Below are 110604 nucleotides of genomic sequence, written 5' to 3'. Positions count from 1 at the left end.
TTCGCGAACTCGGCCCGGATCGGATCGAGCAGACCGGTGTATGTCGCCGGATTGCTTCGCCTGGATCCGCGAATCGGCTCCTGCCCGGCGATGATCACACCGTCCCGCCCGGCCAGCGATCCGTGGATCAGTGAGCTCTTCCCGGATCCGGCGACGCCGGTGACCACGGTCAGCACCCCGAGCGGGATGTCGACGCTGACGTTGCGCAGGTTGTGCAGGGTCGCGCCCTCGATGGACAGCTTGCCGGTCGGACGCCGTACGTCGTCCCGGACGGTGACCCGGTGATCCAGGTAGCGCCCGGTCAACGTGCCCGACTTCTTCAGCCCGTCGAGATCGCCGGCGAAGCAGAGCCGTCCACCGGCCAGGCCGGCCCCCGGGCCGAGGTCGACGATGTGATCGGCGATCCGGATCGTCTCCGGCTTGTGCTCGACCACCAGCACGGTGTTGCCCTTGTCCCGCAACTGCAGCAGCAGGTCGTTCATCCGCTGGATGTCGTGTGGATGCAGCCCGACGGTCGGCTCGTCGAACACGTAGGTGACATCGGCGAGGCTCGACCCGAGGTGCCGGACCAGCTTCACCCGCTGCGCCTCACCACCCGACAACGTCGACGACTCGCGATCGAGACTCAGGTAACCGAGCCCGATCGTGACCATCGAGTCCAGCGTCTCCCGCAACCCCTCCACCATCGGCCCGACCCCCGGGTGGTTGATCGTGGCAACGAACTTGGCGAGGTCGCTGATCTGCATCGCCGAGCACTCGGCGATGGTCCGGCCGTCGACGGTGGCCGAGCGGGCCGCCTCGTTCAGCCGGGCGCCGCCGCAGGCCGGACAGGTCGCCTGCCGGATCGCCCGGTCGGCGAACGCGCGCGCGTGACTCTGCATCGACTCGCGGTCCTTGCCGAGGTAGCTGCGCCGCAGCTTCGAGACGAGGCCCTCGAAGGTCAGATTGCTCTTGCCGACCTTGATCTTGGTGGGCTCCTGGTACAGGAACCGCTGCCAGTCTTCGGCCGGGTAGTCCTTCAGCGGCAGATCCGGGTCGAACAGACCGGTGGTCGCCAGCAGTTGCCAGGGCCAGGTGTCGACCGCGTACCCGGGTGCCGTGATCGCGCCCTGGTTCAGGCTCTTGTCCCGGTCGACCACCTCGTCGAGCACGAACTCGGTGGTCCGGCCGAGCCCTTCGCACTCCGGGCACATTCCCTCGGCCAGGTTGAAGCTGAACGCTCCGGGCGGTCCGACGTACGGCGTCCCGGCCCGGCTGAACAGGACGCGCAGCATGGTGTGGGCGTCGGTCGCCGTACCGACGGTGGAACGGGAGTTGGCGCCGATCCGCTCCTGGTCGACGATGATCGCGGCGGACAGGTTGCGCAGCGAGTCGACGTCGGGACGGCTGCGGCTGGGCATGAAGTTCTGGATGAAGGCGGTGTAGGTCTCGTTGATCAGCCGCTGCGACTCGGCGGCGATGGTGTCGAAGACGAGGGACGACTTGCCGGAGCCGGAGACTCCGGTGAAGACGGTGAGCCGGCGCTTGGGGATGTCCAGCGAGACACCGCTGAGGTTGTTCTCGCGGGCACCCCGCACCTGGATGACGTCGTGGCTGTCGGCGGCCGTGTGACCGGCGTACCCGGTCGATTCGGTAGCAGGCATCCTTCAATTGTGACATTGAACCAGCCGTAGGCACTTGGCTCGCGACTTACCGCAGAAGGGCTGTGAAAACCTTATACGCCCGACGAAGGTTTGCGGGCGACTCGGCCAACCTGTTCGAGCAGCTCCTGCAGTTGGCCGGCCAGTTGCTCGCGACTCGCGGGGGTGAGCGACGCGACGAGTTCGGACTCGCGGGTGAGCACCTGGTCGACGGTTCGCTCGATCAGGTCGTGGCCGGCCTCGGTGAGCGTGACGAGCACGGCTCGCGTGCCGTCGTCCGCGGTCCGGCGGGTGACCAGTCCGGCGTCCTCGGCGCGGGCGACTCGTTGCGAGATCGCTCCGGCGGTGACGAGGGTACGGCGGCTCAACTCGCGCGTGCTCACCTCGTACGGAGCCCCGGCCCGGCGCAGCACGCTGAGCAGATCGAGGGTGGCCGGGTCGACGCCGAGATCGGCGAGGAGCCGGCGGCGGTCGTCGGCGAACAGTTTCGCCAGTCGCCACAGGGGAGTGACGATCTCGATCGAGTCGGTCGGTGTCCCGGGTCGCTCCCGTTCCCAGGCGCGGGCGATCTCCGCGGCGGGGTAGGGGCTCGGCCCGTCGAAGGGGTAGCCGTCACGCGGGGAGGTCATGGTCACCATGCTACGTTTAGACCTAAACATTTAGATCTAAACGTGAGGAGTGCCGTGACCCGGACGATCGTGGTGACCGGAGGAGCGACCGGGATCGGGCGGGCGGCCGCCGAGCGGTTCCGCGCGGACGGCGACGACGTGGTGATCACCGGCCGTCGCGAAGACGTGCTGGCGAAGACGGCCGCCGATCTTGGAGCCAGGGGAGTGGTGTGCGACGCGACCGATCCCGCGCAGGTCCAGCGTCTGCTCGACGAGTTGCCGGAGCAGGTCGACGTACTGGTGAACAATGCCGGCGGCAACACCGACTTCGGTCGTGAGCAGGGCGGACTCCAGCAGTTGAAGGCAAACTGGCTGGCCAATCTCGAGGCGAATCTGCTGTCGGCAGTTCTCACCACCACCGCCCTCGCGCCACGGCTGACGACCGCCGTCGTGCACCTCGGATCGATCGCCGGCGCCCGCGGACCGGGGTCGTACGGCGCGTCCAAGGCTGCGCTGGCAACCTGGAATCTCGATGTCGCCGCGGACCTCGGCCCGCGTGGCATCACCTCGAACGTGGTCGCGCCCGGCTTCACCGCGGACACCGAGTTCTTCCAGGGGCGACTGACCGCGGAGCGGCGCGCGTGGTTGCTAGAGGCAACGATGACGAAACGCGAAGGCACGGTGACCGACATCGTCGAGACGATCCACTTCCTCGCCTCGCCCGGCGGCCGGCACATCACCGGTCAGGTGCTGCACGTGAACGGTGGCGCGCTGACCAGCCGCTGAATTCATGACAACGTCGCCAGGTGTGACAATGGCCGCATGCGTGCCACCGTCAAAGACGTCGCCAAGCTGGCCGGGGTGTCCCCGAAGACGGTGTCGAACGTCATCAACGGCGTCGTTTTCGTCCGGCCGGAGACCCGCGCCCGGGTCGAGCAGGCGCTGAGCGAGCTCGACTACGTACCGAACATGAGCGCGCGCGGTCTGCGCAACGGCCGCTCCGGGATGATCGCGCTCGCCCTGCCCGACCTGCTGCGGCCGTACTCCGCGGAGATCACCTATCTCGTCGTCGAACTGGCGCACGAGCGTGGCTGGGGTGTGCAGATCGAGCAGACCGCGGCCGAGCCGAACCGCGAGTTCGAGCTGCTGTCGAAGGGTCGTGCGCACCTCGTCGACGGCCTGATCCTCAACCCGGTGAACCTGGACGACAGCGCGGTGACGACGGCCGGTCCGCTGCCGCCCGTCGTACTGATCGGTGACGTGGACCAGGACCTGGTCAGTCAGGTCGCGATCGACAACGTGGCCGCGGCGCGGGACATGACGAAACACCTGCTGGCGCAGGGCTGCCGACGAATCGCAGCCGTCGGTACGCCGGAGATCCCGCGCGGATCCAGTGGTGTCGGCGTCCTCGGGGGCACCGCGAACGCTCCTGGTACGGCGGCATCGAGACTGCGTACGGCGGGTTATCGGCAGGCGCTCGAGGAGGCCGGCGTACCGAACGATCCGGAGCTCGAGATCAACCTGGACCGGTGGCGTCCGGAAGGTGCGGCGACCGTCGTCGGCAAGTACCTGACTGAGCACGAGTTGCCGGATGCGTTCTTCTGCTTCACCGACACGGTGGCCTCCGGGACGCTGGCGGCGTTGTGGACCGCGGGGATCGGCGTCCCGGAGCAGACGCTGGTGGCCGGGTTCGACAACATCCTCGAGAGCCAGTTCATGATCCCGCCGCTGACGACGGTCGACTTCGACCGGCGGGACTTCGTCCGGTCGGCGCTCGACCTGCTCGCCGAGCGGATGGCCGATCGGGACGCCGCACCACGGCGCGTGATCATCCCGCACCGCATCGTCGAGCGCGCCAGCACCGCACGCTAACCGACAACTTTCCTCAAAAAACTACATTGGGGAGTCTTGTCGCCACGTTCTAACGATGTAATGATCGGTCCCGCCCTCCCAAGGAGTGACCGAATGACACAGATTTCCCGGCGCCGCTTGCTGTCCGGAGCGGCCGCCCTGGCCGGCGGCGGACTGCTGCTCGGCTGCTCGCCGAGTGCCTCCCGCTCGACGGCCGACCTCAGCTACTGGCACCTGATGACCGGTGGTGACGGCGTCCTGTTCGTCCTCTTCCTGGTCGTGCCGGCCGTGTACGGTCTCGTCCTGAGTTTCACCGGTCAGACGCTGACCGGGTCGGGCGGGAAACTGCTCGGGTTCGCCAACTACACCGAGGCTCTGCAGGACCCGGACATGTGGCGTTCGCTGGGGAACACCGTGTGGTTCACGGTGCTCAGCACGATCCCGCTCGTCGTCCTCTCGCTCGCGCTCGCGCTGCTGGTGAACCTCGGGTTGCCGGGGCGCTGGTTGTGGCGGTTGTCGTTCTTCCTGCCGTACCTGCTCGCCTCGACGGTCGTGGTGATGTTCTGGAGCTGGATGTACAACCCGAAGCTCGGGTTGATCAACGGCGTCCTGGCCGAGTTCGGGGTCGCGCCGGTGGCGTGGTTGCAGGATCCGAACGTGGCGATGATCTCGGTCGTGGTCACCACGCTGTGGTGGACGATCGGGTTCAACTTCCTGCTCTACCTGGCCGCGTTGCAGAACATCCCGGAGCAGCAGTTCGAGGCGGCCGCGATCGACGGTGCCGGGAAGTGGCGGCAGTTGTTCTCGATCGTGATCCCGCAGTTGGCGCCGACGACCGCGCTGATCCTGACGCTGCAGATCCTCGCGTCGCTGAAGGTCTTCGACCAGATCTACATGCTGACCAACGGCGGTCCGGCCGGCTCGACCCGGTCGATCGTGCAGTACATCTACGAGTCCGGCTTCACCGGCTACCGGTTCGGCTACTCGTCGGCCATCTCCTACCTGTTCTTCGCGATCATCGTGCTGATCTCGATCGCGCAGTACAAACTGATCAACCGCCGGAGTCGGTACTGAATGGCCGGGCCTTCGGCGCCGGCGGGGTCATGGGGCCTCCCGGCCTTCCCTCGTCACTCCAGTCGCTTCGCTCCCTCCGCTCCTCAGTCCAGGCCGGGAGGCCCCATGACCACATATGTTCTGAGTCGCAACGTCAAACAAGGTCACAAGCCTGGCGAAAATCCCTGGGGCGTGTCCAGAATGGTCGCCTTGCTGGTGCTGGCGTTCCTGGCGGCGACCTGGCTGGTGCCGTTCGGATGGGCCGTGCTGACCTCGCTGAAAAGCGAGGCCGACGCGGGTGCGTCGACGATCACGCTGAATCCGCCGGACGGATTCAGCTTCGACGCCTACCGGAAAGTCCTGTCGGGCGGTGACATCCCGGCCTGGGCCTGGAACAGCCTGATCACCTCTGTCGCAATCACCTTCATCACGGTGGCGACGTCGGCACTCGCTGGGTACGCGTTCTCGCGGATCGAGTTCCGCGGCCGGCGGTGGCTGTACGCGGCGATCATCGCGGCCATCATCATCCCGCCGCAGTTGCTGATCGTGCCGTTGTTCCGGCAGATGCTCGCGTTCGACCTGGTCGACACCTACTGGGGCATCATCCTGCCGCAGGCCTTCGCACCGGCGATGGTGCTGATTCTCAAACGCTTCTTCGACCAGATCCCGGTGGAACTGGAAGATGCCGCCCGGGTGGACGGCGCGAACCGGCTGCGGGTGTTCTGGTCGATCGTGCTGCCGTTGTCGCGGCCGATCCTCGCGGCGGTGGCGATCTTCGTGTTCATCGGTGCCTGGAACAACTTCCTCTGGCCGTTCATCGTCACCACCGACGCGGACCTGATGACGCTGCCGGTCGGCCTGCAGACGGTGAAGAGCGCCTATGGTTTGCAGTACGCGCAGAACATGGCGTCGGCGATCCTGGCCGCATTGCCGCTCGTACTGGTGTTCCTTTTCTTCCAGCGCCAGATCATCAAGGGAATCGCAACCACCGGCTTCGGTGGTCAGTAAGGCGCGACAAGTCCAGTAAGACCAGTGCTTTAAGTGGGCGCTTGCCATCGCGCGTTTCGGTGCACCGTAAAAGCTGGACATCGGTTCCGGTACGCGGGATTCCTGTCACGATCCCTTGAAAACGTCGTCACTCTCAGCAAGGCTCTGCTGATCACTTCCGCGTCGTTTCCGGGTGCGGGAAGGACGGGGGAGTGTGCGACTGCTGCCGTCGTACGGCGCGTGTCAAGGTCGTGTCACGGCAGTCGCGCCAATCCGCCACTCGGGGACAACGATGAGAGAAGGGGGAAGTGTGTCAGCGATGACAAGGCTCGCCGAGCAGTGCCGTGATGTGAGGAGTCACGGCAAGGCAGGACTCGGTCGGGCTTCGATCCAACCGGCGGTCTGCACCGGCATCCACGAGGTGAACTCGTCGATCCCGTCGGTGAATCCGCGACGCGTGGCGGTGCTGAGGTTGAGCAACGGTTTGACCACCACGCTACGACTCGGTGAGGGCGCCACGGCGCCAGAGCAGGGCGCTACGGTGTTCGTCCAGGGTGGCCGGGGCATGGGTGATCAGCCCGCCTCAGGTGGGGTCATCCTCGCGTCGAGCGACCCCAGCTGAACAACGTCAGGGCCCATCACATGGGCTGAGTCAGTGACTCGCCGGTCTCAGGTGTCAACGCCCAGCTGAGGCCGGCAAGTCCCTGGAGCAGCCCTAGTTCTCCATCGGATCCGTGAACGAGCGGATCTCGATCGGCGAGAACCGCGCCTCCGGCAAGCGGGCGGCGATCTCCAGCGCCCGCTCCGGACTGCAGTCGACCAGGTAGTAGCCGGCCAGCACTTCCTTGGCCTCGGTGAACGGTCCGTCGGTGACGGCCGGCACGCCCTCGTTGACCCGGACCACGCGGGCGTTCGCGGTGGTCAGTCCGAGGCCGTCGACGTACTCGCCGTTCGCCTTCAGCTCCTCGGCGAGCCGGCGGTGCTGGTCGAGCACGTGGTCGATCCCCTCCGCGTGCAGGGCGTCCCAGGTGTCGGTGTTCCCGTAGATCAAGAGCATGTATTTCATCAGTGCCTCCGGTTCCGGTTACCTGGTACGTCGGAGCGCCGGTGCCGTCCTCGACACCGGCGCTCTCAACCTACTCAACTACCAGGTCGCGCCGGCCGGCTCCCGGGTGGCGGCGTTGATCCGGTTGAACATGTTGGTCAGCCCGATCATCAAGACGATCGCGGCCAGCTGCTTCTCGTCGAAGTGCTCCGCGGCGGCGGCCCAGACCTCGTCCGTCACCGATTCCGGCCGGTCCGCGATCCGGGTGGTCACCTCGGTCAGCGCCAGCGCCGCGCGCTCGGCGTCGGTGAACAGGTCCGACTCACGCCAGGCCACGACCTGGTGGAGTCGCTCGTCGGTCTCGCCGTTCTTCAGGGCCGACTTCACGCCACCGAACACACAGGGCGCGCAGCCGTTGATCTGGCTGGCCCGCAGGTGCACCAGCTCGAGCGTGGGCCCGGTCACGCCTCCTTGCATCACGGCCTTGTAGATGTTCTGCACGCCCTTGTTGGCGTCCGGGAGCAGCAGTGCGGGGTTGGTGATCCGAGCAGTCATGGGAGGTTCTCCATCAGGTGAGTTGTTGTCTTCACCCTCCTGACGGAGCCTGGCCGGAAGATGTGACACGAGCGGTCCGAAGATCTTTCCCGAGCCGCTCCTCCACTGGTACGGCGGGATCGGAGTACTGCCCGGTCAGGCAGATCGGCCCGGTCCACCCGAGTCGTTGCAACGTGGCGAAGACGGCCGACCAGTCGGACATCCCTTCGTCGCCTTGGACGAAGTACGTCTTCCAGCCGCTGTCGGTCTCGATGTACTTCGCGTTCTTGAGGTTGACGATGCCGAGCCGGTCGACGCCGAGCTCGAGTGTCACCGCGGGATCGTCACCGGCGAGTGCGTCGTGGGCCGCGTCCCACACCAGCTTGAAGTGATCGGGCAGGCCATCGAGCAGCTGTAGTACGCCGAGCGTCGACGGCACGAACTTGCCGTGATGCGGCTGGATCCCTACCTGTACGTCGTAGTGAGCGGCGAGGACGGCCGCCTCCTCGAGCAATCCACGCGTACGTCGTACCGATGCCGCGTAGCCGTCCGGGCCGAGCTCGGCCATGATCCGGATCATCGGTACGCCGGCCTGCGCACAAGCAGCGAAGACGCGCTCGGACAGGTCGCTCGCGATGCTGATCGGTTCGATGCCTTCGGCCCGTAACTGCTCGGTGAACTTCGGCAGCTCGGCCTCGGCCGTGGCGGGCGTGACGTAGGCGGTGTCGCGGACCGGGATCTCGGCACCGGTGAAGCCGAGCCCGGCGACGAGCCGGCCGAGCTCGTCACCGGGTAGGCCGGACCAGGGTTTGGTGAAGACGGACCAGAGATAGGTCATAGGTCAGCGGCCTCCCAGACCGCTCATGGTGATGCCTCGGACGAACCAGCGTTGGGTCAGGAAGAAGACGATGATCAGCGGAACGGTGGTGACGGTGGCTGCCATCAGCAACAGGTTCCACTGGGTGCCGTTGGTGTCCTGGAACACCTGCAGCCCGACGGACGCCGTACGGGTCGCGTCGCTGTTGGAGATGATGAGCGGCCAGAGCAGGTTGTTCCACTGACCGATGAACTTGAACACCGCGAGCGTCGCGATCGCCGGGACCGCCAGCGGCACGATGATCCGGACGAACGCCTGCCAGCGGTTGGCGCCGTCCAGGCGGGCGGCCTCCTCGTAGTCGCGCGGGATGCCCAGGAAGAACTGCCGCAGCAGGAACACTCCGATCGCGGTGAACGCGTGCGGCAGGATCATCCCGGGCCAGGTGTCGATACCGTGCAGCTTCGCGACCAGCACGAACTGCGGGATCAGCGTCACCTGCGACGGGATCATCAAGGTGGCGAGGTAGATCCCGAACAGCCAGCTCCGGCCGGGGAAGTTCAGCCGGGCGAACGCGTACGCCGCGAGCGCGGCCGTGACCGTTTCCAGCAGGGTCGTGCCGGCGGCGAAGTACACGGTGTTGAGCAGGTACTTGCCGAGCGGCACCAGGTCGAACGCGCGGGTGAGGTTCTCCGGGTGCCAGCTGCTCGGCCAGAACGACGGTTTCGCCGCCATCGACTCGGCGTCGGACTGGAACGCGACCAGCACCATCATCACGACCGGGATCAGCGTGACCGCGGTGACCAGGAAGCAGGCGAAGACGATCAGCTTGCGGACGGCAACCTTGTTGGAGACCACGGGGAGCGCTTCAGTTGTCATAGTGCACGAGCCTCCGCTGCAGCAGGAACTGGGCCGCGGTGATCACGACGATGAAGGCGAACAGCACCAGCGACTGCGCGGCCGCATAGCCCTGGTCGTAGTTCTCGAACCCGGTCCGGTAGATGTACATGACGAGCGTCGTGGTGCGGGTACCCGGCCCGCCGTTGGTCATGATGAGCGCCTGGTCGAAGACCTGGAACGACCCGATGATCGACGTCACGATGACGAAGAAGAGCGCCGGCGACAGCATCGGCAGCGTCACATTGCGGAAGCTCTGCCAGGGCGAACTGCCGTCCACCCGGGCCGCCTCGTACAGCTGCTGCGGAATCGCCTGCAACCCGGCCAGGAACACCACCATGCCGAACCCGAAGCTCTTCCACACGCTCATCACGACCAGTGCCGGCATCGCCCAGTTGTCCGAGATCAGCCAGGCCGGGCCGGTGATCCCGAACACCCCGAGCACGGCGTTCACCAGGCCGTCGTGCGGGATGTAGAGCCAGATCCAGACGAACGCGACCGCCACCGTGATGGTTGCGTACGGCAACAGCAGCAACGAGCGGAAGACCGCGATCCGGTGCAGGCCCTGGTTGAGCAGCAGCGCCAGCAGGAGGCTGACCAGGATCGTCAGCGGCACGCTCAGGAAGGTGAAGTACGCCGTGTTGCCCAGCGCCGACCAGAACGTCGGGTCGGGACCCAGCCGGGCGAAGTTGCTCAGCCCCGCCCACGTCGGTGAGCTGAACAGGTTCCAGTCGAGCAGCGAGATCACCCCGGCGGCCACGACCGGCCCGGCGGTGAAGACGAGGAAGCCGATCAGGCTGGGCAGGATGAACAGCCAGGCCGTCAGCGACTCGCGGTTGCGCCAGCGCGGCGTCGGTTTCGAGGCGGGACGTGGCGGTGCCGCGGTCGCCGGCGCAGTGGCGGTGGTTGTGGTTGTGGTTGTGGCCATCGTGATCACCCCTTCCTTGCGGTGGCTTGGCGGATGTTGTCCTGGTGCTGCCGCATCAGTACGTCGAGACGCGGGGTCAAGCCGGTGATCGCGTCGGGGACGGTGACCTGGCCGAGGAACGTCCTGGGCAGGTCCTGGCCGAGCAACTGCTTGACCTGGTTCCAGTTCGTGGTGACGTCGAACGCGTGACCGCCGGCGACCTTGCCGGCCAGGATCTGCTGGACGATGCCGAGGTTGTCCGGCGGCGGCTGGAACGCGCTGCCCGCACTCAGCCGGGCCGGGTTGTTGCGGCCGGCCTTGGCGTAGATGTCGAGGGCGCCGGTGCTGGTCAGTGTCTTCAGCAGCTTCCAGGCGAGGTCCAGATCGGCACCCTCGCGAACCCCCGATGGAATCGCGAAGCTGGATCCGGACACCCGCGGCGTGCTGCCGACCGCGCCGGCCGGGAACGGGATGATGTCCCAGTCGAACTTGGCCTTGCGGACGTTGACCACCTGCCACGGCCCGTTCTGCATGAAGGCGACGTTGCCCTCCAGGAAGTTCGACAGTGAGCTCTCGGTGACCAGGTTCTTGATCGGCGGCGTCACCTTGTCCTTCACGAACAGGTCGATGACGAACTGCAGCGCCTCCATCGCCTCCGGGTCGCCGAGCGTGCTCCGGGTCGCGTCGTCGTTCATCACGTTGCCGCCGGCGCAGTAGATCCACGACACCAGGTCGTCGATGGCCGGCGCGCAGGTGAAGCCGTACTGGTCCGGTGCCTTGGTCAGCTCGATCGCGAGGTCCCGGAACGTTGCCCACGACATCGGTTCGGTCCGCGACGGCAGATCGATCCCGGCCTTCTGCAGCAGCGTCTTGTTGTAGTACATGACGGTCGGCGCGACGTCGAAGCCGATCGCGTACGTCTTCTGGTTGAAGCTCGAGATCCGGCGGCTCGGCTGGTAGAAGTCGTCCAGGTCGAAGTCGGGGTCGGCCTCGATCAGGTCGTCCAACGGCCGATGCGCGCCACGGGCGGCGTACGTCGGGATCAGCGTGCCGTTGATCGCGGTCACCAGGCCGGCCGTACCACTGACAAGCTGCAGATCGAGTTTGGTCGGATATCCGTTGGACGGGGTCAGGGTCGGGACGGACTTCACCTTCAGCTGTTGTTCGACGTACTTGCTGAAGTCCTCCCAGACCTTCTTCTCCGCCGCGCTGCTCGACCACATCGCCCAGGTGGCGGCGCCGGCCGGTGGTCCGGACGAGCAGCCGGCCACGGCCGCGCCCAGTCCGGCCAGGCCGGTGAGTTCGAGGAAGCTGCGGCGGGACAGCCTCTGCTGCATGGCTACTCCTCAGCTGTAGTCAAGGTCGATCGACTCGGCGCGAATCCGCTCCTCGTCGACCAGGACGCCCAACCCGGGGGCGGTGGGGACCGTGGCGACGGCCTTGGTGATGGTCAGCCCCTCTACGTACAGGTCGGAGAGCAGCTCCGGCCCGTTCAGCTCGGCGGGCAGGGCGAGGTCGAGCTGGCTGAACACGTGCAGTGCGGCCGCGAAGGCGACACCGCAGTCGGTCAGGCCGCTGGCCAGGATCTCGAGACCGCCGGCCAGGGCGGTCTGGGCGGTTTTCAGGGCGTTGCGCAGGCCGCCGGACTTGCACACCTTGACGACGACCAGGTCGGCGGCGTCCAGCCGGATCGCCCGGGCCAGGTCCTGGGCGGAGAAGCTGCCCTCGTCGATCGCGATCGGCAGGTCGATCAGTCCGCGCAGGCGCTGCATCGCCAGCGTGTCGGTGCTCGGCACCGGCTGCTCGACACAGTGGATCGTGCGGATTCCCGCCGTACGGTCTAGGAGTTGTTTCAGCAGGCTCGGCCGGTAGGACTGGTTGGCGTCGAGCCACAACGGTTTGCCGCCGGCTACCTCGGCGACGGTCTCGATCGCTGCGGTGTCCGCGTCCAGGTCACCGCCGATCTTGACCTTGTACGCCGAATAGTCCGACGACTGCAGCGCATGTTCGCGGACGGCGTCCTGGTCACCGACCCCGATCGCGGAGCAGAGCGGGATCTCGTCGTACACCTTGCCGCCGAGCAGCGCGTGCACCGGTACGCCGGCCAGCTTGCCGGCCGCGTCGTGCATCGCGACGTCCACGGCGGCGCGGGCGAACGGGAAGCCGTTCGAGACCGCGGGGCTGAGCCGCTTGGCGGCGCGCTGGTGGAACAGCTCGACGTCGAACGGCGTGAGTTCGAGCAGGATCGGCGCGAGGTGGCGCTTGATCACCACGGCCATCGTTTCGGCGGTCTCGTAGCTCCAGGTCGGCAGTGCCCGCTGCTCACCCCAGCCGACCACACCGTCCTCGGTGGTCAGCTTCACGAAGATGACGGCGGTGGCCTGATCCGGTCGTTCACCGGGTGAGCCGACCGCGCCGCTGCCGAGGACGAACCGGCGCGCGAACGGGACCGCGACCGGGAACACCTCGACCTGTTTGATCCGCGACATGAGTCTCGTCCTCTCAGGCCGCGATCGACCAGCTGGCCGGATCGACGAAGCTCGGGCCGCGGGAGCCGTCCTCGAGCCACTTCAGTACGTCGGCGAGCACGTAACCGGCGAGCGCCAGGTGACCCTCGGCGGTGTCACCGGCGATGTGCGGGCTCAGCAGCAGGTTCGACGCTTCGAGGATGGTCGCGTCGAAGGTCGGCGGCTCGGGGTCGTAGACGTCGAGAGCGGCGTACAGGCGTCCGTCGAGGACGTGGTCGAGGAGGGCCTGCTGGTCGATCGCGGGGCCGCGGGACGAGTTGATCAGGATCGCCTCGTCGGGCAGCTGCTCGATCAGCTTGCGCGTGATCATGCCCTTGGTCTCGGGGACGTTCGGGACGTGGATGCTGACGAAGGTGCTCTGCAGTGTGTCCTCGAGGGTGGTGGTGCGGACTCCGAGCTGGTCCGCGCGCTCGGCGGTGAGGTACGGGTCGTAGACGGCGAGGTCGCAGCCGAACGGTGTGAGCAGGGTGATCAGCGCGCGGGCGGTCGAGCTGGCGCCGATGATGCCGACCTTGGCGCCGGCCAGTTCGTGACCGCGGAAGGCGGTCTGCTTCCAGCCGCCCTGCCGGATCGCCTGGTCGAAGCGAGGCAGACGGCGGGCGAGCGTGAGCATGGCAGCCAGGCAGTACTCGCCGACCGACCAGGCGATCCGCGGTCCGGCGGAGAAGACGGCGACACCCTGCTCGAGGATGACCGGATCGATGAGGTTCTTGACCGAGCCGGCCGCGTGCGCGACCACGTTGGGACCGCTGCCGTCGGACCACAGCCCCTTGGGGAGGTGCGGCGTACCCCAGCTGGTCAGCAGGACGTCGGCACCGGCGACCAGACCGGGAAGCGCTGCCGGGTCGAGTGCCGGCGGCTTGCCGGGCGATCCCGGGCCGGCGGCGTGCTCGGCCCCGGCCCAGACCACCTCGAAGCGGTCCTCCAGCAGCCGGCGGGTCTGCGGGTCGACCACGTCGTCGGCACGTTCGGGTGTGAACAGGGCAGCGAGTCTGGGCACCTTGTGGGCTCCTTCGGGATGGGCGTTGCCTTGACGGTAGGCGCTTTCCGTTATGCAGGTCCAAGCCCGATTTCGTATTGACCGATACCGCCCGGGTATGGGTACGGTGCGACCCATGGATCTCTCGCTGCAGCAACTGCGTGGTTTCGTCGCCGTCGCCGAGGAGCTGCACTACGGCAAGGCGGCGCAGCGGCTGAACATCACCCAGCCGCCGCTGACCCGCCAGATCCAAGGACTGGAGCGGACGCTGGGGGTACGACTGTTCGACCGGACCGGCAGGGGAGTGCGGCTGACCGCGGCCGGCGATGTCTTCCTCGAGCACGCCCGGCGCGTGCTCGCGCTTCTCGAGGTGGCTCCGGAGGCGACGCGGCGCGCGGCCGACGGGCAGACCGGGACGCTGCGGATCGCGTTCACCGCGATCGGGGCGTACGCCGTCCTGGCCGATTTCCTCACCATGGTCGGGAAGCGGACACCGGCGGTGACGTCGGAGCTGACCGAACTGGTCAGCCCGGATCAGTTCGAGGCGCTGGCGAACATGGAGATCGACATCGGGCTCGTGCGGCCGCCGATCCCGGCCGGGTTCGAGTCCGTGCTGGTGCATTCCGAGGACCTGGTGCTCGCCGTACCGGCCGATCATCCGCTGGCGGTCGGGGAGGGGCCGGTCGCGTTGGTGGACGTCACCGACGACTACATCGGGTACAGCCCGGAAGGGTCGCAGTACCTGCATGACATCTGCGCGGCAATGATCGGGATGGACCGCTACGCGGTGAGCCAACTGGCTTCACAGGTGCCGACGATGCTTGCCTTGGTGCGGGCCGGCCTCGGCTGCGCCCTGATCCCGCGGTCGATCATGGCGATGGGCGTCGAAGGCGTCCGCTACCGCGAACTGGACGCGGCCGACGCCCACTCGGTCACCCTCCACGCCTGCTGGAGCCCCGACAGCCCCAACCCCGCCCTGCAACGACTGGTCGAGTCCCTCCGCGAGAACCCACACCTCGACGCTTGACCTAGAGTGCGCTCTAGTCCGTAGGGTCCGAGACATGACTGGACAGCACAAGATCGGGTCGGGATTCGGGCACGACAGTACGGCGGACGACGTACTGCGGGGGATGGAGCTGACCGGGGAGCTCGCCATCGTGACCGGTGGGTACTCCGGGCTCGGGCTGGAGACCACGCGAGCGTTGGCGAAGGCCGGTGCGCAGGTCGTCGTACCGGCTCGTCGGCCGGATGCTGCGCGCGAGGCGCTGGCCGGGGTCGACGGGGTCGAGATCGACGAGCTGGATCTCGGGGACCTGGACAGTGTGCGGGCGTTCGCCGACCGGTTCCTCGCGTCCGAGCGGTCGATCGACATCCTGATCGACAACGCGGCGATCATGGCGAGCCCGGAGACCCGGGTCGGGCCGGGCTGGGAGGCGCAGTTCGCGACGAACCACCTCGGCCACTTCGCGCTGGCGAACCGGCTCTGGCCGGCGCTCGCGGCGGACGCCGGCGCACGCGTCGTGTCGGTGTCGTCGACCGGGCACCGGCGCTCGGACATCCGCTGGGACGACCTCGAGTTCCGGCAGGGGTACGACAAGTGGGAGGCCTACGGGCAGGCGAAGACCGCGAACGTACTGTTCGCCGTCCAGCTCGATGCCCTCGGCAAGGACTCGGGGGTGCGGGCGTTCGCGCTGCACCCGGGCGGCATCCTGACCCCGCTGCAGCGGCACCTGACCCGCGAGGAGATGGTCGGCTACGGCTGGATCGACGCGGACGGCAACCCGCTGAACCCGGGGTTCAAGACACCGGAGCAGGGCGCCGCGACCCAGGTGTGGGCCGCGACCTCGCCACAACTCGACGGGCTCGGCGGCGTGTTCTGCGAGGACTGTGAGATCGCGGAGGTCTCCACCGACGAAAACCCGGGCGTGCGGCCGTACGCGATCGACCCAGCGTCCGCGGCGCGGTTGTGGACGGTGTCGGCCGAGCTCACCAGGGTGAACGCTTTCGGGTAATGCCCAGCGGGGCGGATGGGCTCGGGGTATGGTGAGCGGCAACAGTACGACGGACTGAAGGAGGTGGGACCGATCACCGGTAGAGCAGGTTGGTTGCTCCCGCCTCGAGTGGTCAGCATCGTTCGCTGACTGCGGGAGCCTCGTTCTGAAGGGTTTCCGTGTCTGTATCTTCTGTTCCTTCCGCTGACCTCACGCACGTCGTCGACCGGCTGCGTGCGGCCGGTTGCGTCTTCGCCGAGGACGAGGCCGCGCTGATCGCCTCGACCGCTCGGGATATGTCCGAGCTCGGCGCGATGGTCGAGCGGCGGGCGGCGGGGTTGCCGCTCGAGCACGTGCTGGGCTGGGCGTCGTTCCGCGGCGTGCGGATCGCTGTCGATCCCGGTGTGTTCATCCCACGTCGCCGTACCGAGTTCCTGGTCGAGGAGGCCCTGCGGGTCACTCAGCCGGGAGCGGTGGTCGTCGACCTGGGCTGTGGATCCGGTGCGCTCGGCGTCGCCGTCGCCGCCGAGCGGCCGGTCTCCCTGTATGCCGCCGACATCGAGCTGGCCGCGGTCGCCTGCGCCCGGCGCAATCTGGTGCCATGGCGTGGGTCGGTGTACCAGGGCGACCTGTTCGCCGCGTTGCCGGACGAGTTGCGCGGCCGGATCGACGTACTCCTGGCGAACGTGCCGTACGTGCCGACCAACGAGATCCGGTTGCTGCCGCCGGAGGCTCGTCTCTACGAACCCCATGTCACCCTCGACGGCGGCCCGGACGGCCTGGCCACCTTGCGACGGGTCGCCTCGGCCGCGCCTGAGTGGCTCGCCCCCGGTGGTCACGTGTTCTTCGAGATGAGCGAGCACCAGGCCCCGCTGGCGAGGGCCGTGCTGCGCGAGCACGGCCTCGCCGCTGACATCACCTCCGACGACGAACTCGGCGCAACCGTGGTCCACGGCATCAGACCCGCCGCTGAACGTGCAGGAGATACTCCCGGCGGTTGAACGGGTCGTGGTCGGTGCGTGGGCGCTCCGGGATCGGGCCGGTCACCGGTTGGTAGCGCTCGAACGCCGATTCCAGCACGCCTTCGCCCCGGGTGAGGGCGGGGAGTTGCTGTTCGAGTTGGTAGACGGCGGCTGCCGGGATCTCTCCTTCCAGGGTTGAGGTTTCGGCGGCCAGGGCCGGCACTTGCGGGATGGCCCGGAGACGGGCGAGAGCGGCCAGTACGGCGCGCGTCGTGTCGGTCGGGATCTCCAGCTGGAAGCGGTGCATCGGCTCGTGGACCGTGGTACCGGCCTGCTGGAGCGCGGTCATCAGGACCAGCGGCGTGAGGAAGCGGAAGTCGCCGGCCGTGCTCGACATGCTCTTGTCGAACACGGCGTGGGCGTGACTCTGCCGCGCCGAGTAGCCCGAGTGCGTCATCACCACTCGTGCGTCCGGGATCTGCCAGCCGTGGACGCCTTGCCCGAGCGTCTCGCGGACCGTCTCCTCGACCGCCTTGATGAACGCGTACGGCATCGACCCGAGCTCGACCTCGAGCTCGAACGTCACCCCGGCATTCACCGGCGCCGCCTCCACCCGCAGCCCGATCGTGGCCAGGAACGGGTTCTGGTCCTTCTTCTTGAACTCGACCGCCTGTCCGACACCGTCGATCCGCTCGACGCAGATCGTGGTCGTCTCCCGGAACTCGACGTCGATGCCGAACTCGGTCACCAGGGTCGTCTGGATGACCTCCTTCTGCACCTCGCCGTACAGGGACACGGAGGTCTCCTGCCGCAGGTCGTCCTGGCGCAGGTTGATCAGCGGGTCTTGCTCGGCCAACTGGGTGAGCGCGACCTGCAGATTGCCCTTGTCGGACCGCTGGACCGGCGAGATCACCGTCTCCAGCGTCGGCGGCGCGAAGAACCCGCCGGCTACCGGGCCCGCTTCGTGTGTGGTCGAGGTGATGCGGTCGCCGATCTGGATGTCGGCCAGACCCCACAGCTTGCCGATCTGACCGGCTCGCACCTCGGCTGTCGGCGGTGAACCGAAGACCTCGAGCGCGGTCAGCTTCGCCTCGCCGCCGGTCCCGAACCGCAGTCGTTCGCGGACGTGCGCCGTACCGCCGAACATCCGGACATAGGCGACCTTCTCGCCGGCCGGGCCGCGTTCGACCTTGAAGACCGACCCGTCGACCGGCTCACTGGGGGAGCCGGAGGCGAGGGGGAGGAGCTCGCGGATGCCCTCGGTCAGGGCGTCCGTCCCGGCGCCGGTGATCGCGGAGCCGAAGTACACCGGGTGCACGAGTGCCTGCTTCGTCTGGACGGCGAGCCGACGGCGCAGCGCGTCGTACGACACGGCCTTCTCGTTCTCCACGAACGTTGCCAGCAGTTGGTCGTCGTGCTCGGCGAGCACCTCGAGCAGGTCGCCGTACGGATCACTCGGCCCGTACGGCGTGAAGGTCGCCGGCCGGGTACCGAGACCGCCGGCCGAACCCATCGGCACGATCGCGGTGGAGAGTTTGTCCGCGATCGACTTCAGCACCGGCTCGTACTGCGCGCCGGCCCGGTCGGCCTTGTTGACGAAGATCAGCGTCGGAATGCGGAGTCGTTTCAGGGTCCGCATCAGCACGCGGGTCTGCGCCTGGACGCCCTCGACCGCCGAGATGACCAGCACGGCGCCGTCGAGCACGCTGAGCGCCCGCTCCACCTCGGCGATGAAGTCCGGGTGACCGGGGGTGTCGATCAGGTTGACCGTGACGGGGTCGGCCTGGCCGATCGTGAAGGACACGACCGCCGACTTGATGGTGATACCGCGCTGGCGTTCCAGCGCGAGGGAATCGGTCTGGGTGCTGCCGTCGTCGACGCTGCCGATCTCGTCGATGACCCCGGCGGCGTAGAGCAGCCGCTCGGTCAGGCTCGTCTTACCGGCGTCGACATGCGCCAGGATCCCGAGGTTCAGTAATTTCACAAAGCTTCATGTCCTTTGAACAGGTGTCAGTACGGTCCGCGACAGACATGAAGCGAGGTCGCATTGCTGTACTCCTTTGACTGGACACCTGCTGTTACCGACACGAGTACAGCAGCCGCGCTGGCGGGCCGCAAAACCTTTTAGCCGGGGGCTTCATAGTCGCTACGCTGACGTGGTGCCGCCGCCCCCTCTCGACGCCCGCGCTCGAGCTGACCACGTGAGCCGGTACTGGCTGCAGGTCAGGGTGATGTGGCGCGCCTGCCCGGGCTGGATGCTCGTGACTGGCGTCGTCGTGACTTTGGAGGCCGCCGTCGGGACCGGGCTGATGGTTGCCATCGGCCACTTCATTGCCGCCTTGTCGGGTGATGGGGCGGTGTGGCCGTGGTTCGGGGTCATGGGCGGGCTGATGATCAGCGGTCCGTTGCTGTCGTCGGTGGTGAGCTGGTTGACCGCGAGGACGACGGCTGCGACGGCGGCGTACGTACTGGAGTTGCTCGCCGAGACGAGTCTGCGCCCACGAGGTCTCGACCTGCTGGACTCGCCGGGCTTTTCGGGTCGCCTGCAGGCTGTTGTGGACGCGACCCGCGACTGGACGTTCATGTTCGGGTTGAACAGCACGTGGCAGGTGCTCAGCACCCGGCTCGCTGGTGTGGGGGCGTTCGCCGTACTGCTGACGTGGCGGTGGTGGGTGCCGTTCGTGGTGGCGGGCTCATTCGTGGTGATGGCGTGGACGTTCACGCGGTGGGTGGACGCGTCGTTCGACCGGGTGATGCAGACGTCGGCGGGTCCTCGGCGGCGGGCGGCGTACGTGCGCAGTCTGCTGACGCAGCCGGCGTGGGCGAAAGAGGTCCGGCTGTTCGGGCTGGCGGACTGGTTGCTGGAGCGGTACCGGTTCACCTGGCTGTCCGCGATGGCTGAGTTGTGGCCCTTGCGCCGGCGCGGTCTCAGGCCGGTGTACGTCAGTTGCGTGGTGACGGCGGTGGTTATCGCTGGGGTGCTGACGCTGCTGGCGGATGACGTGGCCGATCGGCAGGTCGGCGTGGCGGCTGTGGTGACGCTGCTGCAGGCTGTGCTGGCGATGGATGCGTTCGGCATCCTCGGGGACCCGCAGCGGGCGCTTGGACAGTACGCCGCGACTGTCGCCGGACTGGTCGGGCTCCGCCGCGAGGCCGGGCTGCCGTCTACTGACCTCGCAACGCCGGCGGACCACACCTCGTCCAGCGCATCAGGTGCGTTGGAGGTGCAGCTGAAGGATGTGACGTTCACGTATCCGACGCGCACCGAGCCGACCTTGTCCCGGCTCAGTCTCGAGATCCCGGCGGGTCAGTCGATCGCGGTCGTCGGCGCCAATGGTGCTGGTAAGTCGACGCTGATCAAGCTGCTGTGCGGGCTGTACCGACCCGACACTGGGACGGTCACAGTCGGCGGCAACGATCCGGCCGACGAGATCATCGGACGGCCGCGAGTAGCCGCAATCTTCCAGGACTTCGTCCGCTATCACCTTCCGCTGCGGGACAACGTCGGCCTCGGAGCTGTTGCCATCCGCAACCAGCAGCCGCTGCTCGACCAGGCGCTCGCGGACGCGGCCGGCGGCGTACTGCTGAAGCGTGTCGGGTGGGAGACGATCCTCTCACCTGAGTACGACGGTGGCACCGAGCTGTCGGGTGGTCAGTGGCAACGGGTTGCGTTGGCTCGCGCGTTGACGGCTGTTGCGGGTGGCGCCGGCGTACTGATCCTGGACGAGCCGACCGCGGCGCTGGATGTGCGGACGGAGGCCGCTCTGTTCGACCGGTTCCTGGATATGACCGCAGGTGTCACGACGATCCTGGTGACGCACCGGCTGTCGAGTGTGCGGCACGCTGAGCGCATCGTCGTACTGGATCCGGAGCGGGGGATCGTGGAGGACGGTAGCTACGACGAACTCATGGCCGCCGATGGTCAGTTCGCCGCGTTGTTCCGCTTGCAGGCCGGGCGGTTCCGATGAGGCGCGGCGTGTGGATGGTGCTGACGGCGGCGTTCCGCGTCAGTCCTGGGCTCGCGTTGTCGTGTCTGGCCGAGACCATTGGACGCCTGTTGCGCTCGGCGACTCCGTGGTTCCTCGGGTTGTTCGTGGCCGGTGCGATCGCGGCCGATCGGGGGCAGATGCTAGTCGCTGTCGCCGCCCTGGTGGCCGTCTCCGGCCTGCAGAACTTGCTGGGCATCGTCGGCACGAATGCGCGGATCGCGCTGATGGAGCGGGTCGGGTTCGACTTCGACGCGAAGATCGCGGAGTTGATCGCGCGCGTCCCGACGCTGGAGCACCTCGAGACGCCCGACTACCTCGATCGCACTCAGAGCCTGCGTGACGGGCAGGGGACGCTCGGTGGTGCGCTCAACATGTTGCTCAACATCCTGAACAACCTGGCGTTCGCCACCGGCATCCTCGTCGTCGCGGCGACGGCGGACTGGCGGCTGCTGATCCTCGCGGCCCTCGGATTCCCGCGGTTGCTGACTGGTCGGTGGACCACGCGCTGGGGTCGCGCGGCCGAGGAGGAGAGCGCCGCGCCGTCACGATTGACGCAACACTTGGTCGATCTGGTCACGTCGCCGGACGGGGGAGCGGAAGCGCGCGTGTTCGGACTGCGGCAGGAGTTGCGTCATCGGGTTCGGGACAGTGCGGCCGCTTGGCAACGACCGTTGGTCCGCGGTGCTCGGAAGGGCGCGCTGTTGTCGGCCGGGATCTCCGGCGTGTTCTTCGGTGCGGCGATCGGTGTCCTGGGTTGGATGACCTACGACGCTCTGCGCGGTGCCGTCTCGGTGGCGGCGCTCGTGGTCGCGGTCACCGCTGTCCGTGGGCTGGAGAACGTGAGCGGCATCTTGACGAACGCGGTCCAGGACACCGCCAGCCTGCTGCGGAACGTGTCGCGGTTCGTGTGGCTGCAGGATTACGCCGTACAGACCTCCGGAGCCGGTACTTCGGAACCACCTCGGCAACTGGAGTCCGGGATCCGGTTGGAGGCGGTCCGGTTCCGTCACCTGGGATCGGACTCGGACGCGGTGGCCTCGGTGGATCTCGATCTGCCGGCCGGTTCGGTGGTCGCTCTGGTGGGCGAGAACGGCGCCGGGAAGTCGACCCTCGTGAAGCTGCTGACCGGCCTATATCGCCCGACCGACGGCCGGATCCTGGTCGACGGCAAGGATCTCGCCGAGTTCGACCCGGCGGCGTGGCGGTCGCGGCTGTCGGGAGCGTTCCAGGACTTCGCCGACTTCGAGCTGATCGCCCGCGAGGCCGTCGGCCTGGGCGACTTGGCCGCGGTCGACGACGAGCCGCGCGTCCATCAGGCGCTGCGCGACGCCGCAGCCGAGGACGTCCTGCACGCGCTGCCGAACGGCCTGTCCACCCAGCTCGGCACCACCTGGGACGACGGCGTCGAACTCTCCGGCGGCCAGCGCCAACGCCTGGCAATCGCCCGCGGCCTCATGCGCCACCAACCCCTACTACTCGTCCTGGACGAGCCCACCTCCGCACTCGACCCAACCACCGAACACGAACTCTTCCGCCGCTACGCCGAGGCCGCCCACCAAGCCCGCACAACCAACGCCATAACCCTCCTGGTCACCCACAGATTCACCACAGTCCGCGTCGCCGACCTGATCGTCGTCATGCACGCCGGCCGAATCGCCGAAGCCGGTACCCACGACGACCTCCTAGCCGCCGGCGGCCACTACGCCGAGCTCTACACCCTCCAAGCCCACGCCTACCGCCTCAACTGATGCGCGAACGCCCTGGCGGCTCAGTCTGGTCGTCGGCGGGTTGGGTGCGGCAGGCTGGCGGGATGAGTGAGTTCAAGCGGGAGGATTTGGGCGGGGCTCGTTTTGAGGAGTTGTCGTTGCGGGGGGCGGTGTTTCATGACGTTGACCTGGGCGGGGCGCGGTTCGATGTGGTGAATCTGCAGGGGGCGACGATTCGTGGGGCGCTGGTGGCGGATGTGTCGATCGACGGAGAGATCCGGAATCTGAAGGTGTGGGGTGTTGACGTGGTACCGCTGGTTGATGCTGAGCTGAACCGTCGTCACCCGGGGCGGGAGAAGATGCGGCCGGCCGATGCCGACGGGTATCGGGAGGCGTGGGAGCTGCTGGAGCGGTTGTGGGGTGAGACGGTCGATCGGGCCCGGAAGCTGCCGCCGGCGATGCTGCATGAGTCCGTGGACGGGGAGTGGTCGTTCATCCAGACGCTGCGGCACCTGGTGTTCGCCACGGATGCCTGGGTACGACGCGCCGTCCTCGGCGACCCGGCGCCGTGGGATCCGCTGGACCTACCGCATGACGAGATGCGCGACACCCCGCCGGTTCCGCGTGATCGCGACGTACAGCCGTCACTCGACGAGGTGCTCGCGCTGCGGGCCGATCGGATGGCTACGGTGCGTGCCGTGTTCGCCGAGCTCACCGACGAGCGGCTCACCGAGATGACCGAGCCGGTGCCAGAGCCCGGATACCCAGAGTCGCAGAGCTACCAGGTCAGCGACTGTCTCGGCTGCATTCTGAGCGAGGAGTGGGAGCACCGGATGTACGCCGAGCGCGACCTCGCCGTACTGGAGTCCGGAAAATCTCAGAACTGAGATGTCGAGTCCGGTCCAGGCAGTTCGACGCGTAGGCGAGAACGCACCTACACACCATGGGAGACAATCATGGAGCTCAGCGTCAACATCTTCGTCAGCCTGGACGGCGTCATGCAGGGTCCGGGTGGACCGGACGAGGACCGGAGCAACGGATTCGGGCACGGCGGCTGGCTGGTGCCGCACGCGGGTGAGGGTCAGCTGGACCCGGTAGACGGGTGGTTCCGGGAGGCGGACGCGATCCTGCTCGGGCGGTCGACGTTCGAGATGATGCGGACCTTCTGGTCGCAGGTCACGGTCGAGCCGGACAACATCGTCTCGACCGCGCTGAACACGTGGAAGAAGTACGTCGTCAGCAACACCCTCTCCGACGACGACGCGGCCTGGGGCGACACGACCGTACTGCGCGGCGACGACATCATCGACCAGGTCCGGCGATTGAAGGAGCAGCCGGGCCGGGAGCTGCAGGTCCACGGGAGCTGGCAACTCGCCCGCACGCTGCACGACGCCGGCCTGGTCGACACCTACCGGCTGATCCAGTTCCCGGTCGTGGTCGGTACCGGGAAGCGGCTGTTCGAGGACGGCGCCGTACCGTCGACGTACAAGATCACCTCCGGAGAGGTGCGGAACGGCGTGGTGTCGCTGACCCTGCGGCAGGAGGGCTTCGGCTCGCTCGGCACCGGCGACATCGTGGTCGAGGACGGCAAGGAAGTGCTCATCTGAGGTTTGTCGGTGCGGTGTCCTAGCCTCGACGCACTGTGGTGATTGGGGAACGGACATGGACGCACTGACGACCCAGGCCATCCTGGATGCCGGCCTGGCCGACTGGCGCAAGCTGGCCCAGGGCCTGCATGGACGATTCCTGACCGGGTCTTTCGCCGATGGCCTCCGCTTCGTGGAGGCCATCGGCGCGGGCTGCGCGGAGGTCAGGATCGCGGACACGTTCGTCGATGTGAAGCTGATCAGCAAGGATGCCGTCTACCGGGATGACGACGGCGTCGAGCACGTGTTCCCGTGGGTGACCCAGCGCGATATCGACGTGGCGCGGCGGATCAGCCCGATCGCCCAGTCGATGGGGCTCGCTGCCGAACCTTTGGAGGTGCGACAGTTCGAGCTTGCGCTGGACACTGCGGACCTCGCGGCGGTCGGTCCGTTCTGGGCCGCCGTACTCACCGGCAGGACCGAGCGGTTTGCGGGCGGCGATGTCGTCGATCCGACCGGACGCGTGCCGAACCTGTGGTTCCAGGGGACCGACGCGCACGAGACCCCACGACAGCGTTTCCACGTCGATCTCTGGGTGCCGCACGACGTCGCCGAGGAACGCATCGCCGCCGGAGTCGCGGCCGGTGGCCGGATCACCTACGACAAGGAAGCGCCGGCTTTCACAGTTCTCGCTGATCCGGAAGGCAACAAGGTCTGCATCTGCACCTCCCTCGGCCGCTGATAAACCAGAAGCCTTCCGCGCCGTCTGTTGGCTACAGTCGGCCCAACAGTCGATCGAGGAGGTGCGTCATGACCTGCATGGCTATCCGGTTCCGTACCGACCCCTCCTTGTCTGATCAGTAAGTCTGCTCAGTAACACTCCGGACCGGTTGGTACGTCGCGGCGTTGGCCGCGGGTCCCGTGCGCCCACGCGCACCCCGTACCGACCGAACCGGAGCTGTCCATCGTGGACACACAACTGAATGCTGCCCTCACCCAGGCCCTCAACGGCGTCAGGTACGACGCCTTGCGCGCTCGCGTCGCCGCCATGTCGGCCCGCTACCGCGCCGAGCAGGTCGACGACACCACCCTCGGCATGGCCGACGACCTCGACTGCCTCGCGTACGCCGCCTTCCGCATGCCGGCCACCTACCACGCGATCCGCGCCGCTCTACTCGCGGTGGACATCGATGTCGCCACGCACCTGGATCTCGGCGGCGGGACCGGAGCCGCGGCCTGGGCCGCCGCCGAGGTCTGGCCGGCCATCACCAGCGAGATCGTCGAGCGTCAACCGGCCGCTATCCGGCTCGGTCGCCGCCTGATCAGGAACCTTGCCAGCAGCAACCAACGCTGGACCGCTGCCGATCTCCGGCGCTGGACCCCGGACCGCCGCGTCGACCTGATCACGATCGCCTACGTTCTGAACGAACTCTCCGACGCCACGCGCCACCGACTCATCACCACCGTGGCCGAGACCGCGGACACGGTGGTGATTGTCGAGCCCGGCACACCACGGGGCTTCCACCGGATCCTCGACGTACGGCGGCAACTCCTCCAGCACGGCATGACGATCGCCGCACCCTGTCCACACCAGCACGCGTGCCCGTTGACCACGAGCGACTGGTGCCACTTCGCCGTACGACTGCCAAGAACCGAACTCCATCGCCTCGCCAAGGAGGGCACGCGCAACTACGAGGACGAGAAGTTCACCTACCTCGTCGCCACTCGCGCGCCCGTCCAACCCGCCGCGGCCCGCATCATCACCCGACCGACCCGCCCGAAGGGCCAGGTTGTGCTGGATCTCTGTGTTGCCACCGGGGCCCGTCAGCGACTGATTGTCAGCAAGGCGTCGAAGGAGGTGTACCGCGAGGCCCGATCTGCCGACTGGGGTGATGCGTGGGGTCAGAGGTCGTAGCCGCCGGAGGCTTCGAGGGTTTGGGCGGTGATCCAGGCGGCGTCGGGGGAGAGGAGGAAGGCGATCACCTTCCCGACGTCGTCGGGTTCGCCGATCCGGCCGAGCGCGGTGCGAGCCGCCAGCGGCGGGATCAGTTCGGGGTACTTCGAGAACGCGTCGTCGCCGAGTCGGGTGCGTGTGACACCCGGCGCGACCGCGTTCACCCGGATGCCGCGAACGCTGAACTCCTTGGCGAGGTAGCGGGTGAGCACGAGTTGGGCGCCCTTCACACTCGCGTAGACCGAGTACCCCGGTTCGGGCTTGGTGTTGTCGAGGGCGGAGCTGCTGCTGGTGTTCACGATCGCGCCGCCGTCCTCGAGCAGCGGCAGGAGGGTCTGGGTGAGGAAGTACGGCCCCTTGAGGTGGATCCGCAACATCTGGTCGAACAGTTCCTCGGTCGTTTCCTCGAACGGCACCGGGTGCTGTCCGACGCCGGCGTTGTTGACGAGGAAGTCGAAGGTGGTCCGACCGAACCGCTCGGTCAGGCTCTCCGTGACGGCGGTCTTGAAGTCGTCGAAGGTGTCGCTTCGACTCACGTCGAGCCGCAGTGCGACCGCCGTACCGCCGTCCTTCTCGATGCGTTCGGCCGTCTCCAGACCGCCGGTCGCGTTGCCGTGGTAGGTCAGGATCACTCCGGCACCGCGCTTCGCCAGCTCGAAGGCCGCGCTCTGCCCGATACCGGAGCTCCCGCCGGTGACGATGGCGACTTGCCTGATCATGTCTGTCATGCACACCAGTAGACGGTGCAGACACGTTTAGTTGTTAGACAATTCCGAGCGATCACTTGCACGATCCTGCCGGACTTACGGGAAGGCGGGTTCCGCGGTCAGGCGGCTGACGTCACGGCTGGGCGGCGTACCGAATTCGCGACGGTACTCGCGGCTGAACTGTGACGGGCTGTCGTAGCCCACGGCGTACCCGGCACTCGTGACGTCCTCGCCGAGACCCACCAGCCGCAGCCGCGCCTCCTGCAGCCGGATCTTCTTCTGGAACTGGATCGGGGTCATCGCCGTCACCGTCCGGAAGTGCCGATGGAACGCCGACGCGCTCATCCCGGCCATCGCGGCGAGTTCCTCGATCCGGAACGGTTCGGTGTAGTGGTCGCGGATCCACCGGATCGCCCGGCCGATGTGCGACAGGCTGCTGTCGGCCAGACCGATCTGCCGGACGGCGGCGCCGTTCGGTCCGCGCAACAGTCGCCAGAGGATCTCCCGCTCGATCATCGGCGCGAGCACCCGCGCATCCTCGGGATCGTCGGCGAGCCGCAGTAGCCGGACCACCGCGTCGATCAACTCGGCCGGCGCTTCGTTGACGGAGAAGCCGGCGGACGAGCCGGCCGGACGGTGCTCCAGGAGGAGCGAGGCGATGGCGTCGGGCCGCAGGGTCAGCCCGACGCCCAGGAACGGCGCCTTGGTGAAGTGGCCGGTCACGGGGAGGTCCACGGACACCACGAGGTAGTCGCCGGCGCCGTACTCGAAGACCTGGTCGCCGACCGCGAGCCGTTTGCGGCCCTGCGCGACGAGCGCGAACACCGGCGTCGCCAGCGAGGCCATCGGGGCAGTCGGCGCGTCGACCACGGACAGCAGCAGTCCGTCGATCGGCGGCTCGCGGCGGGCCGCGGCGGCGATCAACGAACGCAACTCCGCCATCGCTGTCTCCATGACAGCTTCAGGCTACGCACACCGTCTACCTCAGGGTGCGATGACGAGCCGGGTGATCAGGTCGTTCTCGAGGGTGAACGTGTAGTGGAGGTCGACGGTGCCGCCGGGAAAGTTCCCCTCGAGGTGGTTCACGGCGACGTAGGTGTTCGCGTCGAGCTGCCGGGTGCTGATGAGCTCGGTCGTGTAGGTGTACTCGCGCGCCGCGCTGCCCAGCCAGTCGCGGATCTCCTCGCGGCCGCGGTACGTCTTGCCGTCATCGGTGACGACGGCGTCCTCGGCATACAGGGAGAGTGAAGGGCTGGCCAGGTACTGGGTGATTGTGGTTGGCAACATGACTCCCACGGTCGGGTCTCTCCCGGGGAGAGGGTCAAGTAGTTGACTCTCTCCCCGGGAGAGGGTGCACAGTGGCGGGGTGCGAGGCGGGCTGACGATCGGCGAGTTCGCGCAGCTCACCCATCTGAGCGTGCGGACCCTTCGCCGCTATCACGAGAGTGGGCTGCTGGCGCCGGCCGCGGTCGATCCGGTCAGCGGGTACCGGTACTACACCACCGAGCAGATCCCGTCCGCGCAGGTGATCCATCGGCTGCGGGAGCTCGACGTACCGCTGGCGGAGGTCGCCCGGATCCTCGCCACCGACGATCCGGGCGTGCGCGCCGACCTGATCGCCGGGCACCTCGACCGACTCCAGGAGTCACTGGACCGGACCCGTGCGGCGGTCAGCTCGCTCCAGCGCCTGCTGCGCCCGGACGCGGGGGACCTGAACGTTTCGGTGCGCTCGGAGCCACCGAGGGTCGTTGCCGCCATCACCGATGTGGTTGATGTCAGCAACGTTCTCGAGTGGTACGACGACGCGATGGCCGAGCTCGACGCGGTCGTCGACGAAGGTCCTCCGGGCGGGCGCTACGACAACGAGCTCTTCTCGGCCGGCCGGGGCACGGTCCTCGTCTACCGGCCGGCCGTCGACCCACCGTCGTACGGTCGGGTGAAGCCGGTCGAGCTGCCCGCGGTCGAGCTCGCGGCAACGGTGCATCACGGCACCCATGACGACATCGACGTCACCTACGGGCGGCTCGGCGCCTGGGTCGTCGAACACGCGCTGGCCGTGGACGGTCCGGTGCATGAGACGTACGTCGTCGGTCCGCGAGACACCCCGGATCCGGCCGCGTGGCGGACCGAGATCGGGTGGCCGGTGTTCAGGGTTGGTGGGTAGTACGCCGCCATTCCCGCGGTGTCATGCCGTGGGCCTTGCGGAAGCGGCGGGTGAAGTGGCCGGGGTCGAGGAAGCCCCAGTGGGCGGCGATCGCGGCGATGGAGCGATGGCGGTTCGCGGGGTCGGCCAGGTGGCGGGCGGCGCCCTTGAGGCGCTCGGCGATCAGCCACTGTTCCAGGCTGAGATGCTGCTCGGCGAAGAGCTTGTAGAGGTAGCGGACGGAGATGTTGTGCTCCGCCGCCATGCGGGCCGGCGTGAGATCGGGGTCGGCCAGGTGCTGACGCGCATACCAGGTGATGCGGGTGAACAGTACGTCGCTCATCGCGGGCCGCTGCTGCACATCGTCGTCCGCTGCAGAAGTGAGGAGAGCCCGGACGAGCTGCGTCGTCGCCGTACCGACCATGTCGGCCGACTCGGTGCCCTGCAGCGAGCTGATGATCCCGGGGAGCAGGGTGAGATGGTGCAGCATCAGGTCGTACAGCGGACTGCTGGGCAACCGCCGCGCGGCCGCGCGGATCGTCTCCACACTCAGCCCGAGGTCCTCGTAGTCGATCTGGAACGCCTGTGACGCCCCACGACCGCGCCAGGCGAAGTCGTACGGCGCGGTCAGGTCGACCAGCATCAGCTCCCCGGTGCGGACCCGCTGATCCGCCCCGCCCTGACTGAACACCCCCGCCCCGATCACCTGCACGGCCAGCGCGAGCCGCTCAGGACCCCCGATCCGGACGTGCTTCGGAGTTCGAACCAGCCGGATCCCGGATCCCTCGTTCCGGAACAGATCCGGCGTACCGAGCCGCCAGAAGTCCATCCGGGCGTGCACGTCGCCGGACGGATCCTCGTGCTCGACCCGGGACGGCACACTCGCCGACATCATCGCCGCGTAGAACGCCTCGGCCCGGTCCTGTTTCGGCAGTACGGCGGTATCGAGCAGCACGGCCATCCACAACCCCCTCCACCCCTGGAAACACCTGAACCTGGGGGGCGAACTGTGCAGACACAGCCCAGATCCGTGCACGCACATCCTACGAAGGACGCCGCCCGGACAGCTACGTTTTCCGGCAAACCTCCCGGAGGGAAGGGGACACGATCATGCCTGCTGACACCATCGTGCTGGTTCACGGTTTCTGGGTGACGCCGCGGAGCTGGGAGCACTGGATCACCCACTACGAGGCGCGCGGTTTCAAGGTCCTGGCGCCGGGCTATCCCGGGTTCGAGGTCGAGGTGGAGTCGCTGAACGCGGACCCGACCCCGGTCCTGAAACTGACCGTGCCGGCCATCATCGAGCACCTGGAGTCGGTGATCCGCGCACTGGAGACACCGCCGATCATCATCGGGCACTCGGCCGGCGGCGCGTTCACGCAGATCCTGCTCGACCACGGGTTCGGCGCGGCCGGGGTGGCGATGAACTCCGCGCCGACCGAGGGCGTGCGCGTCGTGCCGGTGTCGCAGGTCAAGTCGACGTTCCCGGTGCTGAAGAGCCCGGCGAACCGGCACAAGGCGGTCCCGCTGAACTTCGAGCAGTGGAACTACGCCTTCACGAACACGTTCACCGAGGACGAGGCCCGCCGGCTGTACGAGCGGTACGCGATCCCGGCGAACGGCGGGATCCTGTGGGGCAGTGTGCTGGCGAACTTCCAGCCGGGGCACCAGGACACCTGGGTCGACTACCGCAACGACTCGCGCGCGCCGCTGCTGTTCGTGTCCGGCTCCGAGGACCACATCATGCCGCCGGAGATCCAGCGCTCGAACCACAAGCACTACAAGTCCAACACCATCACGGAGATCCGTGAGTACGAGGGTTACGCGCACCTGCTGCCCGCGCAGGAAGGCTGGGAGCGGATCGCCGACGAGGTCCTGGACTGGGCGCTGGCGCACTCGTGAGTCTCGCCCGGATGACCCACATCGGCGGCCCGACGACGCTGATCGAGGTCGACGGGTGGCGGCTGCTCACCGATCCGACGTTCGATCCACCCGGTCGCCGGTACACCTTCGGGTGGGGGTCTTCCTCGGTCAAGCTGGTCGGGCCGGCGGTCGGCGTGGACGAGTTGCCGGAGATCGACGCCGTACTGCTGACGCACGATCAGCATGCCGACAACCTCGACGATTTGGGGCGTGCGCTGCTGCCACGGGTCGGAGCGGTGGTGACGACGGTGGCTGGTGCCGCGCGGCTTGGTGGTGGAGCGGTCGGGTTGGCGCCTTGGGCCGTTCATACGCTGTCCGCGCCAGGACGGCCGTCGTTGTCGATCACGGCGACGCCTTGCCGGCATGGGCCGCCACTCAGCCGGCCGATCACGGGTGACGTGATCGGGTTCGCGCTGGAGTGGCCGGGGCAGGAGCACGGGGCGTTGTGGGTCTCGGGCGACAGCGTCCTGTACGACGGGATGCGGCAGGTCGGCGGTCGGTTCGATGTGGGGACGGTGCTGCTTCATCTCGGCGCGGTGCGGTTCGGTGTGACCGGGCCGCTGCGCTACTCGATGACCGGTCGGGACGGTGTCGAGCTGTGCTCGTTGCTCCGGCCGCAGACGGTGATCCCGGTGCATTACGAGGGGTGGAGTCACTTCTCCCAGGGGCGGCCCGGGGTTGCGGGGGCGTTCGCTGCGGGTGGCCTGGAGGCGCGGTGGCTCGAGCTCGGCGTGACAGGGCTCGTATCGGTCTGATGTGGTCCGGCTGGCAGCATGTGCGGCATGGCTGAGCGGCTGGAGGGCGGATTCGACGGCGGGGCGTCGTTGGAGGACGGCGTCGTACGTCGTACTGCTGGAGCGTGGACCTCGTCGGTGCTAGACCTGCAGGACGCCCTCGACTCTCTGCCCTGACTCTCGGGCTGGGTGGAAGACGTACGCCGTCTTCGCATCCGGGTCGAACCCACACGCCCTGTAGAACGCATGCGTGGATTCCCGCCGGGAGCCCGTCATCAGCATCACCTTGTAGCAACCGGCATCCGTCGCCGCCTGCAAGGTGCCCGCCATGATCCGCTTCCCGAGCCCGGACCCCCGTACCGCGGCATCGACGACCACGTTCTCGACGACGGCGTACGGGGTCGCACCGCGGGTGAGATTCGGGATGAGGTTCAGGTACGTCGTCGCGACGACCTTGCCGTCGACCTCGAGCACGTACAGCCGCAAACCCGGGGTCCTCAGGATCTGCGCGAACACCTCCGCGTCGGCGTCGTCGCGCCGGACCGGATCCCCGGGATGCAGCTGTCGATACAACCCCATGACGGCCTCGAAGTCGTCGGCTCCAGCCTCACGAAACATAGGCCGGAGCCTATCGGTCACCAGGGCACAGGGCCGTCTTCGCTGAAGAAGCCGGCAGTCGGGCCGTCGGCGTCGAGGGTGGCCATGCGGACGAGGACCGCGGCGCCCTGCGCGACCGTCAGGAGGCCGGCGTGGTTGTTGCTGTCGGTGTCGACGTAGCCCGGGGCGACGGCGTTGACGAGGAAGCCGTCCTTGCGCAGCTCGTTGGCGTACTGCACCGTCAGCGCGTTGAGCGCGGCCTTGGACGGTACGTACGCCGCCGACGGCAGCAGTGCTGCGAACGGTCCGTCCGGGTCACAGGTGAGAGTCACCGACCCGCCATGACTGCTGACGTTGACGATGCGCGGTGCCGCCGACCGCCGCAGCAGCGGCAGCATCGCGTTGGTCACCGCGATCACCCCGAAGACGTTGGTGTCGAACACCGCCCGGACCATGTCCAGCTCGACGGTGCTGGGCACCTGATCGTAGGCGTCCATGGGCGACACCTGTCCGGACCCGGTGATGCCGGCGTTGTTGATCAGTACGTCGAGGAGCCCGAACCGCTCCTCGATCTGCTTCGCCGCCTCCCGGACGGTGGCCGGATCGGTGACATCCAGGGTGACCGCATGCACCTCACCACCTGCCGCGCGCAACTCCGCGGCAGCCTCCTCACCCCGGCGCGCATCCCTCGCACCGATCAGCACTGTCATACCCAGCGAAGCCAACTGCTCGGCAACCCCACGACCGATCCCCTTGTTGGCCCCGGTCACCAGCGCGATCTTGCTCATAGCTTGGTCCTCACCTCGTGCTCGGTCTACAGAACGAACACAAGATGCCGACACCCGAGCCCCTGTGACGCCCTCACCAGGTGACGAACACCACCACCCCCAGCTGTCACAAGGAGTTCGGGGAGTTCAGGGCTGGCCGACCAGGAGGCAGAAAGGGTGGCCGGATGGGTCGGCGAGGACGTAGAGGGGTTCGCCGCCTTCGGTTGTGCGGTCGAGGAGTAGCTCGGCGCCGAGGTCCAGCGCGCGTTGTCTGTGGTGGTGCAGGTCATCGAGGGACGGCACGGCGTAGTCGATGTGCAGCTGCATCGGGACGTCCTGCGACGGCCAGGTCGATCGCGGCAGGACGTCGACCTGCTGAAACGCCAGTTGACGATTCCCGTCGTCATCGACCAGGACCAGCCAGTCCGCATCGTCGACAGAACCATCGGCCGGCGGCTCATCCCCAGGCCGGTATTGCAGGCCGAGCAGCTCGCGGTAGAACTCCGCCAGTCCACGCACATCCGTCGTGTCCAGCGCCGTGTGCATCTTCCTCGGATACCCCGTCACAGGCCTCTCCTCATCCACCGGAGCCATGAACCCATACGACTATCACCGTCCGCCGCCAACAACCGGCCTAGGCGGCTGAGTTCCGGGCGTGGTGGAACATCACGGCGATGGCCGCCAACTGGCCGAGGACGGCCACCGCGGTGGACAACGACGGATCTCCGGTCAGCCGAACGATTGAAACAATCGGGCAGAGCAGCCAGAGGCAGGCGACGAACAGGTAGAGCCTGCGACCCAGGGATCCGTCGCGGGCGAGGCGCAGATCGGCGCGACGAGGCTCGAGCAGCCGGAAGATCGCCACCGCGACACCCATCGCGATGGCCACCATGACACTGGCCGGTGTGGTCTCCATCAGCGGCGTCTGCACCGTGCGCGAGAGACCGAGCAAGGCCGGCGCCGCCAGTGCAAGCACGATCGCGACGACGGCCAACGCGTCTCCCAGCGCCCAGCCGGAGGCACGCCGGCGCTCGACAGGTTGGCCCGACACGCGGTCACCGTATCCGAAATCCTCTCGTGTCCGGCGGGCAGGTCCGGCAGTATCGGGGTGTGGATGGTCGGGGGTTGGCTCGCGCGTACTACGACGAGGTGGTCGGACCATTGCTCGCGGCCAAGTGGCCGAAGCTCCCGCACGCGGCCGGCCGGCTCGGCAGTGGGTCCGACGTACTGGGGCTCGACGATGCGACCTCCCGGGACCACGACTGGGGTCTGCGACTGACACTTCTCGTCGACGAGACCAGCCGCTACGAGGTGGACGCGTACCTCGCCAAGGAGTTGCCAGACACGTACGCCGGCCTGCCGACGCGCTTCCCGTTCACCGGCCAGACCGAGAGCATCCACCACGTCGAGGTCGCCTCGGCCGCGGGATTCGTCAGGGGCCGGCTCGGATTCGACCCTCGGGACGAGTTGTCGACAATCGACTGGCTGACCATGACCGGGCAGGCCGTTCTGGAGGTGGTCGGCGGGCCGGTGTTCGTCGACCAGGTCGGCGACATCTCCGCCGTCCGCGACCGGTTGCAGTGGTATCCGGACGACGTCTGGCGCTATGTCCTGGCCTGCGACTGGCTCCGGCTCCAGGAGGAGATGCCGTTGATGAGCCGGGCCGGGGATCTCGGGGACGACATCGGTTCGCGGGTGATCGCGGCGCGGTTGGTCGACGTCGCGGTGCACCTGGCGTTCATGATCGAGCGGCGTTGGCCGCCGTACCCGAAGTGGCGCGGGACGCTGTTCGCGCAGCTGCCGTGTGCGCGCGAGGTGGGTGACGCGCTGCGGAAGACCTTGAAGGCCGACCATTGGCGCTACCGGCAACAACAGCTCGGGCGGGCGCTGGAGCATCTGCTGAACCGGCAGCGCGCGGTCGGACTGCCGGCTCCAGGACCGGCCACCGTGGACTTCTGGGATCGTCCGTACCTGCACGCGAACGACGCGATCATCGCCGCGCTGCTGGCCGACGCTCCTGACCTGCCCCGCGCCCGGGGGAGCATCGAGCAACGGACGGACAACGTCGCCGTCCTCGTCGATCCCGCTGCTCGACGAGCGGCGATCACCCATCCTTAGCCGTCAGTCGCGGGCCGAGACCGCCGAAGCATCGGTACCGCGAAAGGCCCGCCGGTAGCTGTCCGGCGGCACCGCGACGACCCGCTTGAACTGACGCCGCAGCGTGGTCGCCGTCCCCATCCCAGTCGCGACGGCGATCGACTCGACACTCTGATCGGTCGTCTCCAGCAACTCCTGCGCGCGCCGTACCCGCTGGGTCAGCAGCCACTGCAGCGGCGTCTGCCCGGTCACGGCTCGGAACTGCCGGCCAAGATGGCGAGGACTCGTGTTCGCCCGCCGAGCCATGTCGGTCACGGTCAACGGCTGGTCCAGCCGCTCGAGCACCCACGCGAGCAACTGGACAAGCCGGTGGTCGCCCTTCACATCGACCGGCGTCGCCACGAACTGCGCCTGACCGCCAGACCGGTGCGGCGGTACGACGAGACGCCTGGCGACACCGTTGGCGATCGTGGCCCCGTGATCGAGGTGGATCAGGTGCAAGCTGAGATCCACCGCAGCGGCCTTGCCGGCTGAGGTCAGCACGCTGCCGTTGTCCGTGTAGAGCACGTCCGGATCGACCTCGGCCAGCGGATACCGCGCACTCAGCTCCGCAGTGTGCACCCAGTGCGTGGTGGCGCGCCGGCCGTCGAGCAGACCCGCAGCGCCGAGGACGAACGCACCCGTGCAGAGCGACGCGATCCGCGCACCCGCCTCGTGGGCCGCACGTACGGCGTCGACCAGCTCGGCCGGCGGTGGTTCGTCGACATCGGCGCACGCCGGGACGATCACGGTGTCGGCGCTGACCAGACGGTCCAGACCGTGATCGGGCTGGACCGCGAACGGACCGACCTGTACCGGCCCCGGTCCGCAGAGCAGCACGTCGTACCAGCTGCCCGACAGCGCCTCACGCGGTGGATTGCCGAAGATCTCGTAGGCCACGCCGAGCTCGAAGTGGAGCAGATGGCCGGCGGTGGCCAGTGCGACGGTGTGCATGTCCGAAAGTGTACGCATGGTGTCGTTCCGGACTCTCACACTCCAGGCCGTCGGACCGCGAGACTCGTCGCACCAACGAGTGGAGGAACACGAATGTCTGCAGTTGTGGTCTATGGAGCGACCGGACACACGGGCCGCTTCGTCGTCGCCGAACTGGCCGAGCGCGGCTTCACGCCGATCGTCTCCGGTCGCGACGCGGCCCGGTTGTCGTCGATCTCGGACCTGGCACGCCCGGCGTCGGTAGACGACCCAGGTGCATTGGACCGTGCGCTCGACGGCGCGGCAGCCGTCATCAACACCGCCGGCCCGTTCGCCACGACCGCAGGCCCGGTGATCGAGGCGGCCCTGCGGGCCGGGATCCCGTACGTCGATGTCGCGGCCGAGATCGAGGCGAACGCGTCGACATTCGCCGACTACGCCAAGGCCGAGACCCCAGTGGTTCCGGCGATGGCGTTCTACGGCGGACTGGGCGACCTGCTCGTGACCGCGGCGCTGGGGGACTGGACCACGGCGGACGAGGTGCGCGTCGCGTACGGCTTGAACAGCTGGCATCCCACGCCGGGCACCCGGGTCGCGGGAAAGGTGTCGCACGATCGTCGGGCGGGACGGCGGGTGCGCTTCAGGAACGGCGCGCTCGAGTACCACGACGACAAGCCGACGCAGCAGGACTGGCTGTTCCTGGAGCCGCTCGGCCGGCGTCAGGTGATCGCCGACTTCAGCATGGCTGATGTGGTGACAGTTCCCAGTCATGTCGACGTACCAGACGTGCGCACTTACATGACAGTTGAGGCGGCAACAGACCTGTCGAACCCGGACACGCCGGCGCCTCCGCCGCAGGGGAGTGCCGACCAGACGTTCGTCGTCGACGTCGTGGTCCGCGCCGGCGGAGTCGAGCGGCGTGCCGTTGCCCGGGGCCGGGACATCTACGCGGTCACCGCACCCTTGGCGGTGGAAGCGGTACGGCGGTTGCTCGCCGGTGAAGCGCGGACATCCGGGGTGGCCTCGGCCGGGGCGATGTTCGACGCGGCCGATTTCCTCCGGTCGCTGGCGCCGCACCTCTCGGTCGAGCTGCCATAACCCCGTACCTGCGAGAGGATGTGAGCCTCCCCGCAGCACGTCCGCCCACGTTCAGCCGGAGGCCGCCCACCATGACTCTCAACCGTCGCGACTTTCTCCGGGTGGGCGGTGTGGCCGCGGCCGGAGCCGTCGCCGGGTCAGCTCTGTCCGCCGCCCCCGCGTTCGCCGCGGAGATCGACTACACCGCCCGTACGACGTTCGACGACTGGGACCGGCTGTTCCAGCAAGGCGGGCCGGGACAGCCGGACCAGCCGAACGACAACACCAACGCCGACGGCCGGTCCGGCATGCTGGCCTGGAGTCAGTCGTACGTGCTGCTCGGGCTGGTCCGGATGTACGAGACGTACCGCGACACGTATTACCTCTTACCTCGACCGGCTCATCGACAACGTCGACCAGGTCCTCGCGGTCCGCGACAGCGAACGCGGTGTCACCGACTACCGCGGGCTGTCGCTGCCGGCCTGGCGAGCCGATCACCCGTACACCACCGGCTACACGACTCTTGCCGATAGCAACGGTCACGCGGTGCTGGAGCTCCGGCAGGCGCTGCCGTACGCCGAGGACACCAAGGTGACCGTGACCGCCGGGTCCAAGCCGGACGCCTTCACGGTCCAGTTGGTGAACACCCAGGTCAACCGGACCGTGACGCTCACCGATCTCACCATGGATCCGGCCAGCCCGGACTATGCGGTGAGCCGCATCTACACTGCGGCGCCGGGACCGTTGCAGTTGACGGCTCTGGATGTCTCGGGCGGTGCGGGGCTCGTCCCGGTGACGGGTGAGTTCCCGATGCTGACGAAGCCGGTGATCTTCGCCGTACACACCGGCATGATCACGTACCCGATCGCGAGCTTCGTCCGGATCGTCTGTGGTTCGCCGGTACTGCGGCGCCGGTACCGGGCGAAGGCGGCCGAGTACCTCACCGCGTGCCGCGAGGCGGTCGCCGTCCACGACTGGGAATATCGCGAGACGTCGGCAGGCGGCGGATACCTGATCTGGCCGAAGGAACAGCCGCTCGCGTACGACGGATGCGAGCAGCCGATCAACCAATCACTCGGACTCGGCCAGACCCTGGTCGAGCTCGCGCTGGCCACCGGCGAGCTCGGGTATCGGCGGAAGGTCGCCGCTCTCGCGAAGATGTTCGCCGGGCAGGTGGCGGTGGATGCCGGTGACGCGTACCAGTGGCGCTACTGGCCGATGGGTGGGCGCGTCTACGAGGGTTTCGCGAAGACAGGGTCGCCGGAGACGGACGTCTCGATCTTCACTCCTTCCGGTGGGCCGGCGCGGCAGTTCGAGGACATCAGCCATGGTGCGATCGACGTCGAGTTCGCGGTGCGGGCCTTCCGGGCTGGGCTCGGGTTCACCGGCCAGGACATGGCCCGGATCGCCAGGACCTACACGCAGAACGTGGCAACCACTGACGCCGGCGGGCTGCCCGCGATCCACACCACCGTGGCGGGTACGGCGATTGGCGCGGCGTCGGTCGCCCACCAAGCACCCCGCTGGATGCAGGCAACGCCGTGGGATCCCGGCGTGCACCAGCATTGCCTCGCGCTGTACAACCGCTACCAACCCACCCCCGAACGGGACGGCCAACAAGCGATCGGCTTCGGCTGGCTCCTGGCCAACGTCGCCTACTTGAACTGGGGCGTGAAGTACGGTCGGTAGCCCGTCGTACGACCTCGCGCGCGAGTAGGGTCGGGTGGATGGCTGACTTTGTCATGCGGCGCTGGGACCTGAACCCGCATCCGCATCCTCAGGCTCCGCTGCACGTTCACGACCGTGGCGACGAGGGGTTCGTCGTCCTGTCCGGCGCGCTCGCCGTCACGCTCGGGCCTGAGGTACGGCAACTCGGTCCGGGCGAGTTCGTCGTCGTACCCGCTGGATCCGCACACACCTTCGCCACCATCGGCGACCTGCCGACGTCGGTGCTGGTGACGATGACGCCCGACATCGACGACCTGGTCCGTGAACTGCACCAGGTCCCCGATGACGAGCGCCCGCTGGTCTGGGCGCGCCACCATTCCCGGCTGGTCTGAACTTTGGTCCCCGTGGGCGCATCTAGTAAGTGTCCAAGGGGGGCATCGTGAAGTCTTTTCACCGCACCAGTACCGGCCATCTCCGTCTACCGATCCGAACGGCGTGCTCGCAGGTCTCGCAGCCGCAGTTCCGGTGGGAGCGGTTGATGTCCCGGCGGGCGGGGACGCCGACGCTGCATCGGTCGGCTCTCTCCTGCCGGATCCGGCTGCGCGGTGACTCGTGAAGACGGCCGTCCGACTGCCTGGCGATTACGTCGTCCGTCCTCCGGAGCCTGGTGACGCCAGGGCGATCTTCGAACTGCTTTCGGCCTACAACACGGCGGTGGTCGGATTCGCCGACTGCACGCTGGACGACATCGCCGACAGCCTCGTCGAGCCTGGCTTCGACCGCTTGACCGATGCCTGGCTCGTGCTCGCCGGGGACGGTCTGCCGACCGGCTACGCGACGACGTTCGGCAAGGGCAACTGTCAGACAGTCGAGATCGAGGTGGCATCACAGCACCCGGCGGTCGCTGCCTGGCTGCTCGAACAGACACTGCAACGGGCCCAGGAGATGGGTCGCGAGGGCGGCCACGCCGAGATCACGGTCGACACCTGCATCTACCGCGCCGACGAGCAACTGGGCGCGCTCTTGGCCGAACACGAGTTCGCCATCGGTACGACGTACCACCGGATGCGCATCGATCACACCGGACCGGTCGCCGCCCCGAAGGTGCCGGCGGACGTCGTGGTGCGTCGCGGCACCTTCGACGCCGCCAGCCGGCGCGCCGCGCATGACGTTCTGATCGACAGCTTCCGCGGTCAGTTCGGCTTCGTTCCCCGCCCGCACGAGGAGTGGGTCGAGGCGCGCGAGGCCCAGGCGACGTTCGACTGGACCCAGCTCACGGTGCTCGAGGTCAACCACCGCGCGGTCGCGATCCGCGACTGCAGCAACGCGTACGTCGAAACCGAGAACTGCGGTTACATCGGCATGCTCGGCGTGGTCGAGAGGTTCCGCGGCCGAGGACTGGCCACGTTCCTGCTGCACGACGCCTTCGCCCTCGACGCGGCCGCCGGCCGGAACGGCACCATCCTCAACGTCGACACCAACAACCCCAGCCAGGCTCTTCGCCTCTACCAATCGGTCGGCATGACCCCGACCCTCATCGAAGACGGCCACCGCCGCACCCTCTCAACCACCTGAGCCCGGTGAGCACGGCCCGTCACGGAGGGTGACGGGTGGGGTTGGTCGGGGGAGCGTGGCATGATCTTGACGTGGCTGGGGTGAAGGATCTGCGGGACCTTGCGTTGTTGCGGCGGGTGAAGGACCGGATCGACCGGGAGTACGCGCAGCCGCTGGACGTCGAGGCGCTGGCGCGTGGGGTGAACATGTCGGCCGGGCACCTCAGCCGGCAGTTCAAGCTTGCGTACGGCGAGGCGCCGTACAGCTATCTGATGACGCGGCGGATCGAGCGTGCGATGGCGTTGCTGCGGATGGGGGAGCTGAGCGTCACCGAGATCTGCTTCGCGGTCGGCTGCTCGTCGCTCGGCACCTTCAGCACCCGGTTCACCGAGCTGGTCGGCGTACCGCCCAGCGTGTACCGGGAGCAGGAGGAGGCGCGCTCGACCGCGGGGATCCCGGCGTGCCTGGCGAAACAGGTCACCAGACCGATCAGGAATCGAGAAGCGCCGGCAGTGAGCGCCAACTAGCGTGAACGCCATGGACATCAAAATTCAGCAGACGTACCTACCGCACAACGATCCGGACGCCGCCGTGGCCTTCTACCGCGACGTCCTCGGCTTCGAGGTCCGCATGGACGTCGGGTACGAGGGGAAGCGCTGGATCACCGTCGGCCCGTCCGGCCAGGCCGTGTCGATCGTGCTCTATCCGCCGGATGCCACCCCGGGTCTCACCGAGGACGAGCACCGCGCGGTCGTCGAGATGATGGCCAAGGGCACCTTCGCCAGCATCAACCTGGGCACCCCCGACCTCGACGCCACCTTCGCGAAGATCGAGGCCACCGACGCCGAGGTCGTCCAGGAGCCGACGGACCAGCCGTACGGTGTCCGCGACTGCGCGTTCCGTGACCCCGCGGGCAACATGGTCCGCATCGCGCAAGTCGGCTGAATCTGCGCACAGCGAACCGGAATCCACCCGCACAGACCCGGAAAATCGGCGCGAGGCTGGTTGAATGCAGCCACGCGCCGATGGGGGGCCAGACACGCGGTCCCCGCCTCACAGATGGAGACCCACGATGACCAAGGCCACGAGGAAGACCGCATCGTCGCCTGCGCCGCACGCCGCCGACAGCCACGACCTGATCCGGGTCCAGGGTGCGCGCGAGAACAACCTGAAGGACATCAGCATCGAGATCCCGAAGCGCCGGCTGACGGTGTTCACCGGCGTGTCCGGCTCGGGGAAGAGCTCGCTGGTCTTCGGCACGATCGCCGCGGAGTCGCAGCGGATGATCAACGAGACCTACAGCGCGTTCCTGCAGGGTTTCATGCCGAACCTGTCGCGCCCCGAGGTCGACATGCTCGACGGTCTGACCACGGCCATCATCGTGGACCAGGAGCGGATGGGTGCGAACCCCCGCTCGACCGTCGGCACCGCCACCGACGCCAGCGCGATGCTGCGGATCCTGTTCAGCCGGCTCGCCAAGCCGCACATCGGCCCGCCGACGGCCTACTCGTTCAACGTCCCGAAGCGGACCGCGACCGGCTCGATGGTCGCCGACAAGGGCCACGGCGAGAAGACCGTGGTACGCAACGCGGTCTACCACGGCGGCATGTGCCCGCGGTGTGAGGGCATGGGTGCGGTCACCGACTTCGACCTGACCGCCCTGTACGACGACAGCAAGTCGCTGAACGAGGGCGCGCTGACGATTCCCGGCTACAGCATGGAGGGCTGGTACGGCCGGATCTTCCGCGGCTGCGGCTACTTCAACCCGGACAAGCCGATCAAGAAGTACACCAAGAAGGAACTGCACGACCTGCTCTACCGGGAGCCGACCAAGATCAAGGTCGAGGGCATCAACCTGACCTACTCGGGCCTGATCCCGGCGATCCAGAAGTCCTTCCTGTCCAAGGAAGTCGACGCGATGCAGCCGCACATCCGCGCCTTCGTCGAGCGGGCGGTGACGTTCCAGACCTGCCCGGACTGTGACGGCACCCGACTCAGCAAGGAGGCCCTGTCGTCGAAGATCAAGGGCAAGAACATCGCCGATCTCTCGAAGCTGCAGATCAGCGATCTGGCCGACTGGATCCGCGACCTCGACGAGCCGTCGGTGGCTCCGCTGCTCGCCGGGCTGCAGCACCTGCTCGACTCGTTCGCGGAGATCGGCCTCGGCTACCTGTCGCTCGACCGGCCGGCCGGCACGCTGTCCGGCGGCGAGGCGCAGCGCACCAAGATGATCCGTCATCTCGGCTCGTCGCTGACCGACGTCACCTACGTGTTCGACGAGCCGACGATCGGCCTGCACCCGCATGACATCGAGCGGATGAACAAGCTGCTGCTGCAGCTGCGCGACAAGGGCAACACCGTGCTCGTCGTCGAGCACAAGCCGGAGACGATCTCGATCGCCGACCACGTCGTCGACCTCGGCCCGGGCGCCGGCTCGGCCGGCGGCACCGTCTGCTTCGAGGGAACGGTCGACGGGCTGCGCAAGAGCGACACCACCACCGGGCGCCACATCGACGACCGCGCGAAGCTGAAGGAATCGGTCCGTTCGTCGACCGGTCAGCTCGACGTTCGTGGCGCGTCGACGAACAACCTGCAGAACGTGAGCGTCGACATTCCGCTCGGGATGCTGTGCGTGGTGACGGGTGTGGCCGGCTCCGGCAAGAGCTCGCTGATCCACGGCTCGGTGGCCGGCCGCGAAGGCGTCGTGGTGATCGACCAGGCCGCGATTCGTGGCTCGCGTCGGAGCAACCCAGCGACGTACACCGGACTCCTCGACCCGATCCGCAAGGCGTTCGCCAAGGCCAACGGCGTGAAGCCGGCGCTCTTCAGCTCCAACTCCGAGGGTGCCTGCCCGACCTGCAACGGCGCCGGCATCATCTACACCGACCTGGGTGTGATGGCGACCGTCGAGTCGACCTGTGAGGAGTGCGAGGGCAAGCGGTTCCAGGCGTCGGTGCTCGAGTACACGCTGGGCGGCCGGAACATCGCCGAAGTACTCGCGATGTCCGTGAACGAGGCCGAGGAGTTCTTCGAGGACGGCGAGGCTCGTACGCCGGCTGCCCACAAGATCCTCGACCGGATGGCCGATGTCGGGCTCGGATACCTCACGCTCGGCCAACCGTTGACCACGCTGTCCGGTGGTGAGCGGCAGCGGCTGAAGCTGGCCACTCAGATGGCGGAGAAGGGCGACGTCTACATCCTCGACGAGCCGACCACCGGCCTGCACCTGGCCGACGTAGAGCAACTGCTCGGTCTGCTCGACCGGCTGGTCGAATCCGGCAAGTCGGTGATCGTCATCGAGCACCACCAGGCCGTGATGGCGCACGCCGACTGGATCATCGACCTCGGCCCGGGCGCCGGCCACGACGGCGGCCACGTCGTCTTCGAAGGCACCCCGACCGACCTGATCGCCGACAAGTCCACTCTCACCGGGCAACACCTGGCGTCGTACGTCGCCTGAGCCGGTTCGTTGGGTTGACCCTGATGCAGGGTCAACCCAACAGCATGGAACGCGTCAGGTGCCTACTCGCCGAAGAGTGGGTCGATCGGCAGGGCCCAGCGGAAGTAGACCGGGTCGTTGAAGGTGCCGGGGACCTTGCCGAGGCCCTGGATGACAGTGGCGGTGCCGTTGGCGTGTCCGACGGCGTACAGGTAGGCCGACTGGGTGTCCTTGTCGATGCCGAGCAGCAGGGTGCCCCGGATGCCGCACTTCTGAGCGATCAGGAATTCGAAGCCCTGCCAGGTCCGGGTCCGCACCGGCTTGACCACTGGCTTCATCGGCGACGTCGTCGGGATGTGAACCGTGTACAGCGCGCCGCCCCGGGTGTTCGCCAGGAAGGTGTCATAGGTCCGGGTCTTGCTGATCAAGGCCATCGTCTTCACCGACGCGAAGCCCGGGTACGAGCTTGTACGCCGCTGACCGGTGCTGGTCGGGATCCATCTGAACAGCACGCCGTCGCTGCGCAGCCCGTAGGTCGCCGTCCGCCGGCCGAAGCTTCCGGTGAATTCCTGATAGCGAGACTCCTCGAACGTGACGAAGTCGCCGTAGCCCCCGCCGCCGTCGATCCGGTCGAGGAAGGACGAGTCCGGCTCGACCTCGCCGCTCAGGTTGAGTCTGTAGCCGCTGTGGGCGAGGGTCGAGCCGATGATCACGTAGCCAGAGACATCGATCCCGCCTGGGTCCGGTTCGGCAAGCATCGAACTACTGAGCCGAACCAGTGCGCCGGGGTTCTGGTCGGGTGCCACCACCCGGTCGTTCGTTCTCGTCGCAGGTGAAGTGGCAGTGATGAGTTGTGACCGGTGCGCACCTGCGGGCGTGACCGACCCCAGATTCATCGTGCAGGCGACAGCGCTCGCGTCGGCGCCGCCGCCGGTTGTCGTCGCAGCGTCCGCGGCGCCGGGGAGCAACCCGGCGGTGAAGAGAGCAGCCGCGCTCAGAACTACAGAGCCTCGACCGACGAGCCTGTGCTTACCGTGCATGTCGCAACCTCCCAGGTGACCTGACCGCCCCCAGGTTGCGGGCTCGATGCCCTAGCAGTTGATCGTTACTGAGCTAGATGCGGCTGATCCGGGCGAAGTTGCAGCGCAGTCCGCTTCAGACCTGAACGTAAGGTTGACGGGGTGACCGAGCCTGAGCTGATCGAGTCGACGGGGGATCGACAATGCGATCGCATCGCTCAGGGTGTGATCGGGATCTTCGAGACTGCCTTTCCCGGTAGGGTGCGCGGGTTCTACCTCCGGGGCAGTCATGCCAGCGGCACCAGCATCGAGGGCAGTGATCTCGATCTGTTCATCGTGTTCAAAGACCGCTTCGCCGACAGCGCCGAGTATGAGCGCGCCCGGGCCCTGAGCGAGCACTGTGGTCAGCTCACGCCGATGTTGCTGGAGATCCTGCTGGTTGGTGAGCGCGGCCTCCGGCAACCGAGCGGTGTCGGTGCGGCCCTGAACCTCAAGCTCGCGACCCGGCACCTGTACGGCGAGGACATCCGCGCGGAACTGCCGTCGTACGACGCCGACACGTACGTCCGCTCGGTCGTCCACACGCCGTACGTGAGCTACACCTTCCCGGTCCAGCGTCGCAACGGCCCGCTCGTCTATCCACTCGACCACATCGATCCTGACGGTCCGTTCTTCGGCTTCGGCCAGTGGAAGGACGGCAGTGGCCGGCCCAGCACGAAGTTGCTCATCGCAACGGTCGGCTGGACGGCCACGGCGATCATCGCGCTGCAGAGCGGCCAGTACGTCAGGGACAAAGCGGCCTGCGTCGAGCTCTACCAGGAGCACGTCGCCGACCAGTGGACCGACCTCGTCACCCGGGTGCACGACCTGTGCCGCAACCGCTGGCACAACCAGCTTCCGTCCAGCGCTCCCGACCGACAGACACTCCGCGAGCTGTGCGACCACACACTGGACTTCCAGAACCACTTCCTCGAGCTATATCGCCAGTACCAGCGCGCCGAACTCGCATCCGGCGACGCAGACAGACAGCAACTCGCGGCCCAGCGATTGACCGAGATCGTGTTCCCCGACCGAGCTGCGTCATAACTCCTTCGAGACCGACGCACCGGCCGCCAGCAGTCTCTCCGCCAGCACCCGACAGCGACCGCTGAGCTCCGGAGGATCGAGCACCTCGAAGTCGTGTCCCAGCAGGAGCACATGCATGAGCGCGAAGTCGAGGTTGCCGGCGCCGCTGATCACCTCGCAGGACTCACTCCCACGCGGCTGTACGACGGCCGCCGACGCCGGAATCTGCGCCCGCACAACCTCGGCCGGAGCGTGCAGAAGGAACCGTGCCTGGTGCGGGTACACCCGACTCGCCACGCTCTCCTGCACGAACGTCGCCGCGTCGGGCGCCTCGCGCGGCCGGAAGCGCCAAGTCCGCGCAGCCACCTCGCTCATGCGATCGACGCGGAAGCTCCGCCAGTCGTCGCGGTCAAGGTCGTACGAGAACAGGTACCAGCGCCGGTCGGAGGCGACCAGGCGATACGGTTCGACCCGCCGCCGTCGTACCTCGTCCCCGGACGGGTAGTCGAAGTCTGCCTCGACCTCGTCGCGGCAGGCTCTGACCAGTGTCATGAGTACGTCGGGGTCGATCGTCGTACGACTCCCGCTCATGGACTCCACCGAGCCGGACAGCGCGCGCACCAAGTTCCGCAGCCGGATCGGCAGCACCCGGTCGAGCTTGGTCAGCGCCCGAACTGCGGCATCGCCGGCGCCGGCCACCGCGCCACCCGCGCCGGCGAGCAGCGAGACCGCGGTGGCGATTGCCTCCTCGTCGTCGAGAAGCAGCGGCGGCAGGTCCTGACCCGGGCCGAGCTGGTAGCCGCCGCCGACACCCTGGCTGGCATGCACCGGATAGCCGAGCGTGCGGAGACGCTCGACATCACGCCGTACGGTGCGTGGTGTGACGCCGAGCCGGTCGGCGAGTTCGGGGCCGGTCCAGACCTGGCGCTGCTGCAGGAGTCCGAGCAGGGTGAGGACCCGCTCCGTCGTACCTCGCTCGTCACCGCCCATGTGACCAGCCTGCCAGAGATAGCGGACCGAGGCTGTCCGCTAGGGGTGCGAGAGTGGTGGCAACGAACCCGAGTACGAATGGAGCACTGCGATGAGCCGGCAGATCCAGGTCACCTTCGACGCCCACGACCCGCGGGCGCTGTCGACGTTCTGGCGCGACGTCTTGGGCTACGTCCACCCGGCGCCGCCCGGTGTCGAGCTGCCCGAGGGCGCCGACCCGCTGGCCGCGTGGGACGAGTTCCTCACCCAGATCGGCGTACCGAAGGAGGAGCACAATTCGAGGTCCGCGATCGAGGACCCGGACGGGGACGGCCCGCGGGTGTTCTTCCAGCAGGTGCCGGAGGACAAGGTCGCCAAGAATCGCGTCCACCTCGACGTCCGCGCGGCCCCCGGACTGCAGGGTGACGAGCGGATGGCGGCGCTGGAGGCCGAGTGCGACCGGCTCGTCGCGCTGGGAGCCAAGCGCGTACGCCGCTTCGAGCCGTCCCCACCCATGGGCTTCGGCACCATCACCATGACCGACCCCGAGGGCAACGAGTTCTGCCTGGACTAATTGGTGGGCATGCGGCGGTCCCGCGTCACCGGATCCGGTCGTAGATGAGGGAGAGGGTGCCGTGCTCGCCGGCGGACTGCGTCGTGAGGGTCCATTGGGCGGTGGGAAGACCGTCGTCGAAGAGGCGGGGGCCGGCGCCGAGGAAGATCGGGAAGATCATCAGGGCGAGGCGATCGACCAGGTCGGCGGCGAGCAGGGCCTTGATGACGCTGGCGCTGGAGAAGACGACGATGTCGCCGCCCTCGGTCGTCTTCAGGTCCTTGACCACGTCGGCAGTTGGATTGTCGACAATCGACGTACGCTCCCATGGCGCCTCGTCGAGGGTGGAGGACAGGACCACCTTCTCGGTGTTGACGAGCCACTGGGCGAACTTCTCGTCACGCGGGTCGGCGCCCTCCATGCCGATCACGGTGGGCCAGAAACCGAGGAAGCCCTCGGCATTCACCCGACCGAGTAGCGCGGTCGTGGCTGGTTCCCAGAGGCTGGTCAGGTGGTCGCGGGCGACGTCGGTGACGGCGTACGGCATCACCCAGCTCATGTCCAGCGGGTCCGGCTTGGCGTAGTGGCCGTCGATGGACAGGCTCATGTTGGTGACGACTCTGCGGCCGCCGGTCTGCTCGGTCACTTCGTGCTCCTCAGGTCGGTGTCGCGCTCAGTGGTGTCAGGCTCAGTGCTGTCAGGCTCGGTGGTGTCGGCGGCGAGGGTCGCCGCGAGCTTGTCGAGGCTCTGGCCGAAGCCGATCTCGATGCCCGCGATGGCGTCCGCGGAGTCGACTGTGCTGTCGGTGATCAGGTATCGGACGTCAAGGTCCGTGCCGGTGTCGGTGGGCCGCAGGTCGAAGTCGACGTACGCGGTGAAGGAGACGCCGCCGTCCGGCAGCGCGGGGGAGAGGTGGTAGGAGAGGCGCTCACCGGGACGTACGTCGTCAACGGCCCCTTCCCCACGTCCAGCCACCAGATCCGAGCCGTCGGCATCCTCGGCATCGCGGTACTCCAGGACGATCCGCCCACCCGGCCGCGCCTCGAAGACGAGCTCCGAAACACGAAGATCGTCGGGCGTCCACCACCGCGCCAGCAGCGAGGCTTCGGTCAGGTGTCGCCAAACCAGTTCGGGCCGACCCGCCAGCGCTCGGCGGAACGTGAACGAGCGGCCGTCAGCCCACCCCGACTCCTCCGCAGCGAGCCGCTCCGCGTGGAGGCTCATCCCGTAGCGGTCGTACGTCTCGCGTGAGCCGCCGCCCTGCTCCGCAACGTCGGCAAGCTGGCTGAGCGCAGCCGCAAGTTCCCGCAGGGGAGTGGGCTGCAGCGCGTAGATGCGGCGCTGGCCGGTGCGCTGGGACGTGACGAGGCCGGCCCGCTCCAGCGTCTGCAGGTGCTTGGTCGTCTGCGGCTGCCGCGCCTCCGCAAGCTGCGCCAGTACGCCGACCGATCGAGGCCGCTCCGCCAACAGCCCCACCAGCCGCCACCGAGCCGGATCCGCCAACGCGCTGAGAACTCCGTCCATGGAGAGAACTATTCATCACGAAGAATATTCGTGTCAAGGAATAATTTGGGTGAGAGGATCACCGTTGTGAGTGCGGCAGAGGAACTGGTCCCGGACTACGACCCGGCCTGGCGGTCCGAGTTCGCCGACCTGGGCAGGGAACTGCGACAGGCGTTGGGCGAGGCAGCACTGCGGATCGACCACATCGGATCGACGTCCGTTCCAGGGCTGCCCGCCAAGCCGATCGTCGACGTCCAGATCTCCGTCGCCAGCCTGGAGCCGGTTGATCGCTATCGGGCCGCCATCGAGTCCTGCGGCTTCGAGTGGCAAGCGGACAACCCGGAACTGACCAAGCGCTACTTCCGCGAGCTGCCGCCGCGGAAGCGCACCCACCTGCACGTCCGGCGCAGCGGCAGCTTCGACGAGCAGTTCGCCCTGCTGTTTCGCGACTACCTGCGGGCGCACCGTGAGCGAGCAGATGCGTACGCGGCGATCAAACGCTCCGTCGCACATCTGCTCCTCACGGAGCGCTCCGCCTACGTCGACGCCAAGTCTCCGTTCATCTGGGAGACGATCAGGGACGCGGACGAATGGGCACAGGAGACCGGCTGGGAGCCCGGCCCCACCGACGCGTGACCCCCACGAGCTGGTGAGGACGACGAGTTGCTGGGTCGCCCGGGTCATGGCGACGTACCGATCGACCGCTCCTTCGATACCCTCGCCGAACGTCTCCGGATCGATCAGGACGACCAGGTCGAACTCGAGCCCCTTCGACAGTTCCGGGGTCAGCGATTGGACGCGGGACGTCGGACGGAACGACGGATCACCGATCACGCAGGCGACACCCTCGGCGTGTGCGGCCAGCCAGGTGTCGAGGATCGAATCCAGCTCGGCAGTGGAGCCGTGCACGACGGGCACGTCGCTGCTGCGGATGGAGGTCGGCACGTTGGCGTCTGGGAGCGCGGCCCGGATGACCGGCTCGGCTTCGACCATGACCTCTTCGGGCGTGCGATAGTTGATGCTGAGCGAGGCCAGGTTGATCCGATCGAGGCCGACCCGCTCCAGCCGCTCCTGCCACGTCTCCGTGAACCCATGCCTTGCCTGTGCCCGGTCGCCGACGATGGTGAAGCTCCGGGACGGGCAGCGGAGCAACAACATCTGCCACTCCGCGTCGGTCAGTTCCTGCGCCTCGTCCACGACGATGTGCGCGAACGGGCCGGCGAGCAGGTCCGGGTCGACGGTGGGCAGCGCGGCCTCGTCGACCAGGGCTTCGCGGATGTCCTGCCCGCGCAGCATCGGCACCCAGCCTTCGTTGTCGTCGTCGGCCTCGATGATGTGGTCGATGACCTCGGCCATCCGTTCGCGTTCCGCCGCGGCGATGGCCTTCTGCCGGCGTTTCCGTCGGGAGGACTCCGGGTCGCCGAGCCGCTGGCGCGCCGCGTCCAGGAGCGGCAGGTCGGACACCGTCCAGGCCTCGGGTTCGTCACGCTGCAGCAGCTTGACCTCGTCGGGCGTCAGCCAGGGCGCACACATGCGCAGGTACGCCGGTACCGTCCACAGATCTCCGACGAGGTCGGTCGGCTCGATCAGCGGCCAGGCCTTGTTGAACGTAGTGACCAGTTCCCCGTTCTGCTCCAGCGACCTGCGCAGCATGTCCTCCGAGACGTCGTCGTCTTCGTACTCGTCTGCGTGCTTGTCGATCAGGATCGTGAGCAGCTCTTCCCAGACCTGGTCACGCGCCTCGTTGTGCGGCGTGGCCGGGTCGGCCGCCCCGAACGCCTCAGCCCAGTCGGCGGTGCTCAGCCAGATGTCGGACCAGTGGGTCTCGACCGTCATCGGCTTGGTGGGCGGCTCTTCGTACAGCTTCACGGCCGGCTCGATCGCCTTCACCATGTCCGCGGACGACTTCAGCCGGGCCACATCCTGGTTGGGCTCTTCCGGTGCCGCGGGTCCTTGGGGGAGCAGATCGCGCAGGGTGCAGGTCTGCACGCCTTCCTCACCGAGGCTGGGGAGCACGTCGGAGACGTAGGCCAGGTAGGGCTGGTGCGGACCGACGAACAGTACGCCGCCCCGACTGCGGCCGAGCCGCGGATCGGAGTACAGGAGATAGGCGGTGCGGTGCAGAGCGACGACGGTCTTGCCCGTACCCGGACCGCCGTCGACCACGAGCGCTCCACGCGAACCCGCGCGGATGATGGCGTCCTGGTCGGCCTGGATCGTGCCGAGCACGTCGCGCATCCGGGGCGAGCGATTGCTGCCCAGGCTGGCGATGAAGGCGGACTGGTCGTCGAGCGAGGCGTGGTACCCCTCGAGCCCATCCGGAGTGAACACTTCGTCCCAGTAGTCGGTGATCCGGCCCCGGGTCCAGCGGTACCGGCGGCGGCTCACCAACCCCATCGGGTTGGCGTGAGTCGCTCCGAAGAACGGCTCGGCCGCGGGCGAGCGCCAGTCGATCAGCAGCCGACGACCGTCGCTGTCGGTGAGGCCGAGTCGACCGATGTACACAGGCTCGGCGTCGTCGGCGCTGACGATGTGTCCGAGGCACAGGTCCAGTCCGAACCGCCGCAGAGCGCGGAGGCGAGCGGTCAGCCGGTGGACCTCGAGGTCTCGGTCCAGTGCCTCCTGGCCTTCACCGCCGGGCGCCTTGCGGGTGGTGTCGAGACGGTCGGAGAGCTCGGCGATCGACTGCGCGAGGCTCTCCGCGATCGCCGCGAAATGCTTCTCGTCGCCGGCGATCAGGGTCGGATCGGCCTTGTGGGAGAGACGGTCGGGGAGATCGAATGCGCTGGTAAGAAGGGGATTCACGTCAGCAGCTCCCTTCGGGCAACTCGAAATTCGGTGGCGCGTACACCCCGTACGGCGACAGCAACACATGCACTACACAACCCCCAAGTCGTCAAGCTGACTGCCTACGGCCGACGATTCTCCGGCACGAACCGGGGCTTGCGGCAAGCCCACCAGTGCGCTATAAGTTAAGAACGGAAGGGGAGTAACAACTCACCTTCCTTTTCTTGTGTCTGCTGTAGACACCCAACTCAACCGGCCTGACGGGATTCCGCGCACGCCAACGGCCCCGTCGTCCGACTGACAACGACGGGGGAGTCGAGGGGGAGAGCGTTAGCGGGGAGTCAGCACGCAGAACTCGTTGCCGTCGGGATCGGCCATGACCACCCAGCTGACGTCGCCCTGGCCGATGTCGAGTCTCGTCGCTCCGAGGGAGATCAGCCGCTCGACCTCGGCTTGCTGGTCACCGTTCCCAGGTGGTGCGAGGTCGAAATGCAGCCGGTTCTTGCCCAGCTTCGGGTTCACCGGCGGACCGCCCCAGGTGATCTTCGGACCGCCGTGCGGCGAGCGGATCGCGGTCTCCTGGTCCTGATCCCACACCAACGGCCAGTCCAGCGCCTTGCTCCAGAAGTACCCGACCTCCTGCGAACCATCGGACGCAAGTGCACCGATGAACCCACAGTCGGCCAGAAAGCTGTTACCCGGCTCGATAACGCAGAACTCGTTGCCTTCGGGGTCGGCGAGCACCACATGACGCTCCTCCGGCAACTGCCCGATGTCGATGTGCCGGCCGCCAAGCTCGAGCGCCCGCGCCACCGTCTGCTGCTGATCCTCAAGGGACTGACTCGTCAGATCGAAATGCATCTGGTTCTGGCCAAGCTTCTCCTCCTGACTCGGCAGAAACCGCAGCCGGAACCCGGTGTCATCATTCGGCAGCAGGCTCAGGCCGGCGTGCGGATCGTTCGTCAGCTCGAAGCCCAGCACGCCGGCCCAGAACCGCGCCAGCACAAGCGGATCGTGCGCATCGAACGAGAGCGCAAAAAGCTGAGTAGTCATCCCGCTCCGATCCGCTGACGCACCACGGCACGCCAGCTCATGAGAACAGCCACGCTAGGCCGCCCAGAACCCGCGACGCAATGCGATTAACCGGCGGTTGCAGCCCTTCGCGCCGTACATCGTTCAAGCACAAATAGACCTGCGCTTCCCGGGGCGGGTGCGGCATCATCGGCGCCATGAGTGATGGTCCGTACGTTCGGATGCAGGTCGAGTATCGGGGACGCCTGGGCGTCGAAGTGGGCATCTTCGTCGCGGTCGATCATCTCCGGCGCGCGGGTCGACTGTCTTCGGCCGAAGAGACGCGGTACTTCGACATCGACGACTGGTTCAACGAGAACCTGCCCAATCCGGACTTCTACGCCGACGGGAACAGCGTCGGTGCAGTGACATGGTTCAAGGCGCCGATCCGGCCGGTGATGCAGGAGCTCACCGACGAACTGGGTGCGATGCTGACCGCCCACGGCGTTGCCTACCACAGGGTGACCTCGGACGAACCCGGCACAGTCGTCTACGAAGACGAGTTCCAAGTCGGGGTGGTCCCACACGTGCGTGGCGAACCGACGCCACTGTCGACAGGGATCACGCTCGCGCCGACGACGGCGGGTTCCAAGCGGGCGGTCGCCGAGTCCAGTGTTCGCCACGTGCTCTTGGACGCCGACGGCGTCCTGCAGGACCTGCCCGGGGGCTGGTACGCGGCCATGGAGCCGTATCTCGGCGACAGGGCCCGTGAATTTCTCCACCAGACCTGGTCTGACGAACTGCCGATGCTCGCCGGCCGCGGCGACTACCTGCCGGTTCTCGCGGCGACACTCCAGAACTACGGCGTGGTCGCGCCGGTGGCCGAGGTGTACGCCGCGGTCTGGAAGAACATCGTGATCATCGAGGAATCGATCGGGATCGTGCGAGCGCTCAAGCGGAACGGATACGGCGTCCACCTGGGAACGAATCAGGAACGCTACCGTGGCGCTCACATGCGGACAGCCCTCGGGTACGACGACCTGTTCGACGTGAGTTGTTACTCCTACGACCTCGGTGTTGCCAAACCCGACCCGGCGTTCTTCGCCCGTGCGGCCCGCAGGATCGATGCCGACGTCGAGACGATCCTCTTCATCGACGACAACGCACGCAACGTCGACGGTGCCCGGGCAGCCGGGATGCTCGCCGAGCAATGGGACTTCACGCAGGGCCACGACCGGCTGCTAGAGCTCTTCTCGAACCACGGCGTAGCCGCAACCATGACCGCCACCAAGTCAGCGCCAGTTCAGGCACCGGCCTCGAGTACGGCGAGGTCGCGCACCGCATAACGGTGGTGCTCGGCCTCTTCCTTCAGGACCACCTTGAGGCAGCGGCGCACGACGTACTCCTGGTTGGGGTACGGGTCCGCCGGCTTGCGACCACAGACCCGATCGAGCTCTGCCTCGGTGAGCCCGTCGACGACACGCCGCATCGTGGCCATGCGGGCGAGCCGCGGCACGAGCACCTCGTCAAGCGTCGGGGTGGCTTCGAGGGTGAGCCCGAGTTTCGCCGACGCGTCGGGCGGCATCCCGCCGTAAGGGAAGCCCAACGGGTGGTACGGAGATTCCTCCTCGAGCACGGCATTGCCGAGCCAGGCATCGCCGGCGAGTAGCAGGTGCCGTTGAGTCTCGACGAACGACCACTCGCCGTCGACCTGCTCGTGCAGCTTGGCCTCGGGAAGGAGCCTGGCGCGGTCGAGCGTCGCCTGCCACTGCGTCTCGATGGCATCCCAAGCAGCCCGGTAATCGTCGGGGGTCGCGGCGTCACGCGCCAGCACCCGCGTGGGGGACTGGCGGTCGAGTTCGGCCTCGACGTACGCGGTCACGTCGACGTCGTTGACGACGACACGCCCGAAGTCACCACCGAGGTAGACGTTGCTCCCGTAGCAGTCGACGATCTTCAGCCCGCTGACCTCGCAATCGCGGATCTCGAGACCGGCAAGGTCGCACAGGTGGATGCGGCCACCACGGAACTGGTCACTTTGGGCGTACTCAGTAGCCATCGAGGAAGTCTCCCGCACCCGTCCCGCCCGCGCCACGCTTGGCGGCCAAGTCCGGTGACCCGCGCAAACCGTTCCTACGTCCCGAGACGGGAGTTCCTGCATCGTTAATTAACTGGCAGGGACGGGAGTTGATGAGCCGCGAGTAGGGGGGTGCGGCGCCGTGATCCCGGCCATGTGCTGTCGGTCGTTAGGCGGCGAGGCCGATGGGCGCCGAGGGTGCGCGGGAACGCTTCGTAGAGGCCCTTCAAACAGGTGGGGCAGGACCACTGCTGGTAATCGCACCTGCGTGGACCTCGGTTCGAGTCTCGTTGCTGCTCACACATGTCGGGCTTGTCAACTCCCGAAGCGTCCAGTGCGGTAAAACAGAGCAGTCAGGCATCTCCCTCGTCTGAGCCGTTGATCGGCCGCTATAGTGGCGCATCCGTCGTGGAGGGGTGGGGACAAATGGTGCGTTCAGTGCGCCGCTTTCGATACTTGCCGAAGTTCGCCGGTCTCGTTGCCGGTATAGCGGTGGCGGTGGTGCAGATGTCGCCGCCGGCAATGGCGGCGGAGCAGTTGAGCACCCTGGATGGCACCGGCTGTACCTGGGTGATCAACGAACTCCCTCTGCCGGCTGGATGGAGTGGCGGGTATGTGTACAACAGCGACCGCCACGACTCGTTCGCCGGCTCCGGCGTCGATGTGGACGGCAGGACGCGCCCACTGGTGTGGCACGACGGCGATGTGACGGTGCTCGACACTCCGGGCGGCGTTGACGCGACCGCGCAGGACGTGAACAGCCAGGGCGACGTGGTCGGCGTCGTTTTCGGTGAGGACACTTCGACGCGCGGAGTCCTCTGGCGCGGTGGTCAAATGATCGACCTCCCGTTGCTGCCCGGCGGCGGCTTCGCCGTGCCGACGGCGATCAACAACGCCGGCCGGATCGTCGGCTATGCGGCGGGCGCGGACACCAGCCATGCTGTCGCCTGGTCCGCGGACTCCCCGCAGTCGATCCAGGATCTCGGCGTGGTGGCAGGCTCGGCCTACCTCACTGACGTCTCCGAGCAGGGCACCATCGTGGGGTGGACGGAGACGGTCGGTGAAGAGTTCAGGCAGCAGGCGATCGCGGGCACGGTGCGCGAAGGGCTGACGACGCTGCCCGGCCCTGTCTCCGGCACCAACTCGATCGCACGCGCCGCTGCGGGCCCCTACATCGTCGGTAGTGCCGTACTGACCAGCGGATCCGGGGAGCTGGGAGGTCCGGTTGTGTGGGCACCGACCGGGCCACGTGCCTTGCCGGGGACTCAGGCCACGCCGTACGCAGTGAACGTCCACGGAGCGGTGGTGGGGTTCGACCCCGACCTCGGTGCGGTGATCTGGGTCGGTGACCACAAGCAACAGCTCCCAACGCTCGCAGCCGGCGATCCCTTCTCCACGTCTGCCACGGTGGCGACCGACAACAACACCGTTGCGGGTGTCAGCGCAGACGCAGAGGGCCGTTCCCGTCCGGTGACATGGTCCTGCACATCGTGATCAAGTGAGTGTGGAAACCTGCATAGAACGCAGGAAACCTACCTATCTGGTCACTTGCCCAGAGCAACGACACGCAGCTGCAACTCCCGTGGTTTGACTGGTACTGAGACCTGTTGAAGAGTACGTCCCGAGACGGGAGTTCCTGCACCTAATGCAACTCCCGTCTTCCTGCGCCGATAAGCGACATTATGTCAACTTATGGAGGCTGGGGCGTCTGGGAAGGGGTTTGACGGGCTCCCCTGCGGGTTAGTGCTTGGTGGCGTAGCGGAGGTGGAGGATGCCGTTGGTGAAGCGGTGTTCGTCGATGAGGTCGACGGTCACGTCGTCGGGAAAGAATCGGTTGCCGCCGCCAACGATGGCCGGGCCGACATACAGCTGGGTACTCGTCGACCAGTCCGGCTCGGATTGCCTGGGCGGCTCAGCCTCGGTTGATGTGTGGGGCGACGTGGGTGGCGAAATGCTCGGTTTGGCGGGCTGACTCCCCTACGGGCCAGATGTCGACGCGTTGGCAGCCTGAGGCGGCGTAGCGCGAGAGCAGGTCGGCGCAGTGGCCGGCGGGGCCGACGCAGACTCGGTCGCGGAGTTCGTCGGGTTCGCGGTTGAGTAGTGGTGCGAGGACATGGCGGAGGACGCGTTCTCGTTCTCCGCGGTCCTCGGTCACGTAGGTCCACATGGTCACGAGTGCATTCGGGAATGCGTCGGCGGGACGGCCTTGCCGGTCGAGTTCGCCGGCCAGTCGTTCCCGGGCGGCGGCGAATTGTTCAGGGGTTGTGTTGTACGCCGACGCGAGCCAGCCATCCGCCAGACGCGCGACCCGGCGCAGCCCGGCCGCCGATCCCCAGCTCCCGATCCACACCGGAACGCCGCCATCTCGTACCGGTGAGGGCAACAGTTCACCGTCGGGCAACGGGTAGAAACGGGCCTGCTCCGGAGCCGGCGCTCGGCCCAGGAGTGCGCGAAGAATCGTCACCGCCTCCTCGAAGCGGCTCCATCGGTCCTCGAACGGTACTCCGACCGCGTCGTAGTCACTCCGGGACGAGCCCGGGCCGACGCCGGCGATGAGCCGTCCGCCGGACAGAACATCAAGTGCGACAAGGGTTTTGGCCAGCGGCACCGGCCCGCGCAACGTGACCAGGGAGATCGTCGTGGCCAACGTCAGCTCACCGGACCGCTCCAGCACCGCCGCGAGCGCAGTCGGCCCGTCGAGCCAAGGTGCGGAGAACACGAAGTGGTCGTTGGCCGACACCGCGGCGAAGCCACCCTCGCGCGCCGCGTCCACGGTCGCCTGGAGCCGGGCGAGGGACTGCCCCTCGCCTCCGAACTCCATCAACGGCAGATGAACGCCGAGATCCACACCCTCAGTATGCGACGCCGCTTCACGTGGGTCGCCGCCGTAGTCGTGCAGGAATGCGGATTCGAGCGCTGGATTCTGCCGGAATTGCTGAACAGCGAGGCGGGCGAAATCGGTCAGTGCCGAGCGGAGATCGGCGCGACCGAGATATACATCCGGAAGCAGTTCGTAGTCGCTGCCCTCCACCAACTCCCCCGGCAGATAACGCGTCAGCAGCAGTTTCGCCTCAGCGACTGCCTGCACGAGCTGTGGAGCTCTCCCCCGCGATGTCCACGGCTCGAGCCACTCGCGGTGGGCGCGCAACTCCCGCCCACGAGGCGAATCATAGTGGAGAAAAAGTTGCCGCAAAAGCTGGACGGAATTCACAGCTGGGCTTATCCTGACCGAATGCAGAATTCACAGAAGAATGCACCTTTACTAATTAACCTATCATCAGAAAATGCGCGGCGCAAGTCGTTGATTGGCGACCTACCGGTCGACCGCATCGGCTTCGGTACGAAGCGTCTCGCCGGCGGCAGCGGTCAACACACTCAGGAGCAGGCGATCGCCCTGTTGCGTCACGCGGTCGAGTTGGGCGTCAACCACCTCGACACCGCCGACTTCTACCCGTCGTACGGCGGCTCCGAGCGGTCGCTGGAGTTCACCAGTCTCGGCTGGGCGAACGAGGTGGTCCGCCGGGCGCTGGCGCCGTACCCGGAGGACCTGGTGATCGCGACGAAGGTTGGGCCGACCGAGGCCGGTCTGGCGGCGCCGGATCAGTTGCGGGCGCTCGTCGAGGCGGATCTGCGCAACCTCGGACGCGACGTGCTCGACGTCGTGTACCTCCGCCAGCACGGCCTCGGCTCCGTCGCCGAGCACTTCGGAGTCTTGGCCGAACTGCGGGACAAAGGCCTGATCCGGCATCTCGGCTTGTCCAACGTCCGGATGCACCACATCGCAGAGGCGCAGGCGATCGCGCCGGTCGTCGCGGTGCAGAACAGGTACGGCGTTGGGTTCGGTCGGGTCAACGACGAGCTGCTGGACCTCTGCGGTGAGCAAGGGATGGCATTCGTGCCGTTCTTCGCGGTCACCGCAGCCGGTCGCGAGACGGGTGGTGTCGCCACGGACGATGCGGTGCTCGCGATCGCCCGTGAGCATGGCGCGACACCCGCCCAGATCCGGATCGCGTGGACGTTGAGCCGCGGCGACCACGTTCTCGCCATCCCCGGCACGGGCAGTCTCGACCACCTGGCGGAGAACGTGGCCGCCGGCGACATCCGCCTGTCCCCCGAGCAGATCGCCGTACTCGACAGTCTCAGGGACGACTGAGGACGCGGTACCGCAGGTGGGTCGCGTCGCGGCCGCGACGTACGTCGACGGTCTCCAGTTCGATCTGCCCGGCGTCGAGATGTTCTAGCAGCCGCCGGCCCTGGCCGAAGAGGACGGGGACGAGATGGAGCTGGATCTCGTCGAGGAGACCTGCCTTGAGGCACTCTGACGCCACCGTCACGCCGTGGACGAGCACGTTCTTGTCTCCGGCGGCGTCCTTGGCCTGACGTACGGCGGACTCCAGGTCGCCGAGGTACGTCACCAGGGGCCAGTTCGCGAACTCCGGTTCGGGCTGGTGACGGCTGTAGATGAAGATCGGTACGCCGTCATCGTGGTCGCCGCCCCAGCCTTCGGCCGGTTCGAAGGTCCCGCGGCCGGCGACCACCGCCCCGGTGGACAGGAAGTCCTCGAGCACCTGCCGGTCCGCGTCCTCGTTGGCGGGATCGTCGAGCCCGGTGGTCCATGCGTGCAGCCGGTGGCCGCCGTCGCCCAGTCCGTGCGCTCGCGTCTCGTTGGGTCCGGCAACGAACCCGTCGAGGGACATGGACATGTACAACACCGTCGATGACATGGTCGTCTCCGTGGTCGCTGAGGCGGTCGGCTGGTCCGACCGCTCATCTGTCCGTCGAACACGCCGACGAACAATCGACACACTGTCGGGTCAGTCGTAGTAGCGGCGGACGGTGGAGCCGATCCGGGTCACGTCGGTGCCGTAGATGTGGAGGGAGATGGCGGTGGAGTCGGTGGTGTTGTGGACGCGGTGGATGTCGCCGGGTGGGGCGAATCCGCTGATGTCGCCGACGCGGTTGTCGTTCGTGCCGACCAGCCGGAGGTCGGCGTCGTACAGCTCCTCGTGTTCGACGCCCTGGAGGACGCCGAAGACGCACCACGTCACGTGGTCGTGGATGCGGGTGATCTGACCGGGCCGCCAGACGATGCCGATGATCGAGAACGATCCGTCCGGCTCGACGTGCAGCGTGTGGCTGCGGTAGCTGTCCGGCGAGCCGTTGCGCTGTTCCGTGGTCAGTACGTCGGGGCCCGGCAGGTGCAGGCGGAGCTGCTCGGCGACGAGCTCAGCGGTGTCGGACCAGTTCGCGTGCTTGTTGACGGCGGTGCGCACACCGTCGGCCAACGCGGTGATGGGGTGGGTCAGTGTCGTTGTCATAGTTCGAGGGTGCGGCCGTCGATGTATTACGTCTAATGCCAACTTTCTTGGTCATTGATAGATAGAGTTGATGCATGCTGGACGTCACCCGCCTGCGCGTGATCGAGGCCGTCGCCCGTCACGGCTCTGTCACCGCGGCGGCCAAGGAGCTGCACTACTCCCAGCCGTCCGTCACTCACCACCTGGCCCGGCTCGAGGCCGAGACCGGCGCGCAACTGTTGCAACGCGTCGGTCGTGGGATCCGGCTCACGCAGGCCGGCCAGCTCCTCGCCGACCGTGCCGCCGAGATCCTCGGACGCATCGATGCTGTCGATGCCGAGCTCGCCGCCCATGTCGGTCTGACCGCCGGCCGAGTGCGCCTGGCCGGTTTCTCGTCCGCGATCGGTTCGCTCATCCCGCGTGCCGTCGCCGCGTTGGCCGAGACCCATCCAGGCCTGCAGATCGGACTGACCGACATGCACCCGCCCGAGGCGCTCGAGCTCCTGCGCACCGGCAAGATCGATGTCGCCGTCGTCTTCCGGTACGACGAGACCGAGCCCGAGCCGAGTGGCGTACGCCTGCATCACCTGCTCGACGACCCGCTCTACCTGCTGTCATCGGGCCAAGGGCAACGAATCGCCGATCTGCGCGGCGCGATCTGGATCGCGGGCTGCGATCGGTGCCGCAGTCACCTGCTGTCGCTCTGCGCCGAGGAGGGCTACGAGCCGCAGATCGGCTACACGTCCGACGACATGGTCGTGATGCAGACGCTGGTCGCCGCCGGACTCGGCGTCACGACGATGCCGGGCCTGGCTCTGCGCGCGCATAGGGCCGACGGGATCGTCGCGAGCGAGTTGCCGGGCTCGCGCCGGCATGTCTTCGCAGCGACGTACGGCGAACCACCCGACCCACCCGCGACGGCAGCCCTCCTGGCAGCGCTCGCCGACGCGGCGAAACTCGATTGAACACGATGCTGCAAGCCGTGCTCTTCGATCTGGACGGAACTCTGGTCGACCAGGAGTCCGCTGCTGCGGCCGCGGTTGTCGAGTGGGCCGCCGAGCACGGGATCACTGACGCATACGTGGCTGACAGGTGGGCCGAGCTGTCGGACAAGCACTACATGCGCTACCAGCGCCGCGAGCTGACCTTCCCCGAGCAGCGACGGCGGCGCGTGCGGGCCTTCCTCGGCGCCACGGTGAGCGATGCCGAGGCCGACGAGCTGTTCCTGGGTTACCTGCGTCGCTACGAAGCCGGGTGGACCCTGTTCGAGGATGCGGTGTCGGCGCTGCGGAAGGTCCGGGCAGCGGGGTTGAACGCTGTTGTGTTCACCAATGGGAACGAGGATCACCAGCGGTACAAGCTTGATCGGCTCGGGCTCGCGAACGAGGTCGACGTACTGATCTCGTCCGAGACGTTGCCGGCCGGCAAACCGGATCCGCGCGCGTTCCTGCAGACCGTCGACCGGCTCGGGCTCACGAAGGCCGACGTACTGATGGTCGGCGACTCACTCGAGAAGGATGTGCACGGCGCCCTGGCGGTCGGGATCGACGCTGTTCTGGTCGATCGCTATGACGCGCATGCTGGTGCCCAGGTCCGTCGGATCCGGTCGCTTCACGAGCTCTCGGTAGCATCCTCGCCCGTTAGTGGGTTGTAGACGTAGACCTCTGAGCCGGCGCGGGGGTCGCGGGCGTGGAGCGTGTGGAACATCGGCGAGGAGGGGCCGCCCAGGTCGACGACGGAAGCTCCGGCGCCAAGGACGCCGCGGGCGAGGGCACTGGGGGCGGTCAGGTCGATGCGGGTGACTACGCCGGGCGTTACCCAGACCGGCTTCTCCCCCACCATGCCGGACAGTTGATGATGCAGATGGCCGCAGAGGACGGCGTGTACGTCGGTTCCCGCGACGACGTCACCCAGGGCCGAAGGGTCCTGCAGGACGACGGACTTCATGTACGGGATGGCGTCCACGGAGATCGGCGGATGGTGCAGTACGACGATCGATCCGGCCGGCGCCGGTGTGGCCAGTTCGGCGGCCAGCCAGTCCAGCTGGTCGCGACCGAGCACTCCGTGGGTTTCGCCGGGGACCAGGCTGTCGAGCGTGATCACGCGGAGCCCGTTGACCTCACTCACCGCCGCGATCACACCGTCGATCTCGGCGCGGCGTCCGATCGGTGCGCCGTCGGGACCGAGGTGGCCCCAGCCGAGCGCGGCCTCGAAGCCCTCGCGACGGTCGTGGTTCCCAGTGCTGTAGAAGTGCGGGATCCCCCGCTCCGCAGCGAACGAGCCGACGGCTGAGCGGACCACCGAACAGCCCTCTTTGGAGCCGTCGTCGGCGATGTCGCCGCTGACCACGACCAGGTCCAACGCCGGCACCTGGCGTACGTCGTACAGCAGTTGTTGCAACGCAGCGACGCCGTCGACGCCGTCCTCGTCCGGGCCGGTGCGGCTGACATGGGTGTCGGACAGATGCAGAACACGATGCACGAGCAGGCTCCTCGACTTCGTTGCCTCGGGCACCCAGGCGGTCGATGCCCTGCTGTCACTCCCCGGTGGTTCGCGCCCACCCTCGCCAGTCGTGTCCGGTCAGCCTACCGGTGCCCGGACGCCGATGTCACAGGTTCGGGACGAGCCGTGTCCTCAGGGCGAGAGCAGATGCGAAAGGAACGAACATGCGAGTCTTTGTGACAGGAGCGACCGGAGCGCTGGGGCGTCACCTGGTGCCCGGGCTGGTCGCGGCGGGTCATCACGTCACGGCCACCACGCGGTCCCCCGGCAAGGTCGCGCAGTTGCGCGCGGCGGGTGCTGAACCGGTTGTCGTGGACGGGCTGGATCGCGACGGGGTGATCGCTGCGGTGGGCGCCGCCGAGCCGGAGGTGATCGTGCACCAGATGACCGCGCTGGCCGAGATGCGAAGCCTCCGCAACGTCGACAAGGTGTTCGCTGCCACCAACGCGCTCCGGACCCGCGGCACGGACAACCTGCTGGCGGCCGCCGAGCGGGCCGGCACCCGCCGGGTCGTCGCCCAGGGCCACAACTTCGTCTACGACCAGTCCGGCGGCCCGGTGAAGACCGAGACCGATCCACTCATCGCGAAGCCCGTCCCGTCCGCGGTGCGGACGATGGCGGCGATGAAGTACGTCGACCAGACCGTCCCGCTCAAGGCACCCGAGGGCATCGTGCTGCGCTACGGCACCTTCTACGGGCCGGGCGCCTCGGATGCGATGGTCGAGATGGTGCGCAAGCGGCAGATGCCGATCGTCGGCGGCGGCACCGGAGTCTGGTCCTTCATCGAGACCAGCGACGCGGCAGCGGCCACGCTCGCGGCGGTCGAGCGCGGCGAACCCGGTGTCTACAACGTCGTGGACAACGACCCGGCGCCCGTCGCCGAATGGCTGCCCTACCTCGCGGAGATCGCGGGCGCGAAGCCGCCGATGCAGCTGCCTGCCTGGCTCGGCAAACTGCTCGCCGGTGACTTCGTCCTCGCCCAGATGACCACCGCCCGCGGCGCCTCGAACGAGAAGGCCCGCACGAAACTCGGCTGGGAACCGAAGTACGCCAGCTGGCGCGACGGCTTCCCGGCCTGGGTCAACGCCTGACGCCGCCCACCGCGCCGGTAGCTAGCTGTCCTTGAACGTGACGTCCGCGGTGGATTCGACGGCGGCGGTGCGACCGGGGGCCTGGTGGTACTGCCAGTACATGTTGGTGTGGGCGATCACCTTGTCCGGCGTCGGAGCGCCGTACTCGGTGAGGTCTTCGGTGGTGTGGGCGTCGCCGACCAGTGTCACGTCGTACCCGCGGACGAAGGCGCCGTGGATCGTCGAGCGGATGCACTCGTCGGTCTGGGCCCCGCTGACGAAGATCCGGCCGATCCCGGCCTTCGCCAGTACGTCCTCGAGGTCGGTCTCCTCGAAGGAGTCGGCGTACGTCTTGTGCACGAGTGGCTCCGACTCGTCCCGCTTCAGCTCGGGGACGAGTTGCCAGTTGTCGCTGTCCTTCGGCAGGTCCTCGCTGTTGTGCTGGACCCAGACGACCGGCACGCCACCGGCGCGGGCCTTGCCGACCAGGGTGCTGATGTTCGCCACCACCTGATCGCGCTCGTATCCCTCCGACACGACGCCCTGCTGGACGTCGATCACCACGAGGGCCGTGTTCGGCCGATCGGACAACGTGGACATCTCGTTCCCTCCCTCTGCCTGGTTGCAGGACGACGGTAAAGGCATCCGCCGACACATTCCGTCCCCGCCCCACCGCCCCGGTCAGGCAGTTTCCGTTCAGGACACGTTCCAGCTCCGAAGCCGCAGCCGCACGGTCGGTACGTCGCCGTCGTCGAGCTCCTCGGCCCGCCGGATCGCCGCCTTCACCGGCAGGATGTACCGACCGTCCTTCGGGAACATCGAGGTGTCCCAGACACTGTCCCCGATCTCGGCCTGGACCGGGATCATCCCCCAGCCGTAGGTGACGAAGTTCGACTCGGCCTCGAAGTACGCGCTCTCGTCCTCCGGCACCGTGATGAAGTACCACGGCGCCGGCCCGCGCCAGAACCAGATCTCCCCGGCGAACTCGATCTCAGTCACAGGCACTTGCCTCCAGCAGCCGCCGGCCGAGCGCGCGCCCGGCCTCCTGTACTTCGGGAGAGCCCAGGATCCGGTACGGCGCCCGGATCGCGGTGAGCTGGGCGGCGTACCAGTCCGGCTCGTCGGTGCTGGCCAGGAGCCGGGTGTGATCCGCGTCGATCTCCTCCAGCCGGCCCATGCTTCGCGGGATCCAGCAGGCCGCGTCCGCGACCGGTGCGTCGATGACGACCTCGATCTTGTACTTCCAGCCCAACGCGAGATGTTCCTCGACCGCCGCCAACGCGTCGAGATCCTCGGGCGGCGTGAACGTCCCGTCCGGAGACGCCTGCACCTGCTTGATCTTGTCGACGCGCAGCACCCGCTTCGCCGACATCGAGTGCGACCAGCAGAGCAGGTACCAACGACCTCGCCGTACGACGACCGCCCACGGATCGACGTCCATCGTCCAGCGCTCGCCCGGGCAACGCTCGTAGTCCAGCAGCACCCGACGCTGAGCCGTGCTGTGCGCGACCAGTTGGGCTGTCACCGAGGGGTCGGGCGTACGAGCACCCGGATCGGGTCCGCGCGCGCTCACCCGTCGTACGGCGTCCGTCGCCCGGGCGATCGGTTCCGGCAGCACCCGGATGATCTTGCCGAGGGCATCGTCGACCGGGTCGTCCGCACCCCGCGGACTCTCGAGGATCGCCATCACCAGACCGAGTGCTTCGGTGGTGCTGAACATCAGCGGCGGCAGCCGCAGTCCGCGGCCGACCCGGTAGCCGCCGTACGGGCCACGGACCGCTTCGATCGGCATGTCGGCCTCGCGCAGGATCGCGACGTACCGCCGGGCCGCCCGCTCGGAGACCCCGAGCTTGTCGCCGAGTTGCGCGGCCGTGATGCCCGGGCTGTTCTGGATCAGCTCGAGCACCATCAACGTCCGGGCCGTCGGACTCACGTCGTACGCCATCACGCCCCATTCCGGAAGCCAATCGTCCGGAACCGACAGTAACCTGAGGCCCATGACCACGGAAACTCCTCAAGAGCCCCCTATTGCCGGCAGCGAGATCGACACCCTGATCGGCGCATTGGAGCGCAATCGCCGGACCTTCGCGTGGAAGTGCGGCGGCCTCGACGCGGACGGCCTCGCCGCCAAGCATCCGCCGTCGACGGTGACGCTCGGTGGCCTGCTCAAGCACCTCGCGCTGGTCGAGGACGAGTACTTCACCGGCCGGCTGCACGATCGGGAGCTCCCCGCGCCGTGGGACACCGTCGACTGGGACGTGGACCCGGACTGGGAGTGGAGCTCCGCCGCCGCGGACTCCCCCGAGGAACTGATGACGCTGTGGCAGGACTCGGTCGAGCGCTCCCGCAAGGCGGTCGCGGAGGCGCTGGCCACCGGCGGCATCGACCAGCTCGCGAAGCGTTCCCGCAACGGCCGGTCGGCGAGCCTGCGCTACATCCTCGTCGACATGATCGAGGAGTACGCCCGGCACACCGGCCACGCCGACCTCATCCGCGAGTCCATCGACGGCCTGGTTGGCGAGGGCGCACCGCCAAGCTGATCACCAGCAAGAGCGGCAAGGCCCACAGCAGCCGGCTGGTCGACCAGTCGTCGTCGGCCAGGTAGGGAAACACCGGTACGACGTCCGCGAACGGCCGGGCCAGGGCGACGAACAGGGCGACCCCGACGATCCCGGCCGACGTCGCTCGAGCTGGGCCGTCGGACCCGCGGGACCGCTGCCAGGTCAGGAATCCGGCCGCGGCGACCACCAACGCGGTCCCTTGCCAGGCGACATCCATCGCATGACCGAAGTACCCGGTCCGCGTCTCCCGTACGGCGACCAACCACACCGTCACCAGCGCGACCGCACCGGCTGACCGTGCCGTCGTACGCCAGCGAAGACCACGCGGCAACGTGTCGACGAGCGCGGCGGCCGGCTCGGGGTAGCACCAGACGACTGTTGCCGCGAGCAACCCAACGGCTGCCCCCTGCAACGGCCACAGCGTGTAGGGCCACCGCTCCACCAGCAGAAGCAGCCCGATCGTGAGGGCCGCGCCGGTCCCCAGGAGTCCCCAGGGAACGGCGCGGGCGGCGTAGCGGATCATGGCTGTGACGGCAGTGGGTTGATCATGACTTCCGGCACCCCGGTGGTGATCGCGAGTACGGCGGTCACCACCGCCAGCGCGACGATCACCCCGAGGGCCACCAGCAACTGCCCCCGTGGCCGCTCACGATCGTGCAGCAGCGCCAGTACGACGCCCAGCGCACACAGCACCAGCAGGTACACGCAGTACCACTGCGGCGAGCCGGTCAGGACCATCATCCGGTCGGCATCACCATCCACGCCGTACGGACCGGCGAAGTACGTCCACGGCGCGACCAGCCGGATGTAGCGCAGCGGCTCGAACAGCCCCTGCATGATGATCGTCTCGGCCACGAGCAGTACGGCGAACAGCGGCGCGACACCGCGACGCGGCAGCCACCGGCCGATGAGCAACCCGAGGACCGGTCCACCGAGTGCCGGCATCACCCCGAGCGCGATCAGGTTCGCGACGACCCAGCCGTCCTCGATCCCGCCGAACGGCGCACCGTAAGCGGGCGGCGGCCAGTGCTGGTACGCCCAGATCGCCCAGCCGAGCCAGACCAGACCGGCCGCGAACGGCACGATCAACGCACAGACCAGGCCCACCGTCCGGGTTCGTTCGCTCACTACGACCGCACCACCGGCCGAGGCGATCTGGTCCGACGTCCGGGTCAGCGACGCCATCACGAGCAGTCCGATCACGCCCAGGCCGGCGGCCGGTGCGATCACGTTGCCGAGCGACGACATGTTGCCGTCCGGCTTACCGATCGAGCTCAGGGCGACGAGCGCGGCGCCGACGAGGAAGAGCGGATGCAACGCGTAACGGGCGATCTCCTTGCGCGCCAACTGACCGAGCATCGACGACGGCCGAGCGGCCACGACAGCGGTAGTCATCGCGGTTCTCCGATCATCGTCTCGGTCCGGACCAGCAGGTACGCGTCCTCGACCGCGGGCTCGGCCGGCCGGCTGCCCGCCGCCGGGCTCCCACCCAGCGATCGCACTTCACCCGTCCCGGTACGCCAAGACGACAGCGCCCCGGAGTTCACCTCGGCGCCGATCCACACCTGCCCCTCGGCTAGCGCGATCAGCGACGACACCGATCCGTCGAACCGGATCCGGCCGTCGTCCAGGATGATCACCCGGTCACACAACGCCGACACGTCCTCGGTCTGATGCGTGGCGAGCACTACGGCGCCTCGATCGGCGTACGACGAGAGGATGCCGCGCAGCGAGGCCCGTTGCTCCGGGTCGAGACCGGTCGTCGGTTCGTCGAGAACGACCAGGTCGGGGTCGCCCATCAACGCCTGGGCGAGAGCGAGCCGCCGGCGTTGCCCACCGGACAGTGCCGACACGCGCTTGGTCCGCCGGTCTTCCAGTCCGACCAGGCCGAGTACGCGGTTGACCTCACGGTGCCGCGCCTCGGTGTCCTTCCACTCCTTCAGTACGGCGATGTAGTCGAGGAATCCGAAGCTGGTCATCCGGCGTGGGATGCCGACCTCCTGCGGTAGATAGCTGAGCCGGCGACGGGCCGCCGTCCGGTCGGCGATCCCGCCAGTGACGAGGTGGCCGCTGACGACGATCCGGCCGGCGGTCGGCGGCATCGCGGTGGCCAGCAGCCGCAACATGGTCGACTTGCCGGCGCCGTTCGGGCCGAGCAGACCGATCACGCCGCGGTCGAAGCCGAGGTCGGTGCGGTGCAGCACCTCGGTCCCGCCGTACGACTTGGTGACGCCGTCGAGGACGGCGATCTGCGCGCTCATGCGTAGCCTCCTGGTGCATGGTGTGACGTGAGTCGGATGACGAGAGCGGCCAGCGCCAGGAGGGCTGTAGCAGCGAAGGCCAGTTGGGCGAACGGGGTGTCGATCGCACTGAGCTGATCCGCGGACCGCAGCGTTCCGACTACTGTGAGCCAGAGTGCGGCGACGACCCACCCCGTCACGGGAGCGGTCCACCACGTCAGCAGCGTGAGAGCGAGCAGGGTGAGAGTCAGCGAGGGCAGCAGCCAGGCGAAGGCGTCCGCGCCGACGAACGGCAGGACCAGCCCCGCGAGCAGTACGACGGGCAACGCGACGGCAACCGCGGTCGCCGTTCGGAGCAAGGCGATCCGGATCTTGTTGAACGGTGTGGCAGCGGCCAGTTCACGGATCGGGTCAGTGGTGTCGTAGGCCGACGCGACGGTGATTGCCGGCAGCAACGGAGCGAACAGCAGGTAGAGCGCGCGTTGCTCGGCGGCCGGCAGCATTCCGCCACCGACTCCGATCACGAAGGCGCCGACGAGTGACAGCAGCCACGGCCGGTAGAGCGAGCTGGATGCGCGGAGAATGATGGCGTCGGTCTCGGCAAGACCGAGCTTCTGCAGCAGCCTGAGCGGCCAAGGCAGCCGAGGCCGCGCGGTCGCGATCTGCACGCCCTGCCAGATGTCGGAGAGCAGGTCTTGCGGGGCCTTCACCGAGGTCAGCCGACGACAGTCGGAACAGGCCAGCAAGTGTGTCTCGACCGCGGACTGACGAGCGAGGTCCAGGTCGCCGTCGGTGTACCGGTCCAGCAGTTCGGGACCGAGGTGCCAGTTCATCAGATCCTCCCGTCCCGGGGCGGCATCAGTTGGTCGCGCAGCCGGCTCTTGGCCACCCGCAGCCGGCTCTTCACGGTGCCTTGGGGTATGCCGAGCAGCACGGCCGCCTCCTTGGTGGTGAGTCCGTCGATCACGGTCGCCTGCAGGATCGCGCGGAGCTCGGGCGGCAGGGTCCGCAGTGCGCGGCCGACGTCGCCGTACTCGACTCCGCGGAGCAACTCGTCCTCCGCGCTGTTCACGATCGGTACGGCGGCGCCGACGACGTCATCACCGAGCGGATCCGCGGCCGGATGACCGCGGAGCGCGGAGACGAGGCGCCGGATCGAGATGCCCCAGAGCCAGGCCGCCACCTCGCCTTCACCGCGGAACCGACCGGCCGACTGCCACACGGCGACGAAGGTGTCCTGAAGTGCGCCGGCGACGAGATCCTGGCTGCCGCACCGACGGTTGAGGCGGAGCAGCAACCAGCCGGCATGCCGCTCGTAGAGCTGTCGCAGCGCCGCCTCGTCACCCGCGGCGATGTTCCGCAGGAGATCGGCGTCGGACAACGTGCTCATGTCCTTACTGTCGCAGCGGACGTCGCCGGCGGATCGACCTGATTTTCCGTGCTGTCGCGGCGACTTTGTGTGGCCGCGATAAGTGCTCAGCGGGTGAGCGGTTTGTCTGCGAGCATGGTCGGATGCGGGCGGATCGATTGGTGGCGGTGCTGCTGCTGTTGCAGTCGCGCGGCCGGGTGACCGCGGCCGATGTGGCCACGGAGCTGGAGATCTCGGTGGCGACGGCACGGCGTGATCTCGAGGCGTTGTCGACCGCCGGCATCCCCGTCTATCCACAGCCGGGACGCAACGGCGGTTGGCAACTGATCGGTGGCGCGCGGACCGATCTCAGTGGGCTGAGCGCCCCGGAGGCGCAGGCCTTGTTCCTGCTGGTCGGGCCGGCTGCGTCGATCGCGCCGGACGCGAAGGCTGCGCTACGAAAGCTGGTGCGCGCACTCCCCCAGACGTTCCGCGAACACGCGGAAGCGGCGGCCGAGGCGGTTGTGATCGACCCGGCGCGCTGGGGTGAGCACACCAAGGAACGTCCGGAGTTGGTACGCCGGTTGCAGGATGCCGTCGTACGGCGTCTGAAGGTGCGATTGGTCTACGCGGGACGGGGGCGGGAGCAGTCGGAGCGGTTGGTCGATCCGCTCGGGCTCGTGGACAAGGACGACATCTGGTACCTGATCGCGGGGACGCCGAAGGGGCAGCGGACGTTCCGGGTCGAGCGGGTGGTGTCGGCCGAGCTGACCGACGAGCCGTTCGAGCGGCCGGCCGACTTCGACCTGTCCACGGCGTGGAACGAGATCGTCGAGCAGATGGAGGTACGGCGCTCCGGCCTGACCGCGACCGTGTTGATGGACGAGCGGCATCTGTGGGTGATGCAGGACCGGCTCGGCCGGCACTGCGAGGTCGACGGGATGGAAGGCGACCGGGTGCGGATCAAGGTGACGGCGCCGACTCCGTTGATGGTCGCGCAGCACCTGGCCGGGTGGGGTGGGTCGATCGAGGTGATCGATCCGCCGTCGGTGCAGGCCGAGCTGGCCCGGCTCGGGAGTGAGTTGGCGGCTCGTTACAGCGGGATCGAGTAGAGGATGAAGCCGCGGTTCTCGGCGACCTGGTCGTAGAGGCGCCGGGCGGTCTCGTTGGTCTCGTGCGTGGACCAGTAGACGCGCCCACAACCGCGTTCCTTCGCCCAGTCGGTCACGGCGGCGATCAACGCTCGGGCAGCACCCTGGCCGCGGGCTTCGGGCGCGGTGAAGAGGTCTTGCAGGTAGCAGACGTCGGGTGACGTCGTACTGGCGTGGGTGAGGAAGTGCGTGATGCCGACCAGCCGGCCGTCGAGACGGGCGCCGAGGGCGTGGAGCTCGTCGCCCTGCTCGAATCTGGTCCAGGCCTGGTCGTAGAATCCGTCCGGCATCGTGGTCCGGCCGTAGAACTCGTTGTACCCGGCAAACAGTTCCTGCCAGGCGGCGCGGTCCGACGGTTCCAGCGGGCCGATGGTGAGCATGGGCAGCACCGTTTCACACCGGACGGCCGAATGGACCACTGGGGTGAGTAAGGTGCGGTGGTTCGTCTTGTTCCGTCAACGTCTTTCAGGAAGCGTCCGTGACCACATCCCCTCCCCAGCCCCCGCAGAACCCGTACCCCGGCCAGCCGGGTGGTTACGGACCGCCGCCGGAGCAGTTCCCGCAGTACACCCAACCCCAGGGCCAGCCGCAGGGCCCGCCGCAGCAGCCGCCGTACCCCCAGCAGCCCTTCCAGGAGCAGGCGCCGCACCAGCACGGGCAGCCGTTCCCTCAGCAAGGCCAGTCCTTCCCGCAGCCGGGCCAGTCCTTCCCGCAGCAGGGTCAGCAGCCGCAGCACCAGCAGCAACCGATGCCGCAGCAGGGTGCGCTGCAGTGCCGGTTCTGTGGCGCGTTCCCAGCCGAGCAGGCGACCGTGCGCGGTCACCAGGGCATGATCGTGGTGATGCGGTTCCTCAAGCTGCAGGGTCCGTTCTGCCGCACCTGCGGGATCGCGTCCGTGCGGGACATGACCGCGAAGAGCCTGTGGCAGGGCTGGTGGGGTATCGGGTCGATGATCGTCAACCCGATCACCATGCTGATGAACATCGAGCCCTGGGCGAAGTTCCGCAAGCTGCCCGAGCCCGCTCCGGGTGCGCCGGGCCGGCCGATGAATCCGGGCAAGCCGCTGTTCCAGCGCCCGGCGATGGCCATGCTGCTGCTCCCGATCGCGCTGATCGCGGCGATCGTGGTGATCAACCTGAACATCACCACGGCGTCCGAGGCCGAGGTCGGCGCCTGTGTGGTGAACAAGGGCACCGCGGCGAGCCCGAACGTCGAGGTCGTCGACTGCGCGTCGTCCGAAGCGGAGTACAAGGTCGTCGGCAAACTCGACGACACCGTCGACGACACCAAGTGCGAGCAGTTCGCCGGCTATGAGGCGGCGTACACCTCTGAGGTGGGTTCGCAGCGGTACACGCTCTGCCTCGCCCCGGTCTGAGTCTCCGGCGGGTGCCGGTCTACGGGTAGTACCCGTCGACCGGCACCTTCGCCTCGTCGTACAGGGCAGGACCTTCCTGCCGTACGGCGGGGAAGCTGCCGCCGGTCTTGAGGCCGTTCAACTGCTCACCGGACAGCGCGTACACGACCCGGCCGAGACCGGACCGGGCCAGCGCGCCCGAGCACATCTCACACGGCTGGCAGCTCGTGTACATGGTCGTCGCCGCTGCCGTCTCCGCGTCCAGCTGACTGGCCGCCCACACCGCGAGCTTCAGCTCCGGGTGGAAGCTGATGTTCGCGTCGGTGATGGTCGAGTTCTGCTCCTCGATCAGCACCGTCCCGTCCGGGCCGACCAGCAACGAGCCGAACGGCGGGTTGCCGGCCCGGCGCGCGGCCGCGGCCAGCTCGATCGCGCGGCGGAGGAAGCCTTCTGCTTCGGGGGTCACTTCTTCTCCCATCGTCGGTGCGCCGCGATCGTGGCCAGCGCCTGCCAGGCCACCTCGGGTCGCTCGGTCTCAGCAGGATCACCTACGAAGGGATCCAGTACGACGCTCCGCGCGCCGAGATCACGGAGTGCGTCGATGTCTGCGAGCACCTGGTCCAGCGAGCCCTCGCCGGCGACACGCTCGTTCTCCGGCAGTGCCGAAGGGGTCAGCCGGAGCAGGATGCGGGGTGCGAACTCGGGCACCGGGCGGTCCTCCTCGGCCGCGATCGCCCGCAGCCGATCCATTGCCGTGCGCAACCAGTCGACGCGTTCCCGTAGCGGGTGCCAGGCGTCGCCGAGGCGGACGGCCCGGCGGAGTCCCGCCGTACTGCGGCCGCCGACCCACAGTGGGATGTGCCCGCCGCCGTAGTCCTTGTCGTTCTCCCAGGCGCGACGGATCTCGATCAGCGTCTCGTCGGTCACGCGACCGCGCCGGTCGAAGTCGGCACCCAGGGCCTCGAACTCCTGCCGGGCCCAGCCGACACCGACGCCGAGGACGAGCCGGCCGCCGCTCAACTGGTCGAGGTTCGCGGTCATCCTTGCCACCAGCAACGGGTGGCGGTACGGCGCGATCAGCACCGTGGTGCCGAGCCGGACCCGATCGGTGATGCCGGCGAGCCAGCTCAGCGTGGTGAACGGCTCGTAGAAGGGTGCCGGGTACTGCTCCGCGACGTCGGGCGTGATCGCGACGTGGTCGGAGACCATCAGCAGGTCGTAGCCGAGGCCCTCGACCGTGCGGGCCCAGTCGCGCAGCCGGCCCGGGGTCGTACCGGGGCCGAAGTTGGGGACGTTCACACCAAGTTCCACGCCACTCAGGCTATCCACTCCGATGGTCGGTTTTGAAGGGAATGCTCCCGGCGTACGCCGGCCGTCGCCGTGGAATCACCGGTATATTGGCGATATGACCGAGAGTCTCGATCAGACCGACTGGGCCATCCTGGCGGAGCTGCAAAACGACGCCCGGATGTCGCTGACCGAACTGGGCCGCCGGGTGAACCTCAGCGCGTCGGCGACCACCGAGCGGGTCCGCCGGCTGGAGTCGACCGGGATCATCACCGCGTATCGCGCCGACGTGGATCTGGTGAAGGTGGGGTATCCGGTGCTGGCCGTCGTACGGCTGAAGTATCCGGGCAACAAGCACGAGCCGCTGCACCGCCTGCTCAAGGAACGCGTCGAGATCCTCGAGTGCCTGCGCACCACCGGCGACGACTGCTACACCCTCAAGGTCGCCGCCGCCTCGATGCCGCACCTGGAGGAGCTCGTCAACGAACTCACCGAGTTCGGCAGCACCACCACAAACCTCGTCTACTCCCAAACCCAGCCCTACCGCGGCCCCCAGCAAAACCCCACGACGTCCGCACCCTGACCGTACGGCGCGCCACTCGGTCTGCCGGGTGGAGGCTGGGGCGGCGTAGCCTTGTGGGGTGAGGGTGCTCGTCACTGGAGCCGCTGGGTTCCTGGGGAGCGAAGTGGTGCGCCTGGCCGGGCACGAGGTGGTACCGACCTATTACAGCCAGCCAGTTCCGGGTGGGGTTCGGTTGGATGTCCGGGATCGCGGCGAGGTCGAGGACGTCATGCGCAAGGTGCGTCCGGACGGCATCATTCACGCGGCCTTCCGGCAGTCCGACTGGGCTACGACCGCGGACGGTCCGGCGAATATCGCTCTCGCCGCCCGGGGTACACGGCTGGTGTTCGTGTCGACCGACGTGGTCTTCGGGGGCCGCTCGGAGCCGTACGACGAGGACGCGAGTCCGTGCCCGGACACCTCGTACGGCGCGGCGAAAGCAGCCGCCGAGACGGCGATCCGGGCGATCGACCCGTCCGCCGTCATCGCCCGTACGTCGCTCATCATCGGGTACGACGGCCAATCGCAGTCGGAGCGATTCGTGCACGCGTTGGCCGCCGGTGAGCCAGGAGCCCTGTACACCGGCAACATCCGCTGCCCGGTCCACGTGACCGACCTGGCATCGGCGTTGCTCGAGCTCCTGGAGTCCGACGTCAAAGGCCCAGCGCATGTCGCCGGCCCACAAGCAGTCACCCGCCTCGAACTCGGCCGCCTGATCGCCGCCCGCGACGGCCTGGACCCCCACACCCTGCCGTTCACCCCCGGCCCGCCGTCAGACGTCCGGCTCGACGGCACCCTGACCCAGACGATGCTCCGGACCCGGCTGCGCGCCGTGCACGAGTTCCTGACAGTCTGACTCAGGCTGCCTCGTCGACCGTGGTGGTGATTGGGGTGCCGAGCTCGACGGTGCGGCTGACGGTGCAGAGGCGGTCGTGGGACATCTTCACCGCGCGCGGAAGGGCCTCGCGCGCCTTGTCGCCGGCCTCGCCCTCCGGGAAGCGGATGGTGAACTCGACGGCGAGGTTCTCCATCCGGTTGCCCTCCTCGGGGTCGCGCAGCTTGTCGCCGCGGACTACCGCGCGGAACTCGGTCGGCTCGGCCCGGCGGCTGACCACGATGTCGACGTCGATCGCCGAGCAGGTCCCGATCGCGGCCAGCAGCAGCTCGACCGGGGTGAAGTCGGTGTCGTCACCACCTGAGCCGACCCGGATGGTGCCGCCGCGTGCGTTGCGGACCTCGTAGCTGCTGTTGGCCAGGCGCTCGAACTGCACCTGCCGGAGAGAGTCGCCCATAACCGTCACATTCTGTTGCTTGTGGCAACGTCAGAGATTCTTCAGAGCCTCGGCCACCGGGGTCTGACCGGCGACGAGTTCGAGGGTCCGGCCGATCGAGGCCGGGGTGTCGCAGAGACCGGCCAGCACCAGCGCCACGTCGTCGCGGCTGATCTTGCCGTTGCCGGTCTTGTCCGCGAGCAGGACCAGGCCGGTGCCTGGATCGTTGGTGAGCCCGCCCGGTCGCAGGATGGTCCAGTCGAGGTCGCGCCGCTTCAGGTCGTCCTCGGCGGCCTTCTTCGCCTTCAGATAGACGGTGAACACCTCGTCGTCGGTCAGCGAGTCGGCTCGGTCGGCGCCCATCGAGCCGACTTGGAGGTGCCGTCGTACGCCGGCCTGTTCGGCCGCGTCCGCGAACAGCGCGGCGGCCCCGCGGTCGACCGTGTCCTTCCGCGCCTTCCCGCTGCCTGGGCCCGCGCCGGCGGCGAAGATCGCCACGTCGGCACCGGACAGTACGTCGGCAACGGCCGCGACGCCGGCCTGCTCGAGATCCAGTACGGCGGCCTGCCCGCCGGCGGCGGTGATGTCGCCCTCGTGGTCGGGGTTGCGGACCATCCCGACCACCTCGTGCCCGGCATCGGCCAGCAGCTTGGTCAGCCGCAGCGCGATCTGTCCGTGTCCACCCGCTATCACCACTCGCATACCCCGAGCCTAACCCGCCGCAGAATCAGGCAGACTGCTCCCGTGCCGCACGCAACAACCGCCGATGGCAACCGCATCGCCTACCAGGTCCGGGGCGATGGGCCTCCGCTCGTTCTGCTGGCCGGCCAGTCCAACAACCACACCTGGTGGAACCCGGTCCGCCCGGACTTCGAGGCGTCGTACCGGACCATCACGCTCGACTGGCGGGGCACCGGTGCGAGCGACAAGCCGGACGAGGTCTACAGCACACCCGGGTTCGCCGATGACGTGGTCGCCGTACTGGACGACCTGGGTCTGGCCACGGCACACATCTACGGCACGTCGATGGGCGGCCGGGTCGCTCAGTGGGTCGCGATCAACCACCCCGACCGGGTGAACGCACTGATCCTCGGCTGCACGTCCCCAGGTGCGGCGCACGGGTTCGAGCGAAGCCAGGAGATCCGGCGAGCGCTGGCCGACCCGAAGCGGACGGGCCGGGTGCTACTCGACCTCATGTACACACCGGGATGGTTGGCGGCGAATCCCGGTCCGCACCCGGTCCTGGGTGACCCGCGCATTCCGTCGTACGCGAAGAAGCGGCATCTGGTCGCGAGCAACAATCACGACGCGTGGGACCGGCTGCCGGGCATCACCGCCCCGACGCTGATCCTGCACGGGACGGACGACGTCTTCAGCCCGGCGGCCAACGCGCAACTCCTCGCCGACCGCATCCCCGGCGCCCGCGCCGAGCTGATCCAGGGCGCCCGGCACGCGTACTTCCACGAGTTCCACTTGACTGCCGGCCCGATCGCGCTGGAGTTCCTCGCTCAAGCCGACGCAGCTCAGTCGGACTGACGCAGGATCGGGCGGAGCGCGTCCAGGACGGCGGGATCCTCGATGGTCGACGGGACCGGTTCGTCCCGGCCGTCCGCGATCCCGCGCATGGTCTTGCGCAGGATCTTCCCCGACCGCGTCTTCGGCAGCGCCTCCACCACCGACACGTCCCGGAACGCGGCCACCGGCCCGATGTCCCGTCGTACCGCGGCCACCAGTTCGTCCCGCAGCACGTCCTCGGGGATGTCGGCACCGGCCTTCAGGACGACGAGACCGCGCGGGAGCTGACCCTTCAACGCATCCTGTACGCCGATCACCGCGCACTCGGCGACGGCCGGATGGGCCGCCAGCACCGCCTCCATGCTGCCGGTCGACAACCGGTGCCCGGCCACGTTGATCACGTCGTCGGTCCGGCCCATCACGAAGATGTACCCGTCCTCGTCGAGGTAACCGGAGTCGCCGGTCAGGTAGTAGCCGTCGTACCGGCTCAGGTAGTTGTCGATGTAGCGCTGGTCGTCACCCCACAACGTCGGCAGCGCCCCCGGCGGCAGCGGCAGCTTGAGGGCGATCGCACCTTCCTCGCCCGGCGGCAGTTGGGTGCCGGCGGCGTCGAGGATGTGCAGGTTCCAGCCGGGCATCGGGACGGTCGCCGAGCCGGGTTTGGTCGGCAACGGTTCGAGGCCGCGCGGGTTGGCCGCGATCGGCCAGCCGGTCTCGGTCTGCCACCAGTGATCCACCACCGGTACGCCGAGATGCCCGTGCGCCCAGTGGTACGTCTCCGGATCCAGTCGCTCGCCGGCGAGAAACAGCGTCCGGAAGGTGCCGAGCTCGTACTTCGGCACCTCGGCCGCCGACGGATCGACCTTCTTGATCGCCCGGAAGGCGGTCGGCGCGGTGAACAGGGCCTTCGCGCCGTGCTCGGAGATCACCCGCCAGAACGCCCCGGCATCCGGGGTACCGACCGGTTTCCCTTCGTAGAGGACGGTGGTCGCGCCGACCAGCAGCGGCGCGTAGACGATGTAGGAGTGGCCGACGACCCAGCCGACGTCGGACGCCGTCCACCACACGTCACCCGGACCGATGTCGTAGACCGCGCGCATCGACCAGGCCAGCGCGACCGCGTGACCGCCGTTGTCGCGGACCACGCCCTTCGGCTTCCCCGTCGTACCCGAGGTGTACAGGATGTAGAGCGGATCGGTCGCTGCCACCGGAACGGGGTCGGCGGGTTCGGCGCCGGCGGTGAGTTCGGCCCAGTCCAGGTCGCGGTCGCCGAGCTTTGCGAGTGCTGCCTCGCGCTGGAGCACGACCGTGTGCTCGGGCTGGTGCTGGGTGAGCTCGAGGGCGGCGTCGATGATCGGCTTGTACTCGACCACCCGGGTCGGCTCGATACCGCAGGAGGCCGCGACAATGACGCGCGGCGTGGCGTCGTCGATCCGGGCTGCGAGCTCCTTCGGCGCGAAGCCGCCGAAGACCACGGAGTGGATCGCGCCGAGCCGGGCGCAGGCGAGCATGGTGATGGCGGCTTCCGGGACCATCGGCATGTAGACGATGACGCGATCGCCCTTGCCGACGCCGAGCGACTTCAGCGCGCCGGCGAACACCGCGACCTCGTCCCGCAACTGCTGATAGGTCAGGGACCGCTTGGACGCGGTGACAGGTGAGTCGTAGACCAGCGCGGTCCGGTCGCCGTGACCGGCCTCGATGTGCCGGTCGAGCGCGTTGTACGACGTGTTCAGCTCAGCGTCGGGGAACCACTGATAGAGCGGTGCACGTGAGTCGTCGAGTGCCCGGGTCGGCGGCCGGGTCCACGAGATCGCCCTGGCGGCCTCCAGCCAGAAGCCCTCAGGATCCTCGAGACTCCGGCGGTAACTCTCGTCGTACGCACCCATGCTCAGCCTCCTCGGTTCCATCGTGGCAGGGTTGAGGCATGACGGTAAGTGTCGACGCGGTGCGGGCAGCGGCGGAGCGGATCGCCGGGCGGGTACGACGGACGCCGGTGATCCAGGTGGCGCCGGGTCTGATCTTGAAGCTGGAACTGCTGCAGCACACCGGCTCGTTCAAACCGCGCGGCGCGTTCAACCGGTTGCTCACCGCAAAGGAGGCCGGCGAGCTCACCGGTCAGGGCGTCGTCGCGGCTTCGGGTGGCAACGCCGGACTGGCCGCGGCGTACGCGGCACGGGAGCTCGGTGTGCCCGCGCGGATCTTCGTCCCGGTGACCACTCCCGCTCCGAAGCTCACCAAGCTGCGCATCCTCGGGGCCGAGGTGATCCAGGCCGGGAACGAGTACGCCGAGGCCTACCAAGTCGCGCTGGAGGCACGGGACGCCACCGGCGCGCTGTTGCTGCACGCCTACGACCAGCCGGAGGTCGTCGCCGGTCAGGGCACCCTCGGGCTGGAGTTGCTCGAGCAGGCCGGCATGTTCGACACCGTGCTGGTCGCGGTCGGCGGTGGCGGACTGATCGCCGGTATCGCGACGGCACTACGCGACAACGCCCGGGTCGTCGGCGTCGAGCCCGAGCTGGCGCCAACCCTCCACCGCGCACTCGAAGCCGGTCAACCGGTCGACGGCCCGGTCGGTGGCATCGCGGCGGACTCACTGGGCGCGCGACGACTCGGCGACCTGGCCTTCGCGGCCGCGCGGGAGTACGCCGTACCGTCGCTGCTCGTCGACGAGGACGCGATCGTTGCCGCTCGCAATGAGCTCTGGCACCAGTACCACCTGGCGGTCGAGCACGGAGCGGCGGTCGCGTACGCGGCGCTGGCGTCGGGCGTCTACAAACCCGCGGCCGGTGAAAGGGTGGTCGTGGTGGTCTGTGGAGCCAACACCGATCCGGCGACGCTCAGATGACCGATTTGTGTTTCGGGCGGTCGTCGGCGAGGACCCAAGCGGCGATGATCCCCGCGATCGCGCCGAACAGGTGGCCCTGCCAGGAGATTCCGTCCTGCGGCAGCAGACCGCCGAGCAGCGCACTCCCCCACACCAGCACCACAAGGACGCCGACCAGCACCTGACTGAGCCGGCGGTTGAAGATGCCCCGCGCGATCAGGTACGCCGCGAACCCGAAGACGAGACCACTCGCGCCGATCGTGATCGTGTTCGGCGGTGAGACCAGCCAGGTGCCGAAGCCGCCGATGACGGTGACGATCGCGGTGACCGCGAACAGCCGCGCCGCACCGCTGATGGCGATCAGCGCGCCGAGGGTGACCAGCGGCAGCGTGTTGGAGATCAGGTGGCCGAACCCGAGGTGCAGGAACGGCGCGGTCACGACGCCGAGCAGACCCTCCGGGTCGCGCGAGATGATCCCGTACTGATCGAGCGCTCCGTTCATCGCCGTGTCGACGATCTCGCTCAGCCACATCAGCCCAACCAGCAGGACGAGCAACTTCAGCCCACTACCGATCCGGGCCGTGTCAACGCTCCGCCCGGTCCGCTTCGCCGGCGTCTGAAAACTCATACTCCAACGATGCCGTATCGGCTCAAATCTCAGCCCGTGGCAGGCGCGGCGACAGCGGAGGGTGATCTCTGGGATACTCCGGGTTGCTGTCCAGGGGTGGGGGAACGCGATGCCGATCGCCGTCTATGTGCTCGGCCTGAGCATCTTCGCGCAGGGCACCTCGGAGTTGATGCTCGCCGGCCTGTTGCTTGAGTTGTCAGCAGATCTGGACGTCTCCATCCCCGCAGCCGGGCTGCTGATCTCCGCGTTCGCCGTCGGCATGCTGGTCGGCGCACCTGTCCTGGCGGTCGTGACGCTCACCTGGTCCCGTCGTACGGCGCTGCTGCTCTTTCTCGCCATCTTCGCGCTCACGCACGTCGCCGGTGCGCTCACCCCGAACTACGCCGTACTGCTCGCCACCCGCATCGTCGGCGCCTTCGTCTACGCGGGTTTCTGGTCGGTCGCCGCCGTCACCGTGGTCGCGCTCGTCCCGGCGAACAGCCGCGCCCGGGCGATGAGCATCGTCACCGGCGGCCTCACCATCGCCACCATCGTCGGTCTCCCGGCCGGCACGGTGATGGGCCAGCACCTCGGCTGGCGTACGGCGTTCTGGGCCGTCGCCGGACTCTGTGTCGTCGCGATGGCCGGTGTCCTGGCGACCATTCCCGCCGGACGTCCCGGCCCGGAGCGGACACCGCACCTCCGCAACGAGATCCGTGCTCTCGGCAACTCACGACTCTGGCTGGCGTTCTGCACCACTGCACTGGTCACCACGACGATCCTGGTGGTCTTCAGCTACCTCGCTCCCCTGCTGATCCAGACGACCGGGCTGTCGGCTGCCGCGGTGCCTGGCGTGCTGGCCCTCTACGGCCTCGGCTCGTTCATCGGCATCACCCTCGGCGGGCGGACCGCGGACGCGCTGCCCTTCCACACCCTCTTCACCGGCATCGCGGGCCTGAGCATCCTGTCCACGATCCTCGCCCTGACCGCGAGCAACCCAGCCATCGCCATCGCGGTCATCGTGCTGCTCGGCGGCTTCGGCTTCGCGACAAACCCGGCCCTCAACGCGCGCGTATTCAGCCTGGCCGGCGACGCGCCCACGCTGGCGACGGCGATCAACTTCTCCGCGTTCAACGTCGGAATCACCGCAGGGCCGTGGCTCGGCGGTCTGGCGATCAACGCCGGCGCGGACTACTCCGCACTCGGCTGGATCGCCGTCGTCACCGGGCTCACGGCCCTCGGCACGGTCGTCGTGGCAGCCCTTCTGCCGGTCAGTTCACCGGACCACTCGGGTCGATATGGCTCGGGTCGAACTCGGCGTGCCGGTTGAACACGTACTTGTTCAGCAGCCAGGTGAGCGCCCACAGCCCGACACCGATGAGCATCAGCCAGCCGGCGATCTTGTAGTCCGCCGAGGCCCGCCCGGACAGCGGGCTGGCCAAGTAGACGCACAGTACGGCGCCCAGCACCGGCAGCGCGGTCGGTGCGCGGAAGTGCTTGTGCTCCATCCGGTCCCGGCGCAGCACCAGCACGGCAACGTTCACGATCGCGAACACGCACAGCAGCAGCAACGCCGTCGTACCACCGAGCGCGGCCAGGTCGGCGTACCCGATCAGGAAGAACGCGAGCAGCGTGGTGAACAGGATCGCGACCCACGGCGTCCGGCGCTTCTGCAGCACCCGGCCGAGCGGACCGGGCAGGACCTGCTCGTGCGACATGCCGTACAGCAACCGGCTGGCCATCAGCATGTTGATCAGCGCCGAGTTGGCGACCGCGAACATGGTGATCCAGGCGAAGACCTCGAGCGGGAAGCCCGGGGCGCCGGCCGAGACGACCTTCAGCAGTGGTGTGGATCCCTGGTTCAGATCCTCGGGCGACACCAGGGTGACCGCCGAGATCGCGACCAGGACGTAGATGACACCGGTGGTGCACAGACCGATCAGCATGATCTTCGGGAAGATCCGGACCGGGTCCTTGGTCTCCTCGGCCATGTTCACCGAGTCCTCGAAGCCGACCATCGCGAAGAACGCGAGTGCGGTCGCCGCGGTGACGGAGCCGAAGGCGGACTCACCCGACGGGGTGTTGAACTCGGTCAGCCGGGACGTGTCGCCGTCGCCGCTGCCGATCGCCCAGACACCGATCGCGATCACGATCAGCAGACCGCTGAGCTCGACACAGGTCAGCACGACGTTCGCCTTCACGCTCTCGCCGACGCCGCGCAGGTTCACCAGCGCGATCAGCGCCATGAAGCTGAGCGCGGTGATCATCAGCAGCGAGCCGCGCTCGGGGTCGATGTCCGCGGCGGAGAAGAAGTTCGCCGCGAACGCCTTCGACGCGCTCGACGCGGAGGTGAGACCGGAGCACATCACCGCGAAGGTGAGCAGGAAGGTGAGGAAATGGATCCCGAACGCCTTGTGCGTGTAGACCGCGGCACCGCCGGCCCGCGGGTACTTGGTGACGAGTTCCAGATAGCTGGTGGCGGTCAGCAGCGCCACGATGAAGGCGCACAGGAACGGCAACCAGACCGCGCCGCCGACCTCACCGGCCACCTTCCCGGTCAGTGCGTACACGCCGGTGCCGAGGATGTCGCCGACCACGAACAGCAGCAACAGTCCCGGGCCCATCACCCGCTTCAGTTCAGGGCGCTCGCCGGCCTTCGGTGCAGCGGCGCTAGCGCTCGTACTCTCGCTCATCCTGCCTCCCTGGATCGGTCCGACAGTCGACCACACCCGGGGTGCATCGGCCAGCACTTTGAGTGACCTCGGCCAGCCTGTAACCGGAAGGTGACCGGCGGCCTGCGACCATGTGGCCCGTGATGCACCTTCGTCTCATCGTCCCACCGGATCGCAGCAAGCGCGTCCTGGACACGCTCGTCGACGATCCGCGGGTGACCAGCATCGTCCAGCTGCCTGGGGCGGCGCACCGGCCCGCGGGCGATGTGATCGAGTGCGACGTCACCCGGGAGGCGACCTCCGACATCCTCGCCTGGCTGAAGGACCAGGGCCTGTACGACGAGGGCTCGGTAGCGCTGGCGCAGGTCGACGCGGCCCCCTCCCGAAACGCCCGTGAGACCGAGAAGGCGGCGCCGGGCGCACCGGACGACGCGGTCATCTGGGACGCGGTCGTCGACAACGCCTACAACGAGGCCAAGGGCTCGTGGGTGTACTACGCCTTCCTCACGCTGGCCACGATGATCGCGGCCGTTGCCGTGGTCACCGATTCGGCGATCCTGGTGGTCGGCGCGATGGTCGTCGGACCTGAGTTCGGCGTGGTCGCGGCGCTGGCGGTCGGGATCGCACTGCGGAATCCCGGTCTGACCTGGCGGTCGGCGCGGCTGCTGGTGCTTGGGTTCCTGCTGGCCATCCTGCTCACCACGCTCGTCGCCCTGCTCGCCCGCGCGGTCGGCTGGATCGATGTCGGTGACGTGACCGCCGAGCGGCCGTTGACCGGCTTCATCTGGCGGCCGGACAAGTGGTCGGCCGTGGTCGCCGTACTGGCTGGGTGTGCGGGGGTGCTGTCGCAGACGGCCGGGCGGTCGAACGCACTGGTCGGCGTGTTCATCTCGGTCACCACGGTGCCGGCCGCCGGGGATCTGGCGTTGTCGATCGCGTTGTGGGCGCCGCACCATATCGGGGGTGCCGCGGCGCAGCTCGGGATCAACCTGGCCGGGATGACCGTGGCCGGAGTGCTCACGCTGTTGGTGCAGCGGCGCATCTGGCGGATGTACCTGCGGGTGAAGAGCACGAGAAGTGCGGGCGCGCGCGTTGAGGCTTGACCGGGCGTCCCCTGTCCGGTCCGCGCGCGCCCTGCTCAGCTAGTCGTACCCGTTCGGGGGTCCTCCGCACCCTGGATTCGGTTGACGTATGTCGGACATGGCGCGAAGTCGCCAGGCTCGGGAAAACGATCGCCGGGTATCGGGAGACGGGATAGCCTGTCCGGGATCCGGTCGTACTGGAGGGATGGATGCTGGAGTCGCTGGGGGTGGAACCGTCCGACGAACTGGCCTACCGCGCGCTGCTTGCCGCTCCGGGGTGCGACCTGACCGAGTTCGCCAAACGACTCGATCGGGACGAGAAAGAGGTCCTCGCGACGGTCGAGCGGCTCGCGGAGCTCGGGCTGCTGACGACCACGGCCGACGCGCCGCCACGCCTGTTGCCGACCCGTCCCGATGTGGCGGTCGACGCGCTGGTCGCCGTCCGGCGGGCCGAGCTGGACCGGGTGCGTGCCGAGGCCCGGGTGTTGCTCACCGAGTTGCGGGCCCAGGAGCAGCACCGGCCGGAGAACCTGGTCGAGGTGATCGTCGGGCAGGAGGCGATCGCGGCCCGGTTCGCACAGTTGCTGAACGGGACGTGTGAGCAGTTGATGGTGCTGGACCGGCCGCCGTACGCGTCGCGGCCCGGTGAGTCCGACCCCCGGGTCCGCGGGCTGCTCAGCGAGGGTGTGGTTGTCCAGGGCATCTACTCCCCCGACTCCCTCGACGTACCGGGTGGAGTGGACGAGGCGTTCAGCGCGGCCGATGCCGGCGAGACGTCACGGGTGCATCCACAGCTGCCGATGAAGCTGGCCGTGTTCGACCGCCGGGTGGCGCTGATGCCGCTGGCGGTCGATCAGTTGGTCGACACCGCGCTCGTCGTCCATCCGTGTGCGCTGCTGGACGCGCTGATCGAGATGTTCACGCTGCTGTGGGATCAGGCCGTGCCGGTGGTGCCCCTGGCCAAGACGGATCCGCAGGACGCACGGCTGATGACGTTGCTCGCCGCCGGGTTCAAGGACGACGCGATCGCGCGGCAGCTCGGGTTGAGCAGCCGTACGGTCGGGCGCCGGGTCGCCGAGCTGATGGAGACGCTGGGTGCGCGGACCCGGTTCCAGGCCGGGATCCACGCCCAGCGCCGCCATCTGCTCGAGAACGTCGACGGCTGACTCAGCAGGTGCCGAGCATCTGCTGCAGGGCGGTCTTCTCCGCCGACTGCAGCGACAGGCCGTAGGTGTGCTTCACCCAGATCCATTCGCGGGCGTAGATGCAGTGCACCGAGGTGTTCGGCGGCTTCCACGCGGACGGGTCCTTGTCACCCTTCGAGCGGTTGCTCGATGCGGTCACCGCGATCAGTTGCGCGATGGTCAGGTCATTGGCGAACTGCTGACGGCGGGACGTGCTCCAGGTGTTCGCACCTGACTTCCACGCCTCGGCGAGCGGCACGATGTGGTCGATGTCGATCGACGAGTCGTCCTCGACCCAGGTGGCGTCGTACACGCTGTACCAGCTGCCGGCGGTCGGCTCGCACTGGCTGTCGACCGTGACGCCGGTGCCGTCGCGTTTGAGCACCTGGTCGCGGGTGTCACAGGTTCCGGACTGGGTGATCCAGTGCGGGAACAGGTCCCGGCTGTAGCCGCTGGTGGAGCCCTCGGCCTTGACCGTGAGACCCGCCAGCTGGGTGGCCGCCGTACTGGCCGACGGCGGGGTCGGTGGGTAGGCCAGCGCCGGTCCGGCGCCGAGGGCCCACGCCGTCACCGTGGCGACGGCAGTGATCATCAAGGTGGTGAAGCGTCGCATCAGTCAGGCCTCCGAAGGGTCGGGCGGGTCCCCCCTGACGTGCTGCCCTCAGCCTTCCCCGATCACTCGGCGTGAGAAACCACCTACCGATGAAAGCCGCGTGAACGGTCCCGCTCAGGCCGGTGCCGGTGCGGCCGGCTCGAAGCCGGCGAGCATCTCCTCCAACGCGTGCTGATCCGGTCCGACGAAGGCATCGGCCTGCGGTGCCGTCTCGAGCAGGTCCAGGAACTCCGTCGTGTGGCCCGGCGCCGGCGGCAGGTGGCTGCTGAGGATGACGTCGGGATCCATCTCCCGGAGCGGCTGGACGGTACGCCGGAACGCTCCCTGGTCGACGTTGTGCACCCACGGACTGTCGAGCGTTGCCCACAGCAGCTGTCCACCACGCAGCGCGTCCCGCGGAGCGTCGCTGACATCACCGCAGTCGGCGAGCTCCGACGTCGGCATCGGCGCGCCGAAACAGTCGGAACTGAAGCACGCCCGCGAGCGGTCGTCGTAGAAACCGACGGTCGCCGGACTGTCGTACAACGGCGGCCGGAAGGCCGTCACCGTCCGGTCGCCCAGCGAGAGCGACTGGCCGGGATTCAGCAGGTAGAGCCGGTCCATCGGCAGTGGCCGCTCGGTCGACATGATCCCGGCGCCGACGAAGGTCGTGATGAGGCGTGCCTGCGGTGCCGCCTCGAGCAGGTCGAACAGCGAACCGGTGTGATCCCGGTCCGGGTGGGTCAGCCAGATCCACCGGACGTCCTGCGGATCCACCACCGAGCCGAGCGCGTCCATGAATCCGCGGTCCGGCAGGCTCAACCCGGTGTCGATCACCAACGGCTCGGCCGCCATCAGCACGAACGCGTTGATCGGCAGGAAGCCGATCCCCGGCACTGGCAGTTGGTCACTCAGCACGCTGATGTCAGCGCCGACACGGTTGATCCGCATGATGTTTTCCCCCTTTGGAGTCCCGCCGTCACCCACAGCGAGAACGCCGAAACGGCTTCTCTTCGGAGCGTCCGCCGCCACCCCAGCGCTGTCAAGAATCCGGACCGACCCTTTATTTACAAGGCTTCTCGGTACCGAAATGCTGCAGACTCAGCCGTGCTCCACCACGGTCAGGGTCCAGCCGGCACCGGTGCGCTCGAGCTCGGCGTTCCAGCGTTCGCTCACCAGCTTGTGCAGCGCCTTCGGCGTCCCCGGATCCTTGCCGGATTCAACCAAGTGGCGGGCGACCAGGCCGCGGGTGTGCTTGGCGTTGTGCGAGACGACCGACCGGACGCCGCCGCGCTCGCGGACCACGTTCACCGAGACCCACTTGGCGGCCTGGTCCCCGCTCGGGCGCCAGGCGGAGACGTAGGTGGACGAACGGCAGTCGACGATCACCCCGTCGGTCCCGGCCAGTACGACGGCCAACGGGTCGCGCCACACCGACGCGAGCGGTCCGAGGCCGGGCAACGTCGTACCCATGGAGAGCCGGTACGGCGGTACGCGGTCGGCCATCCGCAACGCGCCCCACGCGGCGGACACCACGAGCAGGCGATTCCCGGCCCGGCGCTTGCTGCCGGCGGACAGGGTGGAGTAGCCGAGGGCGTCGTACAGGACGCCCGAGTACAGCTCCGACACCGGCACGGCCGGCTCGGTGCGCCAGCGGGTGTTCCGGTCGACCTCGTGCTGAAGCGAAGCGCCGACACCCAGTACGTCGTACGCGTCGGAGGAAGCGGAGACCTTCGCCAAAGTGTCGAGGACCTGCTCACGGACAGGAGTGAGCTCCGGGAACGACAGCGACGCATGGTCGACAGCGCGCCCCCGGGACCGTCCGGTCTTCCCCTCCGACGGTGGCAGCAGAATCAGTGTCATGGGGCCTCCCAGCCTGGACTGAGGAGCGTAGGGAGCCCGGTTATGGGGCCTCCCGGCCTGGACTGAGGAGCGGAGGGAGCGAAGCGACTGGAGCGACGGGGGAAGGCCGGGAGTTCAAGCCCCATGACCCGCCGCGCCGGAGGCGTGGCATCCAACACAGCGACTGGAGCGACGAGGGAAGGCTGGGAGTCAAAGCCCCATGACACCCGTGCCGGAGGCGCGGCATTCAACACTGTCACGTGAGTTCGTCCAAGGTGGCCAGGTCGGCGGCGGTCGGGTCCCAGAGGCCGGCGGCGACGTTCTGCGCGATCTGCTCCGGCTTGGTCGCGCCTGCGATCACCGACGCGACCGCGGGCTGGGCCGCGAGGCCGCCGATGGCGACGTCGATCATGCTCAGGTTGCGCTCGGCCGCGAACGTCTCGAGCGCCTCGATCTTGTCGAAGTCCGCCCGCGCCAGCCGCTCCGGCTGGGTGGCGAGCCGGCTGCCTTCGGGTGCCTCCTCGCCGCGCTTGTACTTGCCGGTGAGCAGTCCGGAGGCCAGCGGGAAGAACGGCAGGATGCCGATACCCAGGTGCTCGCAGGCCGGGACCAGTTCGTCCTCGACGTCGCGATCGAGCAGGGAGTACTGGTTCTGCGCGCTGATGAAGTGCTCCAGGCCGGCGGTGCGCGCGGCCCAGTCGGCGTCGATCACCTGCCAGCCGGCGAACTGCGAGCTGCCGATGTACCGGACCTTGCCCTCGGCAACCAGCTCGGTCAGCGCCGCCAGGGTCTCCTCGATCGGGGTGACCTGGTCCGGGAAGTGCAGCTGGTAGAGGTCGATCCAGTCGGTGCCGAGCCGCTGCAGGCTCGACTCGACCGCCTTGCGGATGTACCGGCGGGAGCCGCGGACACCCCAGTCCGGGCCGTTCGCCCCCTGCATGTCACCGCCGAACTTGGTCGCGACGATCACCTCGTCGCGGCGGCTGCCGAGCGCCTTGCCGAGCAGTTCCTCGCTGTACCCGTGCTCACCGCGGTAGATGTCCGCGGTGTCGAACAGCGTGATCCCCGCGTCCACCGCGGCGTTCACCACCGCGTCCGTCCGGGTCGCGTCGAGGCGCCGCCCGAAGTTGTTGCAGCCCAGTCCCACCACGCTGACCGTGAGGCCGGAGTCACCCAGCTGCCGGTACTCCATATCCGTCATGTGCACAGCCTAGTAACGGCATAGAGTTGCGGGCATGCCGAGTCTCACTGTCGACGGCGCCCGTACCCGGGCCGCCGCGCTCTCCGTCCAGTCCTACGACGTCGACCTCGACCTGACCCAGGGCGAGCGGACGTTCGGATCCACCACCACGATCAGGTTCACCGCCGCCAGTACGACGACGTGGCTGGACGTGAAACCGGACGAGCTCGTCTCGGTGACGCTGAACGGCACGACGGTCGACGTCGCCGGACTGAACGACGGCCGGCTCGAGCTGACCGGCCTGCAGCCGGACAACGAGCTGGTCGTGGTCGCGTCGATGCTCTACTCGCACGACGGTGAGGGACTGCACCGCGCGGTCGACGCCGCGGACGGTCTCGTCTACACCTACGCGATGTCATTCCTGGACGCGGCGCCACGGATCTTCGCGTGTTTCGACCAGCCCGATCTCAAGGCGCCGTACCGGATGAAGGTCACCGCGCCGCCGGAGTGGCTGGTGCTCGGGAACGGCGCGGCCACCCAGGTCTCCCCCGGTCGCTGGGAGCTGGCCGAGACGCCGCCGCTGTCGACGTACTTCGTCACCATCGTGGCCGGGCCGTACCACCAGATCACCGATTCCCACGACGGGATCCCGCTGAGCGTGGTCACGCGGCAGTCGCTGAAGGAGGCGCTCGAGCGGGAGGCCGAGGACATCTTCACGGTCTCCAAGCAGTCCTTCGACGAGTACCACCGGATGTTTGGCTACCGGTACCCGTTCGGTGAGTACCACCAGGCCTTCGTCCCGGAGTTCAACGCCGGCGCGATGGAGAACCCGGGCTGCGTGACCTTCCGCGACTCGATGGTGTTCCGGTCCGCCGTGACCGATGGCGAGCGCAGCAGCCGGGCCCGGACCGTCGTCCACGAGATGGCGCACCAGTGGTTCGGCGACATCGTCACGATGGAGTGGTGGAACGACCTCTGGCTGAACGAGTCGTTCGCCGAGTACATGGCCCACCGCGTCTCGACCGACGCCACGCAGTACACAGACAACTGGATCGACTTCGCCTTCATCCGGAAGTGGTGGGGCCTGCAGGCCGACCAGCGCTCGTCCACCCACCCGGTCGCGGCCGACCCGGTCAAGGACGCACTCGCGTCGCTCGACGACTTCGACGGCATCTCCTACGCCAAGGGCGCCGCGGTGCTCAAGCAGCTGGCCGCGTACCTCGGTGACGACGTCTTCCTGGCCGGCGTCCGGGCGCACATCCAGTCCAACGAGTTCGGCAACGCGACCTTCGGCGACCTGGTGGCCAAGTGGACCGCGGCCGGCGCCGTCGACCTCGACAACTGGGCCCAGCACTGGCTGCGCACCCCGGGCCTCGACACGATCAGCGCGTCCCGCACCGACACCGGGATCACGCTGCGCCGCGTCGCCCCGACCGAGTTCCCGGCTGAGCGTCCGCACAAGCTGACGGTCGGCGGGTACGACGCGGACGGCCGGGGTACGACGGTCGACGTACTGCTGGACGCGGACGAGGTGGCGGTGGCGCTCGACCCGTCGGTCGCGGTGGTGATCCCGGACGCGGGTGACGACACCTGGGCGAAGATCCGGCTCGACGCGGACAGCCTGGCGAACCTGCCGTCGGTGCTGCCGAAGATCTCGGACGGCGTGACGCGGGCCGTCGTCCTGAACAGCATCCGCGACGCCGTCGCCGACGCCGAGCTCGACCCGAAGCTCGGGTTCGACGTCCTGATCGGGATGCTGCCGCACGAGACCAGCGACATCGCGGTCGGCACGATGGTCGGCTGGGCGAACTCGCACCTGCTCGGCATCTACCTGCCCTACGAGCCGTACCGCGGTCAGCTGGCCGACGCACTCGGTGCTCGACTGCGGACCGCGCCGGCCGGGAGCAGCCTGCAGCTGGCGGTCGCGCGTGGGTACGTGCGTTTCACCGACGAGGCCGGCGTGCTCAAGGGCTGGCTGACCGGTGAGGGCGTGCCGGACGGACTCGCGATGGACGCGGACCTGCGGTGGACGGTTCTACTTCAGCTCGCCCGTCTCGGTGCGGTCGGCGATCCGGAGATCGACGCCGAGCTCGAGCGCGACACGTCGTCCGAGGGCGTCGTACATGCCGTTCGGTGCCGCGCCGCACTGCCGACGCCGGAGGCCAAGGAGCGCGCCTGGACGCTGATCGCGACGGATGCCGAGGTCGCGAACTACGAGCTCTACGCCGCGTGCGAGGGCTTCTGGCACCCGGGTCAGCTCGAGCTCACCGCGCCGTACGTGGACCGGTACTTCGCCGAGATCGCCGGCACCGAGAAGCTGCGGTCCGGCTGGGTGGTCGCCCACAGCGCCAAGCTTGCCTTTCCCCGGTACGCCGTCGAGCAGCCGACCGTCGCGCGGGCCTCGGACCTGGTCGCGGACGAATCGGTCGCGGCCGGCATCCGGCGATCGGTCGGCGACAGTGTGGACGACCTGAAACGGGCTCTTGCGGTCCGTTCGGTGTTCACCGGCTGAGCTGGATGTCCCATGAATGTCGCGGTCACACCGTGTTGTGACTACTGTGACTGGTGTGATCACAAGGACCCTTGTGAGCAGGCAAGATGTGATTTCGTGACGTAACCTCCACAATGACCGCGCGGCACGGCGCGCCGGTCTTGGTCTGGCACCACGTCCCGGGAGAGACTGTCGAGAACCGCACAGGAGAACAAAGGCAATGCGCGAGGCGAGGCTCGTCGGTCTGAGCCAGGATGGCAAGCAACTCATCCTGGCGCTGGCAGAGACGGGTGAGGAGTTCGCCGTCCCGGTCGACGACCGGTTGCGTGCGGCCCTGCGCGGCGACCGTGCCCGACTCGGCCAGCTGGAGATTCAAATGGAGAGCGCGCTGCGCCCACGAGACATCCAGGCTCGTATCCGCGCCGGCGAAAGTCCCGAGGCGGTCGCAGCCGTCGCCCAGATGCCGATGGAACGCGTGATGGCGTTCGCCGGCCCTGTCCTGGCCGAGCGCGATCACATCGCCAGCCTCGCGCAGCGTGCTTCGGTCCGCCGTCGCGGCGGCGCCGACGCCCCGGCCCGCAACCTCGGTGCCTGGGTCACCGAGCGACTCCGTACCCGCCAGGTCGACCCCGCGTCGGCCGAGTGGGACGCGTGGCGTCGCGACGACGGCCGCTGGGCCGTGCGCGTCTCCTACTTCGTCGAGAGTCTCGACGAGGCGGAGCAGAAGGAAGAAAAGATCGCGATGTTCGCGTACGACGCTCCCGGTCGGTACGCGGTCCCGGACGACGACGAGGCCCGCTGGCTGGTCGGCGAGCAGGCGCAGGTGATGCCGCCGCCGGTCCAGCCGACCTATCAGCCCGGTGAGCGCCGGCTGTCCGCGGTGGCCGACATCGACCTGTCCGTCGCGCCCGACCACGGCGCCGACAGCTACGAGGCCGGCTTCGAGGACACGGTCAGCCTGCCCCGCCGAAACCACCCTGTTTCCCGCGACAGCGGCCGTGATACCGCCCGCGAGAGCGGGCGCGACGCGTCCCGCGATGCCGGGCGTGACGGGTTCGCCGCCCGGGAGACGCCGCGGGAGCCGGAGCGCGGTCCGCGCCGGGTGCACTCGGTCCCTGACCCGGACACCGAGCCGACGCTGATCGACGTACCGATCGAGCAGCCGCCGGCCCTGCGTCCGGCGGTCCGCGCCGTCGAGCGGCCGACCCAGCTCCCGGTCGAGGCCGCCTCCCTGACTCCTCCGGAGGAGCGTGCGGCCGCGCCGGAGAACCCGTTCACCGAGCGCCGTACGTCGGCACCGACCCGACGCACTCCCGAGGACCGCACTCCCCCGCCGGCGCCGGTCGAAGAGCCCGCGCCGGCCCAGCAGCCTGCCGCCGAGCCCGCCCGGCCGGCCTCGGAACCGGCCGCCAAGCCCGAGCCTGCCGCTCAGGCCGCCACCGAGACGGCCAGTGCTGAGTCCGCAGCCACCGAAGAGACTCCCGCCGAGCCCAAGAAGAAGCCGGCCCGCCGCAACAACAAGCGCGCCAGCGTCCCCAGCTGGGACGAGATCATGTTCGGCAAGAAAGCCGACTGACCTGGACCATCGGCCCGGTAGGTTCGCCGACCGTGGTCACAGGTCTAGAGGAAGCTGCCCTGGCAGCAACAGTGCTGGCAGTACGACGCGATCCGGGCGCAAGAGACGCGGTCGAGAAGTGCTGGCTCCCGCTCCAAGAGGCGCAGCACGACGGACAGCGGAGTGTGCTGCTGCTCGGCTGGGCCTTCCTTGCGCTGGATGATCCCGCTTCCGCCTGGGAGTGCTTCAGGTCGGCAGTGGAGGCCGGGCAGCGGACGGCTGAACTGCTGGCTGGTTGACACATCACGGACAGTTGTCCCAGATGGCGGACGGTGTTTGGCATCCCGCGGGCGCTCTGCCATCATCTTCGGCATGCACCTGCTGTGTTGTTGCTGTTGTCGCTGACGCGCGCCGTCTCCCGGCGCACGAGGCCCTGCCCCTTTCCGTGGCCCGCCCGCCGACACCAGCACTCACAGGATCTTCCGCATGAATCTCCCGGCCTTCGCCGATCTGCTCGCGTCCCGCGGCCTCCGGCTGCTGCCCGGCTCCCACGCCGTACCGGTGGAGCTTGTCGTTCAGTTGCCCGACGCAACGATCATCCGGTTCACCGCGCGTGGCACCACGCTGCGGATGAGCCGCTACTCCCCCGACGCGCTGACCGCGATCACCATCGCCGCTGAGTGCGGTTGCGGTGACCACCACCCGCAGACCGGCCCGAGCCGGGTCACCCTGAGCCGGTACGCCGTACCGCTCGACGAACGCACCATCGACGGCGAGTTGCTGTTCGGCTGGCAGTCCCACGAGGCCGGCCTGCTCCGCCTCACCGATGCGGCCACCCACTTCTTCACCCTGCTCGACCAGCTCCAGACACCCGAGCGAGTCCTCGTCGGCGCCGCCTGAAGCCTCACTCGAGTGCGACTCGGCGGTGCCCGCGGTCAGGGGCGCCGGTGAGCCGGCTCGTGGGTGTCGTAGTGGCGGCGGGCCTCCTCGACCTTCGCCAGGTTGGGCGACCATTCGGCCAGTGAGTGGAACAGGGGTGCGAGGCTGCGGCCCAGGTCGCTGATCTCGTACTCGACCCGTGGCGGCACCTCCGGGTAGTACGTCCGGATGACCAGCCCGTCCCGCTCCAGTTGCCGCAACCGCTGCGTCAGCACCTTCGGCGTGATCACCCCGATCCGCCGCTCGAGCTCCACGAACCGCTGCCGGCCGAACTCGTTCAGCGTCCACAGGATCGGCGTCGTCCACCGGCTGAACACCACATCGACCACCGGCGCGATCGGGCACGCCTGCACCGGATCCACCGCTGTGCTGTCGATCACAAGAAGCCCCTTATCCCAATACTTTCCTCTAGGTACCTACTATGCCAGCGCAAGTAGCGTCCTCGTCAGTCAACCAACTGCACTGACCTGGAGGAGCGAACATGATCGTGGTGACCGGTGCGACGGGGAATGTCGGACGGCCGCTGGTAGAAGCGCTCGCGGCTGCGGGCGAGCAGGTGACGGCGGTGTCCCGAAGGCTCCAACGTGAGGTGGTCGGCGTTCGCCACCTCCAGGCCGATATGTCCGAGCCGGAGAGCCTCAAGCCGGCTCTGGAGGAAGCCGAAGCGGTGTTCCTGCTGACCTCGCCTGACTTCCTGGCGAACGGCAATCTCGGTGACGTCGTGAACGTCGTACGGGCGGCCGGCGTCGAGCGAGTCGTGCTGCTGTCCTCCCAAGGCGTCGGTACCAAGCGGCACCCCTCGGAGCTGGAAGATGCCGTCACGGAATCCGGCCTGGAATGGACCCTGCTCCGACCGGGCAACTTCAATTCCAACGCCTTCCAATGGGCCGAGTCGATCCGTGCTCGCCGGGTGCTCGAGGCGCCGTTCGGTGACGTCGCCTTGCCGGCTGTCGACCCGGCCGACATCGCCGACGTCGCTGCCGTGGTACTGCGCGAGCCCGGCCATGGCGGCAACATCTACACGCTGACCGGGCCGGAGCCGATCTCACCGCGGCAGCAGGCCGCGGCGATCGCGCAGGCGGTCGGCGAACCGGTGCAGTTCGTCGAGCTGAGTCGCGAGGAGGCGAAGAGCCGGATGCTCGGCTACATGCCCGAGCCAGTCGTGGAAGCCACCCTCGGCGTTCTCGGTACGCCGTCCGCCGAAGAGCAGGCCGTCAACCCAGATGTCGAGCGCGTCCTCGGCCGCCCGGCCCGGACTTTCGCCGACTGGGCCCTCCGCCACGCGGCTGTCTTCAAGTAGCCCGACGTCGGCGCGCTGCCGCCCCGACCGCCTACGCGCACAGCTTCGGGTGGGCGATCGCCTTCACCGCGAGCGCCGCCGTCCCCGCTTTGCTGCTCCCGGCGCGCAGACTCTTGAATTAGTAACACGCTTGGTTTAACTTATCCGCGCAGCTGCTGCCTTCGCGTACTTCCGGCCCGCCACCTGGAGGTTTCAGCATGACCAGACGCCTGCTCGCGGGGGTTCTCCCTGCCCTACTGCTGGCCGGTGTGCTCGCCACGCCGGCAGCACAAGCCGCCACGATGTACCCGAGCGGCGTCGGCGCCGACCTCGGACCCACCCCGACCACTCTCGGCGTGCAGCCCGCCGCCGGCGACGACCCGGCCGGGCTGCAGACCGGCACCGAGCAGGGCCGCGGCTTCTGGCGTACCAACCAGGCAGCGAACACGAGCTACCTGGAGTTCGACGTCGACCGCGACTACGTCGACGAGATCGGCACCGACGACGTCCTGGTGACGGTGACCTATCTCGACCAGGGCACCGGCACTCTCGAGCTCCAGTACGACGCCGCCGCCAATCCCCAGGCGGACGCGGACGACCTCCAGTTGGCCAACACCGGCCAGTGGCAGACCGGGACCTTCGCGCTCACCGACATCGGCTTCACCAACCGCCTCGGCGACGCCGACCTCAGGCTCTTCGGCAGCGCCGACATCACCGTCGCGAGTCTCCGGATCAGTACGGCGGGCGCCTCCACCCAACTGGGGGCGTCGCCGATCCAGAACGGCATCAGCCCGCGGGCCGGCGATCGGCCGGAGGGCCTGATCACCGGTGTGCAGGACGGCCGCCCGTACTGGCAGACCGACCGCACCGCGCCGGCACCCGGTACGAACTTCTTCTACATGAATGTCAGCGACACGTACCTGTATGACAACCGCACCGGTCTGACTCTGATCAGTGTCGACTACTTCGACGAGGGCAACGGTCGGTTCGGTCTGCACTACGACTCCCCCGGCGAGACGATCCCGGAGAAGTTCAAGAACTCCGAGCTGGTCAGCTACGGCGACACCAAGAGGTGGAAGACACACACCTTCGCGCTCCCCGACGCCGTGATGACGAACCGCTCGAACGGCGCCGACTTCCGCATCCACAACGGTGACGGCGCGGTCGACCTCAAGGTCGCGGCAGTTCGGGTCGCCAAGGTCGCCAGCACTCTCGACGTCACCGAAGGCCTGGTCGACCTGATCGACGAAACGGCCCGGATCGAGAAGGCCGCCCGTGAAGGCACCCGCGACGGCCAGTACCCGGCCGGCAGCCGAGCCACCCTTCGTACGGCGATCGACGACGCCCGCGCGATCGCGTCCACCCCGGGCGTCACCGACGTACAGGTGAAGGAAGCGCTGCAAACCCTGCAGGGAAAGCTGGATGCGTTCACTCCCGTCGACACCAACTTCGCGTCGGAAGGTACGGCGACCGCGAGCAGCGGCACCGGCGCGACCAACGTGAACGACCGCGACCACGGCAGCGTCTGGACCAGCGGCCCAGGCGACTCGTGGCTGCAGCTCGACCTCGGCAAGCGGCGACCGGTCAACGACGTACGCGTCGAATGGGCGCAGGCCTACTCTCCCGACCACACCGTCCAGGTCTCGAACGACGGGACCACCTTCACCACGGTCGGCCGCACCGGATCACCGGGCGCCAACCAGTTCAGCAAGACCCGCTTCGCGACGACCACCACGCGGTACGTCCGGGTCGCGATGACCGGCGCTGAATCCTTCATCGTCAAAGAACTCCAGCTCCGCCAGTCCCCCGTCGTCACCCCGGAGCCCCGGCTGGTCACGACGGTCAACCCCACCGAGGACGGCGTGATCGCCGACTTCGACGCCACCGAGTACGGCGCCGACCGCAGCGGAAAGCGGGACTCGACCAAGGCGATCCAGCAGGCCGTCTACGCCTGCCAGGACGCGGGCGGCGGCACCGTCTGGCTGCCGGCCGGCCGGTACAAGGTGTCCGACACGATCGAGGTGCACGCCTTCTGCACACTGCGCGGTGATCACGGCCAAGCGCCGAACTACGGCACCGTCGTCATCGCCAATCTGCAGACCGGCGACGACGGGCCGAGCCTGTTCCGGATCGGCGGCAGCGCCGGCGTGCTCGGTGTCACCACCTATTACCCGAACCAGAACGCCACCGACCCGGTCCCGTACAACTACACCTTCGAGATCCCCGGCGGCGCCTGGATCGGCAACGAGAACTACATGATGGCGACCGTCGCCGACGTCACCATGCTCAACTCCTACCGCGGGATCGGGCTCAGCACGATGCCCAACGACCGCGGCAACGCGCCCAGCTCCGGCCAGGTGCACGAATCGTCGACAATCCGCAACGTCCACGGCACCGCGCTCCTCGAAGGCGCCCGCGCCTACAACGGCGCCGACGTCGGCACCTGGGAGAACATTGCCTTCAGCAACTCCTACTGGGCGGACGCACCGGCCGCCTACAACCCGCCCGCACGCCAGGCGCTGGACTCCTGGACCCGGGCCCACGGCACCGGCCTCGTACTGGGCGACCTCGAGTGGGACCAGTTCCACCGGATCACGCTGACCGACTACCGCGTCGGCATTCATGTCGTCGCCGGGCAGCGCGCCCAGTTCACCGGCAGCTTCCTGGAGCCCGACGTACGCCGGACCGATGTCGGCATCCTCGTCAACATGATGGACGACCGCTGGGGTATGACGCTGGCCGCCGGCCGGATCGAGGGCAGCGACCACGCGATCCAGAACAACTCGCGCGGCTACGTGAAGGTCACCGGCACCACGCTCACCGGCACGGTCGACGGGATCGTCCACCGGATGTCCGGTACGGCGCCGACCTACCAGCAGAAGCCGCTTCCCAAACCGAAGCAGACCTTGTACGTCGTCAACGCGCCACACGGAGTCGGGTATCTCCCGGCCGCCGATGCGACGGGCGCCGTACAGAAGGTGCTGGACAAGGCGGGGCGGAACGGCGGCGGGATCGTCTATCTGCCCGCCGGGTGGTACCGGATCGCGACGCATCTGACCGTCCCGGCGAAGGTGGAGTTGCGCGGGGCTTCCGCCGTACCGAACCGGGATCAGTCCGGCGCGAGCGGCGGCACGGTCCTGCACGCCTCCGAGCGTGACACCGAAACCGCGCTCGTCACCCTCGGCAGGAGCGCGGGGCTGCGTGGGCTCCGGGTCTTCTATCCCGACAACAACCCCGGCCGGCCGGAAGGCGTCGTCAGCTACCCGTTCGCGGTCCGCGGTCAGGCCGGCGGCAACTACGTCATCAACGCCGGCTTCCCCAACACCTGGAACGGGCTCGAGCTGCAAGGCGACGACGTCGTCGTCCGCAAGGTCGCCGGCGCCTTCTTCGACCACGCGATCAAGCTCGGTCCGGGCCGCAACGGCCGGATCGAGGGCGTGCTCTCGAACGGGAACGCGGTCACCCGGGTCGGCTACCAGCAGCCGTACTGGATGAACGAGGGCAACATCTTCGAACTCGTCATCGACAAGTACATGCGCAAGACCGCCAAGATCGTCACCGTCGACGGCGCGACCGGGCTGAAGCTGCTCAACGTGTTCGCGTACGGCTTCCACGACGGACTCGTGGTGAACAGCGGCCAGGTCGACGCGTTCAACCTCGGCACCGACAACCTCGGCGCCGATGGCTACACCGTGAAGGTGGTCGACGGCGACGTCGAGGCGACCAACCTCGCCCGCTACAACGGCGCCACCAGCACCGGGCCGGTCACCCTGCGCAACGTGATGGTGATCAACGTCGTGCAACGCAGCATCCAGGTCGCCACCAGCGGCCCAGGCACCGCAGCCATCGCCGGCAACGAGTCCGAACCGGGAACGTACGAAGTCGGCGCGCAGGTGACCGTGACGGCGACGCCAACATCGGATAGCGTTTTCCAGAGCTGGACCGTCGACGGTGCGGTGGTCTCGACCCAGGCGTCGTACACCTTTACCGTCGCAACGGACCAGGTCCTGACCGCGAACTTCACTGCCAAGTAGGAGCGAGATGGCTGCGCCAAACAAAGGCCCGACACAGCACCAGGTCGCGATCGTGGGGTGCGGCATCATCGGCCGCACCCACGCCGACACCATCGCCGAGCGGCCGGATGCGACCGTGACCGCACTCGTCGACGGTGACGCCGCCGCCCGCGAGGCGCTGGCTGCCCGGCTGAAGGAGGCCGGACACCCGGAGCCCGCGGTGTACGACGACCTGGCCGCCGCGCTGAGCGGGTCGGACATCTCGGTGGTCGCGATCTGCACGCCCAGCGGGACCCACGCCGCGCTGGCCGAGCAGGCACTCAACGAGAAGAAGCACGTCGTCATCGAGAAGCCGCTCGATGTCGAACTGACCCGGGCGCGGCGCCTCGGCGCGGCCGCGACCCGGGCGGCGAGCCAGGGCGTGGTGTCATCCGTGATCAGCCAGCACCGGTTCGACGCCGGCAGCGTGCTCGTCCACGACGCGATCCAGGCCGGCCGGTTCGGTCAGTTGACGTCGGCCGTCGCGACGGTTGCCTGGTGGCGCAGCGACGAGTACTACGCCTCGGCCGGCTGGCGTGGGACCTGGGCGCAGGACGGCGGCGGCGCGCTGATGAACCAGGGCGTGCACACCGTCGACCTGCTGCTGTGGTTCATGGGCCGACCGGTGAACATCCAGGCGCAGGCTCTCCGCGCCGCCCACCACGCGGTCGAGGTCGAGGACACCGTCGTTGCCACGCTGACCTTCGAGTCCGGGGCCGTCGCCACCCTGCATGCGACGACCGCGGCCTATCCCGGTGGCCGGACGCGGGTGTCGGTGCACGGGACCGAGGGCGGCGCCGAAGTCGAGGACGACCGGCTCCGGCGGTTCAACGTCGACGGCGCGAAGGACGACGTCCCGGTGGAACCGGGTGAACCCGGACGCCACAAGGCGCAGTACGACGACATCCTCGGCGCGATCGCGGACGGCGGTCAGCCGGGGATCACGGTCCAGGACGCGATCGACGCACTCGCCACCGTCCGAGCCGTGTACATCGCCTCGACCCTCCAGCGGCCGGTGAAGTTCATCGACGTACTGGAGGGGCGCTACGACGACGTCGACGTCTCCCGCGGCATCCGCCTCCCGCCTGACTAAGCTCCCGGAGCCCTGTCGTTGAGGATGCGCTGGTAGAGGTTGCAGTCCTGCCAGATGCCGCCGATGTGGAGGTATGTCGGCGCGAAGCCGATCTGGGCGAAGCCGGTGCGCTGAAGGACGCGTTGCGATGCGGCGTTGTTCGTCAGCGTGCTGGCTTCGATCCGGTGCAGCTTCAGTTCGGCGTCGGCGATCTCCGCGACCGCGTCGACGGCACGCGTGGCCAGACCGCGACCGACGACGTCGACCGCGAGCCAGTACCCGAGGCTCGCACTGCGGAACGGACCGGGAACCAGATCGTTCAAGGTGAAGGCACCCACGACGCGATCGTCCTCGATCAGCAGCCACGGCACGACCAAGCCGTTCTTGTGACGCTCGAGGATGCTGGTGAGGCGCTCCAGCTGACCGGCCGGGGTGAACCAGTTCTCCGGACGGGCGGGCTCCCAGGGGCTGAGGTGGTCCCAGCTGCGGGTGTAGGCGTCGGCCAGCGCGGGCGCGTCGTCGAGGGTCGCGATCCGGAGCTGGACTTCTGGTGTGAGCTGGCGAGGCGAAATCACTTCGGCAGCCTACGTGCCTGACTGGACCCGCTGACGCGAGGGGTGAACGCGTCGTGGAAGATCGTCGACGCGGCCCCGACCGCGGCCGCGTCGGTCTGCAGCATCGACTCCTCCACCGCGACGGGACGGGTCTCCCGCGCGACCGGATGCGCGTTCACGGCCCGGCCGATCTCGGTCAGGAAGATCTCCGAGATCTCCTTGCCGAACGCCGGTCCGCCGAGGACGACGAGATCGATGTCGAGCAGATCGACCAGACCGACTGTGCCCTGACCGACCACCCGGGCGACCTGGGTGACCGCCTTCACGGCCGCCTCGTCGCCATCGGCCGCCGCCTTGCAGACGGCCTTGTACCGCTTCGCCTCGTCGGTCGCACTCGGGTCGGTCTCGACGTACCCGTACTCCGCCGCGATCACCGGCAGCGAGGCGGTCGGGTTGCACTCGGGCACCATCCGCGGACCGTCGACGGTGTCCCACTCCCCCATCCGCAGCGCCGCGATCTGGCCGAACTCCCCGGCGTTCGCCGTACCGCCACGGTAGATCGAGCCGTTCAGGATGAGGCCGCTGCCGACACCGGTGCCGAGGTAGAGGTAGGCGAAATCGCGGGCCCGGGCGGACCGGCCGATCCAGCGTTCGCCGATGGCGGCCGCCGTACCGTCCTTCTCGACCAGGACCGGGTGGTTGAGCTTCTCCTGGAGCAGGTGCCGGATCTTCAGACCGCGCCAGGCCGGCTGCAGTGGGAGCGCGAGCAGCGTGCCGTCGGCGTTGATCGGCCCGGGTACGGCGACGCCGACACCGAGCATGGAGGCGAGGTCGACCTGGCTGATGCTGAGCGCCGCGGTCACGGTCGCGGCGGTCAGGTCGACCAGCTTGTCAGCGCTCAGATCGTCGGCCAGATCGACGGTCTCCCGGCGCACGATCGTGCCGTCGAGGTCCACGACCGCGACCGTGAGCAACTCGGGGTCGATGTGGATGCCGACCGCGTGGGCCGCGTTCGACCGCATCCGGACCGGCGTCCGCGGTTTGCCCAGGCGCTCGGCCCGCTCCTGCGCCTCCTCGACCAGCAGACCCTGCTGCAGCAGGATGCGCAGGATCCGCGACACCGACTGCTGGGTCAGCCCGGTGCGCCGGGCGATCTCGGTCCGGCTGATGGTGCCGGCCAGCCGGATCGTCTCGATGATCACGGCCTCGTTGAAGGAGCCGAGGTCGTACTGGTTCGCCCCGGCGCGCCTCAGCTCCTCGTTGTCCGGCACCTGCCCACCTCCCCGTATCTGCCCGTGACTAGCCGAGATCGTACTGCGCGACCACCGTTGTCACGGCGCTTCCAGGGCTCCGTCGATGCGTCGTACGCCGGCCGCCCACTCGTCGTGTCCGGACAGTTGCGCGGGATAACGGGCGGCCGCCTCGAGATCGAGGTCGATCCCCCAGCCGGGCGCCTCGTTCGGCCTCAGCCAGCCGTCCTCGATCCGCAGCGTGCCGGGGAACACCTCGTGGGTCGCCTCGTTGTAGAGGTGGCCCTCCTGGATGCCGAAGGCAACGGAACTGACGTCGAGCGCGACGTTCGCGGCGGCGCCGATCGGCGACGTGTCACCCGGGCCGTGCCACGCCGTACGCACCCCGCACAGCTCGGCCAGGTCCGCGAGCTTGCGCGCCGGGGTCAGGCCGCCGATGTCCGACACGTGCGACCGGATGAAGTCGACCCCGCCGTCGCGGACCAGCCGGACAGCGTCGCCCATGGACGTGGTCAGCTCACCGACCGCCAGCGGAACCGGCGAGGCGGCCCGCACCTCGGGCAGCCGGTCCCAGTGCTCGGGCGGGAGCACGTCCTCGAGGAAGAACAGCCCGTACGGCTCGAGGGACCGGGCGAGCAGCACGGCTTCCTTCGGCGTCAGCCTCGAGTGGACGTCGTGCAGCAGTTCGATGTTGTCCGGGAGCGCCTGGCGCGCCTCGGCGAACAGCTCCGGGGTCGTCCGCAGGTAGTCCCGGGCGGACCAGCCGTTGTGGTACGGCGAGTCCGGATAGAGCGTCGGCAATTGCGGAGCGCCGTACCCGCCGCCTCCCGGTGTCGACATCTGCAGCCGGATGTGCCGCCAGCCCTGCGCGACGAGTTTCTGCGCGTGCTCGAGGGTCTCCTCGATCGTGCGGCCGCTGGCGTGGATGTAGGTGTCGGCGGCCGCCCGGACCTTTCCGCCGAGCAGTTCGTACACGGGCATACCGGCCCGCTTGCCGGCGATGTCCCACAGCGCCTGGTCGATGCCGGAGATCGCGTTGTTCGTCACCGGTCCGCCGCGCCAGTAGCCGGAGAACGAGGCCAGCCGGGTCAGGTCGCCGATGTCACCCGGGTAGCGACCGACCAGTAGCCGGGCCAGGTGCTCGTCGACGAAGGTCTGCACCGCCTTCCACCGCTGGGTGAAGGTCGCGCAGCCGAGGCCGTACAGACCCGGCTCGGTGGTCTCGATCTTCACCACGACCAGCGGGATGCCCTGCGGCGCGGTGACGATCGCCTTCACCTCCCGGATCCGTACGTCGTCGCGCACCGGCCAGGGCTGGTCGAAGTTCGAGGGCATTCAGATCTCCAAGGGAAGGGTCGGCAGGTCGAGTTCGTGCCGGGCCCGGAAGCCGAGCACGGTCCGGGCCGCGGTCAGGTCGATCGGCACCTCGCGCCCGACGAACCGCCGCAGCCGCGGCACCTCCGGCGCGAAGGCGTCCAGCAGAGCCTCGGTCTCGTACGGCGCATTCGTGGTGTCAGCCGCCACGAAGAAGGTGTGGGCCCCCCACAACGGCGCGGTCAGCCCCAGCTCGATCGCGTACGCCGCGTCCCGCGAGTCCAGGTAGCTCCACGCTTCCCGCAGTCCACCGCGCGGATCACGGCGCGCCCCGTCGGCCTGCTTCTGCAGTACGTCGACCGAGTTGACGTGGGGGAACCGGAACGCGACCACGTCGATCCCCCACCTCCGCCAGGCCATCCGGGCAGCGTTCTCGTCGTTCTGCTTGGACAGCGAGTAGGCGTCGCCGACATCGGCCGGGATCTTCTCGTCCAGCGGGAAGTACGCCGGCCGGATCTCGTGCGGGTTGAACGGGATCCCGGTCGCGTTGATGCTGCTGGCGATCACCGCCCGGTCGATGCCGAGCGCACCGGCCTGGGCCAGCACGTTGAACGTCGACACCACGTTGATGGTGTAGACGTCGTACGGCGTACCGGCCGAAGGGTGAGCCAGGGCGGCCAGATGGACCACGTACTCGATATCGGTGAGCGCCGCGGCGACGTCGGCCTCCGACCGGGTGTCGCCGATCAGGACCCGGTCGGCCTTGAGGTCCGGGCGCTCGACATTCGACAGCGCGGTCACCAGGGCACCGAGCTCGGTCAGGTGCTGAACCGTGACCATCCCGATGCGCCCGGCCGCCCCTGTCACCAGCACCCGCCGGCCGTTGAGTGATGACGTCACTCCTTGATTCCTCCCGACATCCCCACACCTCTCAGGAACTGCTTCTGGAACACCAAGAACAAGACCACAGGGATCAGCACCGCCAGGAACAGGGCACTCATCTGCAGTGAGATCTCCGTCGTCTCGGCCACCCGCGGCAGGGCCACCGAGATCGGCTGCAGCCGAGGATCCGGCAGCACCAGCAGCGGCCAGAGGTAATCCTTCCAGGAACCGATCACGGTCAGCAGGGCGACCACCCCGACGATCGGCTTCGACAGCGGCAGCACCAGGGAGGTGAACAGGCGCAGGTTGCTCGCGCCGTCGATCCTGGCCGCCTCGATCAGCTCGCGCGGGATCGAGTCGAAGTACCGCTTCATCACCAGGATGTTGAACGCGCCGGCCGCCTGCGGCAGCCAGACCGCCCAGAAGGTGTTCTGCAGGTTGAACCCGAGCAGCGGCATCTTGAGGATGGTCAGGTAGAGCGGGACCAGCGAGATCACGCCCGGCAGGAACAGCGTCGCCAGGACGGCGCCGGTGACGATGGGTCCCCATTTCGGCCGCAACACGCTCAGTACGAAAGCGCCCGTCGTACACACGAACAAGGTCGACAGCAGCGAGCCGATCGCGATGATCGCGGTGTTGCCGAGGTACGACCCGATCTGCACGCGGGTCCAGGCGTCGGGGATGTTCTGCCACTGGATCCCGGACGGCCACAGCTGCATCGGGCCGCGCAGGATGTCCTGGCTGGTGGACAGGCCCGATTTGAGCAACCAGAGCAGCGGTCCGACGCCGGCGATGACGACACCGATGAACAGCAGCACTTGGATCGTGGGCAGGCCGTACCGGATCAGCGACCGCTTCCGGTCGGCCACGGAGATGATGCCGCGCTCGTCACTCATCGCGACTGCCTCCCCTCGAACTTGTCGCCGACCTGTCGGCGGTGGCTGTTTGGATTGGATGCATGTCTCGGTACCGGTTGTATCCCGCATCGGCGCAGGCTGCGGGGTTGCTGGCGCAGTGCGGGCATGCGCGGTACGTGTGGAACCTGGCTGTCGAGCAGTATTCGATGTGGACGCCCGATGGACACCCGACACCGGGTTTTGTTGAGCAGGCGCGGCAGTTGACCGAGGCGCGCGCCGTGTTCGGCTGGCTGCGCGCCGGGTCGCAAACCGTCCAGCAGCAAGCGCTGCGGGACTTCGACCAAGCCCGCAGGAACCACCTCGCTGGCAGCCACCACCGCCCCACCTGGCGCAAAGCAGGACAGCACGAAGGGTTCCGGATCGTAGGCCCGCAAGCCGGCCGCGTCGAACAGGTCAGCCGCAAGTGGGCGCGGGTGCTGGTCCCGAAGGTCGGCTGGGTACGGGTCCGGGTCAGCCGCGCACTGCCTGACGCGAAGTCGTACCGGATCACCCGTGACCGCGTCGGGCGCTGGCACATCGCGTTCGCCGCCGTACCGGACCCGATCCCCCCACCTGGCACCGGCGAGGTCGTCGGTATTGACCGTGGCGTGACGGTCTCCGCGGCCCTGTCTACCGGGGAACTGCTCAACTGCCCAGGGTCGTCCGAGTCCGAGCGGCGGCGACTGGTGCACCTTCAGCGCCGACTCGCCCGCGCCCAGCGCGGCTCGAACCGCAGGAAACGCGTCAAAGCCGCGATCGCGAATCTGCACGCCCGGGCCGCGGATCGCCGCAAGGACTGGGTCGAGAAGACCTCGACCGATCTCGCGCGCCGCTTCGACGTGATCCGTGTCGAAGACCTCCGTGTCCCGCAGATGACGCGGCGGCCAACACCAAAGCCGGACCCGGCCAGGCCGGGCAGCTACCTGCCGAACCGGCGACGCGCCAAGGCCGGCCTGAACCGGGGCGTCCTTAACAGGGGCTGGGGACTGCTGGTCCAGCGGCTCGAGCACAAAGGCGCTGGCCGGGTCGAGAGGATCAGTCCGGCGTACACGAGTCAGACGTGTTCGCGCTGCGGGCACTGTGCACCTGGGAACCGCGAGAACCAAGCGTTCCGGTGTCAGTCCTGCGGCCACAGCGACCACGCTGATGTGAACGCCGCTATCAACATCGCCGCCGGACGGGCGGTCAGTGCGCGCCGAGACAAGCCAGTACGGATGTCTGTGAAGCGTGAACCTCAACTCACTACCTCCACGTAGCTGAGCTGTAATCCTCGTCATTGACGGCGGGGAGGACGTCAAGTGATGCTCCAGCGCCGGGTCAGGAAGTGGTAGACGACGGACAGCACGCACAGGACCCCGGCCAGCAGGACGCTGAGCGCGGTCGCGGCGCCGAAGTCGCCGTTGATGAACGCGTACCGGTAGATCAGCAGCAGGATCGTGGTGGTCGCGTTGTCCGGACCGCCGCCGGTGAACAGGAACGGCTCGGTGAACACCTGGAACGTCCCGATCAGCTGCAGCAGCATCATGATCAGGATGATGCCGCGGATCTGCGGCAGCGTGACGTGCCAGACCCGCTTCCAGATCCCGGCGCCGTCCAGCTCGGCCGCTTCGTACAGTTCGGTCCGTACGCCGGTCAACGCGGCCAGATAGATGATCGACGTGGCGCCGGCACCGGCCCAGGTCGCCTCCAGCACGATGGCCGGCATCGCGAGGTTCGGCGAGTTCAGCCAGGCGAACGGCCCGATACCGAACCAGCCCAGTACGGCGTTGAACACGCCGGAACCGCTCGGGTCGTAGAAGAACTTCCACAGCAGGATCGCCGCCACCGGCGGCACCACGGCCGGCAGGTAGGAGAACACGTTGTAGAGCCAGCCGGTGCTGCGCAGCTCGCTGATGAACACGGCCAGGAACAGCGGGACCGGGAAGCCGAAGATCAGGGCGAGGAGGGCGAAGTACAGCGTGTTGACCGCCGCCTGCGGGAGCTGCGGGTCGGTCAGCACGTAGCTGAAGTTCGCCATCCCGACCCACTCCGGGGTAGTGACCAGGTTGTTCTTCTGGAAGCTGAGCACCAGGCCGCGGACGATCGGGCCCCAGGAGAAGTACAGGAAGGTCAGCACCAGGGGCAGGGCGAAGACGATGGCGCTCAGTCCGCCGGAGCGGTACCAGGTGGCAACGCTCCGGCCGGACTTCGGCGTACGGAGGAGGGACATTCGGCTACCGGGCCAGGCGCGCGTCGATCTTCGATGCGGCGTCGGTGAGCAACTTGTCGATGTCCGCGTCCTTCTTGGTCAGCACCTGCTGCACGACCGGGTCGAGCAGGGCGTAGACCTCCTGCCCCTTGTTCGGCGGCTCGGGCAGCAGCTTCAGCGACGTGGTCGAGTCGATGTAGCCCTGGAACTGCTTCACCGGGACGTTGACGTAGGGCTCACGCCACTTGTTGTACTGGTCGTAGGTCGCCTGGCTCAGCGGGGTGATGCCGGGCCGGCCGACGAAGCCCTTGTCGGCGATCGTGTCCTTGGCGTTCTGCACCGCGAGGCTCTCGGTGGTGTACTTGTCGAACTCCTGCGACTTGATCCACTTCAGCGCCGCGACGATCTCGTTCTTGCTCGCCTTCGGATTGATCATCTTCAGCGAGCCACCGGTCAGCGTGCCGTGCGGGCCGCCGTCCTGCGGCAGCGCCGCGTGACCGTAGTCGGCCGGTTTCATGCCGAAGTTCTTCACGCACATGTCGTAGGCGTCCGGCGCCTGCAGGATCATGCCGATCTTGCCGGCCGCGAAGTCCTGCCGGATCTCCTCCTGGTTGTAGAGGAAGTTGCTGCCCATCGCGTTGTCGGTCCAGCGCATGTCCTTCAGCAACTGCAGCGCCTTCTTGGTCGGCGCGTCGTTGAAGGTGGCCTTCTTGCCGTCCTCGCTCTCCACCGAGCCGCCCATGCTGTAGGTCATGGTGGTGAGCATCCAGCCGCCGGTGTTGTCCTTGGTCAGCTGCGCGTAGCCGGCCTTGCCGGTCTTCTCGGTGATCTGCTTGGCGTACTGGCGGACCTCGTCCCAGGTCGTCGGCGGCTTGTCCGGGTCCAGTCCGGCCTGCTTGAACAGTGCCCGGTTGTAGGCCAGCCCGACGGAGAAGACATCGATCGGTACGCCGTAGATGCGGCCGGCGTCGTCCTGGACGATCTTCAGGACATCGGGGTTGAGGTCCTTGGTCAGGTCGACCAGCTTCAGCTCGTCGGTGATGTCCGGCAGCTGCTTGTTCGGGATCATGTTGGCCGGCTCGGTGAAGCTGATGTTCATCACGGTCGGCAGCGAACCGCCGGCCACCTGCGCCTGGAAGGTCTGCGCGTCCCACTTCGTCTCGGTGGACTTCACCGTGATGTTCGGGTGGGCGTCGGTGAACTTCTTGATGTTGCGCTCGAACGCGGCGATGTCGTTCGGCTTGTCCGGGGTCGGGCGGTCCCCGATCGTGATCGTCACCGGCGCGTTCTCGTCGATCGCCCCGCCGGCCTCGGCGGCCGGCGTCGTACCGTCCGCACAACCGGCGACCGCGAGCACCAGCCCTGCCAGCCCCAGTCCGGCGCCCCACCTGCTCACTCTCGTCATCGGAACTCCTCAGGTTTCCGGATGCCGCCGACGTGCTCTGAGCCACACATCGACTAAGTCCCGAGTAAGTTAAACCAAGCGTGTTACTTTCTCAATGGGTAGAGCCGGACCGATTTCGGCGGCACTTTCGGTCAGCTGTTCAGGTCACCCAGGGGCATGAACTTGGGCGTCTGCGGGTCGGTGAGGAAATCGAGCAGGAGGTCGTTCACCAGGTCAGGTTTCTCCAGCGGTACCGCGTGCGAGCCACCCGGGATGACGGCAAGCTGCGCGTCCGGGATGGCCCGCGCGACTGCCGTGTTGTGCTCGATGCGCACACAGTCGTCGTCGCCTTGCATGAGCAGGACCGGCATCGGCAGGTGCGCCAGCTCGCTGGGCTCGATGTCCGGGATCGAGGTCCACATCCGGGTCCACTTGGCGAAGACGACGCCGAAGTGCTCGGGACCGTCCGGAGACAACCGCTCGTAGTCCGACCGGGCGATCGCCGAGAGCTGCTCGAGGCCCTCGGGTGTCGTCATCAGGCGGTCGTTGGCCGGCGTTCCCCCGGCCCTGGTGAGTTCGGTGCCGATCATCACCAGCTTCCGGACCAGGTCCGGACGGCTCAACGCCATCCGCACCGCGACCTTGCCGCCGTCGCTCCAGCCGATGACATGGGCCGAATCGAGCCTCAGCGCGGTCATGAACTCGACCAGGTCCGCGGCATATCCGTCCATCGTCGCCGGCCCGTCCACATCCGGACTCCGCCCGTGCCCGCGACGGTCCGGGACGAACACCTGATAGCGCGCGGCCAGGGCCGGTACCTGCGCCGCCCAGCTCTCCCCCGTCGTCGCGCCACCGTGGATCAGGACGACGGCATCTCCCTCGCCCGTGACCTCGCAGTACGTCCGCACTCCCCCTGCATCGATGTACTCGCCCATGCCTCCATCATGCTCCGCCGAACGAAGTTGAATTTAGGCCATGACCGAAACGGTTTGATGCTCTAGCCTGTGGGGATGCAATTACGGTCCTGACCGAAAGGGGTACGTGTGATCCCGCGCCGAAGAGTGCTGCAGCTCGCCGCTGCCGCGACCTTGTTACCGCCCGCCGCCGCTCACGCCGCGCCCACGACACCACGTGGGACCGTCACCGATCTTGGTCCGGCCAGCGTCACCACGCCGCTCGGGAACGCGGACTTCGCCGGTTCCGTGCTGTACGCCGGGACACGCGGGCTGGCGCCCAACGTCGTGGGGTCGTACGACCTCGGCCAGGACACGGTGACCGCACACTTCGACATTCCGACCGGGATCGGGATCTGGGCGATGTGCGCGGTCGGGACCGACATCTACGTCGCGACTCACGGCCAGTCCGACCTCTACCGGCTGGATACGGTCACCAGCCAGGTGACGAAGGTCGGCAGCTATCCGTGGCCGTACATCTGGAACATCGCCTCCTCCCCGGACGGCAAGGTCTACCTCGCCATCTCCGACCCGGGCCGCGTGATCGAGTACGACCCGGTCACCGGGACCAGCCGCGACCTCGGCGAGATCGTGCCGGGCGAGGCCTACGCGCGCAGCGTCGCGGCCGACGAGACCACGGTGTACATCGGGATCGGGCCGCACGCGCACCTGATCGCGATCGACCGGGCGACCGGTGCCAAGACCGAGATCCTGCCGGCCGAGCTGGCTGCCCGGGACTTCGTCGCCAGCATGCACATCTCGGACACTCACCTGGCCGCGGGCATCTCGTCCAACGGCGAGGCGCTGCTGCTGTCCAAGGCCACGCCGGCCGAGCACCGGGTGATCGCGGTGACGGGCGAGAAGTACATCACCTCGGTCCTCCTGCACGGCGACCATCTCTACTTCGCGGGCCGGCCCAGCGGGATGCTCTACCGGACCCCGATCGTGGGTGGCGACG

113 protein-coding genes and 1 pseudogene (2 of these 114 cut by a window edge) are annotated in these 110604 nt (G+C 68.1%); 54 read left to right on the top strand and 60 right to left on the bottom strand.

The genetic code is table 11. The annotated features are described in order from the left end of the window. Both ACGFIF_RS09120 and ACGFIF_RS09115 read right to left on the bottom strand, forming a co-directional pair. A protein-coding gene (locus ACGFIF_RS09120; RefSeq protein WP_393153107.1) for an ATP-binding cassette domain-containing protein crosses the window boundary here: on the bottom strand, positions 1–1643 show its 5' portion. Its footprint begins 652 nt before the window's first position; only the first 1643 of its 2295 coding nucleotides appear in the window; its start codon is at positions 1641–1643; the stop codon falls past the left edge of the window. A 71-nt stretch (positions 1644–1714) separates the two neighbouring features. Further along, a complete protein-coding gene (locus ACGFIF_RS09115; protein ID WP_393153105.1) occupies positions 1715–2269 on the bottom strand; it encodes a MarR family winged helix-turn-helix transcriptional regulator in 555 nt (184 codons plus the stop codon). 54 nt (positions 2270–2323) lie between these two features. On the opposite strand from ACGFIF_RS09115, the gene ACGFIF_RS09110 reads away from it, so the two are divergent. The 4 genes from ACGFIF_RS09110 (at position 2324) to ACGFIF_RS09095 (ending at position 6160) form a co-directional block, all read left to right on the top strand. Then, on the top strand, positions 2324–3034 hold the full coding sequence (locus ACGFIF_RS09110) for an SDR family NAD(P)-dependent oxidoreductase (RefSeq protein WP_393153103.1): 711 nt from the start codon (positions 2324–2326) through the stop codon (positions 3032–3034). Positions 3035–3070: 36 nt separating this feature from the next. Next, on the top strand, positions 3071–4120 hold the full coding sequence (locus ACGFIF_RS09105; RefSeq protein WP_393153101.1) for a LacI family DNA-binding transcriptional regulator: 1050 nt from the start codon (positions 3071–3073) through the stop codon (positions 4118–4120). 93 nt (positions 4121–4213) lie between these two features. After that, the gene (locus ACGFIF_RS09100) at positions 4214–5173 is read left to right on the top strand and encodes a carbohydrate ABC transporter permease (RefSeq protein WP_393153099.1); all 960 of its coding nucleotides are present in this window, start codon (positions 4214–4216) and stop codon (positions 5171–5173) included. A 105-nt stretch (positions 5174–5278) separates the two neighbouring features. Beyond that, positions 5279–6160, top strand: a complete 882-nt coding sequence (locus ACGFIF_RS09095; protein ID WP_393153097.1) for a carbohydrate ABC transporter permease — start codon at positions 5279–5281, stop codon at positions 6158–6160. Positions 6161–6854: 694 nt separating this feature from the next. Here ACGFIF_RS09095 and ACGFIF_RS09090 read toward each other — a convergent pair. The 8 genes from ACGFIF_RS09090 to ACGFIF_RS09055 form a co-directional block, all read right to left on the bottom strand. Beyond that, positions 6855–7205: a YciI family protein gene (locus ACGFIF_RS09090; protein ID WP_393153095.1), complete on the bottom strand. Its 351-nt coding sequence runs from the start codon at positions 7203–7205 to the stop codon at positions 6855–6857. A 78-nt stretch (positions 7206–7283) separates the two neighbouring features. Next, positions 7284–7739, bottom strand: coding sequence for a carboxymuconolactone decarboxylase family protein (locus tag ACGFIF_RS09085; protein ID WP_393153093.1), 456 nt, complete (start codon positions 7737–7739; stop codon positions 7284–7286). Positions 7740–7770: 31 nt separating this feature from the next. Further along, positions 7771–8556: a sugar phosphate isomerase/epimerase family protein gene (locus ACGFIF_RS09080; protein ID WP_393153091.1), complete on the bottom strand. Its 786-nt coding sequence runs from the start codon at positions 8554–8556 to the stop codon at positions 7771–7773. A gap of 3 nt (positions 8557–8559) precedes the next feature. Next, complete coding sequence (locus ACGFIF_RS09075; protein ID WP_393153089.1) at positions 8560–9411, bottom strand: carbohydrate ABC transporter permease; 852 nt, start codon at positions 9409–9411, stop codon at positions 8560–8562. Then, positions 9401–10357: a carbohydrate ABC transporter permease gene (locus ACGFIF_RS09070; protein WP_393153087.1), complete on the bottom strand. Its 957-nt coding sequence runs from the start codon at positions 10355–10357 to the stop codon at positions 9401–9403. Before ACGFIF_RS09070 ends, ACGFIF_RS09075 begins: the two co-directional genes overlap by 11 nt. Positions 10358–10362: 5 nt before the next feature. Beyond that, on the bottom strand, positions 10363–11673 hold the full coding sequence (locus ACGFIF_RS09065; RefSeq protein ID WP_393153085.1) for an ABC transporter substrate-binding protein: 1311 nt from the start codon (positions 11671–11673) through the stop codon (positions 10363–10365). A gap of 9 nt (positions 11674–11682) precedes the next feature. Then, on the bottom strand, positions 11683–12825 hold the full coding sequence (locus ACGFIF_RS09060; protein ID WP_393153083.1) for a mandelate racemase/muconate lactonizing enzyme family protein: 1143 nt from the start codon (positions 12823–12825) through the stop codon (positions 11683–11685). 13 nt (positions 12826–12838) lie between these two features. Then, positions 12839–13864, bottom strand: coding sequence for a hydroxyacid dehydrogenase (locus ACGFIF_RS09055; protein ID WP_393153081.1), 1026 nt, complete (start codon positions 13862–13864; stop codon positions 12839–12841). 115 nt (positions 13865–13979) lie between these two features. Between ACGFIF_RS09055 and ACGFIF_RS09050 the strand changes: the two genes are divergently transcribed. The 3 genes from ACGFIF_RS09050 (at position 13980) to ACGFIF_RS09040 (ending at position 16835) form a co-directional block, all read left to right on the top strand. Then, complete coding sequence (locus ACGFIF_RS09050) at positions 13980–14870, top strand: LysR family transcriptional regulator (RefSeq protein ID WP_393153079.1); 891 nt, start codon at positions 13980–13982, stop codon at positions 14868–14870. A 34-nt stretch (positions 14871–14904) separates the two neighbouring features. Further along, the gene (locus tag ACGFIF_RS09045) at positions 14905–15855 is read left to right on the top strand and encodes an SDR family NAD(P)-dependent oxidoreductase (RefSeq protein ID WP_393153077.1); all 951 of its coding nucleotides are present in this window, start codon (positions 14905–14907) and stop codon (positions 15853–15855) included. A 158-nt stretch (positions 15856–16013) separates the two neighbouring features. Next, positions 16014–16835, top strand: coding sequence for a putative protein N(5)-glutamine methyltransferase (locus ACGFIF_RS09040; RefSeq protein WP_393153075.1), 822 nt, complete (start codon positions 16014–16016; stop codon positions 16833–16835). Here the strand turns inward: ACGFIF_RS09040 and ACGFIF_RS09035 are convergent. Beyond that, on the bottom strand, positions 16792–18780 hold the full coding sequence (locus ACGFIF_RS09035; protein WP_393153073.1) for a GTP-binding protein: 1989 nt from the start codon (positions 18778–18780) through the stop codon (positions 16792–16794). The genes ACGFIF_RS09040 and ACGFIF_RS09035 overlap by 44 nt on opposite strands. A gap of 175 nt (positions 18781–18955) precedes the next feature. Here ACGFIF_RS09035 and ACGFIF_RS09030 point away from each other — a divergent pair, with 175 nt between their 5' ends. The 6 genes from ACGFIF_RS09030 to ACGFIF_RS09005 all read left to right on the top strand — a co-directional run bounded on the left by ACGFIF_RS09030 (position 18956) and on the right by ACGFIF_RS09005 (position 25992). Next, positions 18956–20764 carry an ABC transporter ATP-binding protein gene (locus ACGFIF_RS09030; RefSeq protein WP_393153071.1) on the top strand — a complete coding sequence of 603 codons (1809 nt, stop codon included), beginning with the start codon at positions 18956–18958 and terminating at the stop codon, positions 20762–20764. Then, entirely contained in the window at positions 20761–22533 is a 1773-nt protein-coding gene (locus ACGFIF_RS09025) for an ABC transporter ATP-binding protein (protein WP_393153069.1), read from the top strand. The genes ACGFIF_RS09030 and ACGFIF_RS09025 overlap by 4 nt, the downstream gene beginning before the upstream one ends. Positions 22534–22595: 62 nt before the next feature. Next, positions 22596–23378 (top strand): DinB family protein, encoded by a 783-nt coding sequence (locus tag ACGFIF_RS09020; RefSeq protein ID WP_393153067.1) that lies wholly within the window; start codon positions 22596–22598, stop codon positions 23376–23378. 69 nt (positions 23379–23447) lie between these two features. Next, on the top strand, positions 23448–24098 hold the full coding sequence (locus ACGFIF_RS09015) for a dihydrofolate reductase family protein (protein ID WP_393153065.1): 651 nt from the start codon (positions 23448–23450) through the stop codon (positions 24096–24098). 55 nt (positions 24099–24153) lie between these two features. Then, positions 24154–24819, top strand: a complete 666-nt coding sequence (locus ACGFIF_RS09010) for a VOC family protein (RefSeq protein ID WP_393153063.1) — start codon at positions 24154–24156, stop codon at positions 24817–24819. 225 nt (positions 24820–25044) lie between these two features. Continuing rightward, complete coding sequence (locus tag ACGFIF_RS09005) at positions 25045–25992, top strand: small ribosomal subunit Rsm22 family protein (protein WP_393153061.1); 948 nt, start codon at positions 25045–25047, stop codon at positions 25990–25992. Here the strand turns inward: ACGFIF_RS09005 and ACGFIF_RS09000 are convergent. The 3 genes from ACGFIF_RS09000 to ACGFIF_RS08990 form a co-directional block, all read right to left on the bottom strand. Beyond that, the gene (locus ACGFIF_RS09000; RefSeq protein WP_393153059.1) at positions 25980–26759 is read right to left on the bottom strand and encodes an SDR family NAD(P)-dependent oxidoreductase; all 780 of its coding nucleotides are present in this window, start codon (positions 26757–26759) and stop codon (positions 25980–25982) included. The two genes, ACGFIF_RS09005 and ACGFIF_RS09000, sit on opposite strands and share 13 nt — an antisense overlap. 75 nt (positions 26760–26834) lie before the next feature. Continuing rightward, entirely contained in the window at positions 26835–27680 is an 846-nt protein-coding gene (locus ACGFIF_RS08995) for an AraC family transcriptional regulator N-terminal domain-containing protein (RefSeq protein WP_393153057.1), read from the bottom strand. A 42-nt stretch (positions 27681–27722) separates the two neighbouring features. Further along, positions 27723–28025, bottom strand: coding sequence for a nuclear transport factor 2 family protein (locus ACGFIF_RS08990; RefSeq protein WP_393153055.1), 303 nt, complete (start codon positions 28023–28025; stop codon positions 27723–27725). A 79-nt stretch (positions 28026–28104) separates the two neighbouring features. Between ACGFIF_RS08990 and ACGFIF_RS08985 the strand changes: the two genes are divergently transcribed. Continuing rightward, positions 28105–28902, top strand: a complete 798-nt coding sequence (locus ACGFIF_RS08985) for a MerR family transcriptional regulator (protein ID WP_393153053.1) — start codon at positions 28105–28107, stop codon at positions 28900–28902. Here ACGFIF_RS08985 and ACGFIF_RS08980 read toward each other — a convergent pair. After that, positions 28886–29842, bottom strand: a complete 957-nt coding sequence (locus ACGFIF_RS08980) for a helix-turn-helix domain-containing protein (RefSeq protein WP_393153051.1) — start codon at positions 29840–29842, stop codon at positions 28886–28888. The genes ACGFIF_RS08985 and ACGFIF_RS08980 overlap by 17 nt on opposite strands. Before the next feature lie 149 nt (positions 29843–29991). Between ACGFIF_RS08980 and ACGFIF_RS08975 the strand changes: the two genes are divergently transcribed. Genes ACGFIF_RS08975 through ACGFIF_RS08965 form a run of 3 tightly spaced genes read left to right on the top strand, consistent with a single transcriptional unit; the run spans position 29992 to position 31715 of the window. Continuing rightward, complete coding sequence (locus tag ACGFIF_RS08975; RefSeq protein ID WP_393153049.1) at positions 29992–30783, top strand: alpha/beta hydrolase; 792 nt, start codon at positions 29992–29994, stop codon at positions 30781–30783. An 11-nt stretch (positions 30784–30794) separates the two neighbouring features. Next, positions 30795–31559 (top strand): MBL fold metallo-hydrolase, encoded by a 765-nt coding sequence (locus ACGFIF_RS08970; protein ID WP_393153047.1) that lies wholly within the window; start codon positions 30795–30797, stop codon positions 31557–31559. A 27-nt stretch (positions 31560–31586) separates the two neighbouring features. Beyond that, the gene (locus ACGFIF_RS08965) at positions 31587–31715 is read left to right on the top strand and encodes a hypothetical protein (RefSeq protein WP_393153045.1); all 129 of its coding nucleotides are present in this window, start codon (positions 31587–31589) and stop codon (positions 31713–31715) included. Here ACGFIF_RS08965 and ACGFIF_RS08960 read toward each other — a convergent pair. From ACGFIF_RS08960 to ACGFIF_RS08945, 4 genes are all read right to left on the bottom strand, one after another. After that, positions 31680–32156 carry a GNAT family N-acetyltransferase gene (locus ACGFIF_RS08960; protein WP_393153043.1) on the bottom strand — a complete coding sequence of 159 codons (477 nt, stop codon included), beginning with the start codon at positions 32154–32156 and terminating at the stop codon, positions 31680–31682. The two genes, ACGFIF_RS08965 and ACGFIF_RS08960, sit on opposite strands and share 36 nt — an antisense overlap. 17 nt (positions 32157–32173) lie before the next feature. Further along, complete coding sequence (locus ACGFIF_RS08955) at positions 32174–32923, bottom strand: SDR family NAD(P)-dependent oxidoreductase (RefSeq protein WP_393153041.1); 750 nt, start codon at positions 32921–32923, stop codon at positions 32174–32176. 126 nt (positions 32924–33049) lie between these two features. Next, entirely contained in the window at positions 33050–33469 is a 420-nt protein-coding gene (locus ACGFIF_RS08950) for a VOC family protein (protein ID WP_393153039.1), read from the bottom strand. A 67-nt stretch (positions 33470–33536) separates the two neighbouring features. After that, positions 33537–33953 carry a hypothetical protein gene (locus ACGFIF_RS08945; RefSeq protein ID WP_393153037.1) on the bottom strand — a complete coding sequence of 139 codons (417 nt, stop codon included), beginning with the start codon at positions 33951–33953 and terminating at the stop codon, positions 33537–33539. A 59-nt stretch (positions 33954–34012) separates the two neighbouring features. On the opposite strand from ACGFIF_RS08945, the gene ACGFIF_RS08940 reads away from it, so the two are divergent. Continuing rightward, complete coding sequence (locus tag ACGFIF_RS08940) at positions 34013–35020, top strand: DUF4037 domain-containing protein (protein ID WP_393153035.1); 1008 nt, start codon at positions 34013–34015, stop codon at positions 35018–35020. Positions 35021–35023: 3 nt separating this feature from the next. On the opposite strand, the gene ACGFIF_RS08935 is transcribed toward ACGFIF_RS08940, so the two are convergent. After that, positions 35024–35992: a helix-turn-helix domain-containing protein gene (locus tag ACGFIF_RS08935; RefSeq protein WP_393153033.1), complete on the bottom strand. Its 969-nt coding sequence runs from the start codon at positions 35990–35992 to the stop codon at positions 35024–35026. A gap of 93 nt (positions 35993–36085) precedes the next feature. On the opposite strand from ACGFIF_RS08935, the gene ACGFIF_RS08930 reads away from it, so the two are divergent. From ACGFIF_RS08930 to ACGFIF_RS08895, 8 genes are all read left to right on the top strand, one after another. Continuing rightward, positions 36086–37069 (top strand): NAD(P)H-binding protein, encoded by a 984-nt coding sequence (locus ACGFIF_RS08930; RefSeq protein WP_393153031.1) that lies wholly within the window; start codon positions 36086–36088, stop codon positions 37067–37069. A gap of 71 nt (positions 37070–37140) precedes the next feature. Beyond that, positions 37141–37581, top strand: coding sequence for a hypothetical protein (locus tag ACGFIF_RS08925; RefSeq protein ID WP_393153029.1), 441 nt, complete (start codon positions 37141–37143; stop codon positions 37579–37581). Positions 37582–37594: 13 nt separating this feature from the next. Then, positions 37595–38737: a hypothetical protein gene (locus ACGFIF_RS08920; protein ID WP_393153027.1), complete on the top strand. Its 1143-nt coding sequence runs from the start codon at positions 37595–37597 to the stop codon at positions 38735–38737. Positions 38738–38775: 38 nt separating this feature from the next. After that, positions 38776–39108 carry a cupin domain-containing protein gene (locus tag ACGFIF_RS08915; RefSeq protein WP_393153025.1) on the top strand — a complete coding sequence of 111 codons (333 nt, stop codon included), beginning with the start codon at positions 38776–38778 and terminating at the stop codon, positions 39106–39108. Between the two features lie 220 nt (positions 39109–39328). Beyond that, positions 39329–40291 (top strand): GNAT family N-acetyltransferase, encoded by a 963-nt coding sequence (locus ACGFIF_RS08910; protein ID WP_393153023.1) that lies wholly within the window; start codon positions 39329–39331, stop codon positions 40289–40291. Positions 40292–40362: 71 nt separating this feature from the next. Beyond that, on the top strand, positions 40363–40797 hold the full coding sequence (locus ACGFIF_RS08905) for a helix-turn-helix transcriptional regulator (RefSeq protein WP_393153021.1): 435 nt from the start codon (positions 40363–40365) through the stop codon (positions 40795–40797). A gap of 10 nt (positions 40798–40807) precedes the next feature. After that, positions 40808–41215, top strand: a complete 408-nt coding sequence (locus ACGFIF_RS08900; RefSeq protein WP_393153019.1) for a VOC family protein — start codon at positions 40808–40810, stop codon at positions 41213–41215. Positions 41216–41342: 127 nt separating this feature from the next. Further along, positions 41343–43730: an ATP-binding cassette domain-containing protein gene (locus ACGFIF_RS08895; RefSeq protein WP_393153017.1), complete on the top strand. Its 2388-nt coding sequence runs from the start codon at positions 41343–41345 to the stop codon at positions 43728–43730. A gap of 62 nt (positions 43731–43792) precedes the next feature. Here the strand turns inward: ACGFIF_RS08895 and ACGFIF_RS08890 are convergent, their stop codons facing one another. Continuing rightward, a complete protein-coding gene (locus ACGFIF_RS08890) occupies positions 43793–44467 on the bottom strand; it encodes a hypothetical protein (protein WP_393153015.1) in 675 nt (224 codons plus the stop codon). Positions 44468–44890: 423 nt separating this feature from the next. Between ACGFIF_RS08890 and ACGFIF_RS08885 the strand changes: the two genes are divergently transcribed. Next, complete coding sequence (locus ACGFIF_RS08885; protein WP_393153013.1) at positions 44891–45814, top strand: nucleotidyltransferase domain-containing protein; 924 nt, start codon at positions 44891–44893, stop codon at positions 45812–45814. Here the strand turns inward: ACGFIF_RS08885 and ACGFIF_RS08880 are convergent. After that, positions 45809–46783 (bottom strand): helix-turn-helix transcriptional regulator, encoded by a 975-nt coding sequence (locus ACGFIF_RS08880; protein ID WP_393153011.1) that lies wholly within the window; start codon positions 46781–46783, stop codon positions 45809–45811. The genes ACGFIF_RS08885 and ACGFIF_RS08880 overlap by 6 nt on opposite strands. Positions 46784–46874: 91 nt before the next feature. Between ACGFIF_RS08880 and ACGFIF_RS08875 the strand changes: the two genes are divergently transcribed. After that, positions 46875–47336, top strand: coding sequence for a VOC family protein (locus tag ACGFIF_RS08875; protein WP_393153009.1), 462 nt, complete (start codon positions 46875–46877; stop codon positions 47334–47336). A gap of 25 nt (positions 47337–47361) precedes the next feature. Here the strand turns inward: ACGFIF_RS08875 and ACGFIF_RS08870 are convergent, their stop codons facing one another. Together ACGFIF_RS08870 and ACGFIF_RS08865 are read right to left on the bottom strand one after the other, a co-directional pair. Then, positions 47362–47961, bottom strand: coding sequence for a dihydrofolate reductase family protein (locus ACGFIF_RS08870; protein WP_393153007.1), 600 nt, complete (start codon positions 47959–47961; stop codon positions 47362–47364). Further along, positions 47958–48839 carry a metalloregulator ArsR/SmtB family transcription factor gene (locus tag ACGFIF_RS08865; protein ID WP_393153005.1) on the bottom strand — a complete coding sequence of 294 codons (882 nt, stop codon included), beginning with the start codon at positions 48837–48839 and terminating at the stop codon, positions 47958–47960. Before ACGFIF_RS08865 ends, ACGFIF_RS08870 begins: the two co-directional genes overlap by 4 nt. A gap of 30 nt (positions 48840–48869) precedes the next feature. Here ACGFIF_RS08865 and ACGFIF_RS08860 point away from each other — a divergent pair, with 30 nt between their 5' ends. Next, positions 48870–49454, top strand: a complete 585-nt coding sequence (locus tag ACGFIF_RS08860) for a GrpB family protein (protein ID WP_393153677.1) — start codon at positions 48870–48872, stop codon at positions 49452–49454. Positions 49455–49463: 9 nt separating this feature from the next. Here ACGFIF_RS08860 and helR read toward each other — a convergent pair. Together helR and ACGFIF_RS08850 are read right to left on the bottom strand one after the other, a co-directional pair. Further along, positions 49464–51623: pseudogene (gene helR / locus ACGFIF_RS08855) on the bottom strand (RNA polymerase recycling motor ATPase HelR); the annotation flags it as partial. A 312-nt stretch (positions 51624–51935) separates the two neighbouring features. Next, complete coding sequence (locus ACGFIF_RS08850; protein ID WP_393153003.1) at positions 51936–52658, bottom strand: VOC family protein; 723 nt, start codon at positions 52656–52658, stop codon at positions 51936–51938. Positions 52659–52834: 176 nt separating this feature from the next. Here ACGFIF_RS08850 and ACGFIF_RS08845 point away from each other — a divergent pair, with 176 nt between their 5' ends. Then, positions 52835–53962: an HAD family hydrolase gene (locus tag ACGFIF_RS08845; RefSeq protein ID WP_393153001.1), complete on the top strand. Its 1128-nt coding sequence runs from the start codon at positions 52835–52837 to the stop codon at positions 53960–53962. Here the strand turns inward: ACGFIF_RS08845 and ACGFIF_RS08840 are convergent. Further along, complete coding sequence (locus ACGFIF_RS08840) at positions 53920–54675, bottom strand: DinB family protein (RefSeq protein WP_393152999.1); 756 nt, start codon at positions 54673–54675, stop codon at positions 53920–53922. The genes ACGFIF_RS08845 and ACGFIF_RS08840 overlap by 43 nt on opposite strands. 444 nt (positions 54676–55119) lie before the next feature. Between ACGFIF_RS08840 and ACGFIF_RS08835 the strand changes: the two genes are divergently transcribed. Further along, positions 55120–56187, top strand: a complete 1068-nt coding sequence (locus tag ACGFIF_RS08835; RefSeq protein WP_393152997.1) for a hypothetical protein — start codon at positions 55120–55122, stop codon at positions 56185–56187. Positions 56188–56605: 418 nt separating this feature from the next. Here ACGFIF_RS08835 and ACGFIF_RS08830 read toward each other — a convergent pair whose 3' ends face one another. After that, entirely contained in the window at positions 56606–57781 is a 1176-nt protein-coding gene (locus ACGFIF_RS08830; RefSeq protein WP_393152995.1) for an LLM class flavin-dependent oxidoreductase, read from the bottom strand. A 213-nt stretch (positions 57782–57994) separates the two neighbouring features. On the opposite strand from ACGFIF_RS08830, the gene ACGFIF_RS08825 reads away from it, so the two are divergent. Further along, entirely contained in the window at positions 57995–58846 is an 852-nt protein-coding gene (locus ACGFIF_RS08825) for an aldo/keto reductase (RefSeq protein ID WP_393152993.1), read from the top strand. Here ACGFIF_RS08825 and ACGFIF_RS08820 read toward each other — a convergent pair. Together ACGFIF_RS08820 and ACGFIF_RS08815 are read right to left on the bottom strand one after the other, a co-directional pair. Further along, complete coding sequence (locus ACGFIF_RS08820) at positions 58833–59417, bottom strand: dihydrofolate reductase family protein (RefSeq protein ID WP_393152991.1); 585 nt, start codon at positions 59415–59417, stop codon at positions 58833–58835. The genes ACGFIF_RS08825 and ACGFIF_RS08820 overlap by 14 nt on opposite strands. Before the next feature lie 90 nt (positions 59418–59507). Further along, the gene (locus ACGFIF_RS08815; RefSeq protein ID WP_393152990.1) at positions 59508–60011 is read right to left on the bottom strand and encodes a hypothetical protein; all 504 of its coding nucleotides are present in this window, start codon (positions 60009–60011) and stop codon (positions 59508–59510) included. A 74-nt stretch (positions 60012–60085) separates the two neighbouring features. Here ACGFIF_RS08815 and ACGFIF_RS08810 point away from each other — a divergent pair, with 74 nt between their 5' ends. Continuing rightward, a complete protein-coding gene (locus ACGFIF_RS08810; RefSeq protein ID WP_393152988.1) occupies positions 60086–60955 on the top strand; it encodes a LysR family transcriptional regulator in 870 nt (289 codons plus the stop codon). 5 nt (positions 60956–60960) lie between these two features. Then, entirely contained in the window at positions 60961–61644 is a 684-nt protein-coding gene (locus ACGFIF_RS08805; protein WP_393152986.1) for an HAD family hydrolase, read from the top strand. Here ACGFIF_RS08805 and ACGFIF_RS08800 read toward each other — a convergent pair. Beyond that, positions 61602–62471: a metallophosphoesterase gene (locus ACGFIF_RS08800; RefSeq protein WP_393152984.1), complete on the bottom strand. Its 870-nt coding sequence runs from the start codon at positions 62469–62471 to the stop codon at positions 61602–61604. The genes ACGFIF_RS08805 and ACGFIF_RS08800 overlap by 43 nt on opposite strands. Positions 62472–62656: 185 nt before the next feature. Between ACGFIF_RS08800 and ACGFIF_RS08795 the strand changes: the two genes are divergently transcribed. Then, the gene (locus ACGFIF_RS08795) at positions 62657–63583 is read left to right on the top strand and encodes an NAD-dependent epimerase/dehydratase family protein (RefSeq protein WP_393152982.1); all 927 of its coding nucleotides are present in this window, start codon (positions 62657–62659) and stop codon (positions 63581–63583) included. 21 nt (positions 63584–63604) lie between these two features. Here the strand turns inward: ACGFIF_RS08795 and ACGFIF_RS08790 are convergent, their stop codons facing one another. The 3 genes from ACGFIF_RS08790 to ACGFIF_RS08780 all read right to left on the bottom strand — a co-directional run bounded on the left by ACGFIF_RS08790 (position 63605) and on the right by ACGFIF_RS08780 (position 65561). Beyond that, positions 63605–64162 carry an isochorismatase family protein gene (locus tag ACGFIF_RS08790; RefSeq protein ID WP_393152980.1) on the bottom strand — a complete coding sequence of 186 codons (558 nt, stop codon included), beginning with the start codon at positions 64160–64162 and terminating at the stop codon, positions 63605–63607. 96 nt (positions 64163–64258) lie between these two features. After that, entirely contained in the window at positions 64259–64561 is a 303-nt protein-coding gene (locus ACGFIF_RS08785; protein WP_393152978.1) for a DUF1905 domain-containing protein, read from the bottom strand. Then, on the bottom strand, positions 64554–65561 hold the full coding sequence (locus ACGFIF_RS08780) for a helix-turn-helix transcriptional regulator (protein ID WP_393152976.1): 1008 nt from the start codon (positions 65559–65561) through the stop codon (positions 64554–64556). The genes ACGFIF_RS08785 and ACGFIF_RS08780 overlap by 8 nt, the downstream gene beginning before the upstream one ends. Between ACGFIF_RS08780 and ACGFIF_RS08775 the strand changes: the two genes are divergently transcribed. Further along, a complete protein-coding gene (locus ACGFIF_RS08775) occupies positions 65560–66102 on the top strand; it encodes a DinB family protein (protein WP_393152974.1) in 543 nt (180 codons plus the stop codon). The genes ACGFIF_RS08780 and ACGFIF_RS08775 overlap by 2 nt on opposite strands. Here ACGFIF_RS08775 and ACGFIF_RS08770 read toward each other — a convergent pair. From ACGFIF_RS08770 to ACGFIF_RS08750, 5 genes are read right to left on the bottom strand one after another with little or no spacing between them, the layout of a single operon-like run. Beyond that, positions 66050–66646: a hypothetical protein gene (locus tag ACGFIF_RS08770; RefSeq protein WP_393152972.1), complete on the bottom strand. Its 597-nt coding sequence runs from the start codon at positions 66644–66646 to the stop codon at positions 66050–66052. The two genes, ACGFIF_RS08775 and ACGFIF_RS08770, sit on opposite strands and share 53 nt — an antisense overlap. After that, complete coding sequence (locus ACGFIF_RS08765; protein WP_393152970.1) at positions 66643–67518, bottom strand: hypothetical protein; 876 nt, start codon at positions 67516–67518, stop codon at positions 66643–66645. The genes ACGFIF_RS08770 and ACGFIF_RS08765 overlap by 4 nt, the downstream gene beginning before the upstream one ends. Continuing rightward, on the bottom strand, positions 67515–68384 hold the full coding sequence (locus ACGFIF_RS08760) for an ATP-binding cassette domain-containing protein (RefSeq protein ID WP_393152968.1): 870 nt from the start codon (positions 68382–68384) through the stop codon (positions 67515–67517). The genes ACGFIF_RS08765 and ACGFIF_RS08760 overlap by 4 nt, the downstream gene beginning before the upstream one ends. Then, on the bottom strand, positions 68381–69196 hold the full coding sequence (locus tag ACGFIF_RS08755; RefSeq protein ID WP_393152966.1) for a zf-HC2 domain-containing protein: 816 nt from the start codon (positions 69194–69196) through the stop codon (positions 68381–68383). Before ACGFIF_RS08755 ends, ACGFIF_RS08760 begins: the two co-directional genes overlap by 4 nt. Continuing rightward, positions 69196–69753, bottom strand: a complete 558-nt coding sequence (locus ACGFIF_RS08750) for an RNA polymerase sigma factor (RefSeq protein WP_393152964.1) — start codon at positions 69751–69753, stop codon at positions 69196–69198. The genes ACGFIF_RS08755 and ACGFIF_RS08750 overlap by 1 nt, the downstream gene beginning before the upstream one ends. A gap of 122 nt (positions 69754–69875) precedes the next feature. Here ACGFIF_RS08750 and ACGFIF_RS08745 point away from each other — a divergent pair, with 122 nt between their 5' ends. Beyond that, a complete protein-coding gene (locus ACGFIF_RS08745; RefSeq protein WP_393152962.1) occupies positions 69876–70823 on the top strand; it encodes a helix-turn-helix transcriptional regulator in 948 nt (315 codons plus the stop codon). Here ACGFIF_RS08745 and ACGFIF_RS08740 read toward each other — a convergent pair. Beyond that, positions 70805–71242 carry a GNAT family N-acetyltransferase gene (locus ACGFIF_RS08740; protein ID WP_393152960.1) on the bottom strand — a complete coding sequence of 146 codons (438 nt, stop codon included), beginning with the start codon at positions 71240–71242 and terminating at the stop codon, positions 70805–70807. The two genes, ACGFIF_RS08745 and ACGFIF_RS08740, sit on opposite strands and share 19 nt — an antisense overlap. Positions 71243–71340: 98 nt before the next feature. Between ACGFIF_RS08740 and ACGFIF_RS08735 the strand changes: the two genes are divergently transcribed. Next, complete coding sequence (locus ACGFIF_RS08735) at positions 71341–72237, top strand: toxin-antitoxin system, toxin component (protein WP_393152958.1); 897 nt, start codon at positions 71341–71343, stop codon at positions 72235–72237. 19 nt (positions 72238–72256) lie between these two features. Here ACGFIF_RS08735 and ACGFIF_RS08730 read toward each other — a convergent pair whose 3' ends face one another. Both ACGFIF_RS08730 and ACGFIF_RS08725 read right to left on the bottom strand, forming a co-directional pair. Continuing rightward, positions 72257–72682, bottom strand: coding sequence for a nucleoside deaminase (locus ACGFIF_RS08730; RefSeq protein ID WP_393152956.1), 426 nt, complete (start codon positions 72680–72682; stop codon positions 72257–72259). Then, entirely contained in the window at positions 72679–73527 is an 849-nt protein-coding gene (locus ACGFIF_RS08725) for an LLM class flavin-dependent oxidoreductase (RefSeq protein WP_393152954.1), read from the bottom strand. The genes ACGFIF_RS08730 and ACGFIF_RS08725 overlap by 4 nt, the downstream gene beginning before the upstream one ends. 94 nt (positions 73528–73621) lie before the next feature. On the opposite strand from ACGFIF_RS08725, the gene ACGFIF_RS08720 reads away from it, so the two are divergent. After that, on the top strand, positions 73622–74086 hold the full coding sequence (locus ACGFIF_RS08720) for an Lrp/AsnC family transcriptional regulator (RefSeq protein ID WP_393152952.1): 465 nt from the start codon (positions 73622–73624) through the stop codon (positions 74084–74086). Between the two features lie 58 nt (positions 74087–74144). Beyond that, positions 74145–74921: an SDR family oxidoreductase gene (locus ACGFIF_RS08715; RefSeq protein WP_393152950.1), complete on the top strand. Its 777-nt coding sequence runs from the start codon at positions 74145–74147 to the stop codon at positions 74919–74921. 1 nt (position 74922) lies between these two features. Here ACGFIF_RS08715 and ACGFIF_RS08710 read toward each other — a convergent pair whose 3' ends face one another. Continuing rightward, positions 74923–75357 carry an OsmC family protein gene (locus ACGFIF_RS08710; protein ID WP_393152948.1) on the bottom strand — a complete coding sequence of 145 codons (435 nt, stop codon included), beginning with the start codon at positions 75355–75357 and terminating at the stop codon, positions 74923–74925. 30 nt (positions 75358–75387) lie between these two features. Beyond that, positions 75388–76038 carry an SDR family oxidoreductase gene (locus tag ACGFIF_RS08705; RefSeq protein ID WP_393152946.1) on the bottom strand — a complete coding sequence of 217 codons (651 nt, stop codon included), beginning with the start codon at positions 76036–76038 and terminating at the stop codon, positions 75388–75390. Positions 76039–76080: 42 nt separating this feature from the next. On the opposite strand from ACGFIF_RS08705, the gene ACGFIF_RS08700 reads away from it, so the two are divergent. Next, positions 76081–76872, top strand: a complete 792-nt coding sequence (locus ACGFIF_RS08700) for an alpha/beta fold hydrolase (RefSeq protein WP_393152944.1) — start codon at positions 76081–76083, stop codon at positions 76870–76872. Here the strand turns inward: ACGFIF_RS08700 and ACGFIF_RS08695 are convergent. Continuing rightward, positions 76860–78761: a propionyl-CoA synthetase gene (locus ACGFIF_RS08695; protein WP_393152942.1), complete on the bottom strand. Its 1902-nt coding sequence runs from the start codon at positions 78759–78761 to the stop codon at positions 76860–76862. The two genes, ACGFIF_RS08700 and ACGFIF_RS08695, sit on opposite strands and share 13 nt — an antisense overlap. A gap of 17 nt (positions 78762–78778) precedes the next feature. Here ACGFIF_RS08695 and ACGFIF_RS08690 point away from each other — a divergent pair, with 17 nt between their 5' ends. Then, positions 78779–79699, top strand: a complete 921-nt coding sequence (locus ACGFIF_RS08690; protein WP_393152940.1) for a threonine/serine dehydratase — start codon at positions 78779–78781, stop codon at positions 79697–79699. Here the strand turns inward: ACGFIF_RS08690 and ACGFIF_RS08685 are convergent. Continuing rightward, the gene (locus ACGFIF_RS08685; RefSeq protein WP_393152939.1) at positions 79692–80306 is read right to left on the bottom strand and encodes a rhomboid family intramembrane serine protease; all 615 of its coding nucleotides are present in this window, start codon (positions 80304–80306) and stop codon (positions 79692–79694) included. The two genes, ACGFIF_RS08690 and ACGFIF_RS08685, sit on opposite strands and share 8 nt — an antisense overlap. A gap of 109 nt (positions 80307–80415) precedes the next feature. On the opposite strand from ACGFIF_RS08685, the gene ACGFIF_RS08680 reads away from it, so the two are divergent. Beyond that, positions 80416–81615 (top strand): Cmx/CmrA family chloramphenicol efflux MFS transporter, encoded by a 1200-nt coding sequence (locus ACGFIF_RS08680; RefSeq protein WP_393152937.1) that lies wholly within the window; start codon positions 80416–80418, stop codon positions 81613–81615. On the opposite strand, the gene ACGFIF_RS08675 is transcribed toward ACGFIF_RS08680, so the two are convergent. Further along, a complete protein-coding gene (locus ACGFIF_RS08675; RefSeq protein WP_393152935.1) occupies positions 81557–82978 on the bottom strand; it encodes an APC family permease in 1422 nt (473 codons plus the stop codon). The genes ACGFIF_RS08680 and ACGFIF_RS08675 overlap by 59 nt on opposite strands. Positions 82979–83100: 122 nt before the next feature. Between ACGFIF_RS08675 and ACGFIF_RS08670 the strand changes: the two genes are divergently transcribed. Together ACGFIF_RS08670 and ACGFIF_RS08665 are read left to right on the top strand one after the other, a co-directional pair. Continuing rightward, complete coding sequence (locus tag ACGFIF_RS08670; RefSeq protein WP_393153675.1) at positions 83101–84060, top strand: DUF389 domain-containing protein; 960 nt, start codon at positions 83101–83103, stop codon at positions 84058–84060. A gap of 188 nt (positions 84061–84248) precedes the next feature. Continuing rightward, positions 84249–85205, top strand: coding sequence for a LuxR C-terminal-related transcriptional regulator (locus ACGFIF_RS08665; RefSeq protein WP_393152933.1), 957 nt, complete (start codon positions 84249–84251; stop codon positions 85203–85205). A gap of 1 nt (position 85206) precedes the next feature. On the opposite strand, the gene ACGFIF_RS08660 is transcribed toward ACGFIF_RS08665, so the two are convergent. From ACGFIF_RS08660 to ACGFIF_RS08645, 4 genes are all read right to left on the bottom strand, one after another. Further along, positions 85207–85836, bottom strand: coding sequence for an HNH endonuclease family protein (locus ACGFIF_RS08660; protein WP_393152931.1), 630 nt, complete (start codon positions 85834–85836; stop codon positions 85207–85209). Positions 85837–85950: 114 nt separating this feature from the next. Next, positions 85951–86766 carry an MBL fold metallo-hydrolase gene (locus ACGFIF_RS08655; protein ID WP_393152929.1) on the bottom strand — a complete coding sequence of 272 codons (816 nt, stop codon included), beginning with the start codon at positions 86764–86766 and terminating at the stop codon, positions 85951–85953. 150 nt (positions 86767–86916) lie between these two features. Next, complete coding sequence (locus tag ACGFIF_RS08650) at positions 86917–87678, bottom strand: YaaA family protein (protein WP_393152927.1); 762 nt, start codon at positions 87676–87678, stop codon at positions 86917–86919. A 235-nt stretch (positions 87679–87913) separates the two neighbouring features. Next, positions 87914–88858 (bottom strand): aldo/keto reductase, encoded by a 945-nt coding sequence (locus ACGFIF_RS08645; protein ID WP_393152925.1) that lies wholly within the window; start codon positions 88856–88858, stop codon positions 87914–87916. A 34-nt stretch (positions 88859–88892) separates the two neighbouring features. Here ACGFIF_RS08645 and pepN point away from each other — a divergent pair, with 34 nt between their 5' ends. The 4 genes from pepN (at position 88893) to ACGFIF_RS08625 (ending at position 93783) form a co-directional block, all read left to right on the top strand. Continuing rightward, a complete protein-coding gene (pepN, locus tag ACGFIF_RS08640) occupies positions 88893–91349 on the top strand; it encodes an aminopeptidase N (protein ID WP_393152923.1) in 2457 nt (818 codons plus the stop codon). Between the two features lie 199 nt (positions 91350–91548). Continuing rightward, positions 91549–92904, top strand: a complete 1356-nt coding sequence (gene sepH / locus ACGFIF_RS08635; RefSeq protein WP_393152921.1) for a septation protein SepH — start codon at positions 91549–91551, stop codon at positions 92902–92904. A gap of 32 nt (positions 92905–92936) precedes the next feature. Further along, a complete protein-coding gene (locus ACGFIF_RS08630; RefSeq protein WP_393152919.1) occupies positions 92937–93182 on the top strand; it encodes a hypothetical protein in 246 nt (81 codons plus the stop codon). 187 nt (positions 93183–93369) lie between these two features. Beyond that, entirely contained in the window at positions 93370–93783 is a 414-nt protein-coding gene (locus tag ACGFIF_RS08625) for a hypothetical protein (RefSeq protein ID WP_393152917.1), read from the top strand. A gap of 35 nt (positions 93784–93818) precedes the next feature. On the opposite strand, the gene ACGFIF_RS08620 is transcribed toward ACGFIF_RS08625, so the two are convergent. Further along, a complete protein-coding gene (locus ACGFIF_RS08620; RefSeq protein WP_393152915.1) occupies positions 93819–94202 on the bottom strand; it encodes a winged helix-turn-helix transcriptional regulator in 384 nt (127 codons plus the stop codon). Between the two features lie 101 nt (positions 94203–94303). On the opposite strand from ACGFIF_RS08620, the gene ACGFIF_RS08615 reads away from it, so the two are divergent. The 3 genes from ACGFIF_RS08615 to ACGFIF_RS08605 all read left to right on the top strand — a co-directional run bounded on the left by ACGFIF_RS08615 (position 94304) and on the right by ACGFIF_RS08605 (position 100246). Further along, on the top strand, positions 94304–95122 hold the full coding sequence (locus ACGFIF_RS08615) for an NAD(P)H-binding protein (RefSeq protein WP_393152913.1): 819 nt from the start codon (positions 94304–94306) through the stop codon (positions 95120–95122). 197 nt (positions 95123–95319) lie between these two features. Beyond that, complete coding sequence (locus tag ACGFIF_RS08610; RefSeq protein WP_393152911.1) at positions 95320–99135, top strand: glycosyl hydrolase family 28-related protein; 3816 nt, start codon at positions 95320–95322, stop codon at positions 99133–99135. A 7-nt stretch (positions 99136–99142) separates the two neighbouring features. Next, positions 99143–100246, top strand: coding sequence for a Gfo/Idh/MocA family protein (locus tag ACGFIF_RS08605; RefSeq protein ID WP_393152909.1), 1104 nt, complete (start codon positions 99143–99145; stop codon positions 100244–100246). Here the strand turns inward: ACGFIF_RS08605 and ACGFIF_RS08600 are convergent. Genes ACGFIF_RS08600 through ACGFIF_RS08580 form a run of 5 tightly spaced genes read right to left on the bottom strand, consistent with a single transcriptional unit; the run spans position 100243 to position 105121 of the window. Then, positions 100243–100800: a GNAT family N-acetyltransferase gene (locus tag ACGFIF_RS08600; protein WP_393152907.1), complete on the bottom strand. Its 558-nt coding sequence runs from the start codon at positions 100798–100800 to the stop codon at positions 100243–100245. The genes ACGFIF_RS08605 and ACGFIF_RS08600 overlap by 4 nt on opposite strands. Continuing rightward, positions 100797–102050 carry an ROK family transcriptional regulator gene (locus tag ACGFIF_RS08595; protein WP_393152905.1) on the bottom strand — a complete coding sequence of 418 codons (1254 nt, stop codon included), beginning with the start codon at positions 102048–102050 and terminating at the stop codon, positions 100797–100799. Before ACGFIF_RS08595 ends, ACGFIF_RS08600 begins: the two co-directional genes overlap by 4 nt. Before the next feature lie 60 nt (positions 102051–102110). Beyond that, on the bottom strand, positions 102111–103364 hold the full coding sequence (locus ACGFIF_RS08590; RefSeq protein WP_393152903.1) for an enolase C-terminal domain-like protein: 1254 nt from the start codon (positions 103362–103364) through the stop codon (positions 102111–102113). Then, entirely contained in the window at positions 103365–104243 is an 879-nt protein-coding gene (locus ACGFIF_RS08585; protein WP_393152901.1) for an NAD-dependent epimerase/dehydratase family protein, read from the bottom strand. Continuing rightward, positions 104240–105121, bottom strand: coding sequence for a carbohydrate ABC transporter permease (locus ACGFIF_RS08580; protein ID WP_393152899.1), 882 nt, complete (start codon positions 105119–105121; stop codon positions 104240–104242). The genes ACGFIF_RS08585 and ACGFIF_RS08580 overlap by 4 nt, the downstream gene beginning before the upstream one ends. A 62-nt stretch (positions 105122–105183) precedes the next feature. Between ACGFIF_RS08580 and ACGFIF_RS08575 the strand changes: the two genes are divergently transcribed. Next, positions 105184–106377 (top strand): RNA-guided endonuclease InsQ/TnpB family protein, encoded by a 1194-nt coding sequence (locus tag ACGFIF_RS08575; protein WP_393152897.1) that lies wholly within the window; start codon positions 105184–105186, stop codon positions 106375–106377. Positions 106378–106415: 38 nt separating this feature from the next. Here the strand turns inward: ACGFIF_RS08575 and ACGFIF_RS08570 are convergent, their stop codons facing one another. The 3 genes from ACGFIF_RS08570 to ACGFIF_RS08560 form a co-directional block, all read right to left on the bottom strand. Then, positions 106416–107330, bottom strand: a complete 915-nt coding sequence (locus ACGFIF_RS08570) for a carbohydrate ABC transporter permease (RefSeq protein ID WP_393152895.1) — start codon at positions 107328–107330, stop codon at positions 106416–106418. A gap of 4 nt (positions 107331–107334) precedes the next feature. Beyond that, positions 107335–108714, bottom strand: a complete 1380-nt coding sequence (locus ACGFIF_RS08565) for an ABC transporter substrate-binding protein (RefSeq protein WP_393152893.1) — start codon at positions 108712–108714, stop codon at positions 107335–107337. Between the two features lie 131 nt (positions 108715–108845). Next, positions 108846–109628, bottom strand: a complete 783-nt coding sequence (locus tag ACGFIF_RS08560) for an alpha/beta fold hydrolase (RefSeq protein WP_393152891.1) — start codon at positions 109626–109628, stop codon at positions 108846–108848. Positions 109629–109736: 108 nt separating this feature from the next. Between ACGFIF_RS08560 and ACGFIF_RS08555 the strand changes: the two genes are divergently transcribed. Next, positions 109737–110604: the beginning of a hypothetical protein gene (locus ACGFIF_RS08555; RefSeq protein ID WP_393152889.1), read on the top strand. The gene runs 1046 nt beyond the window's last position; 868 of the gene's 1914 nt are visible here — the first part of the coding sequence; it begins with the start codon at positions 109737–109739; its stop codon lies beyond the right edge, outside the window.

This window comes from Kribbella sp. NPDC049174 (assembly GCF_043197365.1).
Classification (GTDB): Bacteria; Actinomycetota; Actinomycetes; order Propionibacteriales; family Kribbellaceae; genus Kribbella.
Note: the sequence above shows the minus strand (reverse complement) of the source record. Positions and strands in the feature narration are given on the sequence as shown.

Coding starts and splice junctions, on each gene's coding strand:
- ACGFIF_RS08970 (WP_393153047.1), top strand. CDS start 30,795: ATGACCCACATCGGCGGCCCGACGACGCTGATCGAGGTCGACGGGTGG.
- ACGFIF_RS09080 (WP_393153091.1), bottom strand. CDS start 8,556: ATGACCTATCTCTGGTCCGTCTTCACCAAACCCTGGTCCGGCCTACCC.
- ACGFIF_RS08610 (WP_393152911.1), top strand. CDS start 95,320: ATGACCAGACGCCTGCTCGCGGGGGTTCTCCCTGCCCTACTGCTGGCC.
- ACGFIF_RS08680 (WP_393152937.1), top strand. CDS start 80,416: ATGCCGATCGCCGTCTATGTGCTCGGCCTGAGCATCTTCGCGCAGGGC.
- ACGFIF_RS09105 (WP_393153101.1), top strand. CDS start 3,071: ATGCGTGCCACCGTCAAAGACGTCGCCAAGCTGGCCGGGGTGTCCCCG.
- ACGFIF_RS08915 (WP_393153025.1), top strand. CDS start 38,776: ATGGCTGACTTTGTCATGCGGCGCTGGGACCTGAACCCGCATCCGCAT.
- ACGFIF_RS08760 (WP_393152968.1), bottom strand. CDS start 68,384: ATGAGCGCGCAGATCGCCGTCCTCGACGGCGTCACCAAGTCGTACGGC.
- ACGFIF_RS08935 (WP_393153033.1), bottom strand. CDS start 35,992: ATGCACACCGTCGCACTGGCCACCGCCGGCCATCTGCTCCACTTCGAG.
- ACGFIF_RS08955 (WP_393153041.1), bottom strand. CDS start 32,923: ATGAGCAAGATCGCGCTGGTGACCGGGGCCAACAAGGGGATCGGTCGT.
- ACGFIF_RS08710 (WP_393152948.1), bottom strand. CDS start 75,357: ATGGGCGACTCTCTCCGGCAGGTGCAGTTCGAGCGCCTGGCCAACAGC.
- pepN (WP_393152923.1), top strand. CDS start 88,893: ATGCCGAGTCTCACTGTCGACGGCGCCCGTACCCGGGCCGCCGCGCTC.
- ACGFIF_RS08745 (WP_393152962.1), top strand. CDS start 69,876: ATGCGGGCGGATCGATTGGTGGCGGTGCTGCTGCTGTTGCAGTCGCGC.
- ACGFIF_RS08605 (WP_393152909.1), top strand. CDS start 99,143: ATGGCTGCGCCAAACAAAGGCCCGACACAGCACCAGGTCGCGATCGTG.
- ACGFIF_RS08835 (WP_393152997.1), top strand. CDS start 55,120: ATGGTGCGTTCAGTGCGCCGCTTTCGATACTTGCCGAAGTTCGCCGGT.
- ACGFIF_RS08755 (WP_393152966.1), bottom strand. CDS start 69,196: ATGAACTGGCACCTCGGTCCCGAACTGCTGGACCGGTACACCGACGGC.
- ACGFIF_RS08625 (WP_393152917.1), top strand. CDS start 93,370: ATGAATCTCCCGGCCTTCGCCGATCTGCTCGCGTCCCGCGGCCTCCGG.
- ACGFIF_RS08695 (WP_393152942.1), bottom strand. CDS start 78,761: ATGGAACCGAGGAGGCTGAGCATGGGTGCGTACGACGAGAGTTACCGC.
- ACGFIF_RS09000 (WP_393153059.1), bottom strand. CDS start 26,759: ATGACAGACATGATCAGGCAAGTCGCCATCGTCACCGGCGGGAGCTCC.
- ACGFIF_RS08645 (WP_393152925.1), bottom strand. CDS start 88,858: ATGACGGATATGGAGTACCGGCAGCTGGGTGACTCCGGCCTCACGGTC.
- ACGFIF_RS09085 (WP_393153093.1), bottom strand. CDS start 7,739: ATGACTGCTCGGATCACCAACCCCGCACTGCTGCTCCCGGACGCCAAC.
- ACGFIF_RS08930 (WP_393153031.1), top strand. CDS start 36,086: ATGTCTGCAGTTGTGGTCTATGGAGCGACCGGACACACGGGCCGCTTC.
- ACGFIF_RS08705 (WP_393152946.1), bottom strand. CDS start 76,038: ATGCGAGTGGTGATAGCGGGTGGACACGGACAGATCGCGCTGCGGCTG.
- ACGFIF_RS08975 (WP_393153049.1), top strand. CDS start 29,992: ATGCCTGCTGACACCATCGTGCTGGTTCACGGTTTCTGGGTGACGCCG.
- ACGFIF_RS08675 (WP_393152935.1), bottom strand. CDS start 82,978: ATGAGCGAGAGTACGAGCGCTAGCGCCGCTGCACCGAAGGCCGGCGAG.
- ACGFIF_RS09060 (WP_393153083.1), bottom strand. CDS start 12,825: ATGTCGCGGATCAAACAGGTCGAGGTGTTCCCGGTCGCGGTCCCGTTC.
- ACGFIF_RS08840 (WP_393152999.1), bottom strand. CDS start 54,675: ATGGCTACTGAGTACGCCCAAAGTGACCAGTTCCGTGGTGGCCGCATC.
- ACGFIF_RS08660 (WP_393152931.1), bottom strand. CDS start 85,836: ATGCGACGCTTCACCACCTTGATGATCACTGCCGTCGCCACGGTGACG.
- ACGFIF_RS08750 (WP_393152964.1), bottom strand. CDS start 69,753: ATGAGCACGTTGTCCGACGCCGATCTCCTGCGGAACATCGCCGCGGGT.
- ACGFIF_RS08720 (WP_393152952.1), top strand. CDS start 73,622: ATGACCGAGAGTCTCGATCAGACCGACTGGGCCATCCTGGCGGAGCTG.
- ACGFIF_RS08770 (WP_393152972.1), bottom strand. CDS start 66,646: ATGATCCGCTACGCCGCCCGCGCCGTTCCCTGGGGACTCCTGGGGACC.
- ACGFIF_RS08665 (WP_393152933.1), top strand. CDS start 84,249: ATGCTGGAGTCGCTGGGGGTGGAACCGTCCGACGAACTGGCCTACCGC.
- ACGFIF_RS09045 (WP_393153077.1), top strand. CDS start 14,905: ATGACTGGACAGCACAAGATCGGGTCGGGATTCGGGCACGACAGTACG.
- ACGFIF_RS09095 (WP_393153097.1), top strand. CDS start 5,279: ATGACCACATATGTTCTGAGTCGCAACGTCAAACAAGGTCACAAGCCT.
- ACGFIF_RS08900 (WP_393153019.1), top strand. CDS start 40,808: ATGGACATCAAAATTCAGCAGACGTACCTACCGCACAACGATCCGGAC.
- ACGFIF_RS08925 (WP_393153029.1), top strand. CDS start 37,141: ATGACTCTCAACCGTCGCGACTTTCTCCGGGTGGGCGGTGTGGCCGCG.
- ACGFIF_RS08850 (WP_393153003.1), bottom strand. CDS start 52,658: ATGACTACTCAGCTTTTTGCGCTCTCGTTCGATGCGCACGATCCGCTT.
- ACGFIF_RS08980 (WP_393153051.1), bottom strand. CDS start 29,842: ATGGCCGTGCTGCTCGATACCGCCGTACTGCCGAAACAGGACCGGGCC.
- ACGFIF_RS08615 (WP_393152913.1), top strand. CDS start 94,304: ATGATCGTGGTGACCGGTGCGACGGGGAATGTCGGACGGCCGCTGGTA.
- ACGFIF_RS08865 (WP_393153005.1), bottom strand. CDS start 48,839: ATGGACGGAGTTCTCAGCGCGTTGGCGGATCCGGCTCGGTGGCGGCTG.
- ACGFIF_RS08895 (WP_393153017.1), top strand. CDS start 41,343: ATGACCAAGGCCACGAGGAAGACCGCATCGTCGCCTGCGCCGCACGCC.
- ACGFIF_RS08990 (WP_393153055.1), bottom strand. CDS start 28,025: ATGTTGCCAACCACAATCACCCAGTACCTGGCCAGCCCTTCACTCTCC.
- ACGFIF_RS08845 (WP_393153001.1), top strand. CDS start 52,835: ATGAGTGATGGTCCGTACGTTCGGATGCAGGTCGAGTATCGGGGACGC.
- ACGFIF_RS08880 (WP_393153011.1), bottom strand. CDS start 46,783: ATGGGCGGTGACGAGCGAGGTACGACGGAGCGGGTCCTCACCCTGCTC.
- ACGFIF_RS08690 (WP_393152940.1), top strand. CDS start 78,779: ATGACGGTAAGTGTCGACGCGGTGCGGGCAGCGGCGGAGCGGATCGCC.
- ACGFIF_RS08875 (WP_393153009.1), top strand. CDS start 46,875: ATGAGCCGGCAGATCCAGGTCACCTTCGACGCCCACGACCCGCGGGCG.
- ACGFIF_RS08765 (WP_393152970.1), bottom strand. CDS start 67,518: ATGACTACCGCTGTCGTGGCCGCTCGGCCGTCGTCGATGCTCGGTCAG.
- ACGFIF_RS09115 (WP_393153105.1), bottom strand. CDS start 2,269: ATGACCTCCCCGCGTGACGGCTACCCCTTCGACGGGCCGAGCCCCTAC.
- ACGFIF_RS08670 (WP_393153675.1), top strand. CDS start 83,101: ATGCACCTTCGTCTCATCGTCCCACCGGATCGCAGCAAGCGCGTCCTG.
- ACGFIF_RS09050 (WP_393153079.1), top strand. CDS start 13,980: ATGGATCTCTCGCTGCAGCAACTGCGTGGTTTCGTCGCCGTCGCCGAG.
- ACGFIF_RS09070 (WP_393153087.1), bottom strand. CDS start 10,357: ATGGCCACAACCACAACCACAACCACCGCCACTGCGCCGGCGACCGCG.
- ACGFIF_RS08570 (WP_393152895.1), bottom strand. CDS start 107,330: ATGTCCCTCCTCCGTACGCCGAAGTCCGGCCGGAGCGTTGCCACCTGG.
- ACGFIF_RS08565 (WP_393152893.1), bottom strand. CDS start 108,714: ATGACGAGAGTGAGCAGGTGGGGCGCCGGACTGGGGCTGGCAGGGCTG.
- ACGFIF_RS08810 (WP_393152988.1), top strand. CDS start 60,086: ATGCTGGACGTCACCCGCCTGCGCGTGATCGAGGCCGTCGCCCGTCAC.
- sepH (WP_393152921.1), top strand. CDS start 91,549: ATGCGCGAGGCGAGGCTCGTCGGTCTGAGCCAGGATGGCAAGCAACTC.
- ACGFIF_RS08780 (WP_393152976.1), bottom strand. CDS start 65,561: ATGGGCCTCAGGTTACTGTCGGTTCCGGACGATTGGCTTCCGGAATGG.
- ACGFIF_RS08740 (WP_393152960.1), bottom strand. CDS start 71,242: ATGCTCACCATCGGCCCGCTGGAACCGTCGGACCGCGCCGCCTGGCAG.
- ACGFIF_RS08995 (WP_393153057.1), bottom strand. CDS start 27,680: ATGGCGGAGTTGCGTTCGTTGATCGCCGCCGCGGCCCGCCGCGAGCCG.
- ACGFIF_RS09015 (WP_393153065.1), top strand. CDS start 23,448: ATGGAGCTCAGCGTCAACATCTTCGTCAGCCTGGACGGCGTCATGCAG.
- ACGFIF_RS09020 (WP_393153067.1), top strand. CDS start 22,596: ATGAGTGAGTTCAAGCGGGAGGATTTGGGCGGGGCTCGTTTTGAGGAG.
- ACGFIF_RS08820 (WP_393152991.1), bottom strand. CDS start 59,417: ATGTCATCGACGGTGTTGTACATGTCCATGTCCCTCGACGGGTTCGTT.
- ACGFIF_RS08890 (WP_393153015.1), bottom strand. CDS start 44,467: ATGCTTGCCGAACCGGACCCAGGCGGGATCGATGTCTCTGGCTACGTG.
- ACGFIF_RS09090 (WP_393153095.1), bottom strand. CDS start 7,205: ATGAAATACATGCTCTTGATCTACGGGAACACCGACACCTGGGACGCC.
- ACGFIF_RS08650 (WP_393152927.1), bottom strand. CDS start 87,678: ATGACACTGATTCTGCTGCCACCGTCGGAGGGGAAGACCGGACGGTCC.
- ACGFIF_RS08795 (WP_393152982.1), top strand. CDS start 62,657: ATGCGAGTCTTTGTGACAGGAGCGACCGGAGCGCTGGGGCGTCACCTG.
- ACGFIF_RS08560 (WP_393152891.1), bottom strand. CDS start 109,628: ATGGGCGAGTACATCGATGCAGGGGGAGTGCGGACGTACTGCGAGGTC.
- ACGFIF_RS08590 (WP_393152903.1), bottom strand. CDS start 103,364: ATGCCCTCGAACTTCGACCAGCCCTGGCCGGTGCGCGACGACGTACGG.
- ACGFIF_RS09100 (WP_393153099.1), top strand. CDS start 4,214: ATGACACAGATTTCCCGGCGCCGCTTGCTGTCCGGAGCGGCCGCCCTG.
- ACGFIF_RS08655 (WP_393152929.1), bottom strand. CDS start 86,766: ATGCGGATCAACCGTGTCGGCGCTGACATCAGCGTGCTGAGTGACCAA.
- ACGFIF_RS09065 (WP_393153085.1), bottom strand. CDS start 11,673: ATGCAGCAGAGGCTGTCCCGCCGCAGCTTCCTCGAACTCACCGGCCTG.
- ACGFIF_RS08960 (WP_393153043.1), bottom strand. CDS start 32,156: ATGTTTCGTGAGGCTGGAGCCGACGACTTCGAGGCCGTCATGGGGTTG.
- ACGFIF_RS08685 (WP_393152939.1), bottom strand. CDS start 80,306: ATGAGTTTTCAGACGCCGGCGAAGCGGACCGGGCGGAGCGTTGACACG.
- ACGFIF_RS08815 (WP_393152990.1), bottom strand. CDS start 60,011: ATGACAACGACACTGACCCACCCCATCACCGCGTTGGCCGACGGTGTG.
- ACGFIF_RS09025 (WP_393153069.1), top strand. CDS start 20,761: ATGAGGCGCGGCGTGTGGATGGTGCTGACGGCGGCGTTCCGCGTCAGT.
- ACGFIF_RS09075 (WP_393153089.1), bottom strand. CDS start 9,411: ATGACAACTGAAGCGCTCCCCGTGGTCTCCAACAAGGTTGCCGTCCGC.
- ACGFIF_RS08575 (WP_393152897.1), top strand. CDS start 105,184: ATGTCTCGGTACCGGTTGTATCCCGCATCGGCGCAGGCTGCGGGGTTG.
- ACGFIF_RS08790 (WP_393152980.1), bottom strand. CDS start 64,162: ATGTCCACGTTGTCCGATCGGCCGAACACGGCCCTCGTGGTGATCGAC.
- ACGFIF_RS09010 (WP_393153063.1), top strand. CDS start 24,154: ATGGACGCACTGACGACCCAGGCCATCCTGGATGCCGGCCTGGCCGAC.
- ACGFIF_RS08805 (WP_393152986.1), top strand. CDS start 60,961: ATGCTGCAAGCCGTGCTCTTCGATCTGGACGGAACTCTGGTCGACCAG.
- ACGFIF_RS08965 (WP_393153045.1), top strand. CDS start 31,587: ATGGCTGAGCGGCTGGAGGGCGGATTCGACGGCGGGGCGTCGTTGGAG.
- ACGFIF_RS08580 (WP_393152899.1), bottom strand. CDS start 105,121: ATGAGTGACGAGCGCGGCATCATCTCCGTGGCCGACCGGAAGCGGTCG.
- ACGFIF_RS08775 (WP_393152974.1), top strand. CDS start 65,560: ATGACCACGGAAACTCCTCAAGAGCCCCCTATTGCCGGCAGCGAGATC.